The sequence below is a fragment of the Amaricoccus sp. genome (assembly GCF_047602525.1).
Classification (GTDB): Bacteria; Pseudomonadota; Alphaproteobacteria; order Rhodobacterales; family Rhodobacteraceae; genus Amaricoccus.
On sequence record NZ_JASGHB010000001.1, the window covers coordinates 361,336 to 471,827 of the forward strand.

A 110,492-nucleotide genomic window follows, 5' to 3' on the forward strand; every position below is an offset into this window, starting at 1 on the left:
GGCCGACGACGATCGCGTCGAGCCCGGCGAGGGTCGGCCGCACCGATTTCAGCAGCATCAGGCAGCCGAGCGGCGTGCAGGAGACGAGCCCGGGCAGCCCGGCGGCCAGCCGCCCGGCGCTGAGCGGATGCAGCCCGTCCACATCCTTTGCCGGGTCGATCGCCGCGATGACCGCGAGCGCGTCGAGATGCGCCGGCAGCGGCAACTGCATGAGGATCCCGTCCACGGCGTCGTCGGCATTCAGCCGCGCGACCAGCGCCATCAGGTCGCCCTGCGTGGTGGTCTCCGGCAGCACGTGCTCGAAGCTCGCCATCCCGACGTCGCGCGCGGTGCGCCCCTTGTTGCGCACGTAGACCGCGCTCGCCGGATCGGTGCCGACCAGCACCACCGCGAGCCCCGGCGCCCGGCCTGCGTGGCGGCCAGCGCCGCGACCGCCCCGGCGATGCGCGTGCCGAGGCCGGCGGCATACGCCTTGCCGTCGATCGTCAGCGCGCCGGTGCGGGCCTCCTCCTGCGGCAGCGTCGCGGACATCGGCATGGCCCCTCCCTCGCAGCGGCCGCGGGGACGTCCCCGGCGCGTGCCGGGAGGAATGCGTCATGAGCGGCACGCTGGACAGGAGATTTGCGTCAGATCCGCAATACCGCTACGACATCCACATGCAGGCCGCGGGGGCGGCGGCTGGAGGGACGCACGATGGACGCCGGCGTGGGACAACTGCGGCGCGGGACGCCCCGCCACGGGACCGGGCCGGGGCAGGGGCCGCGGCTCTCGGTCGGCTTCATCCTTGCGCCGCGCTTCACGCTCTGCGCCTTCGCGAACTTCGTCGACGTCCTGCGCCTCGCCGCGGACGAGGGCGACCGCAGCCGGCCGATCCTTTGCGGCTGGTCGATCCTCTCCGACACCATGGACCCGGTCGCCTCCAGCTCCGGCGTTCCCGTCCAGCCCGGCGAGCGCCTCGGCGACCCGGGCCGCTTCGACTACATCGTCGTGGTCGGTGGCCTGCTCGAGGAGACCCCGAAGCTCGGCCCCGCCTACACCCGCTTCCTGCACCGCGCCGCCGAGGCCGGCGTGCCACTGGTCGGCCTCTGCACCGGCGCCTTCATCCTGCACCGCGCCGGCCTGATGCAGGGGTATCGCGCCTGCGTCAGCTGGTTCTGCCACGCCGATTTCCTCGAGCAGTTCGACGGCCTCGAGCCGATCTCGGACCAGATCTTCGTCATCGACCGCGACCGGCTCACCTGCGCCGGCGGGGCCAGCTCGGCGCATCTTGCCGCCTATCTCGTCGAGAGGCACGTCGGCCGGGCGCAGGCGTCGAAAAGCCTGCACATCATGATCATCGACGACGCGCTCCGACCGGAGAAGCCGCAACCCGGCCTGCCGCTCGAGCTGCGCACCGACGATCCGCTGGTCCAGCGCGCGCTGCTGCTCATGCAGCAGCGCATCGACTCGCCGCTCGCCGTCGCCGACCTTGCGCGGGCGATGGGCCTCGACAAGCGCCGGCTCGAGCGGCATTTCCGCGCCGCGCTCGGCACCTCGCCGCAGGCGGCCTTCCTCGACATCCGCCTTGCCTTCGCCCGTCACCTCGTCGAGGCGACGGCGAAGTCGATCGCGGCGATCGCCGTCGAATGCGGCTTCTGCGACTCGTCTCACCTCAGCCGGATGTTTCGCGCCCGCTACGCCTGCACGCCGTCGGAGGTGCGCGCCGGGCCCTGACCGCGCGCCTTGCGGAACGCGTCCGGCGTCACCCCCTCGGCCTGCCGGAACACGCGGATCATGTGCGGCAGGTCGCAGAACCCGGTTTCCGCCGCGATCTGCGTCGCGGAGCGCCGGGTGGCGAGCAGCAGGTGCTTGGCCTGTTCGATGCGGATCAGCCGGTCGGCTTCGAGCGGCGTCATCCCCAGCGCCTCGCGGAAATGCCGCTCGATCTTGCGCCGGCTCACCCCGATCTGCGCCACCACCCGGCCGATGGAGAGCGGCGCGTCGATCGACTGCTGCATGACGAGCAGCGCCCGGCGCACCAGCGGATCGTCGGTGCCGAGCGCCAGCGGCATCCCGGGCTGCGGCTCCTCCGCCGCCGCCTCGTCGAGGATCATGATGTGCAGGCTCTTCGAGGCGCGCGCCCGCCCGAGATGCTTCTCGACGATGAACGCCGCCAGATGCGCGGCACTCACCCCGCCGGAGCAGGTGAGCCGGTCGCGGTCGACCACGAAAATCTGGTCGCTGACCGGCCGCAGGCCGTCGAAGCGTTCGAGGAAATCCTCGTGGTGGAACCAGCTGACGCAGGCGCGATAGCCCTGCATCAGTCCCGCCCGGTGCAGCGCGAACGTGCCGGTGCAGACCCCGACAAGCGGGATCCCCGCCGCCGCCGCGCGTTCGAGGAAGTGCACCGTCTCGGGATGCAGTTGCTCGATCTCGTCGACCAGCCCGCCCACAACCACCAGATAGTCGAAGCGCGCCGGATCGCCGAGCCGCTCCTCCGGCTGTACCGTGATCCCCGACGACGACGCGATCGCGTCGAGGGTCGGCGACACCACCTTCCAGGAGCACAGGATCGGCCGGCTGCGGTCGCCCTCGTCGGCCGCGAGCCGCAGCACGTCGACGAAGTTGCCGAGCGCGCAGAGCGTGAAGCGGCGCGCGAGGATGAAGCCGACGTTCAGCCGTGCCACGCGTGCCCTCCCCAAGCGCCGCCATTCAGTCGCCAGCTTACATCGGAACTGACGCAACCGTACAGCCCGGCGCGCCCGCGATCGGCTATAGAGGCGCGAGAGATTTCGGGGAGCCCGCCCATGACGCACTTCTCCTTCGCCCAGATCCTCAAGGGCGCGCTGACCGGCCAGAAGAACTGGACGCCGCAGTGGCCCGACGCCCAGCCGAAGGCGTCCTACGATGTCGTGATCGTCGGCGCCGGCGGCCACGGGCTCGGCGCGGCCTACTACCTCGCGAAGGAGCACGGCATCACCAACGTCGCGGTGATCGACAAGGGCTGGCTCGGCGGCGGCAACACCGGGCGCAACACCACGATCATCCGCTCGAACTACCTCTACGACGAGAGCGCGCGGCTCTTTGACCACGCGCTCGATCTCTGGGAAAACCTGTCGCAGGACCTGAACTACAACGTCATGTATTCGAAGCGCGGCGTGCTGATGCTGGCGCACAACGTCCATGACGTGCAGTCCTTCCAGCGCCACGTCCACTCCAACCGCCTGAACGGCGTCGACAACGAGTGGCTGACGGCGGCTGAGGCCAAGGCGTTCTGCCCGCCGCTCGACCTCAACCCCAAGGCGCGCTACCCGGTGGTCGGCGCCGCCCTCCAGCGCCGCGCCGGCACCGCCCGCCACGATGCCGTCGCGTGGGGCTATGCCCGCGGCGCCGCGGCACGCGGCGTCGACATCATCCAGAACTGCCCGGTCACCGCGATCCGCCGCGGGCCGGACGGCCGCGTGACCGGCGTCGAGACCGCGAAGGGCTTCATCGCCGCCAAGAAGGTCGCCGTCTCCGCCGCCGGCCACACCTCGGTGGTGATGGAGACCGCCGGCGTCCGCCTGCCGCTCGAGTCCTATCCGCTTCAGGCGCTGGTCTCCGAGCCGATCAAGCCGATCTTCCCCTGTGTCGCCATGTCGAACTCGGTCCACGCCTACATCAGCCAGTCCGACAAGGGCGAGCTCGTCATCGGTTCGGGCACCGACCAGTATGTGAGCTATTCCCAGCGCGGCGGCCTGCCGCTGATCGAGCACACGCTGGCCGCGATCTGCGAGATCTTCCCGATCTTCCGCCGGATGCGGATGCTGCGGAAGTGGGGCGGCATCGTCGACGTGACGCCCGACCGCTCGGCGATCCTTGGCAAGACGCCCGTGCCCGGTCTCTACGTCAACTGCGGCTGGGGCACCGGCGGCTTCAAGGCGACGCCCGGCGCCGCCCATGTCCTCGCGCACACCGTCGCGCGGGACGAGCCGCACCCGATCAACGCGCCCTTCACGCTGGAGCGCTTCACCACCGGCCGGCTGATCGACGAAGCCGCCGCCGCCGCCGTCGCGCACTGAGGTCCATCATGCTCCTGATCCACTGCCCCTACTGCGAGCAGGACCTGCCCGAGCTCGAATTCGCCTATGCCGGCGAGGCCCATATCGCCCGGCCCGCCGACCCGTCCAAGCTGACGGACGAGGAATGGCGCGACTTCCTCTTCATCCGCACCAACCCCAAGGGCGTGCATTTCGAGCGCTGGCGCCACGTCAACGGCTGCGCCCGCTTCTTCAACGCCGTGCGTGAGACCGTCGGCGACAAGTTCCTCGCGACCTACAAGGCGGGCGAGCCCCGTCCCGATCTCGCCACCCTCACCGGAGAGGCCGAATGACCAGCTATCGCCTCCCCTCCGGCGGCCGCGTCGACCGCGCGAAGCCCGTCGCCTTCACCTTCGACGGCAAGAGCTACACGGGCCTCGCCGGCGACACCCTCGCCTCGGCGCTGCTTGCGAACGGCGTCCACCTGATGGGCCGCTCGTTCAAGTACCACCGCCCCCGCGGCGTCGTCTCCGCCGGCTCCGACGAGCCGAACGCGCTGATGGGGACCAGCCGCGGCGCCGGTCGCGCCGAGCCCAACACGCGCGCCACGCTGCAGGAGCTGCGCGACGGGCTCATCGCCACCAGCCAGAACCGCTGGCCCTCGCTCGCCTTCGACCTCGGCGCCGTCAACGACCGCCTCGGCTCGCTGTTCTCCGCCGGCTTCTACTACAAGACCTTCATGTGGCCGCGCGCCTTCTGGGATCGCGTCTACGAGCCGATCATCCGCGGCGCCGCCGGCCTTGGCGTGTCGCCCTCCGAGCCCGACGCCGACACCTACGCCAGCCGCTTCCACCACGTCGACGTCCTCGTCGTCGGCGCGGGCCCGGCCGGTCTCGCGGCGGCGCTGGCCTCGGGGCGCTCCGGCGCGAGCGTGCTGCTGGTCGACGAACACTCCGAACCCGGTGGCACGCTGCTCTCCGAGCCCGCGGTCGGCATCGACGGCAAGCCCGCCTGGGACTGGCTCCGCCAGACCCTCGGCGAACTCGCCGCGCTTCCGAACGTCACCGTGCTGCCGCGCACCACCGCGATCGGCTACTATCACCAGAACCTCGTCGGCCTCTGCCAGCGCCTGACCGACCACCTCGCCACGCCCCCCGCCGGCGCCCCCCGCGAGCGCATGTGGAAGGTCCGGGCGAAGGAAGTGGTGCTGGCGCAGGGCGCCCTCGAAAAGCCGCTGGTCTTCGACGGCAACGACCGCCCCGGCGTGATGCTGGCCGGCTCCGCCCAGACTTACCTGCACCGCTACGGCGTCAAGGTCGGCAACCGCCCGGCCATCGTCACCGCCCACGACTCGGCATGGCACACCGCCTTCGACCTCACTGATGCCGGCGCGAAGCCCGCCGTCATCGTCGACGTCCGCCCCACCGTTGACGCGGGTCTCACCGACCGCGCCCGCGCCCTCGGGATCGAGGCGCTGCTCGGTCGTACCGTCACCGGCACCTCCGGCCGGCTCCGCGTCAAATCCCTCCGCGTCAACCGCATGGAGAACGGCAAGCCCGGCGACCCCCGCGACATCGCCTGCGATGCCGTGCTGATGTGCGGCGGCTGGACCCCCTGCCTCCACCTCTTCAGCCACACGCAAGGCAAGCTCGCCTGGGATGAGGCGGCCCAGTGCTACCTCCCCGGCACCAAGACCGAGGCCGTGCAGATCGCAGGATCCGGCCGCGGCCTCTGGGGCATCGCCGCCGTCCTCGCCGACGGCGCCGAAGCCGGCAGGCTCGCCGCCCGCGACGCGGGACGTGAGGCGAGCGCCCCGGCCTTTGCCGTCACCTCCGACCGCCTCGGCTCCGGCATCACCTGCAAGGAGCTGCCGACCGACCGCGACCCCGGCAAGGCCAAGGCGTTCATCGACTTCCAGAACGACGTGACCGCCAAGGACATCCGCCTCGCCGTGCGCGAGGGGATGCGCTCGATCGAGCACGTCAAGCGCTACACCACCAACGGCATGGCCACTGATCAGGGCAAGATGTCCAACATCAACGGCCTGATGATCGCCGCTGACGCGCTCGGCAAGGCGCCGCCGCAGGTCGGGCTCACCACCTTCCGCCCGCCCTACAGCCCGACGACCTTCGGTGCCTTCGCCGGCTACCACAAGGACGCGACCTTCGAGGTCACGCGGCGGACGCCGATCGACCCGTGGGCCGAGGCCCATGGCGCCGCCTTCGAGCCGGTCGCCCTCTGGCGCCGTGCCTGGTACTTCCCGAAGGCGGGCGAGGACATGCACGCCGCCGTCAGCCGCGAGTGCCGTGGCGCCCGCGCCGGCGTCGGCATCTTCGACGCCTCGACCCTCGGCAAGATCGAGGTCGTGGGCCCCGATGCCGTCACCTTCATGGAACGGATGTACACGAACCCCTGGGCGAAGCTCGGGGTCGGCCGCTGCCGCTATGGCCTGCTGCTCGGCGAGGACGGCTTCATCCGCGACGACGGCGTCATCGGCCGGCTGACCACCGACCGCTTCCACGTCACGACGACGACCGGCGGCGCGGCGCGCGTCCTCAACATGATGGAGGACTATCTCCAGACCGAATGGCCCGACCTCAAGGTCTGGCTCACCTCGACGACCGAGCAGTGGGCTGTGATCGCGCTGCAAGGCCCGAACGCCCGCAAGCTGCTCGAACCCTTCGTCGAGGGGCTCGACATCTCGGCCGAGGCGTTCCCGCACATGGCCGTCGCGGAATGCAACGTGGCGGGTTTCCCCGCCCGGCTCTTCCGCGTCTCCTTCACCGGCGAACTCGGCTTCGAGATCAACGTCCCCGCCCGCCACGGCCGTGCCCTCTGGGAGAAGCTGTTCGAGGCCGGCCAGCAGTACGGTATCACCCCCTACGGCACCGAGGCGATGCACGTCATGCGCGCGGAAAAGGGCTACATCATCGTCGGGCAGGACACCGACGGCACCCTCACTCCCGACGACGCCGGCCTCACCTGGGCAATCGGCAAGGCGAAGCCCGATTTCGTCGGCAAGCGCTCCCTTACCCGCCCCGACATGCTGGCGAAGGGCAGGAAGCAGCTCGTCGGCCTCCTTACCGACGACCCGACCGTCGTGCTGCAGGAGGGCGCCCAGATCGTCGCCGACCCGAGCCAGCCGAAGCCGATGACGATGATCGGCCACGTCACCTCGTCCTACTGGTCCGACGCCCTCGGCCGGTCCATCGCCATGGCGGTCGTCGCCGACGGCCGCGCGCGGGAGGGGGAGACCCTGTACATTCCCATGCCGCACCACATCCTGACGGCCAAGGTGGTGAAGAGCACGGTCTTCCTCGATCCCGACAACAGCCGCCTCAGCGCGTGACGGAGAGCACCATGAGCACCGCGACCGCCCCTGGCGTCACCGTCACCCTGCTGCCGCCCACCACCCGCGTCTCGTTCCGCACGGCGGATCCGGCCGCGGCCCCGATGGCGCTGCCGACTGTCGTCGGCACCCGCACCGCGGAGGGCGCCCGCACCGCCCTCTGCCTCGGCCCCGACGAATGGCTGATCGAGGCGCCCGAGGCCGAGGGCGCGTCCCTCCTCGCCGCGCTGGCGACGACGGCGGCGCCGCACAGCGCCGTGGACGTCTCCGACCGCGAGATGACCTATGCCATCGACGGCCCCGCCGCGCTCGCGCTCCTCGCCACCGGCGCCCCGCGCGACCTCGCGGCGATGCCGACAGGCTCCGGTGCGCGCACGATCTTCGACACCGCCCAGATCGTCCTCACCCGCGAAGCGGACACCCGCTTCCACCTGACCGTGTGGCGCTCGTTCGCCCCCCACGTCACCGAGCTCCTCGACCTCGCCACGCGCGAGCTCGCGGCCGGCCTCTGAAGAACAACAGGAAACGCCCGATGCTCGACACCATCGCCCCGCGTCTCTCCGACGATGCCGTCGCCGCCGCCATCGGCCGCGAACTCGGCCGCCAGCAGCACCAGATCGAACTGATCGCCTCCGAGAACATCGTCTCGCGCGACGTGCTGATCGCGCAAGGCTCGGTCCTCACCAACAAGTATGCCGAGGGCTATCCCGGCAAGCGCTACTACGGCGGCTGCGAGTTCGTCGACGAGGTGGAAACCCTCGCCATCGACCGGGTTCGCGAGCTCTTCGGCGCCGCCTTCGCCAACGTCCAGCCGCATTCCGGCGCGCAGGCGAACCAGGCGGTATTCCTCGCGCTGCTCCAGCCCGGCGACCGGATCATGGGCCTGAACCTCGCCCATGGCGGCCACCTGACCCACGGCTCGCCCGTCACCATGTCGGGCAAGTGGTTCGACGTGGTGAGCTACGAGGTCCGCGAGGATAACCAGCTCATCGACATGGCGGCCGTCCGCGCCAAGGCGCTGGAAACCCGTCCGAAACTCATCGTCGCCGGCGCCTCCGCCTACCCGCGCGAGATCGACTTCGCCGGCTTCCGCGCCATCGCCGACGAGGTGGGCGCGATCCTCATGGTGGACATGGCGCATTATGCCGGCCTGATCGCCGCCGGCCTCTACCCGAACCCGGTGCCGCACGCCCACGTCACCACCTCGACCACCCACAAGACCCTGCGCGGCCCCCGCGGCGGCATCATCCTGACCAACGACGAGGCGCTGGCGAAAAAGCTCAACTCCGCCGTCTTCCCCGGCAACCAGGGCGGCCCCCTGATGCACGTCATCGCGGCGAAGGCCGTCGCCTTCGGCGAGGCGCTGCGCCCCGACTTCAAGACCTACGCCGCGCAGGTGATCGCCAACGCCCGCACCCTCGCCGCGACGCTGAAGGCCGGCGGCCTCGACATCGTTTCCGGCGGCACCGACTGCCACATGGTCCTCGTCGACCTGCGGCCGAAGGGCGTGAAGGGCCGCGACGCCGAGCGGGCGCTGGAACGCGCCGACCTCACCTGCAACAAGAACGCGATCCCCTTCGACCCGGAAAAGCCTTTCGTCACCTCCGGCGTCCGCCTCGGAACCTCCGCCGGCACGACACGCGGCTTCGGCGAGGCCGACTTCGCCCGCGTGGGCGAGCTGGTGCTGAAGGTCGTGGACGCGCTGGCGGCCAACGCCGAGGGCGACCCGGCGGTGGAGGCTGCGGTGCTGGCCGAGGTGCGCAAGCTCACCGACGCGCATCCGGTCTACGCCGCCTGACCGGCCCGGCGCGCACCTCACATCTTCCTTCTTCTGTTCCACCTATCGGGCAGGTTCCCCCTCGCGCCTGGGGGCGAGGGGGGAAGGGGGGAGTGGGGAGAACCGCGCGCAACGGCGCGCGAGGGGCCCCGCGCGCCAGCGCGGGGAGAAGCAAAAACCCGGAGCGCAACGGCGCTCCGACGCTTTCACAGCCCTGCGGCCGGCCCTTAACGCGCGGTTCGCAAGGTCCTAAGATCACCATCCCGGCCGCCAGCACGGCCGGCCGTACGCACACCCCCGGAGAGGCCATGTTTCTCAGCGTCTTCGACATCTTCAAGGTCGGCGTCGGCCCGTCCTCGTCGCATACCATGGGCCCGATGCTGGCCGCCGCCCGCTTCCTCGACGCGCTGCGCGACGGGGCCGACCACATCCCCGGCTCCGGCGCCGCCGTCCGGCTGGAGGCCGTCCTGCACGGCAGCCTCGCCTTCACCGGCAAGGGTCACGCCACCGACCGGGCGGTGATCCTCGGCCTGCTCGGCTTCGTCCCCGACACCCTCGACCCGGACGAGGCCGAGCGGCGCCTCGCCGCCCTCGCGGCCACCGGCACGATCGACGTGCCGGGCCTCGGTCCCCTCGCGTTCGACCCGGCGAAGGGCGTCGTCTTCGACTACGGCCCGCCGCTGCCCGGCCACGCCAACGGCATGGTGCTGCGCGCCTTCGACGCCGCCGGCAACCTGCACCTGACCGAGACCTACTATTCGATCGGCGGCGGCTTCGTGCTGACCGGGCGCCAGCTCCGCACCGAGGCGATCAAGGGGGACGACGCCAAGGTCTCCCGCCCGCATCCCTTCGCCACCGCCGCCGAGATGCTCGCCATGGGCGACGCCTCCGGCCTCTCCATCGCCGCGATGAAGCGCGCCAACGAGACGGTCGCCGGCAGCGGCTCGCTCGACGCCGGCCTCGACCGCCTCTGGTCGGTGATGGACGCCTGCATCGACCGCGGCCTCGCCACCGACGGCATCCTGCCCGGCGGCCTCAAGGTCCGCCGCCGCGCCCACGGCATCCACCAGGCGCTGCTGGCCGAGGGTGGCAACAACCTCGCCCAGCCCCACGTCGTCAACGACTGGCTGTCGGTCTACGCCATGGCGGTCAACGAGGAGAACGCCGCCGGCGGTCAGGTCGTCACCGCCCCCACCAACGGCGCGGCGGGCGTGGTGCCGGCCGTCATCCGCTACTACCGCGACCACTGCGTCGGGGCGACCCACAAGGGCATCCGCGACTTCCTGCTGACGGCCGCCGCCGTCGGGGGCATCATCAAGACCAACGCCTCGATCTCCGGCGCCGAGGTCGGCTGTCAGGGCGAGGTCGGCTCCGCCGCCGCCATGGCCGCCGCCGGCCTCTGCGCCGCGCTCGGCGGCACCAATGCCCAGGTCGAGAACGCCGCCGAGATCGCCCTCGAACACCACCTCGGCATGACCTGCGACCCGGTGAAGGGTCTGGTGCAGGTTCCCTGCATCGAGAGGAACGGCCTCGGCGCCATCAAGGCCGTCGCTGCCGCCTCCCTCGCGCTCCGGGGCGACGGCACCCATGTCGTCCCCCTCGACGTCTGCGTCGAGACGATGCGCCAGACCGGCCACGACATGAGCGTGAAGTACAAGGAGACCTCGACCGGCGGCCTCGCCGTCAACCTGCCGGATTGCTGACGCCGGCCGGTCAGCCGATCGCCATCAGGCTGGCATTGCCGCCCGCCGCCGTGGTGTTGATCGAGGTCGAGACCTCCTCGAGCAGCCAGCTCAGGCACCAGGCGCCCGCACCTTTTGCGGCAACCTCGTCCGTGGTCGCGGACTGGGCGAGGACGATCGGGCCGGGCAGGGTGGCCAGCGCCCGCGTCGCCTCGGCCACCCGGCCTGCGTCACCCTCGATCAGCGCGCCGGCAAACGGGCCCGCGGCCGCCCAGTCCGCCGCGGGAACGACCCGGGCGGCGACCCGCGGCGGCAGGCCGGCCAGAGGTGCGGGGGCCAGCGTTGCGGCGAGGCCCCCGCTCGTGTCGACCACCGCCGTGTTGCCGGTCGCGAGCGCCGCCGCCAGTTGCGCGCGCAGCCCCGCCGCTGTCTCCGGCAGCAGCAGCACCCGGCCGCGGGGGTGCAGTGCGTAGAGGTTGCGCTCGCCGACCGGGCCGCCAAGCTCGACCGAGAGGCCGAGGGCCGAAGCGCCGCCTGCCTCGCGGGCGTCCTCCGCCGCCTCCGCCTCGCCCTGCGCCTCGAGCCATGCGGCATAGTCGAGGAGGGCTGCGTCCGTCGCGCTCGACGCGTGCCGGCGCGGCACGGGCGCCTCGCTGACCAGGCGCCCGAGATAGAGCGGCCCGCCCGCCTTCGGCCCGGTGCCGGAAAGCCCGCGGCCGCCGAACGGTTGCACGCCCACCACCGCGCCGATGACGTTGCGATTGACGTAGAGGTTGCCCGCCGCGACCCGGCCGGTGACGCGCTCGATGGTCTCGTCCAGGCGGGTGTGCAGGCCGAAGGTCAGGCCGTAGCCGGTGGCGTTGATCGCGTCGATCAGCCGTTCGGTCTCGGCACGGCGGTAGCGCACGACGTGCAGCACCGGGCCGAACACCTCGCGGCCGAGCGCGGCGATGCCGTCGATCTCGACGATCGTCGGCGCGACGAACGTGCCGGCGGCGGTCTCGGCCGGCAGCGGCAGGCGGTCGACCGGGTGGCCCTTCGCCGCCATCGCGGCGACATGCGCCTCGATGACGCCTTGCGCCTCGGCGGTGATGACGGGGCCGACGTCGACCGACAGGCGGTCGGTGCGGCCGATCGCGAGCTCCTTCAGCGCGCCGCGCAGCATGGCGAGGATGCGGTCGGCCACCTCGTCCTGCAGGCAGAGCACGCGCAGCGCCGAGCACCGCTGGCCGGCGGAGTCGAACGCCGAGGCGATCACGTCGGCGACCACCTGCTCGGCCAGCGCCGAGCTGTCGACGATCATCGCGTTCTGGCCGCCGGTTTCGGCGATCAGCGGGATCGGCCGCCCCTCCGGCGAGGTGCGCGGCGCGAGCTGCGCCTGGATCAGGCGCGCGACCCCGGTCGAGCCGGTGAACATCACCGCCTGGATCCGGTCGTCGCCCACCAGCGCCGCGCCGACCCGCCCGTCGCCGGGCAGGAGCTGCACCGCCCCGGCCGGCACACCGGCCGCGTGCAGCAGACGCACGGCCTCGGCGGCGATCAGCGGCGTTTCCTCGGCGGGCTTGGCCAGCACCGGGTTGCCGGCCACCAGCGCCGCCGCCACCTGCCCGGTGAAGATCGCCAGCGGGAAATTCCACGGCGAGATGCAGACCACCGGCCCCAGCGGGCGATGGGCCGTCCCGAAGGTCTCCTCCGCCTGATCGGCGTAGTAGCGCAGGAAGTCGATGGCCTCGCGCACCTCGGCGATGGCGTTGGGCGCGGACTTTCCGGCCTCGCGCATGACGAGGCCCATCAGCGTGCCGGTCCTCGCCTCCATCGCGTCGGCCGCGCGGCGCAGGATCGCGGCCCGCTCCGCCGGCGGGACCGCGGCCCAGGCCGGCGCCGCGGCCAGCGCCGCATCGACAGCGCCCGGCACATCGGCCGGGTCGGTCTCGACGACGCGGCCCACCCGGTCGGCGCGGTCGCCGGGGTTTTGCACGTCGCGCACCGCGCCGCGACCCGACGGCGGCGCGGCCTGCCAGTCGATCGTCACGCTTTCCCGCAGTGCCGTGCCGAGGGCGGCGAGCGCGCTCTCGTCGGACAGGTCGACCCCGGCGGAGTTGCGCCGCGCACGGTAGAGGTCGGCGGGCAGGGCGATCGCATCGTGCGGCGCGCCGGGTTCGGCCATCGCCGCCACGACCTGCGCCGGATCGGCGATCAGTTCGTCGATCGACACCTTCGGATCGGAAATCCGGTTGACGAAGGACGAGTTGGCGCCGTTTTCGAGCAGGCGGCGGACGAGGTAGGCGAGCAGTGTCTCGTGCGTGCCCACGGGGGCGTAGATGCGCGCCGGCCGGTCGAGGTTCGCCGGCCCGACCACCTCGTCGTACAGCGGCTCGCCCATGCCGTGCAGGCACTGGAACTCGTAGGATCCGACGCTGAAGTCCGGCCCGGCGAGGTGGTAGATCGTCGCGAGCGTCTGGGCGTTGTGCGTGGCGAACTGCGGAAAGACGGCATCGCGCGCGGCGAGCAGCCGCTTTGCGCAGGCGATGTAGCTCACATCCGTGTGGATCTTGCGGGTATAGACCGGAAAGCCCGGCAGGCCGTCGACCTGCGCGCGCTTGATCTCGGCGTCCCAGTAGGCGCCCTTGACCAGCCGCACCATGATGCGGCGGTTGGCGCGGCGGGCGAGCGCGATGATCCAGTCGAGCACGGCGGGACAGCGCTTGCCGTAGGCCTGCACCACGAAGCCGAGGCCGTTCCAGCCGGCGAGGGCGGGATCGAGCGCCAGGCTCTCGAGCAGGTCGAGCGACAGCTCCAGCCGGTCGGCCTCCTCCGCGTCGATGTTGAGGCCGATGTCATAGCCCCTGGCCAGCACCGCGAGCGCCGCCACCTTCGGCAGCAGCTCGGCCATCACCCGTCCGGCCTGCGCCCGGGTGTAGCGCGGATGCAGCGCCGAGAGCTTGATCGAGATGCCGGGCCCGTCGTAGATGCCGCGCCCCGCGGCCGCCTTGCCGATGGCATGGATCGCGGTCTCGTAGTCGCGGAAGTAGCGGTCGGCGTCGGCCGCGGTGGTCGCCGCTTCGCCGAGCATGTCGTAGGAATAGCGGAAGCCGCGCGATTCCAGCGGGCGGGCGCGGCGCAGCGCCTCGTCGATGGTCTCGCCGGTGACGAACTGCTCGCCCATCATCCGCATCGCCATGTCGACGCCGCGGCGGATCGCCGGCTCGCCGGCCCGGGCGATCAGGCGGGTGAGCGCGGCGGACAGGCCACGGTCGTTCACGGTGGCGGTCAGCTTGCCGGTGACGACGAGGCCCCAGGTCGCGGCGTTGACGAACAGCGACTTCTGCCCGCCGAGGTGCGAGCGCCAGTCGCCGTGCGCGATCTTGTCGCGGATCAGCGCATCGCGCGTTGCGGTGTCGGGGATGCGCAGCAACGCCTCGGCGAGGCACATGAGTGCCACGCCCTCCTGGCTCGACAGCGCGTATTCCGCGACCAGCGCCTCGACACCCGCGCCCTTGCCCTTCGCCCGCAGCGCCTCGATCAGCCGGCGCGCCGTCGCCGCCACCGCCGCGCGGGTCTCGGGCGGCAGGGTCGCCGCCGCGATCAGTGGCTTGAGGCAGGCGGCTTCCGGGGCGCGGTAGAGCGCGGTGATCGCTGCCCGGGAGGCATCCTGCGGGCGAATGGTCGGAGCGAACTCGGCAAAGGGGGAAGCGGTCATCTGGCGGCTCGCGGCTGGGGTGGCGACACACAGACGAATACACCCGATTGGCCGGGCAAACCGACTTGATTTTTGCCACTGAGTCGGCGTTTCGTCCTGTTTTCGGCGTCAGGGCAGGCAGGATGAAGCAGGAATCCGACGAGATCAGGGATCTCGACCAGTTCGACCGGCGCATCCTCGAGGTTCTGGCCGAGGACGGGCGGATCTCCGTCACGGACCTGTCGGCCCGGGTCGGCCTCAGCAAGACGCCCTGTCAGGTGCGGATGCGGCGGCTGATCGACGAGGGGTATATCGAGGGCTTTCGCGCGGTGCTCAATCCGGCGAAGCTGGGGCTGGAGCACGTAGCCTTCGCCGAGGTCAAACTCTCCGACACCCGCGAGCGGGCCTTGGCCGAGTTCAACGCCGCCGTCCGGCGTGTGCCGGAGATCGAGGAGGCCCACATGATCGCCGGCCGCTTCGACTATCTGCTCAAGGTGCGCACGGCCGACATCCGCCGCTATCGCGAGGTGCTGGGCGAGAAGATTTCCAGCCTGCCGCATGTGGCGAGTTCGTCGACCTCGGTCGCGATGGAGTCGGTCAAGGAGGGCCGCCTCTCCTGAGGCCAACCGCGGCTCGCGGTTCCTCGCTCAGACGCCGACCCACTGGCGAAACGCCGGGGCCTCGCGGGTCAGGCCCGCGGTCGGGAGGGTCTCGGTCACGCGACCGCGGTCGACGAAGGCGATGCGGTCGGCGGCGGCGAGAGCGGCATCGACGCGTTGCTCGACCAGGATCGTCGCGACGCCCGACGCCTTCAGTTGCAGCACCGTCGTGTGGATGAGCGCGATCATCGACGGTTGCAGTCCCTCGGTCGGCTCGTCGAGCAACAGGACGCGTGGCTCGGTGCAGAGCGCGCGGGCGATGGCGAGCATCTGCTGCTCGCCGCCGGAGAGCGTGCCGGAGACCTGCCCCAGCCGCTCGCGCAGACGGGGGAAGAGATCGAGCGCCCGTTCGCGCACCGCCGCCGTACTGCGCCGGGTGAGCAGGCCGATCTCGAGGTTTTCCGCCACCGTCAGCTCGGAGAACAGCCGCCGCCCCTGCGGCACCCAGGCGACGCCGGCGCGCGGCACGTCATGGGCCGGCAGGGTGTCGAGCCGGAGGGTGTCGAGGCGGATCTCGCCGGCGCTCGCCCGCACGAGGCCCATGATCGCCTTCAGCGTCGTGGACTTTCCCGCGCCGTTGCGGCCCATCAGGCACAGCACCTCTCCCGGGCCGACCGCGAGGTCGATGCCGTTCAGGACGGCGACCCCGCCGTAGCCGGCCTGGAGGTTGGCGAGCGTGAGAACTCATGCGCCGAGGTACGCGGCTTGCACGGCCGGGTCCGCCCGGATCGCGTCGGGCGTGCCGCTGGCGAGCACGCGGCCGGACTCGAGCACGGTGATCCGGTCGGCGAGGTCCATCACCACCGCGATGTTGTGCTCGATGAGCAGCACCGATGCTGTGCGGGCCACCTCGCGGACCAGCGCGGAAAAGCCGGCGATCTCTCCCGCCGCGAGCCCCTGGGTTGGCTCGTCGAGGATGAGCAGGCGCGGCTCCAGGGCGAGGCCCATGGCGAATTCGAGCAGGCGTTGGTGGCCGTAGGACAGCGCGCCCGCCCGCTCGTGCGCGTAGGGTTCGAGCCCGACCCGGGCGAGGGCGCGGCGGGCGGCGCCGCCGACGTCGCGGGCGCGATGCTGGACCGCGAGCGCCACGTTGTCCGCGGTGCTGAGGCGGGGATAGATCGACGTGACCTGAAAGGTATAGGCGATGCCGAGACGGACGCGCGCATGTGCCGGCAGGCGGGTGATGTCGCGGCCGTCGAACTCGATCGTCCCGGCGTCGGCGGCGATGCGGCCGGAGAGGAGGCCGACGAGGGTCGACTTGCCGGCGCCGTTCGGCCCGATCAGCGCCTGCACGCCGGTGGCGGAGATGTCGAGGTCCACCCCGTTTACCGCCCTGACCCCGCCGAAGGCGCGGGCGAGGCCGCGGGCGCGGAGCAGCGTCACGGCAGCCACGGCGCCGCCCGGTCGCGCAGCGTGCCGAGAAGGCCGGTGCGGGCAAAGAGGACGAGCAGGATCAGCGCGGCGCCGACGACGAGCAGCGTGGCGTCGGTCAGGCTGCCCGCCAGGTCGACGAGGTAGAACATGACCAGCGCGCCGACGAGCGGGCCGAGCACGGTGCCCGCCCCCCCGAGCAGCACCCAGAGCAGCGGCAGGACCGAATACTGCACGCCGGCAAAGGTGGCCCCGACATAGCCGAAGAGCAGCGCATAGGCGGCGCCCGCTGTGCCGGCGTAGAGGCCGGAGAGAGTGAGCGCGAGCAGCCGGGCGCGGAACGGGTCGTACCCGAGCATCCGGGTCCGCTCGGCGTTCTCGCGCACCGCGACGAGCACGCGGCCGGTGCGCGAGCGCACCAGCGTGAGGCAGGCGACGAGGCCGGCGGCGAAGAGCGTGAGCGCCGCGCCGTAGCGATTGGCGTCCGCAACGAGGTCGAGGCCGAAGAGGCTGCGTGCCTCCCGGGCGAGGGGAAAGCCTTCGTCGCCGCGGGTCAGGTCGCCGAAGTAGAGCACGGTCAGATAGCCGGCCTGCGCGAACATCAGCGTCACGATCATGAACGCCGTTCCGGTGGTGCGCAGCGCGAGGACGCCGGTCACGCCGGCCACGGCGGCCCCCGCCGCGGCGCCGGCGAGCAGCGCGGGACCGGCGGGCCATCCGGCGAGCGCGACGAGCAGGCCGGTCGCGTACATTCCGGCGGCGAGAAACAGCGCGTGTCCGAGCGACAGCAGCCCGGTGTAGCCGAAGGCGATATTGTAGCCCATGGCGAAGACCGCGAGCACCATGATGCGCGCGAGGTTCGTCACATGGTACGGCGGCAGCACCAGCGGCGCGGCGGCCAGCGCCGCGAGGACGGCGAGGTGCAGCGCCCAGACCTTCATGCCGGGCGGCGCCCGAACAGGCCCTGCGGCCGGAAGACGAGGACGAGCGCGACGAGGAGGGTCGCGAGGATCTTGCCCAAGGTGGGGGTGAAGAACACGCCGACGATGCCGTCGGTCAGGCCGATGAGGAGGGCGGCGATCACCGTGCCGCGCAGCGAGCCGAGGCCACCGATGATGACGACGGCGAACGAGAGCAGCAGCGGGTCTCCACCCATCAGGTAGTGCGCCTGGCTGATCGGCACCACGAGCACGGCGGCGACCGCCGCGAGCCCGGCGCCGAGGCCGAAGACCAGCGCATAGACCCGGTCGGTGTCGATGCCGAACGCGGTGGCGGTCTCGCGATCCCACTGGGTCGCGCGCATGACGAGGCCGATCCGCGTGCGGGTGAGCAGCGCCCAGACCGCGGCGAGGACAAGCGCGGCCGCGGCGATCACCGCGAGCTTGTACCCGGAGTAGCCGAACCAGGGCAGCTGCACGCGGAACGAGAACGGCGCGGCGACCGAGCGGGCCTCGGGGCCGTAGAGACTGAGCGCGCCCTGCTGCAGGATGTAGCCGAGGCCGATCGTCGCGACGATGACCGCCTCGGGCGCATAGTCGAGGCGGCGCAGGATCGCCCGGTCGGCGGCGATCGCCACGCCCGCCGCGACGGCCGGGCTGATCGCCAGCGCCGCGAGAAAGCCGAGGGTAGGGGAGCCGGGGACGAGGTTCGTCACGCCCCAGGCGACAACGGCGCCGAGCATGAAGAACTCACCGTGCGCGACATTCACCACCCGCATCACGCCGAAGACCAGCCCGAGGCCCACGGCCGTCAGCGCGAGGACCGCGGCGCTGACGAGGCCCTCCAGCGTGGCGAGCAGCAGGTACGGGCCGAAGGCCAACAGATCAGAACGGCATCGTGGTATAGTCGACCTGATCGGGATAGAGCCCGTCTTCGATCGCGGTGCGGTGGACCACCTCGAGCTTGCCGCCGTCGGCCACCTTGGAGATGAACTGGTGGCCGAAGACCTGATGGGTCCGGCCGTTGAAGATCTTGTCGCCCTGCGGGTGCTCGTTCGACTCCGCGAAGGCGGTCATCGCCTCGACGGCCTCGATCACCGCCTGCCGGTCGTCGGGGCCCTTGTAGGACGCGGCCTCCATCGCCGCCTTGATGACGAACAGCGTCTCCCAGCACGAGAACATGTGCGAGTAGGCCGACACGTTCTTCGGGTCGCCGATGTCCGCGGCGGAGTCGTCGAGGCCGATGGCGTTGCGGTAGAACGTATCGAACGCGGTCGAGTCCGGCTGGCGATAGCGCGGCATGCCTTCCCAGAAGTGGCTGCCGGCCAGGAACTCGAGGCCCGGGCCCTCCGTCGACACGCCCTCGAGCGAGTCGATGAAGCCGAAGAACTCAGGGTGCGCGCCGCCGCCGTAGAACTCGCCCAGCTCCTTGACGAAGGTCAGCACGGCCGGGCCGACCATGACGTGATAGATCACCTCGGTTTCGGAGGGGATGCGCGGCAGGTAACGGGTGAACGAGGTCTCGGTCGGCGGGATCGGGATCAGCTCGATCACCTCGCCGCCCTGCGCCTTCATCGCCGCGCTGAAGAAATCCCGGTGATCGTAGCCGAACGCATAGTCCGGGTAGATCATCGTCACCTTCTTGCCGAGGTTCGACGCGACCCACGGCGCCATCGAGATCACCTGGCTCTTCACGTCGGTGATCCCGGGCTGGACCGTCCAGCGGTTGAGGCCCGACGCGACGTGATGGCCCTCGGAGCAGACGAAGTAGGGCACGCGCAGCTCGGCGGCGCGCGGCGCCGTGCCGACGACGACGTGGCTGAACAGGGCGCCGAACACGAGGTCGCATTTCTGCTGCACCGCGAGCTTCTCGAAGACCTCGGCGCCGCGCTTCGGATCGGTGCCGTCGTCCTCGAAGATCACCTCGACCGGCCGCCCGGCGATGCCGCCCGCCGCGTTCAGCACCTTGAGCGCCGCCTCGGTGGTGCGCTGATACCACCGGCCGTAGACCGCGCCGATGCCGGTGCGGTGCAGCTGGAAGCCGAGGCGGATCGGTTCGGAGGTCTGAGCCTGCGCGAGGCGGGGCAGGCCCCCCGCCAGGGCGAGCGCGCCGCCCGCTCCGACACCCTTCAGCACATCGCGCCGCGGCATCGGGCGGTTGGTCAAGATCTTCGGCATTGTTCCTCTGCCCCCGCGAGGCACCCACGCAGGCGCCGTCAGCGCGGGACATTGGGGTGCAGTGCGGCGGAAGTCTACGGGCTTTTCCGGCGCCACACCGCAAAAGCGCAGTTTCGCCCGAGGCGTGCGATGCGCTCTGACCTCGCGGGAGGGAGAGGCTGCCGCGGTCGCAAGAACGGCGGTTGCGAACCAGCCGGGAAAAATTATACGAGTACGTCGATCGTGATTATCGACAAGGATTGAAGATGAACGGAACCTTTCGATCCGCCGGCATGCTGACCGCCGCGCTTGCCCTTGCCGCAGGGGCGGGCGCGGCTGCCGACCGGCCAAACTTCCTCGTCATCGTCGCGGACGATCTCGGCTATTCCGACATCGCGCCATTCGGCGGCGAGATCGACACGCCGGCGCTCGACCAGCTCGCCAACGACGGCCTGCGGCTCACGCAGTTCCACACCGCCGCCACCTGCTCGCCGACGCGCTCGATGCTGTTCTCGGGCACCGACAACCATCGCGCCGGGCTCGGGTCGATGGCGGAGCTGCTCGCGCCGAACCAGAAGGGCCAGCCGGGGCATGAGGGCTATCTCCGGCCGGAGGTCGCAAGCCTCGCCGAACGGTTGCAGGCCGGCGGCTATCGCACCGTCATGTCGGGCAAGTGGCACCTCGGCCTGAAGCCGGAGCAGGACCCGCATGCGCGCGGCTTCGATCACAGCTTCGCGCTGCTGCCGGGAGCGGCAAACCACTTCGGGACGGACGGGGCGCCCTATACCGAGGACGGGGTGCGCCTGACCGAGCTGCCGGCGAACTTCTACTCGTCCGACACCTACGCGGACAAGCTGATCGAGCTGCTCGGCAAGAGCACGGCCGAGGAGGGGGCCGACAAGCCGTTCTTCGCCTATCTCGCGTTCACGGCCCCGCACTGGCCGCTGCAGGCGCACCCGGAAGACATCGCGAAATACAGTGGCCGCTACGCCGGCGGCTACGAGCCGCTGCGGGAGCAACGGTTGGTGCGGCAGGAGGAGCTGGGGCTGCTCGATCCGGCGGTCGTCCCGCACATCCCGACGTTGCCCGGCGGCTCGTGGGACTCGCTGACTGCGGAGCAGCAGCGCGAAGAGGCGCGGGACATGGAGATCTACGCGGCGATGGTCGACCGCATGGACCACGACATCGGCAGGGTGCTGGACGAGCTGCGGCGGACGGGGGAATACGACAACACGGTGATCCTCTTCTTCGCCGACAACGGTGCCGAGGGAGTCGGCATGGGTCCGACCTCGATGCTGGCCGACCGCGTCGCCGCGGCGGACAACGCGCTCGACAATCGCGGCGCGGCGAACAGCTACGTGGCCTATGGCCCGGGCTGGGCGCAGGCGGCGACGGCGCCGTCGTGGCGCTACAAGGCGTATGCGACGGAAGGCGGCACGCGCACGCCTGCCATCATCGCGGGGCCGGGCATCGCGGGGCCGGGCATCGCGCGGCAGGGGATCGGGACGGCGTTCCTGTCGGTGCAGGATGTCCTGCCGACGTTGCTCGACCTCGCCGGGCTGCCGGCGGACGACACGTTCGAGGGGCGGCAGGTCGAGCCGATCCGCGGCCACAGCTGGGGGCCATATCTGGCGGGTACGGCAGATCGCGTCTACGGCCCGAACGACGCCTTCGGCTGGGAACTCTTCGGGTCTCGGGCGCTGCGCCGCGGCGACTGGAAGATCACCGACCTCGGGGACGGGCAGTGGCGGCTCTTCGACCTCGCGAAAGACCCGGGCGAGACGCGGGATCTGTCGCTGGCCGAGCCGGAGCGGGCGACCGAACTGGCGCAGGCGTGGGAAGCCTATGGCGAGCAGGTCGGGGTGATCCTGCCGGACAGCGCCGCCTACCGGCCGTGATCCCTGGCCGTTATCCTTGGCCGGGTCCCCTGCGAACGAAAGGGCCCGCCGGATCTCTCCGGCGGGCCCTTGTTCATTCATCGCCCGGGCGTGCGCCTCAGGCGCGCTCCTCGATGATCTCCACGAGATGCGGGATCGTCGCGACCATGCCGCGGATCGACGGCGTGTCCTGCAGTTCCCGAGTCTTGTGCATCTTGTTGAGCCCGAGGCCGATCAGCGTGGCGCGCTGGACGGCGGGGCGGCGGATCGGCGAGCCGATCTGCTTGACGACGATGGTTGCCATGAGTCTCAGGCCTCCGCAGCCGGGGCTTCGGACGCCTCGACCGGAGCGGTCTCGGCAGTCCGCGGCAGGATGTCGGCGACCTTCTTGCCACGACGCTGCGCCACCATGCGGGGGCTCTGCTCGTGCTGGAGGCCGTCGATGGTGGCGCGGATCATGTTGTAGGGGTTCTGCGACCCCAGCGACTTCGCCACCACGTCATGCACGCCGAGCATCTCGAACACGGCGCGCATCGGGCCGCCGGCGATGATGCCGGTACCCGCGGGCGCTGCCCGCATCACGACCTTGCCGGCGCCGTGGCGGCCGTTCATGTCGTGGTGCAGCGTCCGGCCCTCACGGAGCGGCACGCGGATCATCTGCCGCTTGGCCTGCTCGGTCGCCTTGCGGATCGCCTCCGGCACCTCGCGGGCCTTGCCCTTGCCGTAGCCGACACGGCCCTTCTGGTCGCCCACGACGACGAGCGCCGCAAAGCCGAAGCGCTTGCCGCCCTTCACCGTCTTCGAGACGCGGTTGATCGCGACGAGACGGTCGGCGAATTCCGGGTTCTCGTCCCGGTCGCGGCGACCGCCGCGGTTGTCTTCCCTTGCCATTCCCGTCTCCTCAGAACTTCAGGCCGCCTTCACGGGCGGCGTCGGCGAGCGCCTTGACCCTCCCGTGAAAGAGGAACCCACCGCGGTCGAAATAGACCTCCTCGACGCCGGCGGCCTTGGCGCGCGCGGCGATCTCGGTGCCGACGCGAGCCGCGGCCTCCTTGTTGTTCTTGCCGACGAAGCCCAGGTCCTTCTCCAGCGTCGAGGCGGCGGCCAGGGTCTTGCCCTGGGCGTCGTCGATCAGCTGGACGGAAATGTTCTTCGACGAGCGATGCACGGAAAGACGCGGGCGGTCGCCCGCCGTCTTCCGCAGCTTGTTCCGGACGCGCTGGCGGCGCTTCTGGAACAGATCGAGCTTGCTGTTCGCCATGATATGCGCCCCCTTACTTCTTCTTCCCTTCCTTGCGGAAGATGAATTCGCCCTTGTACTTGATGCCCTTGCCCTTGTAGGGCTCCGGCTTGCGCCATTCGCGGATGTTCGCCGCGACCTGACCGACGACCTGCTGGTCGATGCCCTCGACGATGATCTCCGTGGGCTTCGGCGTGGTGACGGTGACGCCCTCGGGGATGGCGAAATCGACGTCGTGGCTGTAGCCGAGCGAAAGCTTCAGGACCTTGCCCTGAGCCGCCGCGCGATAGCCAACGCCGTTGATTTCCATCTCCTTCTTGAAGCCGGTGGTGACGCCCGTCATCAGGTTCTCGACCTGGGTCCTGGACATGCCCCACTGCTGGCGCGCGCGCTTGCTGAGCCCGCGCGGCTTCACGGAGACCGCGCCATCCTCGACGGTGATGGTCACGTCGTCGGTCGCGGTGAATGCGCGGGTGCCCTTCGGACCCTTCACCGAGATGGTCTGGCCCGACACCGTGGCGGTCACGCCGCCGGGAACGGGGACGGGCTTCTTGCCGATACGAGACATTGGCCCCTCCTCAGAACACGGTGCAGAGGACCTCGCCGCCAACGTTGGCGGAGCGGGCCTGCGCGTCGGACATGACGCCCTTGGGCGTCGAGACGATGGCGACGCCGAGGCCCTGGCGGACCTGCGGCATTTCCTTCACGCCGGAGTAGACGCGGCGGCCCGGAGTGGACACGCGCTTCAGCTCGCGGATGACGGGGGCGCCATCGAAGTACTTCAGCGAAATCTCGAGCTCGGGCAGGCCGCGCTCGGACTTCACTTCCTCATAGCCGCGGATGAAGCCCTCGGCCTTCAGCACGTCGAGGACCCAGGCGCGGATCTTCGAGGCGGGCGTGCGGACCGTGGACTTGCCGCGCATCGAGGCGTTGCGGATGCGGGTGAGCATGTCGCCCAGGGGATCGTTCAAGTTCATGTCTGACCTCCCCTTACCAGGACGACTTGACCATGCCGGGGATCTGGCCCTTCGAGGCCAGGTCGCGCAGCGCGATACGGGACATCCTCAGCTTGCGATAGTAGGCGCGCGGACGGCCCGACACTTCGCAGCGGTTGTGCAGCCGGGTGGCCGAGGAGTTGCGCGGCAGCTTCGCGAGCTTCAGCTGCGCCTTGAAGCGCTCTTCCATCGGGCGGCTCTCGTCGCGGGCGATCGCCTTCAGCTCGGCGCGCTTGGCGGCGAACTTGTCCACCATCGCGACCCGCTTCTTCTGGCGCTCGACCATGCTAATCTTTGCCATATGTCTTTCTCCCCCGCGCTCAGGCCGTGAACGGCAGGTTGAAGTGCTTCAGAAGCGCCTTCGCCTCGGCGTCGGTCTTGGCGGTGGTGCAGATCACGATGTCCATGCCCCAGACCTGTTCGATCTTGTCGAAGTTGATCTCGGGAAACACGAGATGCTCCTTGAGGCCCATGGCATAGTTGCCGCGGCCGTCGAAGCTCTTCGGGTTGACGCCGCGGAAGTCACGCACGCGCGGCAGCGCGACGGTGACGAGGCGGTCCAGGAACTCGTACATCCGGTCGCGACGCAGCGTGACCTTGACGCCGATCGGCATCTGCTCACGGACCTTGAAGCCCGCGATCGAGGTCTTCGCCTTAGTGATGACGACCTTCTGGCCGGCGATCTGCTGCAGGTCCTCGGCGGCGGCACGCACCTTCTTGGTGTCGGAGGTGGCCTCGCCGACGCCCATGTTCAGGACGATCTTGTCCAGACGCGGGATCTGCATGTCGTTCTTGTAGGAGAACTCTTCCTTGAGCGCGGCCCGGATGGTGTCCCGGTACTGCGTCCTGAGGCGCGGGGTGTAGTCGGTTGCGTCGAGCATCAGATCGCCTCCCCGGTGGTCTTGGCGAAGCGGATCTTCTCGCCGTTCTCGATGCGGAAGCCGACACGGGTCGCCTTGCCGTTGGCGTCGAGAAGCTGGAGATTCGAGAGCTGGATCGGCAGTTCCTTGGCGATACGGCCGCCCTGGCCCTGTGCGCTCTGCTTGGTGTGGCGGATCGCGACGTTCACGCCCGAGACCACGGCCTTGCCCTCGGCGGGCAGCACGCGGGTGATCTCACCGTTGCGGCCCTTGTCCTTGCCGGCGATGACGACGACCTTGTCGCCCTTCTTGAGCTTGGCAGCCATCACAGCACCTCCGGAGCGAGGGAGATGATCTTCATGAAGTTCTTCGCCCGCAGCTCGCGCACGACCGGCCCGAAGATACGGGTGCCGACCGGCTCGTTCTGGTTGTTGAGGATGACGGCGGCGTTCCGGTCGAACCGGATCGAGGTGCCGTCCTCGCGGCGGACTTCCTTGGCGGTCCGGACGACGACGGCCTTGCGGACGTCGCCCTTCTTCACGCGACCACGCGGAATGGCTTCCTTGACCGACACCACGATGATGTCGCCCACGGAAGCATACCGGCGATGCGAGCCACCCAGGACCTTGATGCACTGAACCCGGCGGGCGCCGGAGTTGTCAGCGACATCCAGATTGGTCTGCATCTGGATCATGCTTGGTTACTCCCGACCTGCGGACACGAGGCCCGCGGTTTCGTTAAAGACTGTCAGGCCTCGGCGGCGGTTTCCGCCGTCAGGACCGTCCAGCGCTTGGTCTTCGAGATCGGCGCGCATTCGACGATGCGAACGGTGTCACCGACCTTGAACTGGTTCGCGGCGTCGTGAGCCCGGTACTTCTTGGACTTCCGAACGGTCTTCTTCATCACCGGATGGGTGAAGCGGCGCTCGACCAGCACGGTGATCGTCTGGTCGTTCTTGTCGCTGGTCACGGTGCCCTGGAGGATACGCTTGGGCATGTCTCAGGCCTCCGCAGCCGCAGCGGCGGCCTTCTGGTTCAGGATCGTCTTGACGCGGGCAGCGTCACGGCGGACGGCCTGCATGCGCGAGGTGTTCTCCAGCTGGCCGGTGGCCTTCTGGAAGCGGAGGTTGAAGGCCTCCTTCTTGAGGCTGGCGAGCTGGTCGCGCAGCTGGTCCGGGGTCTTGTCCCGGAGATCCTGGGCTTTCATGAGCCGTCCTTCGTGCAACATCGCCAGAGGGCCCCCTCGCGGGTCACCCTGATTCTGGCGGAGTCCATGGTGAGCGCGCCGTATAGGCGCAACGGGGGCCGGGCGCAACCCGGTATGCTGCCCCCGGGCCCGGTGCGGCGCCCGCGCCGGACCCGGCCTCGTTCACATCTGCCGTTCGACCATCAGCTTCTTGATCTCGGCGATGGCCTTCGCCGGGTTCAGGTGCTTGGGGCAGGTCTGGGCGCAGTTCATGATCGTGTGGCAGCGGTAGAGCTTGAACGGGTCGTCGAGGCCGTCCAGCCGGTCGCCGGTCGCCTCGTCGCGCGAGTTGATGATCCAGCGATAGGCGTGCAGCAGCGCCGCCGGTCCGAGGTAGCGGTCGCCGTTCCACCAGTAGCTCGGGCAGGAGGTCGAGCAGCAGGCGCACATGACGCACTCATAGAGGCCGTCGAGCTTCTTGCGATCCTCGGGCGACTGCAGCCACTCGTGCTCCGGTGTCACCGTCTCGGTCTCGAGCCACGGCTTGACCGAGGCGTGCTGCGCGTAGAAGTGCGTGAGGTCGGGCACCAGATCCTTCACCACCGGCATGTGCGGCAGCGGATAGATCCGCACGTCGCCCTTCACCTCGTCGATGCCCCAGATGCAGGCGAGCCGGTTGATGCCGTCGATGTTCATCGCGCACGAGCCGCAGATGCCTTCGCGGCAGGAGCGGCGGAAGGTGAGCGTCGGGTCGATCTCGTTTTTGATCTTGATGAGCGCGTCGAGCATCATCGGCCCGCACGTATCGAGGTCGATGAAGTACGTGTCGATCCGCGGGTTCGCGCCGGTGTCGGGATCCCAGCGGTAGATCCGGAACGTCTTGACGTTCTTCGCGCCGGCGGGACGCGGCCAGGTCTTGCCGGTGACGACGCGGCTGTTCTTCGGAAGCGCGAATTCCGCCATGGGTCTTGCTCCTCAGTACACCCGCGCCTTGGGCGCGATCTTCTTCAGGTCGATGCCGCCCTTTTCGTAGGGCGTCAGCGGGTCGAGATGCACCGGGCGGTAGGCCAGCGTCACGGTGTTGTCCGCGTGGACGTACTCCAGCGTATGCTTGCGCCAGGTCTCGTCGTCGCGGTTCGGCCAGTCCTCCTGCGCGTGGGCGCCCCGGCTCTCCTTGCGCGCCTCGGCGCCGACGATGGTGGCGAGCGCGTTCGGCATCAGGTTGGCGAGCTCGAGCGTCTCCATCAGGTCGGTGTTCCAGACGAGCGAGCGGTCGGTGACCTTCAGGTCCGCCATCTTGTCGGCGATGACCTTCATCTTCTCCACGCCCTCGGCCAGCGTCTTGTCGGTGCGGAACACCGCCGCGTCGGACTGCATCGTGCGCTGCATCTCGAGTCGCAGGTCCGCGGTCGCGATCGCGCCGTTGGCGTTGCGCAGCGCGTCGAAGCGGGCCACCGCCGCGTCGACGGAGGCCGGGTTGAGCGGGCGGTTCGGCGTGCCGCGCTCGACCACCTCGCCGGCGCGGATCGCGGCGGCACGGCCGAAGACCACGAGGTCGATGAGCGAGTTCGAGCCGAGGCGGTTCGCGCCATGGACGCTGGCGCAGCCGGCCTCGCCGACGGCCATCAGTCCGGGCTGGATGCGGTCGGGGTTGCCCTCGCTCGGGTCCAGCGCCTCGCCCCAGTAGTTCGTGGGGATACCGCCCATGTTGTAGTGCACGGTCGGCAGCACCGGGATCGGCCCCTTGGTGACGTCGACGCCCGCGAAGATCTTCGCCGACTCCGAGATGCCGGGCAGACGCTCGGCCAGCGCCTCGGGCGGCAGGTGGTTGAGGTTGAGGTAGATGTGATCCTTCATCGGGCCGACGCCGCGGCCCTCGCGGATCTCGATCGTCATGCAGCGCGACACCACGTCGCGCGACGCCAGATCCTTGTAGGTGGGCGCATAGCGTTCCATGAACCGCTCGCCCTCGGAGTTGGTCAGGTAGCCGCCTTCGCCGCGGGCGCCCTCGGTGATGAGGCAGCCCGAGCCGTAGATGCCGGTCGGGTGGAACTGCACGAATTCCATGTCCTGCAGCGGCAGGCCCTGGCGCGCGACCATCCCGCCGCCGTCGCCGGTGCAGGTGTGGGCGGACGTCGCCGAGAAGTAGGCCCGGCCGTAGCCGCCGGTGGCGAGCACGGTCATCTTGGCGTTGAAGCGGTGCAGTGTGCCGTCGTCGAGCTTCCACGCCAGCACGCCCTGCACCTCGCCGTCCTCGGTGCGGATGAGGTCGATGGCGAAATACTCGATGAAGAACTGGGCGTTCTTCTTCACCGACTGGCCGTAGAGCGTGTGCAGGATCGCGTGGCCGGTGCGGTCGGCCGCCGCGCAGGTGCGCTGCACCGGCGGGCCCTCGCCGAATTCGGTGGTGTGGCCGCCGAACGGGCGCTGGTAGATCTTGCCCTGCTCCGTGCGGGAGAACGGCACGCCGTAGTGCTCGAGCTCGTAGACCGCCTTCGGCGCCTCGCGGACGAGGTACTCCATGGCGTCGGTGTCGCCGAGCCAGTCGGAGCCCTTCACCGTGTCGTACATGTGCCACTGCCAGCTGTCGGGGCCCATGTTGCCGAGCGATGCGGCGATGCCGCCCTGGGCCGCGACGGTGTGCGAGCGGGTGGGGAAGACCTTGGTGATGCAGCCGGTCTTCAGCCCCTGCTCGGCCATGCCGAGGGTGGCGCGGAGGCCAGAGCCGCCGGCGCCAACGACGATGACGTCGAACGTATGATCGGTGAACGTGTAAGCGGCCATGGGTGCGGCGTCCTCAGGCGAAGGCGATCTTGGCGACGGCGAAGATGCCGGTGAAGGCGAAGGCGGCGCAGAGCACCACGTTCGCCACCAGCATCGCGGTGCGCACCGGCTTGTCGTGGACATAGTCCTCGATGACCACCTGCAGGCCCTGCTTCAGGTGCAGGAAGCCGACCGCGAGGGTGAGGATGGCGACGACCGCGTTGAACGGGTGGCCATAGATCTCTCGGGCGGTCTCGAAGTCGGTGCCGAGGGCGCGGACGAACGGGAACAGGAAGAGCGGCACGAGGATCAGCATCCCGACCGCGGTCAGCCGCTGGGACCACCAGTGATGAACGCCCGAGTGGGAGGTGCCGAGACCCTGGACCCGTTGCCTGTCGGTGCGGAACTGCATGATTACCCCCAGAGCCCGACCGTGATGGTGACGATCGACATGACGCCCGCGGCGATCACCGACGCGATCCCGGTCAGTTTCACCTGGTCGAGCCCGAAGCCCAGGCCCGCGTCCCAGAACAGGTGCCGGAGGCCGTTGAAGAAGTGATACCAGAGCGAGACGAGCGCCAGGAACAGGATCAGCGTGCCGATCCACGAGGTGAGGATGCCGTCGGCAAAGTCGAAATAGTACGGGCTCGACGAGGCGGCGAGGAACCACCAGACTACCAGGATGGTGCTGAGCCCGATGCCGATGCCGGTGATGCGGTGCAGGATCGACATGACGGAGGTGATCTGCGGTCGGTAGACCGAGCCGATCATGAAAGGAGAAATGGGGCGCTCGCCCCGGTTCACGTCAGCCATGGTTCTCTCCGCACCAGCTCGGTCGGTACATGCCACCCTTCCCTGACGGAATGCAAGAGTATACCGGACACGCCACAGTAGTTGGCGTCTCTAACCCTAGTAAATTCATCAGGAAAAGTCTGGACGATTTCATTTCGGAACGAGCACCCAGAGGTCGAGGTCGAGCAGCACGTCCGGCAGGTACTTGCCGTCATCGCCGCGGAGCGCGAACGCCGCCGCGCCGGCCCGGGTGGCGACGAGACGGACCCGCAGCGCGCCGACGCCCGGCGTCGCGGTGTCGGCCTTGTCGAGGATCTCCGACCACGCGCAGATCGTGTCGCCGGCGAAGCACGGATTGGCATGGGCGCCGGCGTTGATCGCCGCGACGATCTGGGCGTTGGCGAGGCCGTTGAACGAGAGCGCGCGGGCCAGGCTGATGACGTGGCCGCCATAGATCAGCCGCTGGCCGCCGTCGCGGGCGGTGACGTCGAAATGCACCTTCGCCGTGTTCTGCCACAGCCGGGTGGCGAGCATGTGCTCGGCTTCCTCGATCGTCACGCGGTCGACGTGGTCGATCTTCTCGCCGATCTCGTAGTCGCCCCAGCGCCAGCGCTCGCCGGCCAGGGCAAAGTCGTATGCGGAGAAGTCGAGGCCCGCGGGCACCACGAGGTCGCTGCCGGCGACGGCGGGGGCGAGGTCGGGCACGACGACCGCGGGGGCGGGGGCGCCTGCATCGCGCTTGCGCACCATCACCCACCGGCAATAGCTCAGCACGGCCTCGCCCCGCTGGTTCCGCCCGGTCGAGCGCACCCAGACGACGCCGGACTTGCCATTCGAGGTCTCGCGCAGGCCGATCACCTCACTCGTCGAGGTGAGGGTGTCGCCGGGGTAGACCGGGAGCAGGAACCGCCCCTCGGCATACCCGAGGTTTGCCACCGCGTTCAGGCTGATGTCGGGGACCGTCTTGCCGAAGACGACGTGGAACGCCGCGATATCCTCGATCGGGCTCCGCAGCAGGCCGGACTTCCGCGCGAAGGCGTCCGAGGAGTAGAGCGCGAACCGCGTCGGGTAGAGCGCGGTGTAGAGCGCGCGATCACCCTCCGTCACCGTGCGCGGCACCGCGTGCACGATCTCGTCGCCGACGCGATAGTCCTCGAAGAACCGGCCGGCGTGGGTCTTCGAGGCCATCAGAGGTCTCCGAGCTTCATCGCGGGGTCATAGTCGGCATCGACGTCCTTCACCACCGCCTGACCGCAGCGCATGACGCCGGCAGTGCCGTCGAAGGCGTAGGTCGGGGCGCCGTGCAGCGACCAGCCTTTCGCCAGCGCCGCCGTGACCTTGTGGCAGAAGGCCGCCGTGTCCTCTTCGGTCAGAAAGCGGTATGCGAGCATTCCCGTCACCCCTGCGGAAACGGCGGGTAGCCGAGCCAGGTGTGGATGGCGACGATCACCGCGAAGACCACGAGGGTGATGACGCCGAGGCGGATGTCGCCGGCAAGGCTGCCGGCGGGCACCGGCCCGGCGGGCTTGCGGCGTGCCAGAACCATCTCGACGATCGCCCAGACCCCCATCCAGCCGAAGAGCAGGATCGAGGCGACGTCGCCGTTCACCAGCAGGTGCGCGCCGGCCCAGACGATGACGCCGGTCAGCATCGGATCGCGCACCCACGACCGCGCCCGGCTCTTCGAGTGGCCGAGCCCGAGCAGCGCGACGGCCACCAGCATGAGCAGGTTGTTGATGTGGACGGTCCACGACGGCGGGAACCAGATGCTCTCGACTGGTGCCGTTCGGAAGCCGATGACCATCAGCGCGAGCCCGAGGGCGATGAATGCGGCCATCACGCCCCTGGACGGCCCGTCGCCAAGCCCGGCCGCCAGCCGGGCCCGCGCCGCGGGCATCAGCGGCTTGAAGAGATGCGCAGCCGTCCAGATGAGCAGCCCGATGAAAAGGACGGTCACGCCGCGGCCTCCAGTGCAGCGATCGTCTCGGCGCGCTCGATGAGACGCTTCGCGGTGACGACATGGAGATTTTCGACGATCCTGCCGTCGACGACCGCGACGCCCTCGCCGCGCGCCGTCGCCGCCGCGAAGGCGTCGACCTGCCGGCGGGCAAGCTCGACCGCATCCGGCGACGGGGCAAAGACCTCGTTCGCGACGGCGATCTGGTCGGGATGGATCAGCGTCTTGCCGTCGAACCCCATGTCGCGCCCCTGCTCGCAGGCGGCGCGCAGGCCGTCGGTGTCCTGGAAGGCGTTGTAGACCCCATCGACGCAGACCAGCGCGGCTGCTCGCGCCGCGAGCAGGCAGAGCCCGAGGCTGGTCACGAGCGGCAGCCGGTCGGGCGTGTGCGCCGCGGCAAGATCCTTCACGAGATCGTTGGTCCCGAGCACGAAGCCTTCGAGTCGCGGATGCGAGTCGGCGATCGCGAGAGCGTTGAGCGCGCCGCGCGGCGTCTCCATCATCGCCCAGATGCGCACGCGCTCCGTCGCCCCGGCCTCGGCCATGAGCAGCGCGGCGCGGGCGATGTCGGCGGGCGACTCGACCTTGGGCAGCAGGATCGCGTCCGGCTGCGCCGCGCTGGCGCGGGCAATGTCGCCCTCGCCCCATTCGGTATCAAAGCCGTTGACCCGCACCAGCAGCTTGCGCTTGCCATAGCCCCCGGCCTCGACCGCGCCGGCGACAAGCTCCCGGGCATTCGACTTCTCGGACGGGGCGACGGCATCCTCGAGGTCGAGGATCAGCGCATCCGCCGCCAGGGTGCGGGCTTTTTCGAGCGCGCGGGGTCGCGACCCGGGCATGTAAAGCACCGAACGGTACGGGTGGGCATCCTGCGGCATGGCATCCCCGGGCTCTGCTGCACTGCACAGGGCTTAGCCGACGCCGACGCAACCGCACAAGCAGCAATTCGCCTGTCACCCCGCATCGTCCGCGGCCGTTGCGTATTCTGAACAACCACAGGATGATCAGTTAATTTCGTATTCTGCTTTTACGAGCAGCTTCGGTCCCGTGAAATTCCCGCGTCCCGCTCCGCCGAGGAACCTGACCCATGTCGAAGCTCATCCTTCTCGTTCGCGCCATGACCGCCCTCGGACTGCTCGCCATGACGCCCGAGGCACGGGCGGAAGAGCCTGGCAAGGCGTGCGCCGCGCACGCCGACGTGGTGCGCAAGCTGTCCGACCGCTTCGGCGAGACCCGCACCAGCATCGGGCTGCACAAGGACGATGCAGTCGTGGAGGTGTTCAGCTCGGCGGCGACCGGAACCTGGACGATCGTCGTCACCGGCACCGACGGCATGTCGTGCCTGCTGGCCGCCGGCAAGGGCTGGGAGCAGGCGCCGGCCGGGATGCCGGCGTCGAGCGACCAGGGGGCCTGAGCCCGGCCGCCCCGTCCGGGCTTGCCGGCGACGGCCACCGGGCGCATCTCTTGCGGTGGGAAAAGCCATGCGGGAGATCGCCCATGTGCCGCAACATCAGGGTTCTCCACAATTTCGAGCCGCCCGCGACCGACGACGAGATCCACGCCGCGGCCCTGCAGTTCGTCCGCAAGGTGAGCGGCTTCACGCACCCGTCCCAGGCCAACGACGCGGCATTCCAGCGGGCGGTCGACGACGTGGCCGCGGCATCGCGCCGCCTGCTGGCCGCGCTCGTCACCAGCTCTGCGCCGCGCGACCGCGAGACCGAGGCGGAACGGGCTCGGGCCCGGGCGCGCGACCGCTACGCCCGGGCGTAGGCCGGCGACTCCCGCAGGGCGCTCAACCCGAGCCGAGCGCGGCAGCGACCGCCGGCTTGATGCGCTCCTCGACGGTGGTCGGATCGAGCGGGCCGGGGAAGCGCAGGACCACCCTGCCGCCGGGCCCGATCACGAAGGTTTCGGGCACGCCGTAGATCCCCCAGTCGAGCGCGGTGCGCCCGGTCGTGTCGGCGCCGATGCGGGTATAGGGATCGCCCATCTCCTTCAGGAAGCCCAGCGCCGCCTTCGGGTCGTCCTTGTAGTTGATGCCGATCACCTCGACGCCGCTTTCGCTCAGCGCCTTGATGAGCGGATGCTCGACGCGGCAGGGTGCACACCAGCTCGCCCAGAAATTCACCAGCTTCACGCCCGGCCCCGCGAGGTCGGCATCGGTCGGCGCCGGGTCGTCGCGCAGCGCGGTCAGCCGGTCGAGGCTCGGCGTCTCCCGGCCGACCAGCGCGCTCGGCAGCTCCTGCGGATTCTCGCGGCGAAGCCCGATGAATGCCACGGCCGCAAAGGCCAGGAACACGAGCGGCGGGATCGCCAGCAGCGCGGCGCGCCAGCCCCTAGGCATCCGTCGGCCTCCCTCTGGTTTCGCCGCGGGCGGCTTCGAGTCGCGCCAGCTCGGCCCGCGCCCGGGCCGAGCGTCGCCAGCTCGCCAGCACCAGCCCTCCGAGCAGCACCAGCGTCACGCCATAGGCCCCCAGGATCGTGGCCGCGTACTTGCCGAGGTCGGGGATCATGCCCGCGCCTCGAGAGCGAGCAGCGCGCGGATCCGCCGCAGGCGGATCTCGGTGCGGGTGCGGGTCAGCACCAGCGCGAGGAAGAGCAGGATGAAGCCGGCGATCGACAGCAGCAGCGGTCGGTAGAAAACCGTGTCGACGTGGCTCGCGCGGTCGAGCGAGAGCGAAGCGCCCTGGTGCAGGCCCTGGCTCCAGAACAGCACGGCATAGCGGGAGAGCAGGGCGAAGACCGATCCGACGAGGCAGAGCACGGCGGTCAGGTCGGCGGCGGAGTCGGGGTCGTCGATGGCGCTCCAGAGCGCGATGTAGCCGACATAGAACAGGAACAGGATGAAGAACGAGGTGAGGCGCGGATCCCAGGCCCACCAGGTCCCCCACATCGGTTGGCCCCAGATCGCGCCGGTGGCGAGCGCGATCACCGTCATGGTGGCGCCGACCGGCGCGGCGGCGCGGGCGGCGAGCGCCGAGACGTGGTGGCGGCGGACGAACCAGACGAGCGAGGCGACCAGCATCATCAGCCAGGCGTTGATCGCCATCAGCGCGGCAGGGACGTGGATGAACAGGATCTTCACCGTGGCGCCCTGCTGGTAGTCGTCCGGCGTGAGGAGCAGGCCCCAGCCGAGCCCGGCGACGAGGCACAGCGCCGCCGCCGCCCAGACCACCGGCAGGACCGGGCCGGTGATGCGCATGAATTCGGCCGGGTTCGAGTATCTCCAGAGCGACATGGCCCCGGGTTCTACCGGCCGCGCGGGGGCGGCGCAATCGGCGGAAGGGCGCAGGCGGATCAGGCGTGCGCGAGCGCTTGGCGGGGAGGCGGGGCGCGTGTAAGAGCGTTCTCGACGCCGGCTGCGACCGGCCGCGAGGCAGAGAGCACGAGAGGAACCCGTCCATGATGCCCCTGACCCGACGCAGCATCCTGGCGCTGGCCGGCGCCGGCGCCCTCGCCGCCTGTACCTCGCGACCGCCGGCGCCGGGCGGTTCCGGACGGGCGAAGATCGACCAGGACGTGGATGATGCGCTGAACGAGCTCTACGCCACGGTTCCGGGCTCGACCGAACTGGCCGCGCAGGCGAAGGGGATCCTGCTGATCCCCAACATCCGCAAGGTCGGCTTCTTCGCTTCCGGCGCGTATGGCGAGGGGGCGCTGCTGATCGGACCGGCCAAGGTCGACTACTACTCGCTGACGGCTGCGGGGATCGGGCTGACCTTCGGCGCGACCGCGTTCAACCAGGCGCTGTTCTTCATGACCGACCAGGCGCTGCAGGACTTTCGCGTGGCCGACGGCTGGGAACTCGGGGTCGACGCGGCGGTGGCCTTCCAGAAGGACGGTGCGGCGGCGGGGGTCACCTCGACGCAGATCAACCGGCCCATCACCGAGGTCGTATTCGGCCAGCGCGGCCTGATCGCCGACGCGAGCCTCGCGGGGGCGAAGTACAGCCGGATCGTGCGGTGACTGGAAACTCACGCGTGGGGTCGTGAATCCCACGCGTGATCCATGGCGTTCAAGGCATTGATGTAGTTAATTAAATCTGGACGGTCGTGAGGGGTGGGCACGGCTCCCCGCTTCGGTTTGCTCGGGGCGATGCTTGCCGCGGGGCCGACCGTGAGGTGGGCGGCAGGATTGGGAGAGGCCCTCTCGTCCGCCAGCGCCGGCTTCGGGGTGAACTGGTCTGTGATCTGTCCGGCCTCGTCGCGGGGACGGGTGACGTGGGCCGCGCCACGGAGGCGATGCTGCCACGGTCGAGCGTTCTTTGCCCGAACGTGGCGCTGACAGGCGGGTCCGGCGCGGTGCCTCGCTCGCCCGCCGGACGGCGACCGGGTGCTTTCCTCCGTCATCGGGCGCCGCCTTCAGGTGCGCCGGCGGAGGCGGGGTGCGCCTTCGGACGTGGCGATCTCGCCGATGACCGCCGCGTCGGCGAAGCCGTGGCGGCGGAAGGTGTCGAGCACGGCGTCGGTCGTCGCGGGGTCGCAGGCGACGAGAAGGCCGCCGCTGGTCTGCGGATCGGTGAGCAGCGCCCGGTCCTCCGGCGCGAAGTCATCTGGCAGAACCACTTCCGCGCCGTAGCTCACCCAGTTGCGCCACTCGCGCCGGTGACGAAGCCCCTGGCGGCGAGGTCGCGGGCGGCGGGCAGCAGCGGCACGGCTGGCCAGTCGATGAGCACGTCGCACCCCGCCCCGCGAGCCATCTCGAGCGCGTGCCCCGCGAGCGCGAAGCCGGTGACGTCGGTCATCGCGTGCACGCCGTCGAGGGCGGCAAGCTCGGGCCCGGGGGTGTTGAGCCGGGTGGTCGTCGCGATCATCCGCGCGTAGCCCTCGGCCCCGAGCGCGTCTTTCTTCAGCGCGGTCGAGAAGACGCCGACGCCGAGCGGCTTGCCGGGGATCAGGCGGTCGCCGGGCCGCGCGCCGGCATTGCGCCGCACGCGGTCGGGGGGAACGAGGCCGAGGGCGACGAGACCATAGATCGCCTCGACCGAGTCGATGGTGTGGCCGCCGGCGATGGGGATGCCGGCGGCGCGGGCCGCGGTCGCGCCGCCTTCGAGGATCGCGGCGATCGTCGCGTGCGAGATACGGGCGATCGGCATCCCGACGATGGCGAGCGCCATGATCGGGGTGCCGCCCATGGCGTAGACGTCGGAGATGGCGTTGGTTGCGGCGATGCGACCGAAGTCGGTCGGGTCGTCGACGATCGGCATGAAGAAGTCGGTGGTGGCAACGAGCGCCTGCTGGTCATTCAGCTTCCGGCCCGCCGCGTCGTCCGCGGTCTCGATCCCGACGAGCAGCGCCTCGGGCACCGGCATCGCCGAGGTGCCGCGCAGGATCGAGGCGAGCACGCCGGGCGCGATCTTGCAGCCGCGGCCGCCACCATGCGACAGCGAGGTCAGGCGCGGCTCCTCCGATCCTGCGAGCGGGGCTGTGGTCACCAGATATCCTCCCCGGGGGGACCGCGCCGGAGTTGCCCCTTGCCCGACCACCATGCCGCACGGCGGCCCCGGCCCGAACCTCCCATCGCAACGCCGTAGCGTCCATCCCCGTGACGGACCGCGGTTCAGGCGCCGGGCCGGACCAAACCCGCGCCGCGCTCCGCGACCCACGCCAACCGGGGGCGACGTCTCCGGCGATGCGGCGGGCGGGCGCCGGTTCGGAGGACGAAGAGGGCGCCGTCCGCGAGATCGGCGGGGGGAAGCCCCGAACGCGGGCGCCGGCCCGGCTAACCTGTTGAATCGACGCCGGGAGGCTATGAGGGGCCGGTTGACGCCGGCCCGCGCGGGGCGCTACGTCCGAAGGACGGAAGAGCAACGTCCCCGGTGGGGCGCCCGGACTTCAAATCCGGTGGGAGGCGCCCTGCGTCTCCGGTTGGTTCGAACTCCTTCCTCTTCCGCGACATTGCTCGAGAAATTCATTTCTGCGAACGGCTTAATGCCGGACGCTTCGTCACGCAGTTGACTCCGCACCCGGCGTCGAGACCCACGGGCCGATTTCTACCGGACGATGTTCGGCCGGGCGAACGACCCGCGCCGACCGGGCTACGCCCTGTTGGCGACACCGAACTTGCGGGCGCACTCGCCGAGGCTCCCGAGCCCTCGTCGTCGCCGGGTGTCGTGGTGCGCGATCTCGATGCCGAACTGACCCAAGGTGCCGACCCTGATCCCGAAGAGATCGCGTGGACGACGAAACGCTCGACCCGGTTGGCGGCGCTGTCCGGCCTGTCGCCCGCATCCATTGCCGAACACTTGAAAGCGTTACGCAGGTCCGGCCTTCTGGCGCTCGACCGGCGGGCACGGCATTGCATGTCTCGCACCGATGCCGGCGATGTGGAGATGGTGGCGAAGGCTGGGAGATCGGGCGATGGGCCGCGAGGCGCTGGTGCATGCCGAGGTCGGGCGCGAGGCGGGCGAGGTCAAGGCGCTGCTCGAAGCGCGGGAGCTGATCCTGCGCGGCGACATCCGGCGTCGCTTTCCCAAGGCGATGATGAGCGATGTGCGCGTGGAGGGACCGATGCTTCGCTTTTCCTGTCATGGAGAAGCGGTTGCCCTGAGCCTCGGGGCGAAAGCTGCGGATGCCTGGGCCGGGGCGATTGCCACGCCGCCGCCCGGCCTGCGCGCGAAGCTCGGGCTCGACAAGGGAGCAAAGGCGCTGCTGATCGGTGTTTGCGACGATCCGGCTCTGGCAGAGGCGCTCGACGGAACGCTGGTCGATGATGTCGGGGAGGCGTCAATGGCAATCGCCCGCATCGACGCAGGGGAGGATCTGGCGAAAGCGCAGGCCGCGTGCGGTACGCTGCCGCTCTGGGCCGTGTATCCCAAGGGGAAAGCCGTGCCGTTCGGCGACGCGGCTATCCGCACGGCGCTGCGTGACGTCGGATGGCGCGACACCAGGTCGTGCGCCGTCTCCGACCACCTGACGGCCACGCGATACAATCGGGTCTCGGAGTGAGACCGGCGCCGCCTGACCCCCGGACGTCGCCCATCCCGCCGATCGCAGAATGCTCATCTTCATTCCGACGGCGCCCGGCCGGGATGTGCAACGCCTTCCGACACCGCCCCGCTCAGCGGTTGTCGCAGGCGCGCTCCGGTCCCGTCCCGATCTGCTGCGAGTCGAAATGGCCCGAGTTCGGGAACGGGGCGGGCGGGCCGAGCGGGCCCGGAACGGTGTCGAAGTGGCCGCCGGCGTTCCTGAGGTAACAGAAGTTCTCGAAGGGCACCGGCGGCGGGAACCCCGGGGCGCCGAAGACCGAGCCCTCGGGATAGATGAACTCCGAGACCGGGGCGCCGTAGGTGCCGTTGGCGAGGCCGCTGTCGGTCGCCACGGGGCTCGCCCCGACGATGTCGAGGCGCACGTCGCGGCGCACCGCGCGCGCGTCGTTCTTGGATGGCCAGGTGAACCTGACCCGTCCGAGCGGCGGGCCGTTTTCCGGGGTGAGGCCCACGGGCCCGCTGACGGAGAAGTCGGCCGTCACGCCGGCGATCCCGCGGCGGTCCTCGTCGAGCAGCGTCACCTCGACATTCCGTGACGGGTCGGTGGTGAAGCCGACGACGCGGATGCGGGTCGTCTCCTCCTGCGTCACGCCGCTGAAAAGCTCGCCCTTGGTGCCCTCGATCGCTTCTTCGACGAGGAGATAGGCGGGGTCGACGTGCGGCGAGGTGTAGATCCCGAGGTCGGCGTCGAGCGCGTAGGCGGAGACGAAGAAGCCGCCGGCCGGGTCGGGCTGGAGGATGCCGGAATACGTCACGTAGTCACCGACGCGGAGCGGCACCGGCCGCTTCGGATCGCAGGTCGGGAGGACGGCGCCGGTGGTGTCGCCGAAGGCCGGCACCGTCCCGCAGGTGAAGCGGTAGGCCGCGGGTCCGGTCCCGGCGGGGCGGTTTGCGGTCGGGCACTTCGGGTCGTCGGCCACCGCCGGGTCGATCCGCGGGACGCAGACGGGAAAGCCGGTGCCGGCGTGGACGGCGGCGTTCTCGTCGTCGGCGGCGAAGCGGTCGTCCTGCGGCAGCACCGCGCGGGCGGGGTCGTCGTTGTCGAGGCCATAGACTCCGTTGGGGTCGTTGAGGAGGACACGGGCGCCGCCGTGCAGGCCCTTGGCGCCGATGTGGAGCAGGCCGGTGGCGAAGTCGATGTCCTGCACGAAGCCCGCAGCGGCGTGGAGCGCCCCTTGCGAGAATCCGCACCACGCCGGCGACGTATTCGCCGTTGGTGATGTTGCCGATGATGTCGGCCTCGAAGGCGACCTTCGGCGGCGGCGTGTCGGCCAGGGCGAGGCCGCTCTGCGCGTTGGGCGGAAAGAGATCGTTCGGGCTCGCGTACTTGGCCGATGGTGTCGGTCGGCGTGAAGATCTGGAAATCGTCGGCGTTGAGCGCGGCTGGCACGAAGTTCGACGACTTGACGTCGATGCACTCGCCCGAGTTGGCGCGGAAGAACAGCGGCGCGGGCAGGCTGGTGCGGGTGTCGGGGTCGATGATGTCCTTGATGTCGTTCTCGAGGATGACGATGCGGCCCTGCGGGTCGAACCAGCCGTGCTTGTTGTAGGTGAGTTCGGTCTGGATGAACGCGGCGCGATAGTCGCGCACCGGCGCTTCCGTCGGGCAGGGGTCGGCATAGGGCGCGCCGCTGACCGGCGGGCGGCCGTTGACGTAGAACAGCGGATCGCCGGCCGGAGGCGGGCTGGCCGCTTCGGTCTGCACCGGCACGAAGTCCGCGCGCTTGGTGCGGTAGGCCTTGGGGCGCCACCAGGCCGGGAAGGGCGGCGCCGGGTCCGGCACGGCGTCAAGGCCGGGAAGCGCGCCTTCGTGGAACTTCATCGCCATGAGTTCGTCAGGCTCGCCCGTCTCGGCGACCTCGCGCAGCTTCAGCTCGTCCCACTGGCCGGCCAGCGCCATCGCCGAGGCTGCCTGCGAGGCCACGCGGGCGGCGATGACCTGCGTCGTCTCGCCGCCGGTCTTCAGCTCCTCCGCGACGACCTCGGCCTTATCGGCTTCCGCCTTATCCGCGGTCTTGCCCTCGGGGTCTTCCTTGTCGCGGCTCCACAGCACCACGTGCCGCGGCAGGCCGCCGTCGACGGGCGCGCTGTCGGCGGCGACGTCGAAGTCGAGCACGGGCTGCGGCGGGCGGTGGCCGGGCACGCCGGGGATGTAGAAGGGATAGCCGCGGAACGCCGCCGACGGCATCGGCGCGAGCGCGTTGCCCGGGATCGGCACCAGCGCCGGCGTCTCGGTGCCGGTGGCGATCTCCGCGTCCGGCAGGTTCATGTTGAACGGCGAGTTCGTCTCGGAGACGGGCTTCGTCTTGTCGAACCAGCCGACCTTGCCGTCGTTGAACGTGTCGTGGCTCCGCCACAGCTCCCACATGCCCTGCGCGAAGTGCGGGTAGAGGTGGCAATGGAAGATCGAGTCGCCGGGCGTGTAGGCGCGGTTGCCCGAGCCGCCGAACTCGATGTCGTAGCTGAAAGTCGCGCCCGGCGAGATCGTCTGCGAGTCGAGATACGAGGCATTCGGGTCCGACCGATCGGGCACCCACTGGTGCGCGTGCAGGTGGAAGACATGCGTCTCCTTCGGCCCGGCGTGCAGGTTCCGAAACCGGACGTTGTCCCCCATGTAGGAGTGATGCACGTTGGACGGATCGTCGGGATAGAGCGCGCCCGCCGCCTTGCCGTCCTCGTAGCGCAGCAGGAGCGCCGGGTCGCCGTTGGCCCAGGAGCTGAGGAAGAACTCCTCCGCCCGGCATTCGACGCAATCCTTCGTCGGCGGCAGCTTGTCGAACTTCGGCGTCGCCATCAGCGCGGAGCCCATGCTCGACACGCCGTAGTTGATGCCCATGCCGTCCTTGATCAGGCTGAGCGGGTCGCTCTCATCCGCGAGCTGCGGGAAGGCCTGCTCCGCGTGGACCTCGTCGTGGAAGATGACGGTGAACTCGCGGAAGGCCTGGGCGCAGACCGAGCCATCGGCGCGACCCTCGGGCTTGCAGTCGCCGGGCGCGGCCGGTGGCGGCACGATGATCGCATTGAGGTCGGTGTGCGCGATGTCGAAGACCTTGCCCGTCGTGTCGAGCGGGTCGGGCGTCAGGAGCTTCAGCTTCTCGTAGTCGACATGCGCATAGGGGTGCCGGTCGCCGGCCCGCGTCGCGGTATCGGCCACCAGCTCGTCGTGGCGCACCTGCGAGCGATACCATTCCGAGCCGCGCGGCTCGACGTTGACGGCGCCGAAGAGCCCGAGGCCGATCTGGCCGCCGTCGCCCTCGCCACCGATGGGCGCCCCCATCGAGTAGGCGAAATAGGCGCCGTCCTTTTCGGCCAGCCATTTCGTCACCACCGTCTGCCCGGGCAGCGCCAGCGAGCCGTGGGAATACGCCGCCTTCAGCGCGTCGCCGCTGTCGGTGCGGAACACCACGCCGCGGTTCAGCCCGACGTTCGAGCCGTCGCCGCCGCAGGCCACGTTGGCCGGGCACTCGGCTTCCGAGATCGGCACGACCGACATGCCAGTAATGTGGAAGGACGCGGCCCGCGTCCTCGGCGCGTCGACGCTGACGGGCTCCGCCGGGCGGATCGCGGTGCTCGGGGGCGATCCCGGCATCGCCTGCACGTGGCCGGGCAAGTTCCCATGGTTCTGCGCGGGGATGCCGCCTTCGAGACGGGCGACGGGCGAGAGGTAGTTGGTGAAGGTGACTTCGAGGCAATCGCCCTCGTTCACCCGCAGGACGATCGGCCGCGGCCGCTTGTCCGGCCGGAGCATCGCGTTGCCGGGGCCGACGGGGCCTTGATCGGGGTCGAGCGCCACGACGTCGCGCTTGAGCGCGAACAGCATCCCGGCGGGGACGAAGGCGGAGAAGCGGTTGAGCAGATACGCCTGCTCGATCGCGACGACGTCCGCCTTGATCGTCCGTGCGCAGACCGGGCCGGCTTCGGCGCGGGCGCCGCCGGCCAGAGCGGTGCCGATCAGGAGCGTGGCGCTCGCCACCGGCGCGAGGCGACGGCGAAGAAGCGGCTGTGGGCGGAAGAACCTGTTCAGAATAGGCAAAATAAATCTCCCCCCCTGAAAATCAGTGGCGGGCTTTGCAGTCGGTTACGAAAAAATCAGATGCACGAAAATGCGCGCAGTCACGGGCATGTTATCGTCAAAAGAGCGATTCGGAAAGAACAGTGTTTGCGCTGGCCGTCGGCGCATCGCGACGACTGGCGGTCGTCACCGGCCCGGAAGCCTCAGGCCTCAGAAGCGATAGCTGATGCCGACGAGGGGGCCCTGCACGTCGATGTCGAGCCGCGCGCGGTCGGATGCCTCGTGGAGGATCGACAGGTAGCGGTAGCCGACCGCCGCTTCCCAGCGATCGCCACGGGCGTAGGTGGCGCCGGCACAGGCCTGCCAGTTCAGGTCGGCGCTGCCGTCGAACCCGCCGGCATCGACGAAGCCGCGCAGCGTCCAGCGATCGCCGAGCGCGTAGGCGCCGCGCAGGCCGACGACCGGATCGCTCCAGGACAGCTCGGCCGAGGCGGTGCGGCCGCCCCGGTCGGTGGCGGTGCCGAAGCCGAGCGACGAGTCGAAGAACCGTCCGCCGGCGTAGATATCGACCAGGGCGCCGTTCCGCTCGAAGGCCCGATAGGCGGCGGCGAGGGTGTACATGCCGACCTTCGTGTCCGTCGAGACGGTGGCCGCGCCCTGCGCCCAGTCGGCGTCCGCGCCGAGATCGACGTAGACCGCATCGAGCAGCAGGCCGAAGCGGGGTCCTTGCGCAGTTCGAAGCTTCCCATCGCCACCAGGTCGAGCCGCGAGAGCACGTCGCTCAGCTCGAGGTCCACGAGCGGCGCGCCATCCGGCCCCTGCTGCGCGCCGTTGATGACCGGGAACCAGCCGTAGAGCGTCGCCTTGCCGCTCCATCCCCCGGCATCCTGCGCCATCGCCTGCGCCGCCGCGAGCAGCGCGCCCTGCGTCGGCTCGACGTTGTAGACCATCTCGTCGCGACCGGCCGCGCCGGTCGAGAGCGCCGGCCAGACGTCGCGGCCGTCGAGCGGCTTTGCCCGGTCGAGCGCGGCGCCGGCGAGGCCCGCGAGGGTCGGCATCATGTCGACGACATGCAGCACGCCCTCCGCCGAGCCCGGCGCGAGGTGCCCCGGCCAGTTCGCCAGCGCCACGACCCGCGTTCCGCCCTCATAGAGCGTGCCCTTGCCGGCGCGCAGCGGGGCGTTGCTCGCGGGCAGCTCGCCGCCGACCGCGCCTTCGCCGACGAACATCTTGTCGCGCGTGCCGCCGTTGTCGGAATGGAACAGGATGAGCGTGTCCTCGCGCATCCCCCGCGCCTCGAGCGCCGCCACCACCTTGCCGATCTGGTCGTCCATCGCCGAGATCATCGCGGCATAGGCGCGCCGGCTCGGGTCCTCGATATGGGCGTAGCGCTCGATCCACGGCTGCGGCGCCTGATACGGCGTGTGCGGCGCCGTGAAGGCGAGGTAGAGAAAGAGCGGCGTCGCGGGATCATGCCCGCCGATCAGGCGCACCGCCTCCGCCCCGAAGAGATCGGTGTCATAGCCGTCTTCCACCAGCAGCGTGTCGTCGCGATACCAGTCGGTGGCGCCGTGCGCCTGATGGGTGAAGGGGTCGATCTCGCCGACGAGCGGGCCATAGAAGCTGTCGAACCCGCGCCGCCGCGGCCAGAACTTCCGGTCGCCGTGGCCGAGGTGCCACTTTCCGACCCGCGCGGTGCGGTAGCCGGCCGCCTTCAGCGCCTCCGGCAGCAGGAATTCGTCGGTGGCAAGGCCATAGTCGGCGCCGGACGGGATCACCCCGGTTTGCAGGCCACAGCGCAACGGGTAGCGGCCGGTCAGGAACGCGGTGCGCGTCGGGGTGCACATGGGCTGGGTATGGAACTGGTCGAGCCGCGCCCCGGTCGCCGCCAGCGCATCGAGATGCGGCGTGGCGATGTCCGACCCGCGAAAGCCGACGTCGGCGAAGCCGAGATCGTCGGCCAGGATATAGAGGATATGCGGCTTCGGCCCGTTCGCCCGTGTCTGCGCGGTGCCGGCGCCGGGCGAGGCCATTGCGCAGGCGGCTCGATCCGCCCGAAGGAAGTCATCCCCCCTGTCGTCAGCCGGTCGGCGCCGCGCGATCTAGACGACCCGCCGGCGGCGGCTCAATTGCCATTTCGCGCCAGTCGCGCCCGGCGGAACGCGCCGGGGGTCGTCTCTTCCCAGTGGTGGAAGGTGCGGGTAAAATACGCGGCGTGTCCGTAGCCGAGCGCCCGGGCGATCGCGTCCACCGGCTCCGTGGTGCCGGCGAGAAGTGCGCGGGCCTCGGCGCGGCGCCAGTCGTCGAGCAGCGCCTCGAACGACGTGTCGAGGCCGGCGAGCCGCCGCTGCAGGCTGCGCGGGGCGACGCCGAGGGTGCGGGCGGTATCGACCAGCGACGGGCCACCCGCCATCGCGGCGCACCCTAGGATGCGCCGGACGCTGGCAAGAAGCGCGTCGTCGTCAAGGCAGGCCTGCGGCGGCGTCTCCGCCCCCGGGCCGGGGCCGGGCAGGGAGAAGAGCGGGTTCGGCCGCTCGAGCCAGGCGGAGTCGAACCAGATCTCGACGCCCGGGCGCGGCCCGAAGACGACATCCGCGCGCAGCGCATCCGCATAGATCGCGGTCCGGCTTCGGGCGCGGTGCGGCAGGCAGACCCGCAGGCCGCCGGCCGCATCCCCGCCGATCGCGCGCAGCGCGAGGACGAGAAAGCCCGCGAACTCCCGCGTTCAGCACGCGCGCGGCGTCGGGCTCGCTGTCGGCGAGCGTGTGACTGAGACAGACCCGGGGCCCGTGTTCGGTCAGGGCATAGGTGACGCCGCCCTGCAGCCCGGGCATCTGGCGAACATGCCCGAGCAGGCATTCGCGCAGCGGCCGGCCGGCGAACAGCGCACGGCCGGTCATGCCGAGGCGGCTCGGGTCGGCGGCGGCGGCCAGATCGAGGCCGATCGCCGGCTCGCCGCGCCAGCCCCTGCAACAGCGCGCAGACCTGCGCGCGGGTGGCCACGGCGTCGGTCCCGGGCGTGTCCGGCAGGCCGGCGCGCGCGAGCAGCGGCGCGAGGCGCAGGCCGCGCGCCTCGACGACGGCGGGCAGCACGTGCAGCAGGGTGAGACGGACTGGATGGCGATCCCACATGTGACGCTGCCCGATCCCGACCCCGACGCTCCCGCGGCGCGAATCTGGCGCCCCGCGGCCCCGGCGGGAAGGCGGCCCTACGCCGGGGGCGTGGCGGCGGCGATCTCGCGGGCGACGTCGGTCCAGAAGGCGCGGGGCTGCGCGCCGGTGACGGCGTACTGGCCGGCGACGATGAAGGCGGGCACGCCGGTGATGCCGGCGCGGCGGGCCTCGGCGGCTTCGCGGGCGACCTCGGCGCGGTCGGCGTCGCCGGCGAGGAGCCGGGCGATCGCGGCAGGGTCGAGCCCGGCGTCCGCGGCGACCGCCACCAGCACGCCCGGGTCGGAGATGTCCTCGCCCTCGCCGAAGTAGCGGGCGGAGAGCGCCATGGCGACGCGGGTCTGCACGCCCTCCGCCGCGGCCCAGCGGATCAGCCGGTGGGCGTCGAGGGTGTTCGGCGCCCGGGTGATGCGGTCGAAGGCGAGCGGCACGCCGGCCTCGCGCGCGGCCTGCTCGACGCTGGCGTGCACGCGGTCGACGTTGCCGAGGCCGCCGAACTTCTTCGCGAGGTAGTCGGTGCGGTCCATGCCCGCGCGGGGCAGGTCCGGGTCGAGCTGGTAGGGGTGCCAGGCCAGCTCGAACGGCTGGTCCGGGGCGTCGGCCAGCGCGCGCACGAGGTTGGTCGCGCCGATGAGGCACCACGGGCAGACCGGGTCGGAGAAGATGTCGAGCCGGGTCATGGCCTGTCCGCCGGATGGTTGGGGTCGATCCAGCGCACGGTCTCCGGCGTTTCGGCCGGCTCGATGTCGAGGTTCACCACCACCGCCTCCTGATCGCTGCGGACCACCACGCATTCGAGCGGGTCGCCGGGCAGTGCGTTGATCTCCTGATGTGGCACATAGGGCGGCACGAAGATGAAGTCACCCGGATCGGCCTCGGCGGTGAACTCGAGCCGCTCGCCCCAGCGCATCCGGGCGCGGCCGCGGACCACGTAGATGATGCTTTCGAGCGGGCCGTGGTGGTGGGCGCCGGTCCTGGCGTTCGGCTCGATCGAGACGGTGCCGGCCCAGAGCTTCGCCGCCCCGGCCGTGGCGGCGGTGATGGCGGCGGCGCGGGTCATGCCCGGGGTCTGGGCGGTGTTCGGGTCGAACTCGCCCGCCTTGACGACGCGCACGCCCTGGGTGCGCCAGTCGGGAGCAGGGTGGTCGTGGGGCATCTCGCGGGGCTCCTCAGAAGCGCAGGGTGGCGCCGGCGCGGACCATGATCCGGTAGAAGGCGACGGTCAGGGCGATGCCGATACCGAGCGCGGCAACGGTGCCCCAGGCCGGGGTCTCGAACGGCATGCCGCTGGTGTTCATGCCGAAGAAACCGACGACGAGGGTGCCGGGCAGCATGAGCGCGGTCATCACCGTCAGGGCCCGCAGGCTGCGGTTCGAACTCGTCGGCGAGCTCGGCGGCGATCTCCTCCTGCAGGAGCTTGGCCCGGTCGGCGGTGGCCCGCACCGCGTGGTCGAGGCTGCCGAGCCGGGTCGCCATCTCCTCGAGCGCCGCGAGGCCGGAGGCGGGCAGGCCGGCGAGGCGGGCGGCCTCGGCCTCCTCTTCCTCCTCCTCGGCCTCGCGCAGCAGCAGCAGCATGGCGAGGACAGGTCGGTGCAGCGCCAGGGCGAGCCGCCGGACTTCCTTGAGCGAGGTGCGCTCGTCGGCGGTGGAGGAGGCGAGGATCTGGTCCTCCACATGGTCGAGGCGGGTTTCGGCGGCGCGCAGCCGGCCGATCGCGGTGCGGACGAAGCCGGCGGTGATCGCCGCGAGGATCGAAAAGCCCGAGGTCTGGCGGGCGCCGGCGAGCAGCGCGTTCCTGACCGCGTCGATGCCGGCGAGCGGGTGGCGCCAGCCGGTGACGAGCAGCCGCTCGCTCGCGACGAAGCCGAACTGTCCGACGCTGTCGGACACGCGCAGGAAGTCGATGTTGTAGTCGGGGGCGATCCCGTGGATCTCGTCGCCCTCCGGCTCGAGGGCGAGGCCGGTGTCCTGGCCGGCGATCAGCGTCGTCACCTCGGTCGGCAGCCGGCAGATGCCCTGGATCCAGCCGCGGGTGCGCTGGTCGAGCAGGTCGACGTGGATCCACATCCAGGCGCGTTCCTCGATGGCACGGGGCAGATCCTCGACGGTGAGCCGTTCGGCGCTGCCGCTCGGACTTGCGGCGATCGCCCACAGAAGGCCGGGGGCTCGGTCGCTCCGGGAGGGAACGCGGGGGGACTCGGTCATGGCGGCCTCGCGATCGGAAGGGCGGGCGGCGGGCGCCCGTGTCGCGGGCGATCATGCGCACCACGGGGCCGGAGGGTCCAGTGCCGCGGGCGGGGCGGCGGGGCAATGTGCGGCCGGGTGCATGGCCGGCGCGTCACGGGGGCGCACTGGGGGACGCAGACGGGGGACGCAAACGGGGGGGCGCGCGCGTTATGGCCGGCCGTCGTCCCTGGTGGTCGGCGTCGCGAGGGGGCTTTCCGCCCCGTCCTGGCCTGCGGCCAGCCACCCCCGAGAGTATTTTCGGCAAGAGGAAGGCCGAAGGCAGGGTCGGGGGCTTCGTGTGTTCGCGCTGGCGCGGGTCAGGCGCCGGTGGCGAGGCGCCGGCGCTGCAGCTTGCCGTTTGCGCTGCGCGGCAGGGCGTCGACCGGGCGGAAGCTGCGCGGGCACTTGTAGCGCGCGAGCCGGGCGGCGCAGTGGCGGTCGAAGCTCGGCCTCGGGGATCGCGGCGCCGCGCGGGACGTAGAAGGCGGCGACGATGCTCACGCCGTCGCGCACCGGCAGCTCGATGACCGCGGCCTCGGCGACGCCCGGGTGCTCGGCGAGCGCGGCCTCGACCTCCTGCGGGCTGACGCGGAAGCCGCCGGCGTTGATGAGATCGTCGGCCCGGCCGAGGTGGCGGATCGCGCCGTCCTCGGCCATGACCGCGCGGTCGCCGGTCAGGAACCACTCGCCGCGGAAGGCCGCCGCGGTTTCTTCCGCCCGGCGCCAGTAGCCGAGCATGAGCCCGGGATCGCGGCGGGAGACCGCGAGCAGGCCCTCGGTGCCGCGCGGCACGGGCGCGGTGCCGGCGTCGGGCAGGATCGCGACGCGCCGCCCGGGCTGGGGATAGCCGGCGCAGCCGGCGGGCGCCGGACGGGCCGGGCAGGCGGAGATGTAGGTGGAAATCTCCGACATGCCGAGCGCCTCGTGGATCGGCCGGCCCGTGGCCCCGGTCCAGGCGGCGCGCACGGAAGGCGCCAGCGCCTCGCCGGCGCCGAGGCCGTGGCGCAGGTGCGAGAAGCCCTCGGCGAGGCCGGGCGCGTTGAGCATCTGGCGGTAGACGCCGGGGGCGCCCGCGAAGATCGTCGCGCGGTGCGCGTCCGCGAGCCGCGGCCAGACGTGGCGGTCGGCGGGGCCGGCATAGATCAGGGCGGTGGCGCCTGCCGCCCACGGGTCGGTGAGGCCGGCGCCGAGGGTGTAGGTCCAGTTGAACGCGCCGGCGTGCAGCACCCGGTCGTCCGGGCCGAGGCCATACCAGCCGTCCCACATCATCCGCCGGGCCCAGGCGGCGCGCTGGGCGAGCACGACGCCCTTTGGCCGGCCGGCGGTGCCGGAGGTGTAGACCATGTAGGCGGGATCGTCGGGGTCCGTTTCGGCGAAGTCGACCGGGTCCGCCCGGCGCAGGGCGGCGATGTCCCCGGCCTCGATCACCGGCGCCCCGGGAGGGTCGGGCAGCGTCAGGCCGGCGCCGCGGGCGATCAGCGCGGGCGCGAGGTCGGCGACGAGCGGGCCCAGCTCGGCGGCGGTCAGCATCGCCGATACCGGCACCGGCACGGCGCCGAGCGCGTTGGCGGCGAAGAAGACGATGGGAAAGTCGGCGGTGTTGCCGAGGCGCAGCAGCACCCGGTCGCCCCGGCCGATGCCGCGCGCGCGGAGGCCGCCGGCAGTGCGGCGCACCGCGTCGGCCAGCTCGGCATGGGTCCAGCACTCGGCGACGGCGCCCGGTCCGGCCAGCACCTCGAGCGCGACGTGGTTCGGCCGGCGGGCGGCGGCGGCGAAGGTGTGCGCGGCCATGTTGAACGGCCGCGGGCAGGGCGCGGGCGGGCCGTCGTCCACCAGAACTCGGCAGGGCGGGACGGGGCGGCTGGGCTGGCTGGGGCGGGGAGGTCAGAGGCCGGCCGCCTTCAGGTCGCGGGCGATGCGGTGGAACAGGTCGCGGTCACGGAAGCACTCCTCCGCACTCCACTTCTCGGCGCGGAACTCCGGCTCGAGGATGAGCAGCCGGCCCGCCCAGATCTTCGCGCCGGCGAAATCGCCGCCCCGCACCGCGACCACCACCCGGCAGAGGTGCGCCCGCACGCTCTGCGGATCGGCCTCGAGCGCCGCCTCGACGTAGTCCGGCGCCTCGGGCGTGTCCTGGAGCAGGTGGGCGAAGGCGAGGTTGGTCTTGATCCAGTTCGGCGGATAGCGCGTCAGCGAGAGGGCATGCTTGTGATAGCGGATTTCCTCGCGCATGTGGCCGCAGTACCCGAGCAGCACGCCGTAGTAGGCAAGCAGCTCCGGGCTTTCGGGCGCGTCGCGCACCACCTCGGCCATGACGTCGCAGGCGCGCTGGTGGTTGCCGCTGGCACATTCAGTGAAGGCGATGAGCGCGCGGCCGAAATAGTCGTGGGGCTTCAGCGCCATCACCTTGTCGCAGAGCGCCCGGGCCTCGACGAGCGCCGACTCGGGCTCGTGCGCCCAGCCGAGGCGCAGCTGGTCGACGAGGCAGAACCCGAGCGAGATCATCGCCGGGGTATAGTTCGGGTCGAGCTTCAGCGCCTCGCGATAGGCGAGGATGGCGCGGCGCACCGAGTCCTTGCGCGCCTCGCCCTCGAGGCCACGGCCGCGCTGGTAGAGCTCCCACGCCTCGATCGTGGTGTGCGCGTCGGTCCAGATCCGCGCCCACTCGCCTTCCACCAGCTCGATCTGCGCCGCCTCGATCACCCGCTTCGAGATCTCGACCTGCACGTCGAAGACGCGCTCGTCCTCGTAGTCGTAGCGTTTGGTCCAGAGATACTGGCCGGTGTCGACCGCGGTCAGGCGGGCGGTGATGCGCAGCTTGTCCTGGTGGCGCACCTCGCCCGACAGCTCGTAGCTGCGCCGCGGGTCGCGCTCGCCGTCCTGGGTGCGCACGACGAAGGCGCCGGACAGCGCGCCGAGCACGGTCTGCAGCTCGGCGGTCAGGCCCTCGGCGAACACGCGCTCGCGGTCGCCGGTGCCGATCGGGTGGAAGCCCTTGACGATGAGATAGGGCTTGCGCGTCTCGCCGACGAGGTAGTCGAGGGCCATGGCCGGGCGGCCGATCGGCGCGTTGGTGTTCGCCGGCAGGCCGGCGGCGACGCCGGCCGGCAGGGTCCGCGGCCGCGGCGGCGGCGCGTCGAGCCCCTCCGGCGCATCGTAGCGCATCCGCTCGGTGCGCAGCCATTCCTCGAACTCGGGATCGCCGATGTCGAGCCCTTCGAGCAGGTCGTCGCCGACCGCGACGTTGGCCGAGTCGTGGGTGTCGAGATAGACGCGGGCGAGGTCGAGCTGCAGCTTGTCGCGGCCGCAGTCGAGGATGTCGACGCCTGCGGCCGTGAAGTTGCGGCGCAGGGCGCTCAGCTCCGTGCGGAGGCTGGCGGCTCCCTGTTCCTGCGAGCGCTCGCTCCACAGCTTGTCCTGGACCCAGCGGCGGCTGCGCGCGCCGCTGGGCGAGAGGGCGAGCAGGGCAAGCAGCGCCTTCGCCCGCTTGCCCTTCGGCGTCACGTCGGTGCCGTCCGCCTTCACCACGGTGAGCGGCCCCATCAGGCGCAGAAGCACCTTGTCCCCGGCCATGCCGAGGTTCGCCACGCGCGCGCGATCCGAGGCGTCAGCGCGAACAGCCATAGAGGACGGCATGCGACATCGCTTCCTTGGCGAACTCGTCGTCGGTTCGCATCTTGTCGGCGAGATCCGGGATGACGATGTGGAACACCCGCCCCTTGCCGTTGCGGCGGGGGCGGTCGTAATGAAACCGGAACGAGTGCTTGTCGGCACCGCGCATCAGGCTGACGATCTCCTGTTCTATGCGGACGTCGGGGTTCCGGTAGCCGTTGTCACGGTAGCGCTCGGCCGCATCGAAAATCAGTTCTCCCAACCGCTTCCGCAGCCGGTTGCGCTTGAGCTTGAATCGTGCCATCGAAAATGACCTCTCGTCTTTACCAGGTTGAAAAAAGACTGGCCGTCAGGGGGCGCGACCGACGTGGCAAAGCGTCAAAAGACGACGCGATACCGGACGGAGCATTGCACCGCACCGCACGCGCTGAGCACGCCACCCGGCTTTCCATTCTATATTGCCCTCTGTGGCGTAACTACCAGAAACGGCTCTCAGCCGCCAGATAATTTGCTTTCGCGACGCGTCGCCACGGGCCGCGGGGCCACCCAGGCGCAGGCAGATCTTCTTGCGGTTGCGGAGGCGGCAGAGCGTTTCTCCATCCAGTACGCATCGACCCTGCCGGCGCGACTCCGTCCGTTCGTCACGATCGGCGGCCCCCCGGAACCGGCGGAGATCGTCGAATTGACGCTCGGCGCCCCGGGCAGGACGAACGGCTCGGCCGGGGCCGCGGCAGGCGAGAGCCCCGGGGACGCGTTGCGGCGTGCGGCGCTCGAGGTGCTGGAGCACCTGCACGTCGACCGCCTGCGCGCCGGCTCGGGCGAGCTGGCGCCGGTCGATCCCGCCGGCGAGCCGGCGATCGCGCCGCATGTCGCCTGGCTCGCGACGCAGTTCCGCGCGCTCGAGATCCGCGCCCGCGCGTTCGCGCCCGGCTATGTCGTCGCGGTCGCCGCCTGCTCGGACCTCGACGGTGGCCGCCGGACCGAAGGCTCCGCAGCCCGGGGCGGACGGGCCGAGGCGGTGCGCGCGGCGGTGGAGGAGGCGATGTTTCACTGGCGCAACATGGTCGAGCTGGAGCGCGCGGCGCCCGATCTCGCGGCGATGGCCGAGGAAGATCGTCTGCGGATCGCCCGCTACCGCGGCGCGCTGCCGCGCGAGGTCTGGCCGCCCGCGGCGTCCGCCGATCCCGGCGAAGCGGCCGCAACCGACGTCGAGGGCCTGCTCGCGGCCGTCGCGGTCGTCTCCGGGCGGCGCGTGCGGGCGTTCGACCTGACGGCGCCGGAGATCGGCGTGCCGGTGATCCGGGTGCACCTCGGCTGACCGGGGCCGGGGCGCGCTGCTTGGCCGTGGCGTGACAGGTGCGTTGGCAGGAGGTGCCGAGAGCGGCTAGATCTGGCCCGGAAGCCCGCCACCTCGGAGAGACGCCATGGACCACCGCCGCCTGGAGATGACGGAGCTGATGACGCCGGATCTCGCCAACTTTTCCGGCAAGGTGCACGGCGGGGCGCTGCTGAACCTGCTCGACCGGGTCGCGTTCTCCCTGGCGTCGCGGTATTCGGGCAGCTACGCGGTGACGCTTTCGGTCGATCAGGTGACGTTCAAGGAGCCGATCAACGTCGGTGAACTCGTCACGTTCCGGGCCGCGGTCAACTATGCCGGGCGGACGTCGATGGAGATCGGCATCCGCGTCGAGGCGGAGAACATCCGCTCGGGCACGGTGCGGCACACCAATTCCTGCTACTTCACCATGGTGGCGGTCGACGACGCCGGCCGCCCGGCGGAGGTTCCGGCGCTGAGGATCGAGACGCCGATCGAGGCTCGGCGCAACCGGGCCGCGGAGCTGCGCCGGCGACTGCGGCGCGAATTCGTGGTGCAGCTGGAGCAGGCGGCCGAGGCGGCGCGGTGAGGGCGGGGGACGGTCCGCGCGCCGCGAGCTTGACACGCATCCGGACCAATAGGGCGGCGCTCCGCGAACGTCGGAAATATCAACAGCCTGACGGCTGGTCTTCACCCTCGCGTCACGCCTGAAGTCTCTGCCCCGAACGCAAGGCGCCCCGCCGGATGCTCTCCGGCGGGGCGCCCCTCGTGTCCTGCCGAGGCGGTGGGCCTCAGGTGTTCTCCGGGGTCCGCACCAGTCCGGCGTCGTCATCGTTGGCGGCGCCGCCGATGTCGTCGAACAGCTCCTGGATGTCGAACTCGGCCGCGGCGTCGGCCTCGGCCTGCAGCTCCTGGATGGTCTTGCCGGAGGCCTGGATCTCGGCCTCCTCCTGACTGCGCGCGACGTTGACGGTGATCGTCGCGTCGACTTCCGGGTGCAGCACGATCGTCACCGGGTGCAGGCCCAGCTCCTTGATCGGATGGTCGAGCGTCACCTGGCGCTTGTCGAGCGAGAAGCCGCCCGCGGTCGCCGCGTCGGCGATGTCGCGGGTCGTGACCGAGCCGAACAGCGCGCCGCCGTCTGAGGCCGAGCGGATCACCACGAAGGCCTCGCCGTCGATGCGGCGGGCGACCTTCTCGGCCTCGGCCTTGGCCTCGAGGTTGCGGGCCTCGAGCTGGGCGCGCTCGGTCTCGAACCGCTTCAGGTTCGATTCCGTGGCGCGCAGCGCCTTGCCCTGCGGCAGCAGGAAGTTGCGGGCGTAGCCGTCCTTCACGGAGACGACCTCACCCATCTGGCCGAGCTTTGCGACGCGCTCGAGCAATACGACTTGCATGATCGCCTCCTTACTTCACGGCGTAGGGCAGGAGGGCGACGAAACGGGCGCGCTTGATCGCCCGGGCCAGCTCGCGCTGCTTCTTCGCCGAGACGGCGGTGATCCGGCTGGGGACGATCTTGCCCCGCTCGGAAATGTAGCGCTGCAAGAGCTTCACGTCCTTGTAGTCGATCGCGGGCGCGTTGGCGCCGGAGAACGGGCAGGACTTGCGGCGGCGGAAAAACGGACGCTGTGCCATGGTGCTCTACCCCTCAGTTCTCGTCTTCGCGGCGCGGACGACGCGGGCCACGATCACGGTCGCGCTCGTCGCGCTGGCTGCGGGCCTGAACGACGGCGGAGGGGCCATCCTCGTGCTTCTCGACCTTGACGGTCAGGACGCGCATGACGTCCTCGTGGAGCCGCATCAGGCGCTCCATCTCCTGCACGGCGGGGGCCGGCGCGTCGGACCGCAGGAAGGCGTAATGCCCCTTGCGGTTCTTGTTGATCTTGTAGGCCATGGTCTTCAGGCCCCAGTACTCCTGGCCGACGACCGAGCCGCCGTTGTCCTTGAGGACCTGCCCGAAGTGCTCGATGAGCCCCTCGGCCTGCGCGTTGGAGAGATCCTGACGCGCGATGAAGACGTGCTCGTAGAGCGACATCCGATCACCTGTCTTTTGCGGCGCGCTTCAAAACCGGAGCCGACGATCCCCTCCTGGCCCGGTACGAGAGGCTGCGCGAGAAACCTGTCTGGGGGGAATGCGGCCTTTTAGGGACTCCTGCGGGAAATGCAAGCGGGATGTGGCGTCGCGGCCGCGAGGGGCGCCGGCTACGCCGCCCCGAGCGCCCGGATGCCTCGCGCGATCTCCTCGGGCTCGACGTCGCCGAGGACGGCGGACTGCACGACGTAGCCGAGGACCGCGGCGAGAATCGCCCGGGCGACGTCCGGGGCCGCCGAGCCCGGCCGGAGCTGGCCGCTCGCCTGCCACTGCGCGGCGGCCGCCTCGAGGGCGTCGCGGAACGGCAGGTAGAAGTCCCGCATGGTCTGGCGGAGCGGCTCGTTGCGCTGGGCCTCGCTCCATCCGAGCAGCGCGATGCGGCGCAGGTCGTACCCCTCGCGCGTGGAGAAGTCGGCGACAGCCTGCATGATGCGCCCGGCGAGCACGTCGGGGGCGGGGAGCGGTCGTGTCGCGAGCGCCGGCGCCACCAGGTCGCGGATGCCGCCGAGCGAGTCGGTGACCGCCGCGAGGATCAGCGCCTCCTTGCCGGGGAAGTAGGAATAGACCGCGCCGGCCGACAGACCGGCCTCGCGGATGATGTCGTCCATGGTGGTGGCGTGGAGCCCCTGGCGCTGGAAGCATCTCCAGGCAGCCTCGAGGATCTGCAGGCGCCGCGCCGCCCGGCGTTCGTCGGAAATCTTCGGCATGGGCGCGTCTTAAAACGAACGATCGTTCTTTACAAGGGGGCAGGGCGAGGCTACAAAGAGAACGATCATTCGTTTTGGGGGATCCGATGATTACCGTGACGGCGATCGAGACTGGCAAGGCGCGGATGAAGACGGCGCAGCGCGTCGGGCGGGACGATCGCAGCGCAATCGGCCGGAAGATCGACATCTTCCGCGACCGCGACTGGGTGGAGCCGTTGCCGATTCTCTGCTTCCTCGTGGAGCATCCCGAGGGTCGGTTTCTCGTTGATACCGGCGACACCTGGCGCAACTCCGTGCCCGGATACCTGCCGGGCTGGAATCCGTTCTATCGGCAGGTGTCGATCCGGGTGGCGCCGGAGGAGGAGGTGGGCCCGCGCCTCGCGGCCATGGGGCTCGACCCGGCGCGCGACCTCGCGGCTGTGGTGCTCACCCACTTCCATCATGACCATACGGGCGGGCTCGACCATTTCCCGCACACGCCTATCGTCGGGCCGCGGGCGAATTATGCCGTCTCGACCGGGATGCGGGGCATGATGATGGGGTGCCTGCCGCAGCGCTGGCCGGTGTGGCTCGCGCCCGAGCTCGTCGACATGGACGGGCCGGCGATCGGTCCGTTTCCGGCCTCGCATCCGCTGACGTCGGACGGCAGGGTCGCGCTGGTGCCGACCCCCGGCCACGTGGCCGGGCACTGCTCGGTCATCGTCCGCGGCGACGACCGCGCCTATTTCCTTGCCGGCGACGCGACGTATTCGCAGGAAAACCTGCTCGCGGACCGGATCGACGGGGTCACGAACGACGCGGCGACCGCGCATGAGACATTGCGCCGGATCCGCGACTTTGCCGCGCTGCAGCCGACGGTCCTCTTGCCGGCGCACGATCCCGACGGGCCGCGGCGGCTGCGGGAGGGCGCGTGCCTCTGACGCCTGCCGGTCTCGGCCCGGGCTTGCGGGTCAGGCCGCCCGCGTCGGGTAGAACGCCTCGTAGATCGGTTCCAGCGTCTGGGCGTTGAACAGCGACGAGACGCTGGTGCCGTTGGCGATGTTGAGGATCGCCTGCCCGAACAGCGGCGCCACCGGCACGACGCGGATGTTCGAGGCCGCGCGCGCCGAGTCGGAGAGCTCGATCGAAATCGGTGATGACGAGGCTTTTCATCGACGAGTTCTTGATGCGCTCGACCGCCGGCCCGGACAGGACGCCGTGGGTGATGTAGGCGTGCACCTCGCGGGCGCCCTGGGTGACGAGCAGCTCCGCCGCCTTCACCAGCGTGCCGGCGGTGTCGCAGATGTCGTCGACGATGACGCAGACGCGATCCTGCACGTCGCCGATCACCGTCATCGAGGCGATCTCGCCCGGCGCGGCGCGCCGCTTGTCGACGATGGCGAGGTCGGCGTTGATGCGCTCGGCCAGCTCGCGGGCCCGCGCCACGCCGCCGACGTCGGGCGAGACCACGGTGATCGCCTCGAGGTCGGGGAAGTTCGCGCGGATGTCGAGGGCAAAGACCGGCGCGGCATAAAGGTTGTCGACCGGCATGTCGAAGAAGCCCTGGATCTGCGCCGCATGCAGGTCGAGGGTCAGGATGCGGGCGATTCCGGCGGTGGTGAGCAGGTTCGCCACCAGCTTCGCCGAGATCGGCGTGCGCGCCTTGGAGCGGCGGTCCTGCCGGGCATAGCCAAAGTAGGGCATGACCGCGGTGATGCGGTTCGCCGACGACCGGCGCAACGCATCGCACATGATCATCAGCTCCATCAGGTTGTCGTTCGCCGGATTCGACGTCGACTGTATGATGAACATGTCCTCGCCGCGGACGTTCTCGAACACCTCGACGAAGATCTCGCCGTCGTTGAAGCGCTCGACCCGGGTCTTGACCAGATCCACCGTCTCGCCGCGGTGCATCGAGATCCGCCGGGCGATGGCGGTGGCAAGCGGCCGGTTGGAATTTCCCGCGATCAGCTTGGGCTTGAACAGGGGGTTCATCTGACCTCGCGGGTGCGGCATTCGGCTTGGGATGCCCGCTCCCCTAGCACCGGGATCCGGCCTTGCAAAGCCCGGAATCCGCAGGCTTGTACCGGGGCCGGGCCGGCGCCATGGTCGTCGCGGCCCGCAACTGCCCTGAGCCGCACAGCCAAAGGAGACGCGCCCGTGGCCTTCGAGACCCTGATCGTCGACGTGGAGGACCACGTCGGGCTCATCCGCCTCAACCGGCCCGAGGCGCTGAACGCGCTGAACTTCCAGCTGCTCGATGAGCTGGGCGAGGCGCTGGCGGAAATGGAGGCATCGGCCCGGGTGCGCGCGATCATCGTCACCGGCTCGGAAAAGGCCTTCGCCGCCGGGGCAGACGTGAAGGACATGGCGCCGAAGGGCTTCGTCGAGATGTTCACCGAGGATCGCTTCACGCCGGAAACCGAGGCGATCCTGCGCTGCCGGAAGCCGATCATCGCCGCGGTCGCCGGCTATTGCCTTGGGGGCGGCTGCGAGCTGGCGATGATGTGCGACTTCATCATCGCCGCCGACACGGCGAAGTTCGGCCAGCCGGAGATCAACCTCGGCATCATTCCGGGCATGGGCGGAACCCAGCGCCTGACCCGCCTCGTCGGCAAGTCGAAGGCGATGGAGATGTGCCTCACCGGCCGCTTCATGGATGCCGCCGAGGCCGAGCGGGCCGGCCTCGTCAGCCGTGTCGTGCCGGCCCGCGACCTGCTGCGCGACGCGAAGGAAACCGCGGCGAAGATCGCCGAGAAATCGCCGCTCACCGTCCGGGCGGCGAAGGAGGCGGTGAACCGCAGCTACGAGACGACGCTGCGCGAGGGGCTGCTCTACGAGCGGCGGCTGTTCCATGCGCTGTTCGCCTCGGAGGACCAGGCCGAGGGCATGGCGGCCTTCGCCGAGAAGCGCAGCCCGCAGTTCCGCGGCCGCTAACGTTCGGGTCACGCCTTGCTGCTAGCCATGGGGGCGAAGTCTTGACGCGAGCGAACGATGCAGGACTCGACCCCGGGCTGGACGCGCTACATCGAGGACCTCGAGGCACAGGCGGCAAGGCTGCCGCGCCGGCGACGATCGGTGCCGACGCCTGCCGGCCTTCTGGCGGCGGTGCGGGCCATGGGGCGCCAACTCGCTGCCCTGCTCGGCCGGCCGGAGATCGGCGGTTGACAGCGGTCCGGGCCGCGGATATGAGCCCCCGACTGATTTACCGATACCCGAACGGATCGAACGCACATGGCAAATTCGCCGTCATCCAAGAAGCGCGCGCTGCAGGCCGAGCGCCGCGCAGACATCAACAAGGCGCGCCGCTCGCGGATGCGCACCTTCATCCGCAAGGTCGAGGAGGCGATCGCCTCCGGCAACGTCGACGCGGCCACCACCGCGCTGCGGGCGGCCCAGCCCGAGATCATGAAGAGCGTCTCCAAGGGCATCGTTCACAAGAACACCGCGAGCCGCAAGATCTCCCGCCTGTCCGGCCGGGTGAAGGCGCTTTCCGCCTGATATCCGCCTGAAGCGTCCGGGCCGGCCGCAGCGCCGGACCCTCGGTCAACGCGCGTCGTCCGGCGCGCGTTTTTCGTTGCGCGCCAGCGTCAAACTCGCCATCGGCGCGTCCGGTTCGGCGCGTGGGCGGAGGCGGAACCGGGCATCAGGCGGCGGCTTCGAGCCCAAGGCGATGTTCCGCCTTCGGTCCCGTTGTCCGCTGAGGGAGGCTCCGGTATGTTAGGTGACAGTTAACGATTCCAGCTTCTCGCTCGAATGGGTCGCTTGGTGAGGTGCCAGAGGTGTTGGCGCTGGGGGTAAGTCTCGTAATCGAGTTGTGGAGAGCGCGGCATTTTCGGTCGAGACGACCGGAAATCGAGAAGAATTCGACGGGGAAGGTCAGAGCAATTGCGAGCGGTGTCTTCCAAATGCCGGAAAGGGCCAGATGTTCGCAAGATACAACCTATGGTTGTTGAGTATAAACCGTTGGTAGAACTTGCGGTGTGGCGTCGGGGGGCGCCGGACCTTGTCGGTCGCAGTCCGGGCAGCGGCATCAGCTGACGCTACCCGACACGCCACCCACGGTTTCCTTAGATTTCCGCCCCCGAAGAGCACCCATGACACCGCAGACCAAGGCCCCCGCCCTCGACTCCGTCGACGACTCCTGGACCCGCGTGCGCGCCGGCCTCGTCGGCCAGATCGGCCAGGACAACTTCAAGAACTGGATCGAGCCGCTGGTCTTCCTCGGATCGGATTCGGGTGTCGGCCGCTTTGCGGCGCCGACCGCGTTCATCGGAACGTGGGTGCAGCGGAACTATGGCGACGCCCTGCGGACGCTGCTCTGCCGCGAGGGGCTGACGGTCACGCAACTCGACTTTGCCGTCGCCCAGGCGCCCGTTCCGGCGATGCGGGTGGTGCCGAAGGACGCGACGGCCCTTGTCGCCCCGGCGCCGCAGCCGGCGGCCGCAGCCGCCGGGGCGGGCGAGGTCGACCTGCCGGCATCGCCGCTCGACGGGCGCTGCACCTTCGACAACTTCGTCGTCGGCAAGCCGAACGAACTGGCGCACGCCGCGGCGCACCGGGTGGCCGAAGGCGTCGCCGAGGGGGCGGGCGTCACGTTCAACCCGCTGTTCCTCTACGGCGGCGTCGGCCTCGGCAAGACCCACCTGATGCACGCGATCGCCTGGGAGGTGCGCCAGAAGAACCCCGAGGCGCGCGTCCTCTACCTCTCCGCCGAGCAGTTCATGTACCGCTTCGTCTCGGCGCTGCGTTTCAAGGACATGCACGGCTTCAAGGAGATGTTCCGCTCGGTCGACATGCTGATGGTCGACGACGTGCAGTTCATTTCCGGCAAGGATTCGACGCAGGAAGAGTTCTTCCACACCTTCAATGCGCTCATCGAGCAGCAGAAGCAGATCGTCATCTCCGCCGACCGGGCGCCGGGCGAGATCGACGGGCTTGAGGATCGCATCAAGTCGCGGCTGCAATGGGGCCTCGTCGTCGACCTGCATCCGACCGACTACGAACTGCGCCTCGGGATCCTGCAGGCCAAGGCCGAGGCGCACATGGAGCAGCATCCGGGCGTCGGCGTCGGCGCCGGGGTGATGGAGTTCCTCGCCCACCGGATCAGCTCGAACGTGCGCGTGCTCGAGGGCGCGCTCAACCGGCTGTTCGCCTACGCGAGCCTCGTCGGGCGCGAGATCAACCTCGACATGACGCAGGAATGCCTCGCCGACATCCTGCGCGCATCCGAGCGCAAGGTGACGATCGACGAGATCCTGCGCAAGGTCGCCGACCACTACACCCTGCGGATGTCCGACCTGCTGTCCGCCCGGCGGGCGCGGCAGGTGGCGCGGCCGCGGCAGGTGGCGATGTACCTCGCCAAGACCCTGACCTCGAAGTCGTTGCCAGAGATCGGCCGGCGGTTCGGCGGCCGGGACCACACCACGGTGATCCACGCCGTGCGCAAGATCGAGGAGCTGCGCGCGACCGACGGGCAGATCGCCGAGGACGTCGAGCTGCTGCGCCGCATGCTCGAAGCCTGAGCGGCCTTAAGGCCCCTGCTGCCCGGGGGCCACACCTCTCTCCCAACCGACTGGCCGGGGCGCGGCGATCGTTGGACGTGCGGCCCGCGTGGCTCATGCTCTCCCCTCATCACCGGGCCGGCGAGAAGCCCGGGGCGCAGAGGAGAGCGACATGGTTCAGGACATGGCAACCGCCGGACCCGACCTTCTGGTCGGGACGCCGGGCGATGACGAGATCGCCGGTCTCGCGGGCAACGACACCCTGCAGGCGCGTGGCGGCGACGACCGGCTGCTCGGCGGGCCGGGAAGCGACGTGCTGTTCGGCGGCCCCGGGTCGGATGATCTGTTCGGCGGCACCGGGGACGACTGGATCGCGGGCGGCGTCGGCGACGACCGGCTGCGGGGCTGGACGGGCAACGACCTGCTGCTCGGCGGCGACGGCGACGATGGCCTGTCGGGCCAGGCCGGTCGGGATACGCTGGCGGGCGGTGCCGGCGACGATCTGCTGCGCGGGGGCGAGGGGCGCGATGCGCTTGGCGGCGACGAGGGCGACGACCGGCTGTTCGGTGACAGTGGCCGTGACACGCTGGCCGGCGGTGACGGGGCCGACAGTCTCGATGGCGGTCGGGCCGACGACCTGCTGCTCGGCGAGGCGGGGAACGACCGCCTGAGCGGCGGCGCGGGGCAGGACCTGCTGTCCGGCGGCTTCGGCCAGGACACTCTCGCCGGCGGGCGCGGCAATGACCGGCTGATCGGCGGCCACGGCGCGGATGTGTTCGAGTTCCGGCAGGGCGGCGGCACCGACCTGATCGTGGACTTTGGCCTCGGGATCGACCGGATCGACGTGGCGGCCTTCGGCTTCGCCAGCGGCGACGAAGTGCTGGCGCTCGCCGGGCAGGTGGGCAGCGAGGTGGTGATCGGGCTCGGGCACGGCATGCGCGTGGTGCTGGCCGATCACCTGCTCGCGGATCTGGCCGCGAGCGACTTCCTCGTGTGAGCGGACGACCTACCCCAGGCGGCCGTCCATCGCGCGCTGGTAGAGGTCGAGGGCGTCGGCCTCTGTCAGGCCGCGGGGGTTGCCGCCGGCGGTCGGGTCGATGACCGCCATCTTCGCCATCTCCTCGAAGCGGGAGTCATCGACGCCGATCTTGTCGAGCGTGTGCGGAATGCCGAGGTCGCGGCGCAGGCGCAGCACGAAGTCGAGGAAGCCCGAAAAGCCGTCCTCGAGCCCGAGCCAGGCGGCGAGGCGGTCGATCTTGTCCCAGAGGGCTTCCCGGTTGAAGTCGAGGACGTAGGGCATGAACACCGCGTTGGTCAGCCCGTGGTGGGTGTCGTAGAGCGCGCCGACCGGGTGGGAGAGGGCGTGGATCGCGCCGAGGCCCTTCTGGAATGCGGTGGCGCCTGCCGCGGCGGCGACAAGCATGTTGCCACGGGCGTCGAGGTCGGTGCCGTCGCGGTAGGCGCGCACGAGGTTGTCCTTGACCAGCCGCATCCCCTCGACCGCGATGCCTTCGGCCATCGGATGATAGGACGGCGCGGCGTAGGCTTCGAGGCAGTGGGCGAAGGCGTCCATGCCGGTGCCGGCGGTGAGCACGGGCGGCAGGCCGACGGTCAGCTCGGGGTCGAGGATCACCTCTGCCGGCAGCATCTTCGGGTGGAAGATCACCTTCTTGGTGTGCGTCGCGAGGTTGGTGATGACCCCGGCGCGGCCGACTTCGGAGCCGGTGCCCGCGGTGGTGGGGACGGCGATCACCGGGGCGATGCCGGCCGGGTCGGCGCGGGTCCACCAGTCGCCGATGTCCTCGAAGTCCCACATCGGCCGGGTCTGGCCCTTCATGAAGGCGACGACCTTGCCGCAGTCGAGCGCCGAGCCGCCGCCGAAGGCGACGACGCCATCGTGGCCGCCGTCGCGCAGCGCGGCGATGCCGGCCTCGACGTTGGCGTCGGTCGGGTTCGGCTTCACCTGCGTGAACAGGCCGGGCTTCAGGCCGGCGGCGTTCAGCGCGCCGAGGGCGGCGCGGGTGATCGGCAGGTCACGCAGGCCGGGGTCGGTGACGAAGAGCGGGCGGGCGATGCCGGCGCGGCCGCAGGCGGCGGCCAGCTCGTCGATCCGTCCGGCCCCGAAGCGGATCGCGGTCGGGTAGTTCCAATTGGCGGGCATCGCCATGATTCAGAGCCTTTTCAGGTGGTAGGACTTGGGCCGGGTGACGGAGAGATAGCCGAGATGCGACAGCGCGGCGCCGCGGCCGGTGTCCTTGACGCCGGTCCAGGTCAGCGCCGGGTCGAGATAGTCGGCGCGGTTCATGAACACCGTCCCGGTCTCGAGGCGCGCGCCGATCGACTGGCCGACATCGGGGTCCTCGGTCCAGACGCTGGCGGTCAGGCCATAGCGGCTGTCGTTCATCAGCGCGATGGCCTGCTCGTCGTCCCGGACCGGCATGATGCCGACGACCGGGCCGAAGCTTTCCTCGGTCATCACCCGCATCGAATGGTCGACGCCCGTGAGGATCTGCGGCGCGAGATACGCGGTCGAGCCGGTGTCGGCGGGGAAGAGCCCCTTGTCGACCAGCGCGGTCGCGCCGGCGGCGACGGCCTCGGCGGTCTGGGCGCGAACGGTATCGGCAAAGCGCCGCGAGGCCATCGGCCCGAGGGTGGTCGCCTGCTCCAGCGGGTTGCCGAGGATGAGCTTCGAGACCCAGGCGACGGACTTCTCCACGAAGGCGTCGAACAGCGGCTCGGCGACATAGATCCGCTCGATCCCGCAGCAGCACTGGCCGGAATTGAAGAAGGCGCCGTCCATCAGGGTGTCGACGGCGGCGTCGAGGTTGGCGTCCGCCCGGACATAGCCCGGATCCTTGCCGCCAAGCTCGAGCCCGAGGGCGGTGAAGGTCCCGGCGGCGGCGCGCTCGATCGACTGGCCGCCGGCGACGGAGCCGGTGAAGTTGACGAAGCCGAAGCTGCGGGCGGCGATGAGTTTGGCGGTCGTGGCGTGGTCGAGGAAGAGGTTGGTGAACACCCCGTCGGGCAGGTGGGCGAAAGCCTGCGCCAGCCGCTCGCCGGCCAGCGGCGTCTGGGACGCGTGCTTCAGCACGACCGCGTTGCCGGCGATGAGCGCGGGGACGATGGTATTGGTCGCGGTCAGGAACGGGTAGTTCCATGGCGCGATGACAAGGACGAGGCCGACCGGCTCGCGGGCGAGCAGGCGGCGGAACTTCGCGTCGTCCTCGATCACCTCCGGGGCAAGGACGCGGCGAGCGATGCCGGCCATGTAGCCGGAACGCTCCCGCACCCCGCCCATCTCGCCGCCGGTGCGGGTGGGGCGACCCATCTGCCACGCCAGTTCCTGAACGAGGTCGGCGTTCACCCGGTCGAGGCGGGCGACGCCTTCCTCGACGAGGGCGATGCGCTCGGCGAGGGGGCGGGCGGCCCAGTCCCTTTGCGCCGTGCGGGCCGTCTCGAGGCGGGCGGCGACGTCCGCGCGGCTGGCGACGGGGCGGGTGGCGTAGACGCTGCCGTCGATCGGGGTGATGCAGGTGATTTCGGTCATCGGTGGCCCGGGGGTGAGAACGCGAGGGATTTCACGCGTGAGATGGTCGTGAGAGCGTCGGAATAAAGAGAAACGACCCCTCTTCCGCGGCCCCGCCGCGTGTCGGCGCGGGAGAGCCCCGGTCTGCGGGGCGTCGCGGCGTCATGACCGTTCGAAGCCGCGGCGGAGTTCCCAGTCGGTGACGGAGCGGTCGTGCTCGGACTGTTCCCAGCGCGCGGCGTGAACGTAGTGGTCGATCACCGCATCGCCGAACGCCGCCCGCAGCATCGCCGAGCCGTCGAGCGCGACGGTGGCGTCGCGCAGCGTCAGCGGGATCTGGCGCAGGCTCGCGTCGGTGTAGGCGTCGCCGCGGTATTCCGGTTCCAGCGCCAGCCCGGCGTCGATGCCGGCGAGGCCGGCGGCGATCTGCGAGGCGAACGCGAGGTAGGGGTTGAGGTCGGCGCCGCCGACGCGGCACTCGATGCGGATCGCGCGGCTGCCCTCGCCGACGAGGCGATAGCCGGCGGTGCGGTTGTCCATCGACCAGACCGCCTTGGTCGGCGCGAACGTGCCCGCGACGAAGCGCTTGTAGCTGTTGACGTTCGGCGCGAGGAAGAGTGTGCCCTCGCTGGCGTGGGCGAGCAGGCCGGCGAGGTAGGACCGCATGGTCGCCGACATGCCGTGCGGCTCGCCCGGGTCGAGGAACACGCTGCGCCCGTCGCTGTCGCGCAGCGACTGGTGAATGTGGGCGGAGGATCCCGCGGCGCCGTTCGACCACTTCGCCATGAAGGTGGCGGCGCGGCCCTTGAGGAAGGCGATTTCCTTCACCGCGTTCTTGACGATCACATGGTCGTCGGCGGCGCCGAGCGCGTCGCGGTAGGCGACGTTGATTTCCTCCTGCCCCGCGCTCGCCTCGCCCTTGGAATTCTCCACCCTCACGCCCGCGCCCTGCAGGCCGGTGCGGATGGCGCGCATCACCTCTTCTTCCTTGGTGGTCTGGAAGATGTGGTAATCCTCGTTGTACGGGCTGATCGGCGTCGGCCCGCGATAGCCGGCGGCGTGCAGGTCGCGAAAGCTCTGCTCGAAGAGGAAGAACTCCAGCTCCGAGGCCATCATCGGCGCGAGGCCGCGCTCGGCGAGGCGGGCGACCTGGGCCTTCAGGATGGCGCGGGGGGAGTGCGGCACCGGCTCGTGGTGATGGTGGTCGAGCACGTCGCAGAGCACCAGCGCGGTGCCGGGCAGCCACGGCGTGCGCCGCAGCGTCGCGAGATCGGGCTTCATCACGTAGTCGCCGTAGCCGGAGGCCCAGCTCGTCGACCTGTAGCCCGGCACCGTCTCCATCTCGAAGTCGGTGGCGAGCAGGTAGTTGCACGAGTGCGTCTCGTCGTGGGCGCCTTCGAGGAAGAATTCCGCCTGGAAGCGCTTGCCCATCAGGCGGCCCTGCATGTCGATCTCGGCGACCACCACCGTGTCGATGGTGCCGCTGGCAACTTCGTCCGCCAGCTGCTGCAGCGTCAGCAATCCCGCCATTCCTGTCCCCCCCGGTTCCCCCGAACGCTAGAGAGCGGGTCCGGGGCGCGCAAGGGGGCGGCGCGGTTAACCTTGATGCGGCGCCGGAGTGGAAAACCGGCCGGCCCGGGCGCAGGCTGGCGCACGGGTCCGGAGCGTCAGGCGGAGAGGGAGCCGGCATGGAGGCGGAACTCGCCCAACACATCGCGCTCGGGCGCGAGATCAGGTCGGAGGCGGAGCGCATCGTCGCGACGCGCGGCCCGCTGGCCGAGGCGGCGGCCTGGCTTGCGGCGCGGGCGCCGGACCTCGCGGAGGCGGATCGCGGGTTTCGCGAGGCGGTCGCGGTGCGGATCTCGCGCATCTTCGCCCTGGTCGGCAGCGACCGGCCGCAGTGAGCCCGCTGCGGAGCCGGCCCCACTCGCGGAACGCGCGACGCGCGGCTTGACGGCGCACGCCTGACGCGACATGGCAGAGGCGGTGCCCGAGGAGAGCCGCCATGACGCTGACCACCGCCTATCTGATCCTGTTCGGTGCCATCGTCTGCGAAATCATCGGCACCTCGGCGCTGCACGCCAGCGAGCAGTTCACCCGGCTCGGCCCCAGCCTGATCGTGGCGGTGTTCTACAGCTGCGCCATCGTCGGCCTGGCGTACACCTTCAAGGTGATCCCGATGGGCATCGCCTATGCCATCTGGTCCGGGCTCGGCATCGTGCTGATCTCCACCGTCGGCTGGACGGTGTTCGGCCAGAAGCTCGATGCGCCGGCGGTGATCGGGCTGGCGATGATCGTCGGCGGCGTGGTGGTGGTGAACCTGTTCTCGGACTCCGTCTCGGGGCATTGAGGCGGGCGCGAATCGCCGGCGGGTGCTAGGATCGCGCCATATTTCAGGTGTGCCTTCCGATCCAATCCGGTGCGGGCCGTTTTCAGATGACGCTTTCCACGGGATATTTCCTGCTGCTTCTCGCCATCGTCTGCGAAGTGACCGGGACGACGGCCCTCGCCGCCAGCGCGCAGCTGACGCGACCCGGGCCGGCGGCGGTGGCGCTCGCCTGCTATGGCGTCGCGCTTGCGCTGCAGTCGCACGTCTACCGGGTGATCCCGGTGGGGGTGGTCTATGCGCTCTGGTCCGGCATCGGCATGGTGCTGGTGGTCGGCAGCGGCTGGCTGGTGTTCGGCCAGCGGCTCGGGCCGGCGGCGCTGGTCGGGATCGCGCTGATCCTGGCCGGGGTGCTGGTGCTGCACCTCGCGCCGAATACGAGGCTGCCCTAGCCGCGGATCGCGCGGAGCAGGGTGTCGACGTTGGCGGGGCTCGCGTCGGGCGTGATGCCGTGGCCGAGGTTGAAGATGTGCGGGCCGCCGGCGAACGCTTCGACGATCCGGCGGGCGGCGTCGGTCAGGGGCGCGCCGCCGAGCACCATCAGCAGCGGGTCGAGGTTGCCCTGGACGCAGAGCCGGGGCTGCAGCGTGGCGGCGGCCCAGCCCGGGGCGACGGCGGTGTCGAGGGCGACGGCCTGCACGCCGGCGTCCTGTGCAAAGGCGGCGTAGCCGGCGCCGGCGCCGCGGGGAAAGCCGATGACCGGCAGGCCGGGGTGCGCGGCGCGAAGCGCGGCGGCGATGCGGCGCGCGGGCTCGATGGCGTAGCGGGCGAAGTGCGGGCCGGGCAGGGCGCCGGCCCACGAGTTCGAAGAGCTTCACCACTTCGGCGCCGGCGGCGACCTGGGCGAGCAGGTAGGCGATGGTGGCGTCGGTGATGCGCTCGATCAGCGCGTCGAAGGTGGCCGGGTCGCGGTAGAGCAGCGTGCGCGCCGGGGCCTGGTCGGGCGTGCCGCGGCCGGCGATCATGTAGGTGGCGACGGTCCACGGTGCGCCGGCGAAGCCGATGAGCGGCGTCCCGGCCGGCAGCTCGGCGCGGAGCAGGCGGACGGTCTCGTAGACCGGCGCGAGCGTTTCGTGGATCGCCTGCGCCGGCTTCAGGCGGGCGAGGTCGGCGGCCGAGGTGACGGTCGAGAGGCGCGGGCCCTCGCCCTCGGCGAAGCTGAGGTCGAGGCCGAGCGCCTGGGGCACCAGCAGGATGTCCGCGAAGAGGATCGCCGCGTCGAAGCCGAAGCGGCGGATCGGCTGGAGCGTCACCTCGGCGGCCAGCTCGGGTGTGTAGCAGAGATCGAGGAAGCTGCCGGCCCGGGCGCGGGTGGCGCGGTATTCGGGCAGGTAGCGCCCGGCCTGCCGCATCAGCCACACTGGCGGGACGGCGGTCGTCTCGCCGCGCAGCGCGCGCATCAGGAGCCTGTCGTCCGCCATCGCCTGCCTGCCTTGTGGTCCCGGGGAGCCTTGCTTACAGATCGGCGGCGAAAAGGAAAGCCGGATGCCCGCTGATCTGCCCTCTCCCGACCGCCCGCTGCGCCTCGGCACGCGCGGCAGCCCGCTTGCCCTCGCCCAGGCGGAGGAGGTGCGGGCGCGGTTGATGGCGGCATACGCGCTGCCGGAGGCGGCTTTCGAGATCGTGGTCATCCGCACCACCGGCGACCGGGTGCAGGATCGGCCGCTGGCCGCGCTGGGCGGCAAGGGGCTGTTCACCCGCGAGATCGAGGAGGCGCTGGCGCGCCGCGAGATCGACGCGGCGGTGCATTCGATGAAGGACATGCCGACGCTGCAGCCGCAGGGCCTGGTGATCGGCTGCCTGCTGCCGCGGGAGGATGTGCGCGACGCGTTCGTGTCGGGCCGCTTCGGCGGGCTCTCGCAGCTGCCGGCGGGAGCGGTCGTCGGCACGTCGAGCCTGCGCCGGGCGGCGCAGCTCCGGCACGGGCGGCCGGACCTCGTGGTGGTGGAGTTCCGCGGCAACGTCCAGACCCGGCTGGCAAAGCTCGAGGCGGGGGTCGCGGCGGCGACGTTCCTCGCGATGGCGGGGCTGCGGCGGCTGGGGCGCGATGACGTGCCGGCGGTGCCGATCCCGGTCGACGAGATGCTGCCGGCGGTGGGACAGGGCGCGATCGGGGTGGAGTGCCGGGCCGACGATCCGGTGGGCGAGCTGCTGGCGGCGATCCACGACGCGGAGACGGGCCTGCGGCTGGCGGCGGAGCGGGCGTTCCTCGCCGGGCTCGATGGATCGTGCCAGACGCCGATCGCCGGGCTCGCCGAGATTGCCCGCGGCCGGCTGCGGCTGCGCGGCGAGATCCTGCGGCCCGACGGCTCGGAGCGGCTGGCGCACGAGATCGACGGCGCGGCGGGCGACGGCGACGCGCTGGGCGCGGCGGCGGCGGCGGCGCTGCGTGGACGGGCTGCGCCGGGGTTCTTCGGCTGAGCCACGGGGTCGGTCCTGGCGGCGCTGGGAGCCCGCCCGGTTGGGTCTCCCTCTACCCGGAGCGGCGGAAGAAGTCGGAGCCGGGGTCGGAGATCACCATCTCGCGGATGCGGGCCCACAGCTCGGCGCGCAGCTCGGCGAACTCCGGGCGGGCGCGCACGTCGACGCCCCTGCGCGGCCGGGGCAGGGCGACGTCGTAGGTGGCGAGCACGCGGCCCGGGCGCGGACCCATCAGCACCACCCGGTCGGCGAGCAGGACGGCCTCGTCGACGCTGTGGGTGACGAAGACCACGACGCCGCGGCGCCGCTCCCAGATACGGGTCAACTCGTCCTGCATCAGCTCGCGGGTCTGGGCGTCGATGCTGGCGAAGGGCTCGTCCATCAGCAGGATGCGCGGCTCGGTGGCGAGCGCGCGGGCCAGCGCGACGCGCTGCTTCATGCCGCCCGACAGCTCGGCGGGATAGGCGTCGGCGAACCGCGAGAGGCCGACGAGTTCGAGGTACTGCGCGACCCGTTCGGTGCGCAGCGCCGGGGCCGTGCCGGCGACCTCGAGCGGAAAGGCGACGTTCTCGGCGACGGTGGCCCAGGGGATCAGGCGGAACGACTGGAAGACGAAGCCGGTCTCGGGCCCGGGGCGCGGCGCCGCGCCGTTCACCCGGATGGCGCCGGCATCCGGCAGGACGAGGCCGTTCATCAGGCGGAGCAGCGTGGTCTTGCCGCAGCCGGACGGGCCGACGAGGCTGAGGAACTGGTCGGGGGCGATGTCGAGGTCGACCCCGCCGAGTGCGGCCACGGGCGCGGCCGCCCCCTTGCGCTGAAACGCCTTGACCACGCCGCGAAGCTCGATGGCAGGCGGCGGGGCGGAGGCGTCGCGCATCGGCCGGTGTCAGAATCCGGGCTGGTCGTCGCCGGGCGCGACGCCCTCGGCCTTCAGCACGTCGGTGATCGGCGTCAGGTCGACCCACTCGTCGAAGCCGACCTTGCGCAGGCCGGCGAAATCCGGCGTCGCGTAGGTCCAGTCCACCGTCGCGTCGACCTGTGCGCGGTTGAGGCCGCCATTGACGCTCCAGGCGCTGACGAACGATTTCGCCAGCGTCTCGAGGGTCTGTCGGTCGACGTCCGGCCGCGCCGCCGCCATCGCGTCGACCCAGAGCGCGGGCTTCTGGGCAAAGTCGCGCGATGCCTTGACGAGGGCGCGCACCACCTTCTCCACGTCGTCATGGCGTGCCTGCAGCACCGCGTCCGGGACGACGTTGACCTTGTTCAGCACCGGCGCCGCGGCGAAATAGGCGTCCGGATCGACCAGCACATGCAGTCCGTGCTTGTCCGGCAACGCGAGCCAGACGCCGACCGACATGGTGGTGGCGTCGATCTGGCCGGCGGCGAGCGCCTGGGCACGGACGTTGGGCTGGCCGATGGCCACGAAGTCGAGCTTGCCGGTGTCGACGCCCTTGCTCGCCAGCACCTTGCTGGAGAGCGAATAGTCGAGGCTGCCGACGCGGCCGATGCCAAAGCTCCGGCCCGCGAGGTCGTCGACGCTGGCGATGTCGTCCTTGGCCGCGATGAGGAACGGCAGCGACTTGTTCGGCGAGACCACCGCCTTGAGCTGCATCTGGTCGCGGGCGACGAGTTGCAGCGCGGCGTCGACCGAGATGTTCGCCATCTCGCCCTCGCCGGCCTGCAGCGCGGCGACGGCGGAGGGGGTCTGCTGCACCCGGACGAGTTCGACGTCGACGCCCTCGCGCTGGAAGTAGCCAAGGCTCGACGCCAGATCCATGACGGAGTTCGGCACCAGTTGCGGCTCGAGGTCGGTCGTGACCAGCCGGAACGGCGCGGCGGCCACGGGCAGGGCGAGAAGCAGGAGCGACAGCGCCGCGACGGCGCGGGTCAGCGGTGCGGGCATTCGGCGGCCTCCCTTGATGCCGGGTTCGTGCCCGGACCTCTTCGTGGGCCCGAGGATAACCCCGCGTCCCCCGAACGCAACCGCCTGTCGGGAGAAACGCACCCCCGACGAAGGTCGGGCCGGTTCAGGCGCGCCCGCCCTCGATGGAGAGCAGGCGGGGGTCGATCGAGATCGACCGCAGCGCCGCGCCCCACTTCTGGGGGTCGGCATGGCCGAAGACCAGATCGGCCTCGGCGGGGGCGGTCAGCCAGCCGTTGGCCTGGATCTCGGACTCGAGCTGCCCCGGTCCCCAGCCGGCATAGCCGAGGGCGAGCAGCGCCCGCGCCGGGCCGGCGCCGCGGGCGATGTCCTGCAGGATATCGACGGTCGCCGTCATCGCGAAGCCCGAGCTGACCGCGAGGCTCGACTCCTCGACGCGGTAGTCGGAGGAATGCAGCACGAAGCCGCGGCCATGCTCGACCGGGCCGCCGATGTGGACGCGGATGTCCTGCACGTCGACCCGCGGCTGGATCTTGAGCTGGCCGAGCAGGTCGGTGAAGCTGAGGTCCTCGGCCGGCTTGTTGACGATGAGGCCCATCGCTCCCTCGGCCGAGTGGGCGCAGAGAAAGATCACTGACCGCTCGAAGCGCGTGTCGCCCATGCCGGGCATGGCGATGAGCAGCTGGCCATCGAGAAACGTGCCGTTCTGGTGGGTGCCGTCGGTCATGATTGGGGCAAGATGGGGCGGTTCCCGGGGGAATACAAGCGAGCCGGGGCGGGGAGACGCGGGGCGCGAGCGGCGGGCGATCGGGCCGCTGCTCCGCCGGCGCGGCTGTCCCTAGCCGGCCGGCTCCGCCACGGGGGCGAGCCAGGCGGTGAAGTCGGCCTTTGCGCGGTCGGTGTAGCCCTTGTAGCGGTCGCGCCGGCCCCGGCGGCCGCCCCGGACGGCCTCGAGCGGCGGGAAGAGGCCGAAGTTGACGTTCATCGGCTGGAAGGTCTTCGCGTCGGCGCCGCCGGTGATGTGACGGATCAGCGCACCCGTCGCCGTGGTCTCGGGCGGCGTGCCGAGGTCGCGGCCCAGCCGCTCGGCGGCGGCGAGGCGGCCGGCGAGCAGGCCCATCGCCGCGCTCTCGACGTATCCCTCGACGCCCGTCACCTGCCCGGCGAAGCGCAGGCGCGGGTCGGCCTTGAGCCGCATCCGGCCGTCGAGCAGGCGGGGCGAGTTCAGGAAGGTGTTGCGGTGGATGCCGCCGAGGCGGGCAAACGCCGCGGCCTCGAGCCCGGGGATCAGGCGCAGCACCTCGGTCTGGGCGCCGTGCTTCATCTTGGTCTGGAAGCCGACGATGTTGTAGAGCGTGCCGAGCGCGTTGTCGCGGCGGAGCTGCACGACGGCATGCGGCTTCTCGGTCGGGGCGTGCGGGTTGGTCAGGCCGACCGGCTTCATCGGGCCGTGGCGCAGGGTGTCGCGGCCGCGCTCGGCCATCACCTCGATCGGCAGGCAGCCCTCGAAATAGGGCGTGTCCCGCTCCCAGTCCTTGAACTCGGCCGTGTCCGCGGCAAGCAGGGCGTCGATGAACGCGTCGTATTCGGCCCGGTTCATCGGGCAGTTGAGATAGGCGGTGCGATCGGCCTCGGTCTCGCCCTTGTCGTAACGCGATTGGAACCACGCCTTCGAGAGGTCGATCGAGTCGAAGTGCACGATGGGTGCGATCGCGTCGAAGAAGGCGAGGGCGGTCTCGTCGGTCAGCGCCCGCACCGCCTCGGCCAGCGCCGGCGAGGTGAGCGGGCCGGTGGCGATGATGACGCTCGACCACTCGGCGGGCGGCAGGCCGGCGATCTCGCCGCGCTCGATCGTGACGAGCGGGTGCGCCGCGAGGGTCGCGGTGATCTCGGCCGAGAACGGTTCGCGGTCGATGGCGAGCGCGCTGCCGGCGGGCAGGCTGTGGCGGTCGGCCGTGGCCATGACGAGGCCGCCCGCCGCCCGCATCTCCCAGTGCAGCAGGCCGACGGCGTTCTGCTCGTCGTCGTCCGAGCGGAACGAGTTGGAGCAGACCAGCTCGGCGAGCCCCTCGGTCTTGTGGGCGAAGGTCGCGACCTCGGGGCGCATCTCGTGCAGGACGACCGGCACGCCCATGCTGGCGGCCTGCCACGCCGCCTCGGAGCCGGCGAGGCCGCCGCCGATGATGTGGATCGGATCGGGAGCGTGTGTCATGGCGGCCCACTTAGGCGAGGCGGGGCCGGAAGGAAAGGGCGGCCGGTCAGGACACCGGGTCAGGACACCGGGCGTGCGCCCCTGCGGGTGATGCGGTCGGCGAGGCGGTCGGCGAGCGCCTCGATCGCGCGCGCCTCGCCGGCCATCAGGCCGGGAAAGCCCTCGCCCTGAGACGGGACGGTGATGGCGAAGCGGTCGGCGCCGGTGATGCGGCCGCTCTGCGGGTCGAGCAGCACGTACTGGCCGGCAAGCTCGACACCGCCGCCGGATGCGCCGACGAGGCGGTCGACCGCGACCTCGATGCGCAGGCCGGGGAACTCGTAGCCCGGCCAGGGGTCAGTGACGACGTGGGTGGCCAGGCGCGCCTCGAGCGCAGCGGCGAGGTGCCGCGTCACCGCGCGGGTCGGATCGTCGGCCCAGAGCGCGGACTTGTTCGAGCTCGATCGTCTCGGGGCCGACCAGCGCGGCGATTCCGACGTCGCTCGCATAGGCCGGCAGGCTGACGTCGGCGAGCGCGATGCCGCGGACCGGCGAGGGCACCTGCTTCGCCGCCGGCGCCTGCGGCAGCAGGTAGGCGGTTTCCGTGCCGCAGCCCGCGAGCGGCAGGCAGGCGCAGGCGATGAGGGCCGCGAGGACGGGGCGGGGGCGTGCGGCCATGGTCATCTCCCGAAGATGATGGAGTTGGGACGGCGCTGCAGCGTCGTCGCAAGCTGGTTGGCGGAGCGTGCGGCGTCGCGCAACTCCTGCAGGAGCTGGATCGTCTGCCGGTTGATCTCGGAGCCCGGCGTCACGGTGGCGAGCGCGGCGTCGGCGCGGTCGGCGACATCGGTGAAGCGGGCGACGAGCGCCGGCAGGCTGTCGGCGAGCCCGGCCGCCGCGCGGTCGGTGGAGGCGAGCGTCGCGTTGAGCTTGCCCACCGTGTCGCCGCGCTGCACCTCGTCGAGGATGGCGCGCAGGTCCTCGACGGCGGCGCCGAGCTTCGGCGGCAGGCTGGTGATGCCCTCGCTTCGGAGCAGGGCATCGACGGAGCCGAGCGTGCCGTCGAGCGAGGCGACGAGCTGATCGAGCGGCAGCGCCCGGGTCTGGTCGGCGACCGCCTGCAGCGAGGCGACGAGCGCGGGCAGGCCGGCCGTCGCGGTCGTCACGTTGTCGGACGCGGCCTTCGCCTGGTCGATGACCGTCTGCAGGCTGTCGGCGATGCGGGCCTGGGCGAGCTGGTCGGTCAGCTGGCGCGCGGAGGCGAGGGTGGCGTTGAGGTTGTCGACCGCGCCGCCACCCTGAAGCTCCGCGAGCAGGCCGCGCAGCTCGTCGAGCGAGGCGCCGAGCTGGGCGGGCATGGCCTGCACGCCATCGCTCGCCAGCAGGCTGTCGGCGGTGCCGAGCAGCGCGTCGGCGCGCTTCACCAGCTCGTCGAGCGGCAGGGCGCGGGCGTTCTCGCTCAGGCCCGCGAGCGAGTTCGACGAGCTTCGGCAGGCCGCTGGCCGCGGTGCCGACCGTGTTGACGGTCTGCTCCGCCTCGGCCAGCACCCGCGCGAGGCTGTCGGCGACCTTCGCGGCGGCGATCTGGTCGCTCACCTCGCGCAGCGAGGCGAGCGAGGCGTTGAGGTTCGTCACCGCGCCCCCGGCCTTGAGGTCGTCGACCACGCCGCGCAGGTCGGCGAGCGCGGCGGTGACGGAGGCCGGCAGGCCCGCCACGTCGTCGCTGCGCACGAAAGCGTCGAGCCCGTCGACGAGCTGCGTCGCCGAGCCGACGAGCTGGTCGAGCGGCAGGCTCGAGACCTTGCCGGACAGCGCGTCGACCTGTGCGAGGAGCGCGGGCACGCCGTCGGCGGCGGTGCCGATGCTGGCGACGGCGGTCTTGGTGGTGGCGAGCACGTCGCTCAGGTTCGCTATGAGCTGCGCCTGCGTCGCCTGGTCGACCACGGCCTTCACCGAGGCGAGGATCTCGGCGATCTGCTGCGGCGCCTGCTGTATGCCGCTCTGGTTCAGCGTGTCGTGCAGGTCGGCGATCAGCGCGCCGAGATTTTCCGGCGCCGAGCGGACCTTCGGGTCGGAGACGATGGCGTTGACGTTCGCGAGCAGCGCAACGACGTTCTGCACCACCTCCTCGATCGGCAGCGAGGCGATGCGGTCCATGAAGCCCGCGGCGGAATCGGTGACCGAGTCGGTCGTCGACGGGGCGCTCGGCAGCAGCGGATTGGGCTGGGCGTCGCGGTCGAAGGTGGCCGGCGGCGCCCCGGGCAGCTCGACGAGGCTGACGTAGAGCGTCTGGCTGAGCAGGCCCTGCGAGGCGAGCTGCGCACGCAGCCCCTCCTTCACCCGCGCCTCGATGTAGTCGAGCGCGACGGTTCGCGCCTCGCTGCCCTCCGGGGCCGGCGGCTGGCCGAAGCGTTCGGGAACGATGGTGATCGTCGCGCGCTGGCGCAGCACCAGCCTGCCGTCGACCACCTCGGACACGCCCTGCACCCCCGTCACCTCGCCGACGGGGATGCCTTGGAACTGCACCTGCGCACCGGGCGCGAGGCCGCGCACCGACTGGTCGAAGTCGACGTCGAGCACGAGGCTGTTGCCCGGCACGTCCTCGATCAGGTTCTGCCGTGCCGCAGTCTCGGAGTTGTAGAGCTGGAACATGTGGTCTTCGCCCACGCGGGTGAGATCGCTGCCGATGGTGTCGAAGGCGATGCCGCCCTGCACCAGCGAGATCAGGCTGTCGACGTTGAGCGCCGCCCCGCCGCTGCCGAGCTGGATCGAGAAGCCGCTGGCGTTCCAGAACCGTGTCGCCTCGGTCAGCCGGGCATCGTTCGGGGCGTTGACGAAGATGTCGAGCATCACGTCGCCGGCGTCGGTGAGCTGGATGTCCTCGATCTTGCCGACCTGAATGCGCTTGAAGAGCACCGGCGCGCCGACCGTCATCGAGCCGCCGTCCGGCGCGCGCAGCCGCACCCGCAGGCCCGGCGTGCCCTCGGGCGTCAGCGGCGGGCGGGCGAGGCCCTGGAAGCTGTAGCTCGCATCGTCCGGCTGGTTGTCCCAGGAGGCGCCGATGTAGGCACCGGAGACCACGGTATCGAGGCCCGAGACCCCCTGTGGCGTGATCGAGGCGCGCACGATCCAGAACTGCGCCTTGTCGTCGATGAAGTGCGCCACGTCCTTGTTGATGCGGGCGCGCACGATGACGCGGGTGAGGTCGGAACTGAGCTCGATCTTCTCGACGACACCCACCGTCACGTCGCGGAACCGCACCGGCGTCTGGCCTGCGACGAGGCCCGAGGCATCGTCGAAGACGATCTCGATCAGCGGCCCGCGCGAATCCCAGGTCTGCCAGGCGAGGCCGAGGGCGATGACGAGCGCGAGGAGCGGCATCAGCCACACCGCCGACAGGCGGCGCGAGCGGGCCTCGGCGAGGGGCGGCTCCACGGCGGGCGGGGGGGCGTCGTCGTGGTCAGCCATGCGGCGCGGGGTCCTGCTCGGCGCTGTCCCAGATCAGGCGGGGGTCGAGAGCCTGCGCGGAAAGCATGGTGAAGGCAACGGAGAGCGCGAAGAACAGCGCGGCGGGGCCGGGATTGATCGCGGCGATGAAGCCGATGTGGACCAGCGCGGTCAGGATCGCCACCACGAAGACGTCGACCATCGACCACCGCCCAATGAACTCCACGACCTCGTAGAGCACGATCCGGGTGTGGACGTCGAGGCGCGAACGGCGGTGGATCGACCAGACGAGATAGAGGATGACGAAGAATTTCGAGACCGGGATCAGCACGCTGGCGGCGAAGACGATCAGCGCGATTTCCCATTCGCCGTAGTGCAGCAGCTCGATGACGCCACCGACGATGGTGTTGGGCGTCGACCGGCCGAGCGTGGTGGTGATGAGCATCGGCAGCATGTTCGCCGGAATGTAGGCCATCAGCCCGGCGAGGAGCCATGCCAGCACGCGCTGCAGGCTGCGCGGAAAGCGCGCGTGCAGGGTCGAGCCGCAGCGAGGGCAGACCTCTGCCGGCAGCGGCGTCGCCTTGCCGCAGGTCCGGCAGCCGACGAAGCCCGCGGCCCGGGCCGTCAGGGGCCGGGCCGTCTGACCCCGGGCGGCCGGGGACTGCGCGGCCTGCGGGGCGGCGGTCAACGGGTGCGCCAGCGGTCGAGCGTCTGCCATATGGACCATTCGTCGAGGCTGACGGCCTCGATCACCACGAGAAGGACGAGCGCGGTCATCGCCCAGAACGCCGGGCCGAGACTGACCGAGGCGAGGCCGGCGATCTTCACCAGCGCGACGATGACGCCGATGATGAAGACCTCGGCCATCGCCCAGGGCCGCAGGTGCGCGGCGAGACGGAAGGCGCGGGCGGCGCCCTCGGCCGGCGGACGGCCGAGCCGGAGCGGCAGCAGGGTGTAGGCAAGCGCCATCGCCCGGATCATCGGCAGCACGATGATGAGCAGCGTCGTCGCGATCGAGAGCGGCGCGACCAGCGTGTCGGCGAAGGCGAGGGCCGCGTCGATGAGCGATGCCTTGCGGGTCACGCCGGCGATGGAGAAGCTCGAGGAACGGGAAGAACAGCGCGGCGACGAGCAGGATCAGGCTGGCGAAGGCGGCGGCCAGCGTGCGGTCCATCGCGCCGGCGCGGTTGGTCATCAGCACTGTGCGGCAGCGCGCGCAGCGCAGCCGGCCGCCTTCCGGCACCGGCACCTCGGCATAGAGCGCGTCGCAGGTCGGGCAGGCGAGCAACGCCTGCCCCGGAGAGACGAGGGGCATGGAGGAGATCAGCCCGGGCTCATGCCGCGCAGCTTCTCCGAGCGGCGGCGCAGCAGCTCGAGGGTGGTGAGCAGCGCCACGGAGATCGCCACGAGGATGGTGGCGACGGCGAGGATGGTCGGCGAGATCTGCTCGCGCAGGCCGATGAACATCTGCCACGGCAGGGTCTTCTGCGAGGCCGAGCCGACGAAGAGCACGACCACCACCTCGTCGAACGAGGTGATGAAGGCGAAGAGCGCGCCGGAGATGACGCCCGGCAGGATCAGCGGCATCTGCACCTTGAAGAAGGTGCGCACCGGCCCGGCGCCCATGTTGGCCGCGGCGCGCACCAGGCTCCTGTCGAAGCCGACCAGCGTCGCGGTCACGGTGATGATGACGAACGGGATGCCGAGCACGGCATGGGCGAGGACGACGCCCCAGTAGGTGCCTTGCAGGCCGAGGCGGGAGTAAAAGAAGTACATGCCCGCCGCCGAGATGATGAGCGGCACGATCATCGGCGAGATCAGGATCGCCATGATCGTGCCGCGAAACGGCACGTGGCTCTGGCTGAGGCCGACGGCGGCGACGGTGCCGAGCACGACCGCGACCAGCGTCGCGACCGGAGCGATGCGCACCGAGTTCCAGAGCGCGTTCTGCCAGTCGGGATTGGTGAAGAAGTCCTGGTAGTGCCGCAGCGAGTAGGCCCCGGGCTCGAAGCGCAGCATCTCGGGCGTGAACGTGAAGAAGTTCGTCGAGTTGAAGCTGAGCGGGATCACCACCAGGATCGGCATGATCAGGAAGAAGATGATCGCGACGCAGATGGTGCGGAACGTCCAGAACCAGACCCGCTGGCCGGTGGAGGCATAGGGGGGAAGTGCCATGTCCTGATTACCCCAGCTTCACGTTGTCGATGCCGACGATGCGGTCGTAGGTCCAGTAGAGCGCCAGCACCACCACGAGGAGCAGCGTCGCGAGCGCGGCGGCGAGGCCCCAGTTGAGCGACGTGGAGATGTGGTAGGCGATCCGGTTGGAGATGAAGACGCCCGACGTGCCGCCGACCAGCTCGGGGGTGATATAGTAGCCGATGGCGAGGATGAAGCAGAGGATCGCGCCGGCGCCGACGCCCGGGATCGACTGCGGGAAGTAGACCCGCCAGAATGCCGTCCAGTCGTTCGCGCCGAGCGACTTGGCCGCGCGCATGTAGCTGGGCGGGATGCCCTTCATCACCGAGAACAGCGGCAGGATCATGAACGGCAGCAGGATGTGCGTCATGGCGATGGTCGTGCCGGTCGCGTTGTTGATCATCACCAGCCGGTTCGCGTCGTCGACGACCCCGAGCCAGACCAGGATGTCGTTGATGACGCCCTGCTGCTGCAGCAGCACCTTCCACGCGGCGGTGCGCACGAGGAGCGACGTCCAGAACGGCAGCAGCACGAGGATGAGCAGCAGGTTCGAGCTGCGCAGCGGCAGGCTCGCCAGCAGGAAGGCGATCGGATAGCCCATGAGCAGGCAGATGAAGGTGATCCCGAGGCTCATCGCCATCGTGCGCAGGAACAGCCTGACGTAGATGCGATCCTGCGGCGCCTTCATCTCGATGCCGTTGACGGTGCGCTGCATGTCGAGGGCGTTGAGCAGGTAGCCGGAGGTGTAGTTGCCGGAAAAGATCTGCAGCGTCTGCCAGACGACCGGGTCGCCCCATTTCTTGTCCGCGGCGAGGAACTGGTCCTTGAACGGCTGGCCCGGGTCCATCTTCTTCACGTCGCGGGTGACGCCCCGCATCAGCGAGGAGAAGCCGGAATACTCGTAGTTCAGCCGCTGGCCGAGCCGGGTGTTGGTCTTCTGCTCGACCGCAATGGTCAGGTCGTCGTGCAGCGCCGCGAAGGCCGGCTCGCCGGGCAGCGCGTCGGTCTTCGGGTCCCAGTCCTGCAGCGCCGCCACGGTCTTGGGCAGCGTCTGCGGCACGATCTCGTTCTGGACCGAGCGGAACAGCATGTCCCCGATCGGCAGGATGAACGTCAGCAGCACGAAGGCGAGGAGTGGCGCGATCAGCAGCAGCGCGCGGAGCTTCTGCGCCCGGAGCGCGCGGTTCAGGCTGGTCTTCAGCGGCGTGCCGTCGGCGGCAAGCATCTGGCCGGCCTTGGGCGGTCTGCCCGCAGTGGCATCGGTCATTTGGCTAGCCCCCCTCCGGCTGGCGCATGTCGGGCAGAGGGGCGGGGCCTCCGGGCCCCGCCCGATTTCGATGTCCAGGCTACTTCGTCAGCCAGGCCTGGAACTTCGCCTCGACCTCGTCCTGGTTGTCGGCCCACCACTCGATGTTGTTGATGAGGTAGTTCTTCATGTTGGCCGGGTTGGTCGGCATGTGCGGCGCCATGTCGATGCCGAGATCGGCGTGCTTGCCGACCAGCGGCTGCGACGAGGCGCGGGCCGGGCCGTAGGAGATGTACTTCGCCTGATCCGCGAGCCGCTGGGTGTCAGTGGCGAACTTGAGGAAGTTCAGCACGCGGGCCTTACGGTCCTCGGGCAGGTTGTTCGGCACGATCCAGCCGTCGAAGTCGAAGACCTCGTAGTCCCAGAGCATGGCGACCGGCTGGTGCTGCTCCTCGATCACCGAGAACAGGCGGCCGTTGTAGGTCGAGCCCATCACGACTTCCTTGTCGGCGAGCAGCTGCGGCGTCTCGGCGCCGGCCGACCACCAGACCACCTGGTCCTTGATGGTGCCGAGCTTCTTCAGCGCGCGGTCGATGCCCTCGGGGGTCGAGAGCACGTCATAGAGGTCTTCCTTCTTCACGCCGTCGCAGATCAGCGCCCACTCGAGGTTCTTCTTGGGCCGCTTCTCCAGCGCGCGCTTGCCCGGGAACTTCTCCAAGTCGAACACGTCGCAGATGCTGGTCGGGGTCGCGCCCTTCCACTCGGCCACGTCCGTGCGGTAACCGAAGGTGGTCGAGAACCAGAATCTGCGGGATGAAGCACTCGTTGATGAGGCTGTCGCCGAAGTCCTTCGACGGCGGCGAGCCATCCGCGCCGGTGGCGAGGTCCTTGTCGAAGTCGATCGGCATCGCCAGGCCCTCGTCGCAGAGCCGCTGGCTGTCCGGGCCCTCGACGTCGACGAGATCCCAGGTGACGTTGCCGGCCTCGAACTGGGCGCGGAGCTTGGCCACCGCCTCGTTCGAGCTCTCGTCCCAGGTGAAGGTGGTCCCGGTCAGCTTGGAGTAGGGTTCGGAATAGGCCTTCTGCTGCGATGTCTGGTAGGCGCCGCCCCAGGAGACGACGGTCAGCGATTTGGCGCACCCGTCACACGGGGCGATGTCGTCGTCGGCCATCGCCACCCCGAAGGGCAGGGCGATGAGCGCGGCGGCACCGAGAAGGTAACGTAAACTCATATACAAGCTCTCCCTGAGCATCTGCCCGATTCGTCGTGTCCGGCCGGCCCCCGGGCAGGAGCCGGACGGTATCCGTCAGGCGGCGTCGAGCGCCCGGCAGTCGGCGGCGTGCCAGCCGATCACCACCTTCTCGCCGGCGTTGAGGCGGCGCTGGTCGACGGCGTTGCGGCACTTCATGATGAAGTTGTCGTTCCCCGCCACGCGCAGGCGGGTGCGGAACGTGTCGCCCATGTAGATGAATTCGAGAACCTCGGCCTCGAGCTTGTGGGTGTCCGCCGGCATCCGGTCGCTGCGGAACTCCACCCGCTCGGGGCGGATCGAGACGAGGGTCCGGTCGCCGGGGCTGGAGACGTTGACCGGCAGCGCGTCGATCACCGAGCCGTCGGCGAGGCGCACGGTGCAGCGGTCGCCCGAGATGCTCTCGACCGATCCCGCGAGCGTGTTGTTCTCGCCGATGAACTGCGCCACGAAGCTGTTGGTCGGCCGCTCGTAGAGGTCTTCGGGCGGCGCCAGCTGCTGGATCCGCCCGTCGTTGAACACGGCGACGCGGTCCGACATCGTCAGCGCCTCGGACTGGTCGTGCGTCACGTAGACGACGGTCACGCCCAGCCGCTCGTGCAGGTGCTTGATCTCGAACTGCATGTGCTCGCGCAGCTGCTTGTCGAGGGCGCCGAGCGGCTCGTCCATCAGCACCAGCTCGGGCTCGAAGACGAGGGCGCGGGCAAGCGCGATGCGCTGCTGCTGGCCGCCGGACATCTGCGCCGGTCGGCGGCCGGCAAAGGCACCCATCTGCACCATGTCGAGCGCGCGCTTCACCTTGGCCTCGATCTCGGACTTCGAGAGCTTGCGCACCTCGAGCGGGAAGGCGAGGTTCTCGCCGACCGTCATGTGCGGGAAGAGCGCGTAGTTCTGGAACACCATGCCGATGCCGCGCTTGTGCGGCGGCACCGAGTTGATCGGACGGCCACCCAGCAGGATTTCACCGTGGGTCGCGGTCTCGAATCCCGCCAGCATCATCAGGCAGGTGGTCTTGCCCGAGCCGGAGGGGCCGAGCATCGTCAGGAACTCGCCCTTGCCGATGTTGAGATTGAGGTCTTTCACGACGAGCGTTTCGCCGTCGTAGCTTTTCTGGACATGCTCGAATGCCACGAAGGCGCCGTCTCCGCGCTCGCTCGCCATCCACGCTCCCCTGTTGCCCCCGCGGATTCCGGCCCGCCCTGTTCGGAAGCTAACCATAACCCCTGAAGCGAGGCAAACCATAGCCTCGGGAGCGACGCATCGTCGACGTAAACCGACCGAGTGCCGTTCTGCTGCGCTCCGCTGCAGTATTGCTCATAAAACGAGCAATCATCGCGTCGCTGATATGTGGGCCGTGGCGGGTTCCTTGACAGCGGCCTCGCAGCTTGCGTTTTGACGATCGCTCGAATTTAGTCGGTGCGGCGGCGCACGGGCGGGGAGGCTGCGATAGCTACTTTCAACGAGATGTATGACGGCAAGGATGTGCGCCCCGCGTATCGCCAGCTGGTCGACTGGGTCGAGAGCACTTCGCCCGAGACGCTCGCGCAGAAGAAGCAGGAGGCCGAGGCGCTGTTCCGGCGCATCGGCATCACCTTCGCGGTCTACGGCGAGGGCGCCGACACCGAGCGGCTGATCCCCTTCGACATGATGCCCCGCATCTTCACCGAGGCGGAATGGCGCAAGCTGGAGCGTGGGGTGAAGCAGCGCGCGCGCGCGCTCAACGCCTTCCTGTACGACGTCTACCACCGCGCCGAGATCGTCCGCGCCGGCGTCGTTCCGGCGGACCTCGTGTTCCGCAACGAGGCGTACGAGCCGGCGGTGGTCGGCATCGAGCCGCCGGGCCGGGTCTACAGCCACATCGTCGGCATCGACCTGGTGCGCACCGGGCCGGAAGACTTCTTCGTGCTCGAGGACAACTGCCGCACCCCCTCGGGCGTCTCCTACATGCTGGAGAACCGCGAGATCATGATGCGGATGTTTCCGGAGCTGTTCCGGTCCAGCCGCATCCTGCCGGTCGACGACTATCCGCAACGGCTGCGCCGCACGCTGGCGAGCGTGGCGCCGCCGAAGTGCGACGGCGAGCCGGTGTCGGTCATCCTCTCGCCCGGTTCGTTCAACAGCGCCTATTACGAGCACTCGTTCCTCGCCGACCAGATGGGCATCGAGATCGTCGAGGGCCAGGACCTGTTCGTGCAGGGCGATTTCGTCTACATGCGCACCACCGAAGGGCCGCGCCGGGTCGACGTGATCTATCGCCGGATCGACGACAGCTTCCTCGATCCGCTGTGCTTCCGCCCGGATTCCATGCTGGGCGTGCCGGGCCTGATGAATGTCTACCGCTCGGGCGGCGTCACCATCTGCTCGGCACCGGGCGCGGGCGTGGCCGACGACAAGGCGATCTACATCTACGTGCCGGAGATGATCCGCTTCTACCTCGGCGAGACGCCGATCCTGAAGAACGTCCAGACCTGGAAGTGCGGCGATCCGTCGGATCGCAAGTACGTGCTGGAAAACCTCAAGGATCTGGTGGTGAAGGAGGTCCACGGCTCGGGCGGCTACGGCATGCTGGTGGGGCCGAAGTCGACCAAGGAGCAGATCGCGGCCTATGCCGAGCGCATCAAGGCCGATCCGGGGGACTTCATCGCCCAGCCGACGCTGGCGCTCTCGACCTGCCCGACCTTTGAGGACGGCGAGGGACTGGCGCCGCGCCACGTCGACCTGCGGCCGTTCTGCCTGGTCGGCAAGGAGGTCCACCTCTGCCACGGCGGGCTGACCCGCGTGGCGCTGAAGGAAGGCTCGCTGGTGGTGAACTCGAGCCAGGGCGGGGGCGTCAAGGACACCTGGGTCCTGGCGGACTGAGGACAGGGACATGCTCAGCCGCACCGCAGAAAACCTCTACTGGCTCGCCCGCTACATGGAGCGCGCCGACACCATGGCCCGCCTGCTCGAGGTGGGCTATCGCATGGCGCTGATGCCCTCGGCCGGCGAGGGCTACCGCAACGAATGGGCCTCGCTCGTCGCCGCGGCGGGCTCGTCCGAGGGCTTCGAGGCGAAGTTCGGCGAGGACTTCCGCCAGCGCGACGTCGAGACGTGGCTGTTCTTCGACCGCGAGAACCCGTCCTCCGTCGTCTCCTGCATCGAGACCGCGCGGCAGAACGGCCGGGCGGTCAGGACGGCGCTCACCTCCGAGATGTGGGATGCGCTCAACGGCGCGTATCTCGAGCTGAAGGAGATCGAGCGCCGGCCGCGGTCGGAGGCCCTGCTGCCGCAGCTCTGCGACTGGACCAAGCGCCAGGGCGCCCTGCTGCGCGGGGCGAGCGAGGGCACCCACCTGCAGAACGACGGCTTCGACTTTCTCAACCTCGGCTACTACCTCGAGCGGGGCGACAACACCGCGCGGCTGCTCGACGTGAAGTATTACGTGCTGCTGCCCACCACCTCGATGGTCGGCGGCGCGGTCGATACCTACCAGTGGTCGACGCTGCTCCGCGCGCTGTCGGCCTACCGCGCCTTCCACTGGTCGTATCGGGGCGAGTACACGCCGCGCAAGATCGCCCACTTCCTGATCCTGAACGGCGCCTTCCCGCGGTCGCTGCTGCACTGCCAGGAGCAGATCTCGACCCACCTCGGCCGGCTCGCCTCCGCCTACGGCAGCCGCACCATCGCCCACGACCGCCTGCACGTGATGCTGGGCGAGCTTGCCGAGGCGCAGGTCGAGGACGTGATCGAGGAGGGGCTGCACGAGTTCCTCTCGCGCTTCATCCACCAGAACGCCGCGCTCGGCCAGGACGTGGCGGACGGCTACCTCTTCGGGATCCAGTGATGCGCCTCTCCGTCCGCCACAGCACGCTCTACCAGTTCGAGGCGCCGATGCGCTTCGTCACGCAGAGCCACCGCCTGACGCCGGCTCCGAACGCCAGCCAGAAGGTGCTCGACTGGACCGTCTCCGCCGAGGGCGCGACCTTCGGCGCGAGCTTCACCGACGGCGCCGGCGACCGGATCACCACGATGACCCTGCAGGGGCCGGTCGAGCGCATTACCGTCGTCGTCGAGGGCACGGTCGAGACCGGGCGCGGCGACGGCATCCTGCGCGGCCACCGCGAGATCGTCTCGCCGCTCGTCTACCTCGAGGGCACCCAGGCGACGCAGCCGACCCGGGCGATCCTCGGCCTGCGCGACCTCGCGCTCCGCGGCGCCGGGGGCCCGCTCGACCGCGCGCACCGCCTCGCGGCCGCGGTGGGCGACGCCATCGCCTACACCCCCGGCGCGACCTCGGCGCAGACCACGGCCGCGGAGGCGCTGGATCTCGGCAAGGGCGTCTGCCAGGACCACGCCCACGCGCTGATCGCGGTGGCGATCGCCGCCGACCTGCCGGCGCGCTACGTCACCGGCTACCTCTTCACCGACGACGGCGCCGAGGCGTCGCACGCCTGGGCCGAGCTGCACGTGGCCGACCTCGGCTGGATCGGCTTCGACCCGGCCAACCGCTGCTGCCCGGACGAGCGCTACATCCGCCTCGGCTCCGGCCGCGACGCCCGCGAGGCCGCCCCGATCCGCGGTATCTCGCGGGGCGGCGGCGCCGAGGCGCTCGACGTGACGGTGGTGGTGGCGCAGCAGTAGCGGCCGGGGAAAGTCAACGCTGGAGGCAGGGCGGGGATTTCACGGGTGAAATCAACCAATCGGCGTTGCAATGACTGGTGAGACCGGAACGCGTTGGCCCTCTGCTGCACGACGGCACAACCCCGACGTCCGCCAAGGGGCGCCAGCGACCAAGCGCGCTCGCGCGCGCGGCATTGGCGCGACAAGCGAACGCACTGCGTTCGCCGCGCCAACGGCGGGGAGCGCGGGGACCGCGCGGAGGCCGTCAGGGGTGAAGATTTCTGCGGAAGCGCGCCAATCCGGCCGCGGCTGTCCCGGCTGGCGCGGCAACGCGCCTGCCCCCCGCAGGGGCAGTCGCGGACGGATTTGTCGACGGACAAATCCGTCTGGCGTCAGCGTGGCGAGCGGCGGGTGGCTGGCGGTTTTCTTCCGTGTCGCGCACCGTCTGAGCGGCAGGTGATGGCCTGCTCGCCGGCTCTTGTCGGAGGACATGCAGGACCGCGTGGCGCTGGCGGTGCGCAATCCGTTCGGGTGAGGTCAAAGCGGAGGCTATAGGAGGGTGGGCTGGATGCCCACCCTAGCTGCCATCGATCCCTAGTGTGGTAGGAAGTTCACATGCGGATGATTTCCAAGTTTATTTCCCGAAACAATTTCTCTTATCGTGTTTCTTTTCCAGCAAATTCCCAGAGCGGCCTCATTCTCCCGCCCTTCGATCCTCCCACTATATGCCCCAACAAAATGGTACCTTCTAGAGGAAGTGGATTCGTTGTTATTTGCTACAAATACCGGAGACCCAGACATTCCTCCGCGCGTTAAGGAGTCTATGAAAAAAGCTGGAAGGTTTATTCCGCCGATCTCTCCAAAATCTATATGAGGTTGTGTTCCGATTGATATGTCGAAGTTAGGTTCGGAGGCTACGTACCCGGATTTCCATATGGGTAGCCAGTGACCGGCCGATAGACCATGGGGAAACCCAACAATGAATGCAGGTGAGCCGGCAAGAAGATTCTCGATGGGGGAAGAGCCATTCGCGTACGCGATGCGATGGCTAGCTGCCGAAGGAACCTCGAATGGAATGGCAACAACGTCGCACTTTGAATTGAGCTTACAGTGCTCAAGCCAAAGTGGCGCATCTCGCTCTTTGTTGTAAATGTCACATCTCACTCCAAAGGGGCCATGCAGAGATTTGCCTGAATTGTAGATCTCTTCTATATCGCATCTTCTATCTTCATGGCCGGGTGTTATATCTATTAGAAAATCTAAAACTTCCTTTGGAAAATCATGCTGGAGTATTACCTGTAAATAAATGGGAATACGCCGAGATTCGTTTAAATATTCCTTAGAAAGGAAATGCCTTCCCGAAACAACGTGCCAATTCGTAATTAAATACGTCATGCTTCGATTGGGATTGTATCCATAAATTGAATGCATGGGTATTTTTGAGCTGGGGTTAGTGATTTCCTCGACGCCGAGAGAGTATAGGAATCCAGTGGCCGTGGAGATCACTCCTTCGTCGTCGCAGCAAAATATCTTAGCCGCCGAGACAGAAGGAGGTGCTACATCTACCGTAGGAATGCGGGTGCTCACCTCCACACCCCCTCAAACTCCCGCCACTCCCCCGCACTCATCCCCACATCCTCCCGCGACACCGTCTCGCCCTTCAGCATCCGGCGGAGCGCCTCCATGCCCTTGCCGGAGAACGTCACCGCGTTGAGGCGGTAGTCCTCGAAGGCGTCCCAGGCCGCCGGCACCCAGTCCTTCACCACCTCGCACAGCGCCTCGGCGTAGGCGCGGATTTCGTACTGGGCGTGGGGGTCGGCGCGCAGGCGCAGGAAGTGCAGGAGGTTGTGGAGGTCCACCTTCCAGTACCATTGCGTGTAGATGTTTGCCGGCAGGTTCATCCGGGCGAGTTCGCGGGCGAGGCCCTGCTGGGGGGTTCCGTCAGGCTGGGCCTGCGACAGCATCGCCTCGTAGTGGTCGTAGGCGCGCATCGAGTCGTCGCGGAGATAGCCGAGCACGCGGGCGGCTTCGTCGCCGGTCAGGGTCTCGCCGCGGCCCTGGTTGTTCACCGTCGACTGCGCGGCGAGGTGCTCGGGGGCGGGGATGTAGAACTCGCGGTCGAGGATCGAGTAGCGGGCGGAGTACTCGTTCACGTTGGCGGTGCGGTGGCGGATCCACTGGCGGGCGACGAAGACCGGCAGCTTCACGTGCAGCTTCAGCTCGCACATCTCGAACGGCGTCGAGTGCCAGTGGCGCATCAGGTAGCGGATGAGGCCGGCGTCGTCGCGCGCCGTCTTCGTCCCGGCGCCATAGCTGACGCGGGCGGCCTGCACGATGGCGGCATCGTCGCCCATGTAGTCGACGATGCGGATGAAGCCATGGTCGAGCACGGGGATCGGCGCGCCCAGGCGGGCCTCCATCGCGGGCACGGTGGCGCGGCGGGTCTCCGCCAGCGGCGGCAGCGTCACGGGCTTCTGTTCCTCGATGGTCGGCATTTGGTTAACCTCGGTGTCGGCGTTCACCCGGGAATCGGCCACCCGGGAATCGGCTGGAAACCATATCTAGCATAAGAGGCATCGGAGGATACAACATGAAGACGCGCTATCTGCATACCATGGTGCGGGTGAAGGACCTCGATGCCTCGATGCGGTTCTACGGGCTGCTGGGGTTGAAGGAGACGCGGCGGGTCGAGAACGACAAGGGCCGCTTCACGCTGGTGTTCATGGCGCCGGAGGGTCAGTCGGAGACGCCGGTGGAACTGACCTTCAACTGGGACGGCGACGAGGGGCTGCCCTCCGACAGCCGGCATTTCGGCCATCTCGCCTATGAGGTCGACGACATCTATGCGATGTGCGAGGCGCTGCAGGCCGCGGGCGTGACGATCAACCGGCCGCCGCGCGACGGGCACATGGCGTTCGTGCGCAGCCCCGACAACGTGTCGGTGGAACTGCTGCAGGCCGGCGGCAGCCTGCCGCCGCGGGAGCCCTGGGCCAGCATGCCCAGCACCGGAACCTGGTGAGGCGCGGGCGCGCTCCGGCGCTGCTGGCCGCCGCGGCCATTGCGTCGGCGGCGGCCGGCGATGCGCGGGCCGGCGACTGCCGGCTGGCGCTGGCGCTCGCCCTCGACGTCTCGTCGTCGGTCGATGCCCGCGAGTACCGCCTGCAGACCGAGGGGCTGGCGGCCGCGCTGCTGGCGCCGGAGGTCGCGGAGGCGTTTCTCGCCGACCCGGCGCAGCCGGTGCGCCTGCTCGTCTACGAGTGGAGCGGCTGGCATCAGCAGGTGGTGCGGCAGGACTGGGTGACGATCGCAGGGCTCGCCGACCTGACGGCGGTCGCGTCCGGGCTCGCGGCCCAGGGCCGCAGCTTCGAGCAGTACCCGACGGCGCTCGGCATGGGGCTGCTCTTCGGCGCGCAGCAGCTGGCGCAGCAACCGGCGTGCGCCGAGCGCAAGCTCGACGTGGCGGGCGACGGCACGAACAACGACGGTGCGGCGCCGGACGTGGTGCGCCGCGAGGCGCCCGAGGTGTTCCAGCCGATCACCATCAACGGCCTCGTCATCGGCTCGGACGTCCGCGTGCTCGGGCGGTACTATCAGGAGTACGTGGTGCAGGGGCCGGGCGCCTTCGTGGAAGTGGCGACCGACTACGCCGACTTCGAGCGGGCGATGCGGCGCAAGCTGCTGCGCGAACTCGGGGTGATGCAGATGAGCGAAGCGGGCCCGCCGACAGCGGTCAGGCCGGCGGTCAGGTAGCGGCGCCGGGCTCGAGGATCGCGTAGATCTTCGTGACGCTGCCGAGGCATTCCCAGCTGCCGCGAAACCCCGGGGCGATGACGAACGCCTCGCCGGGACCGAACTCGGCGCTGCCCTCGTCAGATGCCAGCCGCACGCGGCCCTCGAGGATGACGCACAGCTCGGTCTCGGCGTAGTCGACGGCGCGGACGCCGGGCTCGGCATGCCAGATCCCGGTATGGAAGCGGCCGGACGGATCGGAGAAGGCGTTCCACGCCAGCGAGATGCCGGAGCCGGAGAGCACGCGTTCCGGGGCTGCGTCGGCAGGCTCGGGCGCGCCGTCGCGGGTCAGTCGATGGACATGGGGCAGGGGCATGGTCACGGGTCTCCTCGCCCGCCGAAGGGTAGCGGGCGAGGCCGGTGGGCGCCAGCCGTCAGAATGCGGCCGTCAGAATGCGGCGGTGAGACTCACGGCCACGGTCCGCGGATCGCCATAGTAGCAATTGTAGGCGTTGCAGTTCACCGTATAGGTCTTGTCCGCGAGGTTGCGGCCGACGACCGATATTCGGTAGCCCTCCCAGCTGTAGGCGAGCATCGCGTCGTAGAGCGTGACGCTCGGTGTCGTCACGCCGGACCCGGCGTCGAGGGTCGAGCCGACGTAGCGGATGCCCGCCCCGGCCTCGAGGCCGTCGAGCGCGCCGGCGAAGGTGTACTGCAGCCAGGCCGAGGCGGCGTCGTCGGGCACGCCGGCCAGCGTGGCGCCGTCGGCCCCTTCGGTGTTGAGGTGGGTATACGCGAGATCGAACGTCAGCCCCTGCCACGTGCCCTGCGCCCCGAGCTCGACGCCGCGCGACGTCGCCTCGCCGGTCTGGACCGAGAAGTTCGGGTTCAGTGGGTCGGATTCGAGCAGGTTCGACTTGGTGATCTCGAAGGCCGCGGCGGTGAAGAGCGTGCTCGTCCCCGGCGGCTGGTACTTGACGCCGGCCTCGTACTGCGTGCCGCGCGTCGGCTCGAAGGCGTTGCCCTGCGCGTTCGTGCCATAGGCTTCCTGGAACAGCGACTCCGAATAGCTGACATAGGGCGCGAGGCCGTTGTCGAAGGCGTAGAGCACGCCCGCGCTGAAGGACGGCTTGTGATCCTTCAGCACCTGGCTGTCGGCGGATTCCCAGGCTTCCGCCGTGGTCTCGAGCCAGTCGTAGCGCAGGCCGAGGTCGACGTGCAGGCGCCCGGCAAAGACCATCTGGTCCTGCGCGTAGAGCGAGCGCTGTGTGAAGTCGACGGTCGGACGGTCGATGAACGGCCCGAGGGTGATGCTGCCGGCGCCGTCGTACACCGGATTGAACGGGTCGAGCGTGTCGGTGATGAAGGCGTCGTATGAGTCCCAGTCGTGGCTGGCGCTGGTGAAGGCGGCGCCGAACAGCACGGAGTGGCTGGCGCCGGCGAGATCGAAGTCGGCGGTGCCGTGCAGGTCGCCGATCAGCGACCGGGAGTCGTTGTAGGCGCGTTCGCCCGAGCGGTTGATCGTGCCGTCGGTGTTGTAGCGCCCGGTCTCGAAGTTGTCGTAGGCCCACCACAGCTCGGCATAGTCGAGCTTGCTCTCGGTGTAGCGCAGCGAGCCGGCCATGCCGAAGATTTCGTCGAACCTGTGCTCGCCGAACAGCGACACGGATTTCCGCTGGCCATTGAAATGGTTGAACTCCGGCTCGCCGACGAAGACGTCGCCGGGCAGGAAGTCGCCGTTGCCGAAATCTTCCGCGGAGTAAAGCGTGCCGTAGGGCGACAGGAACTGGATGTAGGGGCTGGTGTCGTTCTTCTGGTAGGTGGCGAGCAGCGTCAGGCTGGTGTCCCCGGTCGGCGCCCACGTCACCGAAGGCGCGAACGCCTGCGCGTCGTCGTTCGAGAAGTTCACATAGCCGTCGGCGGTGCGCCCCATGCCGACCAGCCGGTAGAGCAGCTTTCCGTCCGCGCTCGCGCCGTTGTAGTCGATGCCCGCCTGGAACAGGTTCTGCGTGCCGAAGGTCAGCTCGACGATGTTCGGCGCGCTCGGGTCGGGCAGCTTCGAGGTCTCGTTGACGATGCCGCCGACCGGGCCGTTGCCGAACTGCAGCGCCGACGGGCCCTTCAGCACCTCGATCGAGCTGAGCAGGAAGGGCTCGGGGCGGACGTTGTTGTAGTAGCCGAAGAACGACTGCATCCCGTCGAGGTAGACCCGCGGATCAAAGCCGCGGATCTGCACCCAGTCGCCGCGGTTGTCGTTGCCGCCGTTCGCCGTGACGCCCGGCGTGTACTGCAGCGCGTCGGCGACAGAGCGCACGTCGCGGTCCTGCATCTGCTGCTGGGTGACGACGCTGACCGAGCGCGGCGTCTCGGCGATCGGCGCGTCGGACTTCAGCACGCCGGCCGCGGTCCCGGCAAAGGTCTGGCCGTAGAACCCTGTTGCGGCAGTGCCCTCGACGGTGAGCGTGGGCAGGGCCAGCGCCGCGCCCGCTGCCTCGCCAGCGGTGTCAGCCGCCGCGTCCTGAGCGCGCGCCCCACCGGCCATGCCTGCCACCAGCGCGCACAGGGCCGCCGTCCACCAGTTTCGTCCCATGATCCCCGTCCCCCGGCTGTGGATGCTGGCTGGACGCGGGTGGGCGGCTGGCTCGCGATATCGTGAAATCCCTTTCCGTCTAGAAACGTCATCGGACGAGGTCAAGCCACCGTCGCCCGACAGCCGTTGACCGTCCGCGAACGAGCCCCTTTTCGCCGACGGCGGGACGCTCTATATGAGGGGCGTCCGGGCAACCGGACTATGGTGATAAACGCGCGCAGAATAAGCGGATCGGACCCGGGGGCGGTACCCGGCGGCTCCACCAGACTCCTCGTTGGGGACCATGGGGCCGAAACAGGATCGACGGACGTCTAAAGGCGTTAGCTTTTACTCGGCAGGATGCCACCGTTATCGGCTCAAATCGCATAGTTGCCAACGACAACCATGCTCCGGTGGCGCTCGCCGCGTAATGCGGTGATCTAAACCGATCTCAAGCCCTGGGCCTTAGCCGGTTCAGGCGGGGTTCGCAGGCACCTGGCAACAGAAGCCTGCACTTCATTCCCCATTTCCTGCCCCGTGAGTGCGCGTCAACGGCGACTGCGCGTCGCAGGTCTCGGCGTGGCGTCGTCCCGGAGCCGTCGCTTGCGGTGACGGCCGACGGGGCATGCAGTCGTGAGCGCAGCGCAAGGTCGCCTTGCGAAGGAGCCCGCGGATACCACAGCCCAAGATGAGGCCTCCCATGCGCCTCCTGCTTGCCACCGCGCTGCTGCTCGGCAGCCTGCCCGCCGTTGCCGCCGAGCGGTGCGACGTTCCCAAGACCGAGGACGGCTGCTACGAGGTCTACGGCAAGGACGCCGACGGCAAGCGGGTCGAGTTCTTCTTCACCTCCGCGGGCTCGCCCGCGGCAGCGCGCCCCGCGATCTCGGCCACAATCCGGCCGGCGGTGCGATGATCGTGGCGCTGCTCGCCACCATTGCCGCCACGGCCGTCACGGGCTGGCTGCAGACGAGACGGATGCCTTCTGGGGCTCGAGCGTGCTCGACGCCGTGCACGAGGCGCTTGCCCAGCTGATCCTCGCGCTTGTCGCCGGTCATCTCGCCGGCGTCGTGTTCGAGAGCTGGCGTCACCGGGAGAACCTGATCGGCGCGATGATAACCGGACGCAAGCACCGCACTGGGGCGTGAGGCGACCCGGACGGGCGAGCGCGCCTCCGCCGCTTCGCCCTTCAAGTCGGCCGGTCGGCCGCGCTACAGGTGGGGCGCAAAGCCGGCGGAGGCAGGATGAACATCAGGCGGCACGGACGGTTCTATCTTGCGCTGGCGCTGGGCGCGGCCGCGTTCCTTCTCGCCGCGGGAGTGGCGCGCTGGGAAGCGCGCTTCCTGGTGGCGGGCAACGTGTTCTTCCTCTGCTACATCGTGCTCTCCTTCGCTTTCGTGGTGCGGGCGAGCGACGCGCACCTGAAGCGATCGGCGGCCTCGGCGGACGAGGGGCTGCCGATCATTCTTGCGGTTGCCGGCGCTGCCGTGCTCGCGAGCCTCGGCGCGGTTGCGTTCCTGCTCAACGCGACGGACGCCGCCCGCGGCGAGACCGCACTCGCCATCGCGGCGATTCCGCTCGGCTGGATGACGGTGCACACCATCGTCGCGTTTCACTATGCCAACATGTACTACGCGCCGCGCGGCGCCGGCTACGCGCGCGGGCTGGAGTTTCCCGGCAGCGAGGCGGACGGTCCGGATCAAGCCGACGGGGGCTTCGAGCCCGGCCCCTGGGATTTTCTCTACTTCTCGTTCGTGATCGGAATGACCGCGCAGGTGTCGGACGTGGCGGTCAGCTCGGCCCGGATCCGCCGCTCCGTGCTCGCGCATGGCGTGCTGTCGTTCTTCTACTACACCGGCATCGTCGCGCTGGCGGTGAACGCGGCTGGTGGCTGAGAGCCGGCGCCCGAGGCGTGAGCCGGAACCTGTGCCCACGCTCGACCCAGTGTCCGGGACGGTGCCTGCGCGGGCCCCCTTTTCACCGCCGCCAAATCGTCTAAGGTCGATGCCCGGAAGGGTTCGGGTGACGATGGCGAAGAGCATCAATTACGGCAAGCTGATGCACAAGGCGCTGCGCCAGCTGATGGCGGACGTGCTTTCCCAAGTTGCTCGCGAAGGGCTGCCCGGGGCGCATCATTTCTTCATCAAGTTCGACACCACGCATCCTGGCGTCGACATGAATCCCTCGCTGCGGGCGCGTTATCCCAAGGAAATGACGATCGTCCTGCAGGAGTGGTTTCAGGATCTGGCGGTGATGAAGGACCGCTTCTCGGTGACCCTGAGCTTCGGCAACGTGCCCGAGGCGCTCGTGGTGCCGTTCGAGGCGATCAAGACCTTCGTCGACCCGAGCGTGGAATTCGGCCTCCGCTTCGACGCGCACGAGGAGGAGGGGGAGGAGGCCGAGGACGAGTCGGACAAGGCCGCCGCGCCGGATGCGCCCGAGGCCAAGCCGGACGAGTCGAAGGGCGGCGACGACGGCCAGGTGGTCAGCCTCGACAAGTGGCGCAAGCACTGACACCCGCATCGGCGCGGTGAGCGCGCGAAGCCCTTCGGCTCGCAACTCCCAAGCCTTTCGCCTTCCTCTTGCTGAAAATACTCGCGGGGGTGAACTGGCCAAAGGCCAGGAGGGGGCGGCAAGCCCCCTTGCACCGGCGCCGCCACGACCGCACGCCCTCCCGAAGCGATGACCCCGGTCGGCGCGAGCCGGGCTCAAGCCTCTCTGTGAGATCGTCCAAGATGGGCAGTCAGCCCGTCTCGATGCTTGAGTGACCTGTCCGTCCCGATGCCGCGGACCATCGGGCATTGCGCCCCCGCTTGACTCGGGGAGAAGAATATGAGAACATTAACCGAACAAAACGGAACATAAGGAGGACATAAGATGCGCGACGCTGCCCGACGTATTCTCCATGCCGATCCGGAGACCCTGCTGCGCGATGGCCTTGGCCTTGCCGCGCTGTGCCTCACGATTCTCGCGGGGCTGTTCCTGCCGCCCCTTGTCTGACGGGTCACACTGCGGCGCCTCTGCCACACTTGCAGACTGGTTTCCCGCACAGTTCGGGATTGTGTTTGAGTTCACGTTTTCTGTGACGCTCTATCCCTCCAGACGGCGGGTTCGTCCAACCAAGCGACCGCCTGACTGACTGCCTGCCTGCGGTGCGACCATGCGGATGCTGCCTGTCCGCCTGATCCGGGATTCGCACTGCCACTTCCGCCACGGCCTCGCGCCGTGGCGGATTTTTTGTGTCTACACAAGACGTTGCCTTGCGCGGGCGGTCGCGGCTGCCAGCGAGGACGCGTGCGGCGCCGCCGTTTGATTCATCGCAGCTTAACCGCTTTCCCCGAGCGTCCCACGATCACGGGAGGTGACCATGGGTGACAACGGCGAGCCGAGCGGGTTTTCCGAGGAGGCGATGCGCGGCCTCTACGACATGGAGCTGCGCCTGCCGCCGCCCGACATCTATGGCCGGTTGCCCGCCGAGCAGGCGCCGCCGCCCCGGCCGCACTACTGGGGCCACCGCGAGCGCCTGCGCCAACGTTTCCTCAGCGGTGGCCATGCCGCGATGCCGGAGTACGAGCTGCTGGAGCTGGTGCTCTTCAACGCCATCGACCGCATCGACGTGAAGCCGCTGGCGAAGACCCTGCTGGCCACCTTCGGCGACCTGAACGGCGTGGTCGCGGCATCGGAGCACCGCCTGTTGCAGGTCGCGGGGACGACGCCCCGGGTCTGGCTGCAGCTCCGCATCGTCGAGGCCATCGCCCACCGCATGGCCCGGGCGAAGGTGATCCAGAAGTGCGCCCTCGCCTCGTGGGACGAGCTGCTCGCCTACTGCCGCACGGTCATGGCCTACCGCGACACCGAGCAGTTCCGCATCCTGTTCCTCGACCGCAAGAACGTGCTGATCGCCGACGAGCCGCAGGCCAAGGGCACCGTCGACCATGTGCCGGTCTATCCGCGCGAGGTGGCGAAGCGGGCGCTGGAGCTGAACGCCTCGGCGCTGATCCTCGTCCACAACCATCCCTCGGGCGACCCGACGCCGAGCCAGGCCGACATCTCGATGACGCGCCAGATCGAGATCGCCTGCGAGGCGATCGGCGTCGTGCTCCACGATCATGTCATCGTCGGCAAGGGCGAGGAGCTGTCCTTCCGCAGCCACGGCCTGATCTGACGCCGAGGCGGGCGGGACCCGGACCCGGTCTCCCGCCGGAGCCCGGACCTCGGGAGCGGCGCTCAGCGCCGCTGCCGCACCCGGTCGAACGCCACGGCGACGATGATGAACCCGCCGATGAACGTGCCCTGCCAGAACGCGTTGATCCCGAGCAGCCCGAGCGAATTGCGGATGATCTCGATCAGCGCCGCGCCGACCAGCGCCCCGAAGGCCGTGCCGACGCCGCCCTCGAGGTTCGCCCCGCCGATCACCGCCGCGGCGATGACCTGCAGCTCCATCCCCGTGCCGAGGTTCGTCGTCACCGCCCCGAGCCAGCCGGTCTGGATGATGCCCGCCACGCCGGCGGAGAGCGCCGAGAGGACGTAGACCGCGACCTTGATCCGCTCCACCGGCACGCCGGTCAGCCGCGCCGCCTTCTCGTTGCCGCCGATCGCGTAGATGTACCGGCCGAACCGGGTCCAGCGCAGCACGAAGCCGGTCACGAGCGCCAGGACCACCATGTAGATCACCGGGTTGGCGATCCCGAACATCGACCCGCCCCCGAGCGCCAGCAGCTTCTGGTGGTCCGGCCCGAACTGGAACACCACCGTGTTGTTCGAGAGCACCATCGCGAGGCTTCGGGCGATGGAGAGCATGCCCAGCGTCACCACGAAGGGCGGAAACCCGAAGTAGGCGATCAGGATGCCGTTGAAGAGCCCCACCGCCACCGCCACCAGCAGCGATGCCCCGATGCCGATGTAGATGTTGTACCCCGCGTGCATCGTCACCGCGACGACCATCGAGCAGAGACAGAGCACCGATCCGACCGACAGGTCGATCCCGCCGGTGATGATGACGAGCGTCATGCCGAGCGCGATGATCGCGGTGAACGTCACGTTCCGGGTGATGTTGTAGAGGTTCTTCGAGGTCGCGAAGCTGTCCGTCGCGAACGACAGGAACACGCAGGCGGCGACCACGGCGAGCAGCACCCAGAAGGTCTGGCTCGACAGCATCTTCGAGAAAACGGTGTGTTCCTTGTGGGCGATCGCCTCGTCGAGGGAAACGGCCATTCTTCAGTTCTCCCTCAGACGGTCTCGATGGCGCCGGTGATGAGCCCGGTGATCTCTTCCGGCGAGCTGTCCGCCGTGCGCTTGTCGGCGACCTTGCGCCCCCGGCGCAGCACGATGATCCGGTCCGTCACCTCGAAGACGTCGGGCATGCGGTGGCTGATGAGCACGACGGCGATCCCCTGCGCCTTCAGGTGGTTGATGTGGTTCAGGACCTCGGCCACCTGCCGCACGCTGATCGCCGCCGTCGGCTCGTCCATCAGCACCAGCTTCGCGTCGGCGAGCATGGTGCGCGCGATCGCCACCGCCTGCCGCTGTCCGCCCGACATCTGCCGGATGAGATCGCGCGGCCGCGTCTCGGACTTCAGCTCCTTGAACAGCTCTCCGGCGCGCTTCGCCATCGCCCCGTGGTCGAGCACGCTGACCGGCCCGACCCGCCGTCGCCGCTCGCGCCCGAGGAAGACGTTCGCCGCCGCCGTCAGGTTGTCGCAGAGCGCCAGATCCTGGTGGACGATCTCGATGCCGTTGCGCCGGGCCTCCACGGGCTTGTGGAGCACCACCTCGCGCCCGTCGATCTTCATCGTGCCGGATGAGGGCAGGAAGTTGCCTGCGATCATCTTGACCAGCGTCGACTTTCCGGCGCCGTTGTCGCCCATCAGGCCGACCGCCTCGCCCCGCTCGATCGAGAGCGACACGCCGCTGACCGCCTGGATCGCGCCGAAATTCTTGGAAACATCGGTGAGCTCGAGTACGGCCAACCGCAATCCTCCCCTGAGGGTGCCGCCCCGTCCGCGCTGGAACGGCAGCTTTCACGGCTTCTTGTGGCCGAAGCACCCGAGACTCCCGGATATCTCATGCGGGAACCCGGCGTCAATTGTACGGCGTATTATGATTAACGACAACAATCGTTGACTGAACCGGGAAACGGCGCTTAGCTGTGGGGAGGAGTGCCCGCGAAGAGGCGTTCCAGGTTCCTGGGAGGACAACGTGCGGAAGACTTTCATGCTCGCCGCCGGCGCGGCGATTGCCATCTGTGCCGGCCCGGCGCTGTCGGCCGACAAGCAAGTCGTGATCGTGGTGAAGGGCCTCGACAACCCGTTCTTCGAGGCGATCCACCAGGGTTGCGAGAAGTGGAACAAGGAAAACCCGAACGCCGAGTTCGAGTGCTTCTACACCGGACCCGCCTCCACCTCCGACGAGGCCGGTGAGGCGCAGATCGTGCAGGACATGCTGTCGAAGCCGACCACCGCGGCGATCGCCATCTCGCCCTCGAACGCGCCGCTGATCGCCCAGACGATTCGCTCGGCGAACCCGACGATCCCGGTGATGACCCTCGATGCCGATCTGTCGGCGGAAGACGCGGGTCTCCGCAAGACCTATCTCGGCACCGACAACTACAAGATGGGCTACCGCATCGGCGAGTACATCAAGGAGAAGAAGCCGCAGGGCGGCAAGATCTGCACGATCGAGGGCAACGCCGCGGCCGACAACATCCTGCGCCGGGCGCAGGGCATGCGCGACGCGCTGACCGGCAAGGAGGGCCTGAAGGCGCTCGCGGGCGAGGGCGGCTGGACCGAGGTGGCGGGCTGCCCGGTCTTCACCAACGACGACGGCGCCCGCGGCGTGCAGGCGATGACCGACATCCTCGCCGCCAATCCCGATCTCGACGCCTTCGGCATCATGGGCGGCTGGCCGCTGTTCGGCGCGCCGCAGCCGTATCGCGACCTGTTCAAGCCGCTTGCCGACAAGATCGCGTCGGGTGAGTTCGTCATCGGCGCGGCCGACACCATCGGCGACGAGGTGGCGATCGCCAAGGAGGGCCTCGTGACCGCGCTCGTCGGCCAGCGGCCGTTCGAGATGGGCTACAAGGCGCCGGCGGTGATGATCCAGCTCATCAAGGGCGAGAAGGTCGAGGATCCGGTGTTCACCGGCCTCGACGAGTGCACCAAGGACAACGCCGACACCTGTATCCAGATGTGAGGCGCGGCGCGGGGTCGAAGCCGGCCGTCGCCGGCCTCGGATCCCGCGCCTACTCCTGCCGGCGTCCGGCCGCGCCGCCCCGGCGGCCCGGCCGCGTCCGCTCGGCGCGGGAGGGCAGATCGTCCATGATCGCCCGACGCGCGTCCGGCGGCAGGGTCGACCACGCGGCGATCTCGTCGATCGACCGATGGCAGCCGACGCAGAGCCGCGTGTCCGGGTGGATGACGCAGACCTTGATGCACGGGCTCTCGATCGCGTCGCGGCGCCGAGATCTCGTCGCTCATCCGCGCGTCTCGCGCTCGATCCACGCCAGCCGGTCCAGCAACCCCTGCAGGATGAATCCGGCCGCCACGTGGTCGATCACCTCGGCCCGGCGCCGGCGCGAGGCGTCGGCCTCGAGCAGCGCCCGCTCGGCCGCGACGGTGGAGAGCCGCTCGTCCCAGAATGTCACCGGCAGCGGCAGGACGCCGGTCAGGTTGCGCGCGAAGGCGCGGGTCGACTGCGCCCGCGGGCCTTCGCTGCCGTCCATGTTGCGCGGCAGGCCGAGCACCACGCCGCCGATCGCCCGCGCCCCGGCGATGGCGACGAGCGCCGCCGCGTCGGCGCCGAAGCGGGTGCGCCGCACCGTCTCGAGCGGGCTCGCGACCCGCCGCGCCGTGTCCGACACCGCGACGCCGATCGTCTTCGTCCCGAGGTCGAGCCCGATCAGGGCCCGCCCGGGCGCGAGTGCCGCGGCAAACTCGGCCGCATCGGCGAGAACCCGGCCGCTCATGGCGCCGCCGCCGGCAGCCCGGCCTCGCCTGCCGCCGCGTCGATCAGCGCGAGGCCCGCCGCATCGGTGGCAAACGTCTGCCGCGCCTCGGCCACCACCGCCGTCGCCTCGTCGCGCCGGCCGAGCACGGCGAGCGAGCGCACGAGCTGCGCCCAGTCCGCCGGCGGCCCGCCTTCGCTCGCCAGACGATCGGAGAGCCGCGCCACCATCCCCTCGACCATCGACTGCCGCGCCTCGGGCGGCAGGTCCCCGGCGGCCTTCAGGTCGTCGGCGCTGGGCCCGCTCGTGGCGGGCGCCGGGTCCGGCATGCCGAGCTGCCGCGCCGCCTCGGCGAGCCCGGCGCGGGTCGGCGTCATCCACGGCGCATCCGCCGGCCCTTCCTCGGCCAGCCGCAACCAGAGCGGGTAGGCGAGATCGGCGCGGCCGGCCTCGAGCAGCGCGAGACCGGAGTAGTAGCGCGCCACCGGGTTCTGCGGCGCGAGGGTCAGCGCCCGGCCCAGCACCGCCTCGGCCTCGGGCGAGACGTAGCCGTTCGCGGCCAGCACCTGCGCCTCGGCGAGGTCGACCAGATCGTCGGCCGTCGCCGCGTCGCCGAGCAGCGCCACCACGCGCTCCTGCGCCACCCGCGCCTCGCGCCAGCGCCCGAGCGAGCCGAGGCTGCGCGCGAGCAGCCGGTGGCCCTGCAGGTCGTCGGGCCGGTCCTTCAGCACCGCCTCGAGCTTGTCGATCAGCGCCGCGTCGGCCGGACCCGGCCCCGGGGTGGCAGGGGCGGCCGGCGCCATCGCCTCGGCCGCGCTCTGGCTCGGCCGGTTGGCCCGCGCGACCGCGGCCTCGGCGGTGCGCTCGGCAAGCGGCTGGTCGGGCAGCCCGGGCACCCCGAGCCAGCGGTAGAGTCCGAGCGCCGCCCCGGCGAGGCCGATCGCGAGCAGCGGCAGCGCCACCCGCGTCACCCGCCGCGGAGCCGTCGCGGCCCCGGCCTCGATCGCCTCGGCATCGGCCGCCGCGATCAACCGGCGCGAGATCTCGACGCGGCTCGCCTCCGCCTCGGCCGGCGTCAGCACGCCGCGGGCGAGATCGGCCTCCACCTCGCGCAGCTGGTCGCGGTGCACCTGAAGGTCGTAGCTCGCGCGCCGCTCGCCCCGCCCGCCGCGTGTGGCACCCCGCCAGAGCGGCGTGAGAACGACGCCGAGCGCGAGCACGAGCCCCGCCGCCGCCATCCCCCAGAACAGCCACTCCTGCGCCACTGCCAGACCTCTCCGATGCCGGCGCGGACCCTAGCTTCTCGCCCCGGCCGGCACAATGCGCCGACCGCTGCACCACCCGCGCGCGGGTCGGGGCGGGCTTGACAGTGCCGCGCGACTTGGCGATATACCCGGCTCCCGCGCGGAGATTCTCGTGCGCGGGAAATGATGCTCACGAACCAGAGCGCGCTGTTCGAGGCGCGGAGCGAGGGGCTCCGCGAAACGCCGGGGCGTCCCCCGGGGCCGCAGGACGCGGGACCGAGAGAAGGAAGAACGCGGATGTTCGCGGTAGTCAAGACGGGGGGCAAGCAGTATCGCGTTGCCCCCAACCAGATCCTGACGGTCGAGAAGCTGGCGGCGGACGCCGGCGCGACCGTGGAGTTTTCCGAGGTGCTGATGCTCGGCGGCGACGCGGTGCAGGTCGGCGCGCCGCTGATCGCCGGTGCGGTCGTCACCGCCGAGGTGCTGGAGCAGTTCCGCGGCGAGAAGGTCGTGTCCTTCAAGAAGCGCCGCCGCAAGCACTCGTCGCAGCGCAAGCGCGGCCATCGCCAGTACCTGACGCGGGTGCGCATCACCGACATTTCCGCCGGCGGCGCCAAGGCTGCCCAGGCGAAGGCCGACGTTCCGGCCGAGGCCGCAGCCCCGGTCAACGCCGTGGCCGAGCCGGCTTGAGGAGGACCTGAGAGATGGCACACAAGAAGGCAGGCGGCTCGTCCCGCAACGGCCGCGACAGCAAGGGCCGGCGGCTCGGCGTGAAGAAGTTCGGCGGCGAGGCGGTCATCCCGGGCAACATCCTGGTCCGCCAGCGTGGCACCAAGTGGTGGCCGGGCGCGGGCGTCGGCATGGGCCGCGACCACACCATCTTTGCCACCGAGACCGGCAACGTGACCTTCGCCACCGGCTACAAGGGCCGCACCTTCATTTCGGTGCTCCCGCGGGCCGAGGCTGCGGAGTAACCCGCTCGCCATTCGGCAACGACTTGTCGAAGAGGCCGGCGGCAGCGCCGGCCTCTTTCGCTTCGCATCGAGGCTTTTCCGATGTCCGATACCCGGACCCCCCCGCGGGCCGCGCTCGGCCCTTCCGAGATCACCACGCCGCGGCTGCGCCTGCGCCCGCTGCGGCGGCGCGATGCCGCGCTGATCGGCCTGCACGCCAGCGACCGGCGCGTGGCGTGGATGACCGCGACGATCCCGCATCCCTATCCGCCGGGCCAGGCGGAGGCGTTCGTCGAGCGGGCGATGTCGCCCGCCGCGCGGGAAATCGTCTGGGCGATCGACGCCGGCAGCGACGAGGAGAACGGCCTGATCGGCATCGTGCGCCTGACGCGGCGCGAGGGCGACGAGGCGGAGATCAACTACTGGGTCTCCCCGGCGTTCTGGGGCACCGGCTATGCCAGCGAGGCGGTCGAGGCCGTGGTGCGCTGGGCCCGGGCGACCGGGTGGCACGGGCTGATCGCGGAGGTGATCCAGGACAACACCGCCTCGGTCAAGGTGCTGACCCGCGCCGGATTCGAGTATCAGGGCGAGGGCGAGGTGCACGGGCTCGCGCGCAAGGCGATGGTGCCGACCTTCCGCTACCGCCACAGGCTCGGGTGACGCGATGAAGTTCCTCGACCATGCCCGTGTCGAGATCCGCTCCGGGGCCGGCGGCCGCGGCTGCGTCAGCTTTCGCCGCGAGAAGTTCGTGGAGTTCGGCGGGCCAGACGGCGGCGACGGCGGCAAGGGCGGCGACGTCTGGGCCGAGGCGGTCGAGGGGCTGAACACGCTGATCGACTACCGCTACCAGCAGCACTTCTTCGCGAAGAACGGCCAGCAGGGCATGGGCGCGCAGCGCACCGGCAAGTCGGCTGACGACGTGGTGCTGAAGGTGCCCGTGGGCACCGAGATCCTCGATGACGACGGCGAGACGCTGGTCGCCGACCTGACGCGGGTGGGCGAGCGGGTGCTGCTCGCCCGCGGCGGCAACGGCGGGTGGGGCAACCTGCACTTCAAGACCTCGACGAACCAGGCGCCGAGAAACGCCAATCCCGGGCAGGAGGGCGTGGAGCGCACGCTCTGGCTGCGGCTGAAGCTCATCGCCGACGCGGGTCTCGTCGGCCTGCCGAACGCCGGCAAGTCAACCTTCCTTGCGGCGACGACGAACGCCCGGCCCAAGGTGGCGGACTATCCCTTCACCACCCTGCACCCCGGCCTCGGCGTGGTGTCGGTCGACGCGGCGGAGTTCGTGCTCGCCGACATCCCCGGCCTGATCGAGGGCGCGAGCGAGGGCAGGGGCCTCGGCGATACGTTCCTCGGCCACGTCGAGCGTTGCGCCGTGCTGGTGCATCTCGTCGACGGCACGTCCGAGACGCTGGCCGAGGACTACGAGGTGATACTCGGCGAGCTTGAAGCCTACGGCGAGGGACTGGCGGAGAAGCCGCGCCTGCTCGGCCTCAACAAGATCGACGCGCTGTCCGCCGAGGCGGCCGACGCGGCCGAGGCGACGCTCGCCGAGGTGTCCGGCCTGCCGGTCCATCGCCTGTCCGGCGCCACCGGCAAGGGTGTGCAGGACATGCTGCGCGCCATCCGCGCCGAGATCGACGCGGCCCGCGCGGAGGCCGCCGCCGCGGGCCACGAGGTCGGCGCATGGCGGCCCTGAGCGCCACGCTCGCCAACGAGTCCGCCGTGCGCATCGGCGCGGCCCGGCGCATCGTGGTGAAGATCGGGTCGGCGCTGCTCGTCAATGCCGAAACCGGGCTGCTGCGCGTCGGCTGGCTCGAGGAGCTCGCGGCCGACGTGGCGGCGCTGCGGGCCGAGGGCAAGCAGGTGGTGCTCGTCTCTTCCGGTTCGATCGCGCTCGGCCGCCGCGTCCTCGGCCTGCCGCCGCGCGAGCTGGCGCTGGAGCAGAGCCAGGCGGCCGCGGCCGTCGGCCAGATCCGCCTTGCGCGCGCCTACGAGACGGTGCTGGCGCCGCACGGCATCACCACCGCGCAGGTGCTGGTGACGCTCGAGGACAGCGAGAACCGCCGGCGCTATCTCAACTCCCGCCGCACCCTCGGCACGCTGCTCGACCTCGGGGTGGTGCCGATCGTCAACGAGAACGACACGGTGGCGACCGACGAGATCCGCTATGGCGACAACGACCGGCTCGGCGCGCAGGTCGCGAGCATGGCCGGCGCCGATGTGCTGGTGCTGCTCTCCGACGTCGACGGGCTCTATACCGCCAACCCGCGCGAGGACGCCTCCGCCCGCCGGCTCGAGGTGGTCGCGGCGATCACGCCCGAAATCGAGGCGATGGCCGGCGGCACCGGCTCGGCGCTCTCCAAGGGCGGGATGAAGACCAAGCTCATCGCCGCGCGCGCCGCGACCCGGGCCGGCTGCGCCATGGCGATCACCTTCGGCGCGGTGTCGCGTCCGCTGAAGGCGCTGCGCGAGGGCGCGCCCTGCACCTGGTTCGAGCCCGACGGCGATCCGCACGTGGCGCGAAAGCGCTGGATCTCGGGCATGAAGCCGCGCGGCAAGCTCAGGGTCGATGCCGGCGCAATCGCCGCCCTCGGGCGTGGCAAGTCGCTGCTTCCCGCCGGTGTCGTGGCGGTCGAGGGCGACTTCTCGCGTGGCGACCCGGTGTCGGTGGTCGGCCCCGACGGCGCGGTGGTCGCGAAGGGCCTCGCGGGCTACGATGCGGCGGACGCGCGGCGGATCATCGGCCACCGCAGCGACGAGATCGAGGCGATCCTCGGCTACATCGGCCGCGCCGCGCTGGTCCACCGCGACGACCTGGCGCTCTAGGGCAGGGAGGAGACGGGAGATGGACGTGAGGCTCGACATCGCGACCCTGATGCGGGGGATCGGCGAGGCGGCGCGGGACGCCGCGGCGGAGCTGGCGTTCGCCCCGTCGGAGCAGAAGGACGCCGCCCTGCGCGCCGCGGCACGGGCGATCTGGTCCGACCGCGCCGCACTCCTCGCCGCCAATGCCGAGGACATGGCCGCGGCCGTGACGAAGGGCGTCACCGGCGCAATGCTCGACCGGCTGAAGCTCGACGAGGGCCGGGTGCAGGGCATGATCGACGGGCTCGACGCCATCGCCGGCCAGCCCGATCCGGTCGGCGCGGTGATCGCCGAGTGGGACCGCCCCACCGGCCTGCACATCCGCCGCGTGCGCACGCCCATCGGCGTGATCGGCGTGATCTTCGAGAGCCGGCCCAACGTCACCGCCGATGCCGGCGGCCTCTGCCTCAAGGCCGGCAATGCCGCGATCCTGCGCGGCGGCTCCGAGAGCCTGCGCTCGTCGGCCGTGATCCACGCGGGCCTCGTCGCCGGGCTGCGCGCCGCCGGCCTGCCCGAGGCGGCGATCCAGCTCGTCCCCACCACCGACCGCGCCGCGGTGGGCGAGATGCTGACGATGACCGGGCTCATCGACGTGATCGTGCCCCGCGGCGGCAAGAGCCTCGTTGCCCGCGTGCAGTCCGAGGCGCGCGTGCCGGTCTTCGCCCACCTCGAGGGCATCGTCCACGTCTACGTCGACCGCGCCGCCGACCTCGCCAAGGCCCGCCGCGTGATCCTCAACGCCAAGACCCGGCGCACCGGCATCTGCGGGGCCGCCGAGTGCCTGCTGATCGACCGGGCGTTCTTCGAGGCCGAGGGCGCCCCGTTCATCGCCGACCTGATCGCCGCCGGCGTCGAGGTGCGCGGCGACGACACGCTGCAGGCGCTGCCCGGCGTCGTGCCCGCCGGCCCGGAGGACTGGGGCCGCGAGTACCTCGACGCGATCATCGCGGCAAAGCTCGTCGACGGGGTGGACGGCGCCATCGCGCACATCCGCCGCTACGGCTCGCACCACACCGACTGCATCCTGACCGAGGACGACGCGACGGCCGCACGCTTCTTCCAGCGGCTCGACAGCGCGATCCTGATCCGCAACGCCTCGACGCAGTTCGCCGACGGCGGCGAGTTCGGCATGGGCGCGGAGATCGGCATCGCCACCGGCAAGCTCCACGCCCGCGGCCCCGTCGGCGCCGAGCAGCTGACGAGCTTCAAGTACCTCGTCGAGGGCGACGGCACCGTGCGCGCTTGAGGGCGCGCGGGCAGGCGCCGTCGCCGGTGCCTTCCTCTTGCTGAAAGTACCCCCGCCGGAGGCGTCCGCCGGCGCAACCTGTCCCAGGGTCGCCCTGCCGCGGGCGGCCGGTCACAGCACCGGGCCGAACATCGCCACCGCGTTGTTCCAGATGCGGTGGCGCGTGCCCCATTCCGCCACCACGTCGGCGTTCACCGGGCGCGACGACCGGAGATAGACCTCCTGCCGCTGCCGCACCGCGCGGGTGACGTCGGCGTCGGCGATCAGGATGTTGTTCTCGAAGTTGAGGTCGAAGCTGCGCCGGTCGATGTTGGCCGACCCGATCAGCGTCACGTCGCCGTCCACGGTCAGGGTCTTGGCGTGCAGCAGGCCGCCGACGTACTCGTGGATCGAGACCCCGGCGTCGAGCAGCTCCTCGTAGTAGCTCCGGCTCGCCGCCGCCACGATCCAGCTGTCGTTGCGCCTCGGGAACACGATCGTCGTCGCCACGCCGCGCCGGGCGCTGGCGCAGAGCGCCGCCTGGATCGGCTCGTCCGGCACGTAGTAGGGGGTCGTGACCACCAGCTCGCGGCGAGCGGCGTACATCAGCCCCTCGAACATCTCCGGCATCGCCGAGTAGCGCACCGTCGGCCCGCTCGCCACCACCTGCGCCACGAAACCGTCCGTCACCGGCGACGCCTGCGGCGGTGTCGGCGGCGCGCGCAGCAGGCCGGAGATGTCGTCCTCGCGCCGGTGCGCCATCCAGTCGGCGGCGAACACGCGCTGCTGCTGCTGCACGATCGGCCCCTCGAGCCGCAGCAGGATGTCGACCCACGGCGCAAACTTCGGCTTGATGCGGAACTCCGGGTCCGCACAGTTCTGGCTGCCGCAGTAGGTGATGCGGTTGTCGATCACCGCGATCTTGCGGTGGTTGCGCATGTCGACCCGCCCGCGCAGCGGCTGCACCGGCAGGAAGCCCAGCGGCAGCGCGCGCGCCACGTCGACGCCGGCGGTGCGCATCGCCTCCCAGTGGACCGAGTTGATGAGCATCCGCGAGCCCAGGGCGTCTGCCATCGCCCGGCAGGTGACGCCGCGCGCCGCCGCCCGCTTCAGCGCTTCGGCCACCTTCAGGCCGTTGCCGTCGGGCAGCCAGATGTAGAACAGCAGATGCACGGTGTCCGTGGCCGCGTCGATGTCGGCCACCATCCGGTCGACGCCGCTGTTCGAATCCGCCATCAGCTCGGCCCGGTTCCCCGGCACCGGCTCGAAGCCGCTGATCGAGGTGCCGATCCGGAACAGCACCGCCAGCCGCTCGGGCAGCTCGAGCGGCCCGGTGCGTCCCACCTCGTCGGCGGGGGGCAGCTTGTCGTCGGCCTCCTTCAGCCGCGCCAGCCGCCGGCGTCCGATGTTCGGCTCGCCGAACAGCACGTAGGCGAGCATCCCGCCGACCGACGTGACCATGATGACGGTGATCCACGCCAGCCGCGCCGCCGGCTCGCGATGTGGCCAGAGCAGCGCGCGCGCGATGAAGCCGAGCTGCGCCATCACGTGCAGCGCGACGAGCAGCCAGCCGTTCAGGGGCAGGTCCATGGCACTCTCCGGCAGGTGGGCCGGCCAGTGTCACCTGCGCTTGCCAGTCCGGCAACCCCCCAAGTCCGGTGTCGGGTCCGCGGGTGTTGCCCTGCCGCGTCACGCCGCGGCGAAGCTTGCCGGGCGCTCGCGGATCGGCAGGTGGACGAGGGCGGAGAAGGCGCCGACGCCGACGCCGACCCACCAGACCAGCGTGTAGTTGCCGTAGATGTCGTAGAGCCGGCCGCCCAGCCAGACGCCGAGGAAGCCGCCGATCTGGTGGCTGAGGAAGATCAGGCCGTAGAGCGTGCCCATGTAGCGGATGCCCCAGATCTCGGCGACGATCCCCGAGGTCAGCGGCACGGTCGCGAGCCAGAGCGCGCCCATCAGCGCCGAGAACAACAGCACGCTGCCCGGCGTCATCGGCGCGAGGATGAAGGCCGCCGCGACGATGGTGCGGGCCAGGTAAATCTGTGCCAGCAGGTACTTCTTGCGATAGCGCGCCCCGAGCGCGCCGGCGGTCAGCGTGCCGACGATGTTCGCCATGCCGATCACCGCGATCGCCATCGCGCCGAGCGCCGAGGTGGTGGTGATGCCGAGCGCCGCCAGCACGCTGTTCGCCGGGATCGGCGAGCAGACCTCGGTGACGAAGGCCGGGAAGTGCGCGGTGATGAAGCCGAGCTGATAGCCGCAGGAGAAGAACCCGAGGAACAGCAGCACGAACGAGGGATCGCGCACCGCCCGGGAAACGATCGCGCCCATGCGCTCGTCGGTCGTCGCGACCGGCGCCCTCGACGGCCCGGAGATGAACGGCAACAGCGCGAGCACGGCGACGATCAGGCCGGCGAAGACCAGGAACACGTGGTTCCACGGCATGACGCCGAGCAGGCTCTCGGCGAACGGCGGCCCGACCACCTGTCCGGCCGAGCCGGCAGCGGTGGCGATGCCGAGGGTGAGCGAGCGGCGTTCCGGCGCGGCGGCGCGGCCGACGATGGCGAGGATCACGCCGAAGCCGGTGCCGGCGATGCCGAAGCCGATCAGGATCGCAAGCATCTGATGCCCTTCCGGCGTCACCGCGTTCGCCGACAGCACGAGGCCGGTGGCATAGAACAGCACGCCGAGCGCGATCGCCTTGCGGTCGCCGAAGCGCTCGGCGATGGCGCCGAAGATCGGCTGTCCGATGCCCCACGCGAGGTTCTGGATGGCGATCGCCAGCGAAAAGTCGGCCCGCGGCCAGCCGAACGCGTCGTGGATCGGGATCTGGAACACCCCGAAGCTCGCCCGGATGCCGAAGCCCACGAGCAGGATCAGGCAGCTCGCGACGAGCAGTGGGGTGAGGATGCGGGGCTGGCCCGGCGAGAGAGTGGCAGGCATCGGGCGGGCCTCGCGCGAGAGATCAGGGCCCGCGATGCTGCGCCTCGGACGGGCGCTGCGTCAAAGCACAATCCGTGCGGCCCGCCATCACGGAATGCGATCACCGCTCCGGTCGGGCAGCTCCGCCGTGCGGAACTCGCGGATCGCCTCCATCGCCTCGTCGAGCCGGACGAGCACCCGGCGCCAGTCGTCGTCCAGTCCGGCGAGCGGCAGGGCAGGGGCCTCGCCCATCGCCGCGTCGAGGTCGCAGAGCCGTACCGCTGCGGTGATGCCGGGCGCCAACGCGGCCGGCGCCTCGCCCGGGCGGCGCTGCATCGCGGTGGCGAGCGCCGATCCGAACAGCAGTGCCGCGGCATAGGCCCGGGTCGAGCGTCGCCCGAACCGCTCCGCCACCGCCCGCAGGTCGCGCCGCCGGAGCCGCCCGCGCAGCGACCAGCTCGCCGCGACGCGGGCGTTGTCGATGCCCGTCGCCAGTCCCGCCAGCGTCGCGTGCGCGTCGGAGAAGCGGCGCAGGGCGGATTGCGCCCGGCCCTGATCGCCCGCGGCGAGTGCCGCCCCGGCCTGCTCGAAGGCAGCGCCGATGCTCGCGAGCAGCGCCCGCTCGCCGGCCCGCAGCTGGTCGACCGGATCGGGCGTGAAGAGGATCTGGCTGAACAGCAGCCCCACGCCGGTGCCGCAGGCGACGTCGAGCAGCCGCACCGCCCCGGCGTACTCCGGCCCCATGGCGAGCACCAGGATCGCCGAGACGCCGGCCTGGATCGGCACCACCGGCGGCTGGCCGTAGGTGGTCGCGATCATGATCGCGCCGAACGTCGCCGCCGCCACCCGCAGTGTCGGAATGGTGTCGGGCAGGAGCAGCGCCGCCTCGCCGACCAGCACGCCGGTCAGCACCCCGAGGATCACCCCGACCGCCTGCCGTCCGTGGTTCGGCAGCCCCGGCGCGAGGCAGACGATGGCCGTGACGGCGGCGAACACCGGGCGCGGGTGGCCGAA

General features: G+C 70.2%; 111 protein-coding genes, 1 tRNA gene, 1 other RNA gene and 7 pseudogenes (2 of these 120 only partly in view). 45 read left to right on the forward strand and 75 right to left on the reverse strand.

Translation table 11 applies throughout. From position 1 onward, the window contains the following. Nucleotides 1-531: pseudogene (folD, locus tag QM699_RS02135) on the reverse strand (bifunctional methylenetetrahydrofolate dehydrogenase/methenyltetrahydrofolate cyclohydrolase FolD) (it extends 386 nt beyond the left edge of the window). 162 nt (nt 532-693) lie between these two features. Between folD and QM699_RS02140 the strand changes: the two are divergent. Beyond that, entirely contained in the window at nt 694-1,713 is a 1,020-nt protein-coding gene (locus QM699_RS02140) for a GlxA family transcriptional regulator (protein WP_415009593.1), read from the forward strand. On the opposite strand, the gene QM699_RS02145 is transcribed toward QM699_RS02140, so the two are convergent. Next, the gene (locus QM699_RS02145; protein ID WP_415009594.1) at nt 1,674-2,666 is read right to left on the reverse strand and encodes a GlxA family transcriptional regulator; all 993 of its coding nucleotides are present in this window, start codon (nt 2,664-2,666) and stop codon (nt 1,674-1,676) included. The genes QM699_RS02140 and QM699_RS02145 overlap by 40 nt on opposite strands. A gap of 120 nt (nt 2,667-2,786) precedes the next feature. On the opposite strand from QM699_RS02145, the gene QM699_RS02150 reads away from it, so the two are divergent. From QM699_RS02150 to QM699_RS02175, 6 genes are all read left to right on the forward strand, one after another. Further along, complete coding sequence (locus QM699_RS02150; RefSeq protein WP_415009595.1) at nt 2,787-4,040, forward strand: sarcosine oxidase subunit beta family protein; 1,254 nt, start codon at nt 2,787-2,789, stop codon at nt 4,038-4,040. An 8-nt stretch (nt 4,041-4,048) separates the two neighbouring features. Next, nucleotides 4,049-4,351, forward strand: coding sequence for a sarcosine oxidase subunit delta (locus QM699_RS02155; RefSeq protein ID WP_415009596.1), 303 nt, complete (start codon nt 4,049-4,051; stop codon nt 4,349-4,351). Then, nucleotides 4,348-7,347: a sarcosine oxidase subunit alpha gene (locus QM699_RS02160; RefSeq protein ID WP_415009597.1), complete on the forward strand. Its 3,000-nt coding sequence runs from the start codon at nt 4,348-4,350 to the stop codon at nt 7,345-7,347. The genes QM699_RS02155 and QM699_RS02160 overlap by 4 nt, the downstream gene beginning before the upstream one ends. Before the next feature lie 11 nt (nt 7,348-7,358). Continuing rightward, nucleotides 7,359-7,859, forward strand: coding sequence for a sarcosine oxidase subunit gamma (locus tag QM699_RS02165; protein WP_415009598.1), 501 nt, complete (start codon nt 7,359-7,361; stop codon nt 7,857-7,859). Nucleotides 7,860-7,879: 20 nt separating this feature from the next. Continuing rightward, nucleotides 7,880-9,145, forward strand: a complete 1,266-nt coding sequence (gene glyA / locus QM699_RS02170) for a serine hydroxymethyltransferase (RefSeq protein WP_415009599.1) — start codon at nt 7,880-7,882, stop codon at nt 9,143-9,145. 287 nt (nt 9,146-9,432) lie between these two features. Then, on the forward strand, nt 9,433-10,827 hold the full coding sequence (locus QM699_RS02175) for an L-serine ammonia-lyase (protein ID WP_415009600.1): 1,395 nt from the start codon (nt 9,433-9,435) through the stop codon (nt 10,825-10,827). A 10-nt stretch (nt 10,828-10,837) separates the two neighbouring features. Here QM699_RS02175 and putA read toward each other — a convergent pair whose 3' ends face one another. Then, the gene (gene putA, locus QM699_RS02180) at nt 10,838-14,506 is read right to left on the reverse strand and encodes a trifunctional transcriptional regulator/proline dehydrogenase/L-glutamate gamma-semialdehyde dehydrogenase (protein ID WP_415009601.1); all 3,669 of its coding nucleotides are present in this window, start codon (nt 14,504-14,506) and stop codon (nt 10,838-10,840) included. A gap of 122 nt (nt 14,507-14,628) precedes the next feature. Here putA and QM699_RS02185 point away from each other — a divergent pair, with 122 nt between their 5' ends. Continuing rightward, nucleotides 14,629-15,105 carry an Lrp/AsnC family transcriptional regulator gene (locus QM699_RS02185; protein ID WP_415009602.1) on the forward strand — a complete coding sequence of 159 codons (477 nt, stop codon included), beginning with the start codon at nt 14,629-14,631 and terminating at the stop codon, nt 15,103-15,105. 27 nt (nt 15,106-15,132) lie between these two features. Here the strand turns inward: QM699_RS02185 and QM699_RS02190 are convergent, their stop codons facing one another. Genes QM699_RS02190 through QM699_RS02210 form a run of 5 tightly spaced genes read right to left on the reverse strand, consistent with a single transcriptional unit; the run spans nt 15,133 to nt 19,631 of the window. Continuing rightward, the gene (locus QM699_RS02190) at nt 15,133-15,780 is read right to left on the reverse strand and encodes an ABC transporter ATP-binding protein (RefSeq protein ID WP_415012675.1); all 648 of its coding nucleotides are present in this window, start codon (nt 15,778-15,780) and stop codon (nt 15,133-15,135) included. Between the two features lie 48 nt (nt 15,781-15,828). After that, nucleotides 15,829-16,527, reverse strand: a complete 699-nt coding sequence (locus QM699_RS02195; protein WP_415012676.1) for an ABC transporter ATP-binding protein — start codon at nt 16,525-16,527, stop codon at nt 15,829-15,831. After that, nucleotides 16,524-17,456 carry a branched-chain amino acid ABC transporter permease gene (locus QM699_RS02200; RefSeq protein ID WP_415009603.1) on the reverse strand — a complete coding sequence of 311 codons (933 nt, stop codon included), beginning with the start codon at nt 17,454-17,456 and terminating at the stop codon, nt 16,524-16,526. The genes QM699_RS02195 and QM699_RS02200 overlap by 4 nt, the downstream gene beginning before the upstream one ends. Continuing rightward, the gene (locus QM699_RS02205; protein WP_415009604.1) at nt 17,453-18,334 is read right to left on the reverse strand and encodes a branched-chain amino acid ABC transporter permease; all 882 of its coding nucleotides are present in this window, start codon (nt 18,332-18,334) and stop codon (nt 17,453-17,455) included. The genes QM699_RS02200 and QM699_RS02205 overlap by 4 nt, the downstream gene beginning before the upstream one ends. A 4-nt stretch (nt 18,335-18,338) precedes the next feature. Continuing rightward, nucleotides 18,339-19,631: an ABC transporter substrate-binding protein gene (locus QM699_RS02210; RefSeq protein WP_415009605.1), complete on the reverse strand. Its 1,293-nt coding sequence runs from the start codon at nt 19,629-19,631 to the stop codon at nt 18,339-18,341. Between the two features lie 245 nt (nt 19,632-19,876). On the opposite strand from QM699_RS02210, the gene QM699_RS02215 reads away from it, so the two are divergent. Then, nucleotides 19,877-21,508 carry an arylsulfatase gene (locus QM699_RS02215; protein WP_415009606.1) on the forward strand — a complete coding sequence of 544 codons (1,632 nt, stop codon included), beginning with the start codon at nt 19,877-19,879 and terminating at the stop codon, nt 21,506-21,508. A gap of 97 nt (nt 21,509-21,605) precedes the next feature. Here the strand turns inward: QM699_RS02215 and rpmD are convergent, their stop codons facing one another. The 19 genes from rpmD to QM699_RS02310 all read right to left on the reverse strand — a co-directional run bounded on the left by rpmD (nt 21,606) and on the right by QM699_RS02310 (nt 32,157). Then, complete coding sequence (gene rpmD, locus QM699_RS02220; protein ID WP_415009607.1) at nt 21,606-21,791, reverse strand: 50S ribosomal protein L30; 186 nt, start codon at nt 21,789-21,791, stop codon at nt 21,606-21,608. A gap of 5 nt (nt 21,792-21,796) precedes the next feature. Beyond that, a complete protein-coding gene (gene rpsE, locus QM699_RS02225; protein WP_415009608.1) occupies nt 21,797-22,378 on the reverse strand; it encodes a 30S ribosomal protein S5 in 582 nt (193 codons plus the stop codon). A gap of 10 nt (nt 22,379-22,388) precedes the next feature. Then, the gene (gene rplR / locus QM699_RS02230; RefSeq protein ID WP_415009609.1) at nt 22,389-22,748 is read right to left on the reverse strand and encodes a 50S ribosomal protein L18; all 360 of its coding nucleotides are present in this window, start codon (nt 22,746-22,748) and stop codon (nt 22,389-22,391) included. 13 nt (nt 22,749-22,761) lie between these two features. After that, nucleotides 22,762-23,295 (reverse strand): 50S ribosomal protein L6, encoded by a 534-nt coding sequence (gene rplF, locus QM699_RS02235; protein ID WP_415009610.1) that lies wholly within the window; start codon nt 23,293-23,295, stop codon nt 22,762-22,764. A 10-nt stretch (nt 23,296-23,305) separates the two neighbouring features. Beyond that, on the reverse strand, nt 23,306-23,704 hold the full coding sequence (gene rpsH, locus QM699_RS02240) for a 30S ribosomal protein S8 (protein WP_415009611.1): 399 nt from the start codon (nt 23,702-23,704) through the stop codon (nt 23,306-23,308). A gap of 13 nt (nt 23,705-23,717) precedes the next feature. Further along, nucleotides 23,718-24,023 (reverse strand): 30S ribosomal protein S14, encoded by a 306-nt coding sequence (gene rpsN, locus QM699_RS02245; RefSeq protein ID WP_415009612.1) that lies wholly within the window; start codon nt 24,021-24,023, stop codon nt 23,718-23,720. A 19-nt stretch (nt 24,024-24,042) separates the two neighbouring features. Continuing rightward, nucleotides 24,043-24,603 (reverse strand): 50S ribosomal protein L5, encoded by a 561-nt coding sequence (gene rplE, locus QM699_RS02250; RefSeq protein WP_415009613.1) that lies wholly within the window; start codon nt 24,601-24,603, stop codon nt 24,043-24,045. Further along, the gene (gene rplX / locus QM699_RS02255) at nt 24,603-24,908 is read right to left on the reverse strand and encodes a 50S ribosomal protein L24 (RefSeq protein WP_415009614.1); all 306 of its coding nucleotides are present in this window, start codon (nt 24,906-24,908) and stop codon (nt 24,603-24,605) included. The genes rplE and rplX overlap by 1 nt, the downstream gene beginning before the upstream one ends. Next, nucleotides 24,908-25,276: a 50S ribosomal protein L14 gene (gene rplN, locus QM699_RS02260; protein WP_109760336.1), complete on the reverse strand. Its 369-nt coding sequence runs from the start codon at nt 25,274-25,276 to the stop codon at nt 24,908-24,910. Before rplN ends, rplX begins: the two co-directional genes overlap by 1 nt. 53 nt (nt 25,277-25,329) lie before the next feature. Continuing rightward, the gene (rpsQ, locus tag QM699_RS02265) at nt 25,330-25,578 is read right to left on the reverse strand and encodes a 30S ribosomal protein S17 (protein ID WP_415009615.1); all 249 of its coding nucleotides are present in this window, start codon (nt 25,576-25,578) and stop codon (nt 25,330-25,332) included. Nucleotides 25,579-25,581: 3 nt separating this feature from the next. Beyond that, entirely contained in the window at nt 25,582-25,788 is a 207-nt protein-coding gene (gene rpmC / locus QM699_RS02270) for a 50S ribosomal protein L29 (RefSeq protein ID WP_415009616.1), read from the reverse strand. Between the two features lie 162 nt (nt 25,789-25,950). Next, entirely contained in the window at nt 25,951-26,730 is a 780-nt protein-coding gene (locus QM699_RS02275) for a succinate dehydrogenase iron-sulfur subunit (protein ID WP_415009617.1), read from the reverse strand. A 12-nt stretch (nt 26,731-26,742) separates the two neighbouring features. Continuing rightward, complete coding sequence (sdhA, locus tag QM699_RS02280; protein WP_415009618.1) at nt 26,743-28,551, reverse strand: succinate dehydrogenase flavoprotein subunit; 1,809 nt, start codon at nt 28,549-28,551, stop codon at nt 26,743-26,745. A 13-nt stretch (nt 28,552-28,564) separates the two neighbouring features. Next, nucleotides 28,565-28,942 (reverse strand): succinate dehydrogenase, hydrophobic membrane anchor protein, encoded by a 378-nt coding sequence (sdhD, locus tag QM699_RS02285; protein WP_415009619.1) that lies wholly within the window; start codon nt 28,940-28,942, stop codon nt 28,565-28,567. 2 nt (nt 28,943-28,944) lie between these two features. After that, nucleotides 28,945-29,343: a succinate dehydrogenase, cytochrome b556 subunit gene (gene sdhC, locus QM699_RS02290; RefSeq protein WP_415009620.1), complete on the reverse strand. Its 399-nt coding sequence runs from the start codon at nt 29,341-29,343 to the stop codon at nt 28,945-28,947. Between the two features lie 129 nt (nt 29,344-29,472). After that, nucleotides 29,473-30,510 carry a MaoC family dehydratase gene (locus QM699_RS02295; protein ID WP_415009621.1) on the reverse strand — a complete coding sequence of 346 codons (1,038 nt, stop codon included), beginning with the start codon at nt 30,508-30,510 and terminating at the stop codon, nt 29,473-29,475. Beyond that, on the reverse strand, nt 30,510-30,713 hold the full coding sequence (locus tag QM699_RS02300) for a DUF1737 domain-containing protein (protein ID WP_415009622.1): 204 nt from the start codon (nt 30,711-30,713) through the stop codon (nt 30,510-30,512). Before QM699_RS02300 ends, QM699_RS02295 begins: the two co-directional genes overlap by 1 nt. 5 nt (nt 30,714-30,718) lie before the next feature. Next, nucleotides 30,719-31,279: an NnrU family protein gene (locus QM699_RS02305; protein ID WP_415009623.1), complete on the reverse strand. Its 561-nt coding sequence runs from the start codon at nt 31,277-31,279 to the stop codon at nt 30,719-30,721. Next, entirely contained in the window at nt 31,276-32,157 is an 882-nt protein-coding gene (locus QM699_RS02310) for an HpcH/HpaI aldolase/citrate lyase family protein (RefSeq protein ID WP_415009624.1), read from the reverse strand. Before QM699_RS02310 ends, QM699_RS02305 begins: the two co-directional genes overlap by 4 nt. A gap of 209 nt (nt 32,158-32,366) precedes the next feature. On the opposite strand from QM699_RS02310, the gene QM699_RS02315 reads away from it, so the two are divergent. Both QM699_RS02315 and QM699_RS02320 read left to right on the forward strand, forming a co-directional pair. Continuing rightward, a complete protein-coding gene (locus tag QM699_RS02315) occupies nt 32,367-32,693 on the forward strand; it encodes a hypothetical protein (RefSeq protein ID WP_415009625.1) in 327 nt (108 codons plus the stop codon). An 83-nt stretch (nt 32,694-32,776) separates the two neighbouring features. After that, a complete protein-coding gene (locus QM699_RS02320; protein WP_415009626.1) occupies nt 32,777-33,049 on the forward strand; it encodes a DUF2277 domain-containing protein in 273 nt (90 codons plus the stop codon). A gap of 22 nt (nt 33,050-33,071) precedes the next feature. Here the strand turns inward: QM699_RS02320 and QM699_RS02325 are convergent, their stop codons facing one another. The 3 genes from QM699_RS02325 to QM699_RS02335 are packed head-to-tail and all read right to left on the reverse strand — an operon-like array spanning nt 33,072 to nt 34,517. Beyond that, nucleotides 33,072-33,623 (reverse strand): DsbE family thiol:disulfide interchange protein, encoded by a 552-nt coding sequence (locus tag QM699_RS02325; protein WP_415009627.1) that lies wholly within the window; start codon nt 33,621-33,623, stop codon nt 33,072-33,074. Continuing rightward, the gene (ccmD, locus tag QM699_RS02330) at nt 33,616-33,792 is read right to left on the reverse strand and encodes a heme exporter protein CcmD (RefSeq protein WP_415009628.1); all 177 of its coding nucleotides are present in this window, start codon (nt 33,790-33,792) and stop codon (nt 33,616-33,618) included. The genes QM699_RS02325 and ccmD overlap by 8 nt, the downstream gene beginning before the upstream one ends. Continuing rightward, a complete protein-coding gene (locus QM699_RS02335; RefSeq protein WP_415009629.1) occupies nt 33,789-34,517 on the reverse strand; it encodes a heme ABC transporter permease in 729 nt (242 codons plus the stop codon). The genes ccmD and QM699_RS02335 overlap by 4 nt, the downstream gene beginning before the upstream one ends. Nucleotides 34,518-34,681: 164 nt before the next feature. On the opposite strand from QM699_RS02335, the gene QM699_RS02340 reads away from it, so the two are divergent. Then, complete coding sequence (locus QM699_RS02340; RefSeq protein ID WP_415009630.1) at nt 34,682-35,245, forward strand: YSC84-related protein; 564 nt, start codon at nt 34,682-34,684, stop codon at nt 35,243-35,245. A gap of 395 nt (nt 35,246-35,640) precedes the next feature. Here QM699_RS02340 and selD read toward each other — a convergent pair. Continuing rightward, nucleotides 35,641-36,716, reverse strand: a pseudogene (selD, locus tag QM699_RS02345) (selenide, water dikinase SelD). Nucleotides 36,717-37,079: 363 nt separating this feature from the next. Between selD and QM699_RS02350 the strand changes: the two are divergent. Together QM699_RS02350 and QM699_RS02355 are read left to right on the forward strand one after the other, a co-directional pair. After that, nucleotides 37,080-37,171: transfer RNA gene (locus QM699_RS02350), tRNA-Sec, on the forward strand. A gap of 467 nt (nt 37,172-37,638) precedes the next feature. Further along, complete coding sequence (locus QM699_RS02355; RefSeq protein ID WP_415009631.1) at nt 37,639-38,226, forward strand: hypothetical protein; 588 nt, start codon at nt 37,639-37,641, stop codon at nt 38,224-38,226. A 112-nt stretch (nt 38,227-38,338) separates the two neighbouring features. Here QM699_RS02355 and QM699_RS02360 read toward each other — a convergent pair whose 3' ends face one another. The 11 genes and pseudogenes from QM699_RS02360 to QM699_RS02410 form a co-directional block, all read right to left on the reverse strand. Beyond that, nucleotides 38,339-39,046 carry a hypothetical protein gene (locus QM699_RS02360; RefSeq protein ID WP_415009632.1) on the reverse strand — a complete coding sequence of 236 codons (708 nt, stop codon included), beginning with the start codon at nt 39,044-39,046 and terminating at the stop codon, nt 38,339-38,341. Further along, complete coding sequence (locus QM699_RS02365) at nt 39,019-42,300, reverse strand: hypothetical protein (RefSeq protein WP_415009633.1); 3,282 nt, start codon at nt 42,298-42,300, stop codon at nt 39,019-39,021. The genes QM699_RS02360 and QM699_RS02365 overlap by 28 nt, the downstream gene beginning before the upstream one ends. A gap of 347 nt (nt 42,301-42,647) precedes the next feature. Beyond that, on the reverse strand, nt 42,648-44,312 hold the full coding sequence (locus QM699_RS02370) for an arylsulfatase B (protein WP_415009634.1): 1,665 nt from the start codon (nt 44,310-44,312) through the stop codon (nt 42,648-42,650). A gap of 92 nt (nt 44,313-44,404) precedes the next feature. Continuing rightward, nucleotides 44,405-44,692 (reverse strand): helix-turn-helix transcriptional regulator, encoded by a 288-nt coding sequence (locus QM699_RS02375; protein ID WP_415009635.1) that lies wholly within the window; start codon nt 44,690-44,692, stop codon nt 44,405-44,407. Nucleotides 44,693-45,488: 796 nt separating this feature from the next. Next, entirely contained in the window at nt 45,489-46,130 is a 642-nt protein-coding gene (locus QM699_RS02380) for a DsbA family oxidoreductase (protein WP_415009636.1), read from the reverse strand. After that, nucleotides 46,127-46,606, reverse strand: coding sequence for a cupin domain-containing protein (locus QM699_RS02385; RefSeq protein WP_415009637.1), 480 nt, complete (start codon nt 46,604-46,606; stop codon nt 46,127-46,129). Before QM699_RS02385 ends, QM699_RS02380 begins: the two co-directional genes overlap by 4 nt. A 13-nt stretch (nt 46,607-46,619) precedes the next feature. Further along, nucleotides 46,620-46,796: a CorA family divalent cation transporter gene (locus QM699_RS02390; RefSeq protein WP_415012677.1), complete on the reverse strand. Its 177-nt coding sequence runs from the start codon at nt 46,794-46,796 to the stop codon at nt 46,620-46,622. Nucleotides 46,797-46,842: 46 nt separating this feature from the next. Further along, a pseudogene (locus QM699_RS02395) lies at nt 46,843-47,655 on the reverse strand (CorA family divalent cation transporter); the annotation flags it as partial. Nucleotides 47,656-47,844: 189 nt separating this feature from the next. Then, nucleotides 47,845-49,509, reverse strand: a complete 1,665-nt coding sequence (locus QM699_RS02400; protein WP_415009638.1) for an acyl-CoA synthetase — start codon at nt 49,507-49,509, stop codon at nt 47,845-47,847. Nucleotides 49,510-49,560: 51 nt separating this feature from the next. Continuing rightward, entirely contained in the window at nt 49,561-51,264 is a 1,704-nt protein-coding gene (locus tag QM699_RS02405; protein ID WP_415009639.1) for a hypothetical protein, read from the reverse strand. A 19-nt stretch (nt 51,265-51,283) separates the two neighbouring features. After that, entirely contained in the window at nt 51,284-51,592 is a 309-nt protein-coding gene (locus QM699_RS02410; RefSeq protein ID WP_415009640.1) for a hypothetical protein, read from the reverse strand. Nucleotides 51,593-51,970: 378 nt separating this feature from the next. On the opposite strand from QM699_RS02410, the gene QM699_RS02415 reads away from it, so the two are divergent. Both QM699_RS02415 and QM699_RS02420 read left to right on the forward strand, forming a co-directional pair. Next, nucleotides 51,971-52,606, forward strand: coding sequence for a YcaO-like family protein (locus tag QM699_RS02415; RefSeq protein ID WP_415009641.1), 636 nt, complete (start codon nt 51,971-51,973; stop codon nt 52,604-52,606). 106 nt (nt 52,607-52,712) lie between these two features. After that, nucleotides 52,713-53,192 (forward strand): acyl-CoA thioesterase, encoded by a 480-nt coding sequence (locus QM699_RS02420; protein WP_415009642.1) that lies wholly within the window; start codon nt 52,713-52,715, stop codon nt 53,190-53,192. Between the two features lie 202 nt (nt 53,193-53,394). On the opposite strand, the gene rplI is transcribed toward QM699_RS02420, so the two are convergent. From rplI to QM699_RS02440, 4 genes are all read right to left on the reverse strand, one after another. Continuing rightward, the gene (gene rplI / locus QM699_RS02425; protein WP_415009643.1) at nt 53,395-53,997 is read right to left on the reverse strand and encodes a 50S ribosomal protein L9; all 603 of its coding nucleotides are present in this window, start codon (nt 53,995-53,997) and stop codon (nt 53,395-53,397) included. Between the two features lie 10 nt (nt 53,998-54,007). Then, nucleotides 54,008-54,235 (reverse strand): 30S ribosomal protein S18, encoded by a 228-nt coding sequence (gene rpsR, locus QM699_RS02430; protein ID WP_415009644.1) that lies wholly within the window; start codon nt 54,233-54,235, stop codon nt 54,008-54,010. Between the two features lie 13 nt (nt 54,236-54,248). After that, nucleotides 54,249-54,635, reverse strand: coding sequence for a 30S ribosomal protein S6 (gene rpsF / locus QM699_RS02435; protein ID WP_415009645.1), 387 nt, complete (start codon nt 54,633-54,635; stop codon nt 54,249-54,251). Nucleotides 54,636-54,802: 167 nt separating this feature from the next. Then, on the reverse strand, nt 54,803-55,399 hold the full coding sequence (locus QM699_RS02440) for a TetR/AcrR family transcriptional regulator (protein WP_415009646.1): 597 nt from the start codon (nt 55,397-55,399) through the stop codon (nt 54,803-54,805). Nucleotides 55,400-55,485: 86 nt separating this feature from the next. Here QM699_RS02440 and QM699_RS02445 point away from each other — a divergent pair, with 86 nt between their 5' ends. Beyond that, complete coding sequence (locus QM699_RS02445; protein WP_415009647.1) at nt 55,486-56,319, forward strand: N-acyl homoserine lactonase family protein; 834 nt, start codon at nt 55,486-55,488, stop codon at nt 56,317-56,319. A 30-nt stretch (nt 56,320-56,349) separates the two neighbouring features. Here QM699_RS02445 and QM699_RS02450 read toward each other — a convergent pair. Further along, nucleotides 56,350-57,373: pseudogene (locus QM699_RS02450) on the reverse strand (ribose-phosphate pyrophosphokinase). A gap of 165 nt (nt 57,374-57,538) precedes the next feature. Between QM699_RS02450 and QM699_RS02455 the strand changes: the two are divergent. The 5 genes from QM699_RS02455 (at nt 57,539) to QM699_RS02475 (ending at nt 61,879) form a co-directional block, all read left to right on the forward strand. Further along, nucleotides 57,539-58,315, forward strand: coding sequence for an enoyl-CoA hydratase (locus tag QM699_RS02455; protein WP_415009648.1), 777 nt, complete (start codon nt 57,539-57,541; stop codon nt 58,313-58,315). A gap of 57 nt (nt 58,316-58,372) precedes the next feature. Beyond that, complete coding sequence (locus QM699_RS02460; RefSeq protein ID WP_415009649.1) at nt 58,373-58,546, forward strand: hypothetical protein; 174 nt, start codon at nt 58,373-58,375, stop codon at nt 58,544-58,546. Nucleotides 58,547-58,612: 66 nt separating this feature from the next. Beyond that, nucleotides 58,613-58,879 carry a 30S ribosomal protein S20 gene (rpsT, locus tag QM699_RS02465; protein ID WP_415009650.1) on the forward strand — a complete coding sequence of 89 codons (267 nt, stop codon included), beginning with the start codon at nt 58,613-58,615 and terminating at the stop codon, nt 58,877-58,879. Nucleotides 58,880-59,475: 596 nt separating this feature from the next. Further along, complete coding sequence (gene dnaA / locus QM699_RS02470) at nt 59,476-60,903, forward strand: chromosomal replication initiator protein DnaA (protein ID WP_415009651.1); 1,428 nt, start codon at nt 59,476-59,478, stop codon at nt 60,901-60,903. Nucleotides 60,904-61,054: 151 nt separating this feature from the next. Beyond that, nucleotides 61,055-61,879 carry a calcium-binding protein gene (locus QM699_RS02475; RefSeq protein WP_415009652.1) on the forward strand — a complete coding sequence of 275 codons (825 nt, stop codon included), beginning with the start codon at nt 61,055-61,057 and terminating at the stop codon, nt 61,877-61,879. Between the two features lie 9 nt (nt 61,880-61,888). On the opposite strand, the gene QM699_RS02480 is transcribed toward QM699_RS02475, so the two are convergent. From QM699_RS02480 to QM699_RS02490, 3 genes are all read right to left on the reverse strand, one after another. Beyond that, entirely contained in the window at nt 61,889-63,049 is a 1,161-nt protein-coding gene (locus QM699_RS02480) for an iron-containing alcohol dehydrogenase (protein WP_415009653.1), read from the reverse strand. 3 nt (nt 63,050-63,052) lie between these two features. Further along, nucleotides 63,053-64,429 (reverse strand): aldehyde dehydrogenase family protein, encoded by a 1,377-nt coding sequence (locus QM699_RS02485; RefSeq protein WP_415009654.1) that lies wholly within the window; start codon nt 64,427-64,429, stop codon nt 63,053-63,055. A 141-nt stretch (nt 64,430-64,570) separates the two neighbouring features. Continuing rightward, nucleotides 64,571-65,938, reverse strand: coding sequence for a glutamine synthetase family protein (locus QM699_RS02490; RefSeq protein ID WP_415009655.1), 1,368 nt, complete (start codon nt 65,936-65,938; stop codon nt 64,571-64,573). Nucleotides 65,939-66,096: 158 nt separating this feature from the next. Here QM699_RS02490 and QM699_RS02495 point away from each other — a divergent pair, with 158 nt between their 5' ends. From QM699_RS02495 to QM699_RS02505, 3 genes are all read left to right on the forward strand, one after another. After that, the gene (locus tag QM699_RS02495; RefSeq protein ID WP_415009656.1) at nt 66,097-66,312 is read left to right on the forward strand and encodes a hypothetical protein; all 216 of its coding nucleotides are present in this window, start codon (nt 66,097-66,099) and stop codon (nt 66,310-66,312) included. A 101-nt stretch (nt 66,313-66,413) separates the two neighbouring features. Continuing rightward, nucleotides 66,414-66,758: a DMT family transporter gene (locus QM699_RS02500; protein WP_415009657.1), complete on the forward strand. Its 345-nt coding sequence runs from the start codon at nt 66,414-66,416 to the stop codon at nt 66,756-66,758. 86 nt (nt 66,759-66,844) lie between these two features. After that, complete coding sequence (locus QM699_RS02505) at nt 66,845-67,186, forward strand: DMT family transporter (protein ID WP_415009658.1); 342 nt, start codon at nt 66,845-66,847, stop codon at nt 67,184-67,186. On the opposite strand, the pseudogene hemE reads toward QM699_RS02505, so the two are convergent. After that, a pseudogene (hemE, locus tag QM699_RS02510) lies at nt 67,183-68,215 on the reverse strand (uroporphyrinogen decarboxylase). The gene QM699_RS02505 and the pseudogene hemE overlap by 4 nt on opposite strands. 64 nt (nt 68,216-68,279) lie before the next feature. On the opposite strand from hemE, the gene hemC reads away from it, so the two are divergent. After that, nucleotides 68,280-69,215 (forward strand): hydroxymethylbilane synthase, encoded by a 936-nt coding sequence (gene hemC / locus QM699_RS02515; RefSeq protein WP_415009659.1) that lies wholly within the window; start codon nt 68,280-68,282, stop codon nt 69,213-69,215. A 52-nt stretch (nt 69,216-69,267) separates the two neighbouring features. On the opposite strand, the gene QM699_RS02520 is transcribed toward hemC, so the two are convergent. The 12 genes and pseudogenes from QM699_RS02520 to QM699_RS02575 all read right to left on the reverse strand — a co-directional run bounded on the left by QM699_RS02520 (nt 69,268) and on the right by QM699_RS02575 (nt 82,588). Then, nucleotides 69,268-70,092, reverse strand: a complete 825-nt coding sequence (locus QM699_RS02520) for an ABC transporter ATP-binding protein (protein ID WP_415009660.1) — start codon at nt 70,090-70,092, stop codon at nt 69,268-69,270. A 9-nt stretch (nt 70,093-70,101) separates the two neighbouring features. Further along, entirely contained in the window at nt 70,102-71,118 is a 1,017-nt protein-coding gene (locus QM699_RS02525; protein ID WP_415009661.1) for an ABC transporter substrate-binding protein, read from the reverse strand. 124 nt (nt 71,119-71,242) lie between these two features. After that, entirely contained in the window at nt 71,243-71,824 is a 582-nt protein-coding gene (locus tag QM699_RS02530) for a YqgE/AlgH family protein (protein ID WP_415009662.1), read from the reverse strand. A 111-nt stretch (nt 71,825-71,935) separates the two neighbouring features. Beyond that, a complete protein-coding gene (trmFO, locus tag QM699_RS02535; RefSeq protein ID WP_415009663.1) occupies nt 71,936-73,309 on the reverse strand; it encodes a methylenetetrahydrofolate--tRNA-(uracil(54)-C(5))-methyltransferase (FADH(2)-oxidizing) TrmFO in 1,374 nt (457 codons plus the stop codon). Nucleotides 73,310-73,368: 59 nt separating this feature from the next. After that, nucleotides 73,369-73,704 (reverse strand): membrane integrity-associated transporter subunit PqiC, encoded by a 336-nt coding sequence (locus QM699_RS02540; RefSeq protein ID WP_415009664.1) that lies wholly within the window; start codon nt 73,702-73,704, stop codon nt 73,369-73,371. Beyond that, complete coding sequence (locus tag QM699_RS02545; RefSeq protein WP_415009665.1) at nt 73,646-76,756, reverse strand: MlaD family protein; 3,111 nt, start codon at nt 76,754-76,756, stop codon at nt 73,646-73,648. The genes QM699_RS02540 and QM699_RS02545 overlap by 59 nt, the downstream gene beginning before the upstream one ends. Continuing rightward, on the reverse strand, nt 76,749-77,453 hold the full coding sequence (locus QM699_RS02550) for a paraquat-inducible protein A (protein WP_415009666.1): 705 nt from the start codon (nt 77,451-77,453) through the stop codon (nt 76,749-76,751). Before QM699_RS02550 ends, QM699_RS02545 begins: the two co-directional genes overlap by 8 nt. Continuing rightward, nucleotides 77,420-77,818: a paraquat-inducible protein A gene (locus QM699_RS02555; protein ID WP_415009667.1), complete on the reverse strand. Its 399-nt coding sequence runs from the start codon at nt 77,816-77,818 to the stop codon at nt 77,420-77,422. Before QM699_RS02555 ends, QM699_RS02550 begins: the two co-directional genes overlap by 34 nt. Nucleotides 77,819-78,058: 240 nt before the next feature. After that, entirely contained in the window at nt 78,059-78,910 is an 852-nt protein-coding gene (locus QM699_RS02560) for an ABC transporter permease (RefSeq protein WP_415009668.1), read from the reverse strand. A gap of 7 nt (nt 78,911-78,917) precedes the next feature. Next, nucleotides 78,918-80,198 (reverse strand): ABC transporter permease, encoded by a 1,281-nt coding sequence (locus QM699_RS02565; RefSeq protein ID WP_415009669.1) that lies wholly within the window; start codon nt 80,196-80,198, stop codon nt 78,918-78,920. 79 nt (nt 80,199-80,277) lie between these two features. Next, nucleotides 80,278-81,409: pseudogene (locus tag QM699_RS02570) on the reverse strand (extracellular solute-binding protein). Between the two features lie 75 nt (nt 81,410-81,484). Then, nucleotides 81,485-82,588, reverse strand: a complete 1,104-nt coding sequence (locus QM699_RS02575; protein WP_415009670.1) for an ABC transporter ATP-binding protein — start codon at nt 82,586-82,588, stop codon at nt 81,485-81,487. A gap of 303 nt (nt 82,589-82,891) precedes the next feature. Here QM699_RS02575 and QM699_RS02580 point away from each other — a divergent pair, with 303 nt between their 5' ends. The 3 genes from QM699_RS02580 to QM699_RS02590 are packed head-to-tail and all read left to right on the forward strand — an operon-like array spanning nt 82,892 to nt 86,047. Beyond that, entirely contained in the window at nt 82,892-84,286 is a 1,395-nt protein-coding gene (locus QM699_RS02580; RefSeq protein ID WP_415012678.1) for a circularly permuted type 2 ATP-grasp protein, read from the forward strand. A 10-nt stretch (nt 84,287-84,296) separates the two neighbouring features. Next, nucleotides 84,297-85,250, forward strand: coding sequence for an alpha-E domain-containing protein (locus QM699_RS02585; protein ID WP_415009671.1), 954 nt, complete (start codon nt 84,297-84,299; stop codon nt 85,248-85,250). Beyond that, entirely contained in the window at nt 85,250-86,047 is a 798-nt protein-coding gene (locus QM699_RS02590; protein WP_415009672.1) for a transglutaminase family protein, read from the forward strand. The genes QM699_RS02585 and QM699_RS02590 overlap by 1 nt, the downstream gene beginning before the upstream one ends. Before the next feature lie 573 nt (nt 86,048-86,620). Here the strand turns inward: QM699_RS02590 and QM699_RS02595 are convergent. After that, on the reverse strand, nt 86,621-87,613 hold the full coding sequence (locus tag QM699_RS02595) for a hypothetical protein (RefSeq protein WP_415009673.1): 993 nt from the start codon (nt 87,611-87,613) through the stop codon (nt 86,621-86,623). Next, nucleotides 87,610-88,521, reverse strand: coding sequence for an FAD-dependent thymidylate synthase (gene thyX / locus QM699_RS02600; protein WP_415009674.1), 912 nt, complete (start codon nt 88,519-88,521; stop codon nt 87,610-87,612). Before thyX ends, QM699_RS02595 begins: the two co-directional genes overlap by 4 nt. A gap of 95 nt (nt 88,522-88,616) precedes the next feature. On the opposite strand from thyX, the gene QM699_RS02605 reads away from it, so the two are divergent. Together QM699_RS02605 and QM699_RS02610 are read left to right on the forward strand one after the other, a co-directional pair. Continuing rightward, complete coding sequence (locus tag QM699_RS02605) at nt 88,617-89,045, forward strand: VOC family protein (RefSeq protein WP_415009675.1); 429 nt, start codon at nt 88,617-88,619, stop codon at nt 89,043-89,045. Continuing rightward, the gene (locus tag QM699_RS02610; RefSeq protein ID WP_415009676.1) at nt 89,042-89,776 is read left to right on the forward strand and encodes a DUF1194 domain-containing protein; all 735 of its coding nucleotides are present in this window, start codon (nt 89,042-89,044) and stop codon (nt 89,774-89,776) included. Before QM699_RS02605 ends, QM699_RS02610 begins: the two co-directional genes overlap by 4 nt. On the opposite strand, the gene QM699_RS02615 is transcribed toward QM699_RS02610, so the two are convergent. Then, nucleotides 89,769-90,131, reverse strand: coding sequence for a cupin domain-containing protein (locus tag QM699_RS02615; protein ID WP_415009677.1), 363 nt, complete (start codon nt 90,129-90,131; stop codon nt 89,769-89,771). The two genes, QM699_RS02610 and QM699_RS02615, sit on opposite strands and share 8 nt — an antisense overlap. Nucleotides 90,132-90,203: 72 nt before the next feature. Continuing rightward, nucleotides 90,204-92,345 (reverse strand): TonB-dependent siderophore receptor, encoded by a 2,142-nt coding sequence (locus QM699_RS02620; protein WP_415009678.1) that lies wholly within the window; start codon nt 92,343-92,345, stop codon nt 90,204-90,206. Between the two features lie 145 nt (nt 92,346-92,490). Between QM699_RS02620 and ssrA the strand changes: the two genes are divergently transcribed. The 7 genes from ssrA to radC all read left to right on the forward strand — a co-directional run bounded on the left by ssrA (nt 92,491) and on the right by radC (nt 96,486). Next, nucleotides 92,491-92,840: a transfer-messenger RNA gene (ssrA, locus tag QM699_RS02625) on the forward strand. A 184-nt stretch (nt 92,841-93,024) separates the two neighbouring features. Further along, nucleotides 93,025-93,237 carry a PepSY domain-containing protein gene (locus QM699_RS02630; protein WP_415012823.1) on the forward strand — a complete coding sequence of 71 codons (213 nt, stop codon included), beginning with the start codon at nt 93,025-93,027 and terminating at the stop codon, nt 93,235-93,237. A gap of 43 nt (nt 93,238-93,280) precedes the next feature. Further along, a complete protein-coding gene (locus tag QM699_RS02635) occupies nt 93,281-93,469 on the forward strand; it encodes a cytochrome b/b6 domain-containing protein (protein WP_415012679.1) in 189 nt (62 codons plus the stop codon). A gap of 96 nt (nt 93,470-93,565) precedes the next feature. Next, entirely contained in the window at nt 93,566-94,216 is a 651-nt protein-coding gene (locus QM699_RS02640) for a DUF1345 domain-containing protein (protein WP_415009679.1), read from the forward strand. Between the two features lie 133 nt (nt 94,217-94,349). Beyond that, nucleotides 94,350-94,835, forward strand: a complete 486-nt coding sequence (locus tag QM699_RS02645) for an SspB family protein (RefSeq protein ID WP_415009680.1) — start codon at nt 94,350-94,352, stop codon at nt 94,833-94,835. Between the two features lie 363 nt (nt 94,836-95,198). Beyond that, nucleotides 95,199-95,321, forward strand: a complete 123-nt coding sequence (locus QM699_RS02650; RefSeq protein WP_415009681.1) for a hypothetical protein — start codon at nt 95,199-95,201, stop codon at nt 95,319-95,321. A gap of 367 nt (nt 95,322-95,688) precedes the next feature. Then, complete coding sequence (gene radC, locus QM699_RS02655; RefSeq protein ID WP_415009682.1) at nt 95,689-96,486, forward strand: RadC family protein; 798 nt, start codon at nt 95,689-95,691, stop codon at nt 96,484-96,486. A 62-nt stretch (nt 96,487-96,548) separates the two neighbouring features. Here the strand turns inward: radC and QM699_RS02660 are convergent, their stop codons facing one another. Both QM699_RS02660 and QM699_RS02665 read right to left on the reverse strand, forming a co-directional pair. Beyond that, a complete protein-coding gene (locus tag QM699_RS02660; RefSeq protein WP_415009683.1) occupies nt 96,549-97,535 on the reverse strand; it encodes an ABC transporter permease in 987 nt (328 codons plus the stop codon). A 14-nt stretch (nt 97,536-97,549) separates the two neighbouring features. Next, nucleotides 97,550-98,290 (reverse strand): ATP-binding cassette domain-containing protein, encoded by a 741-nt coding sequence (locus QM699_RS02665; RefSeq protein WP_415009684.1) that lies wholly within the window; start codon nt 98,288-98,290, stop codon nt 97,550-97,552. A gap of 229 nt (nt 98,291-98,519) precedes the next feature. Between QM699_RS02665 and QM699_RS02670 the strand changes: the two genes are divergently transcribed. Next, a complete protein-coding gene (locus QM699_RS02670; RefSeq protein ID WP_415009685.1) occupies nt 98,520-99,512 on the forward strand; it encodes a sugar-binding protein in 993 nt (330 codons plus the stop codon). Between the two features lie 49 nt (nt 99,513-99,561). Here QM699_RS02670 and QM699_RS02675 read toward each other — a convergent pair whose 3' ends face one another. Genes QM699_RS02675 through ccmI form a run of 3 tightly spaced genes read right to left on the reverse strand, consistent with a single transcriptional unit; the run spans nt 99,562 to nt 101,528 of the window. Further along, nucleotides 99,562-99,765, reverse strand: coding sequence for a DUF1289 domain-containing protein (locus QM699_RS02675; RefSeq protein ID WP_415012680.1), 204 nt, complete (start codon nt 99,763-99,765; stop codon nt 99,562-99,564). A 27-nt stretch (nt 99,766-99,792) separates the two neighbouring features. Beyond that, entirely contained in the window at nt 99,793-100,284 is a 492-nt protein-coding gene (ruvX, locus tag QM699_RS02680; RefSeq protein ID WP_415009686.1) for a Holliday junction resolvase RuvX, read from the reverse strand. Then, nucleotides 100,281-101,528, reverse strand: a complete 1,248-nt coding sequence (ccmI, locus tag QM699_RS02685) for a c-type cytochrome biogenesis protein CcmI (RefSeq protein WP_415009687.1) — start codon at nt 101,526-101,528, stop codon at nt 100,281-100,283. The genes ruvX and ccmI overlap by 4 nt, the downstream gene beginning before the upstream one ends. Before the next feature lie 276 nt (nt 101,529-101,804). Here ccmI and rplU point away from each other — a divergent pair. The 6 genes and pseudogenes from rplU to QM699_RS02715 all read left to right on the forward strand — a co-directional run. Next, a pseudogene (rplU, locus tag QM699_RS02690) lies at nt 101,805-102,185 on the forward strand (50S ribosomal protein L21); the annotation flags it as partial. Between the two features lie 26 nt (nt 102,186-102,211). After that, nucleotides 102,212-102,481, forward strand: a complete 270-nt coding sequence (gene rpmA / locus QM699_RS02695; protein WP_415009688.1) for a 50S ribosomal protein L27 — start codon at nt 102,212-102,214, stop codon at nt 102,479-102,481. Between the two features lie 81 nt (nt 102,482-102,562). Then, nucleotides 102,563-103,120 carry a GNAT family N-acetyltransferase gene (locus QM699_RS02700; protein ID WP_415009689.1) on the forward strand — a complete coding sequence of 186 codons (558 nt, stop codon included), beginning with the start codon at nt 102,563-102,565 and terminating at the stop codon, nt 103,118-103,120. Nucleotides 103,121-103,124: 4 nt separating this feature from the next. Continuing rightward, nucleotides 103,125-104,162: a GTPase ObgE gene (obgE, locus tag QM699_RS02705; protein ID WP_415009690.1), complete on the forward strand. Its 1,038-nt coding sequence runs from the start codon at nt 103,125-103,127 to the stop codon at nt 104,160-104,162. After that, nucleotides 104,150-105,292 carry a glutamate 5-kinase gene (proB, locus tag QM699_RS02710; RefSeq protein WP_415009691.1) on the forward strand — a complete coding sequence of 381 codons (1,143 nt, stop codon included), beginning with the start codon at nt 104,150-104,152 and terminating at the stop codon, nt 105,290-105,292. The genes obgE and proB overlap by 13 nt, the downstream gene beginning before the upstream one ends. 19 nt (nt 105,293-105,311) lie before the next feature. Next, complete coding sequence (locus tag QM699_RS02715; RefSeq protein WP_415009692.1) at nt 105,312-106,577, forward strand: glutamate-5-semialdehyde dehydrogenase; 1,266 nt, start codon at nt 105,312-105,314, stop codon at nt 106,575-106,577. 111 nt (nt 106,578-106,688) lie between these two features. Here the strand turns inward: QM699_RS02715 and cls are convergent, their stop codons facing one another. From cls to QM699_RS02730, 3 genes are all read right to left on the reverse strand, one after another. Then, a complete protein-coding gene (cls, locus tag QM699_RS02720; protein WP_415009693.1) occupies nt 106,689-108,146 on the reverse strand; it encodes a cardiolipin synthase in 1,458 nt (485 codons plus the stop codon). 99 nt (nt 108,147-108,245) lie between these two features. Further along, nucleotides 108,246-109,499, reverse strand: a complete 1,254-nt coding sequence (locus QM699_RS02725; protein WP_415009694.1) for an MFS transporter — start codon at nt 109,497-109,499, stop codon at nt 108,246-108,248. Nucleotides 109,500-109,586: 87 nt separating this feature from the next. Then, nucleotides 109,587-110,492: the 3' portion of an FUSC family protein gene (locus tag QM699_RS02730; RefSeq protein WP_415009695.1), read on the reverse strand. It continues 57 nt past the right edge of the window; only the last 906 of its 963 coding nucleotides appear in the window; its start codon lies beyond the right edge, outside the window — the gene reads right to left on this strand; the stop codon is at nt 109,587-109,589.

Bases quoted from the DNA above. Each gene is read 5' to 3' on its own strand.
- rpsF (WP_415009645.1), bottom strand. From the start codon at position 54,635: ATGTCGCTCTACGAGCACGTCTTCATCGCGCGTCAGGATCTCTCCAAC.
- QM699_RS02565 (WP_415009669.1), bottom strand. From the start codon at position 80,198: ATGACCGATGCCACTGCGGGCAGACCGCCCAAGGCCGGCCAGATGCTT.
- QM699_RS02210 (WP_415009605.1), bottom strand. From the start codon at position 19,631: ATGCCGAAGATCTTGACCAACCGCCCGATGCCGCGGCGCGATGTGCTG.
- proB (WP_415009691.1), top strand. From the start codon at position 104,150: ATGGCGGCCCTGAGCGCCACGCTCGCCAACGAGTCCGCCGTGCGCATC.
- QM699_RS02620 (WP_415009678.1), bottom strand. From the start codon at position 92,345: ATGGGACGAAACTGGTGGACGGCGGCCCTGTGCGCGCTGGTGGCAGGC.
- QM699_RS02165 (WP_415009598.1), top strand. From the start codon at position 7,359: ATGAGCACCGCGACCGCCCCTGGCGTCACCGTCACCCTGCTGCCGCCC.
- QM699_RS02725 (WP_415009694.1), bottom strand. From the start codon at position 109,499: ATGCCTGCCACTCTCTCGCCGGGCCAGCCCCGCATCCTCACCCCACTG.
- QM699_RS02385 (WP_415009637.1), bottom strand. From the start codon at position 46,606: ATGCCCCACGACCACCCTGCTCCCGACTGGCGCACCCAGGGCGTGCGC.
- rpmC (WP_415009616.1), bottom strand. From the start codon at position 25,788: ATGAAAGCCCAGGATCTCCGGGACAAGACCCCGGACCAGCTGCGCGAC.
- QM699_RS02155 (WP_415009596.1), top strand. From the start codon at position 4,049: ATGCTCCTGATCCACTGCCCCTACTGCGAGCAGGACCTGCCCGAGCTC.
- QM699_RS02700 (WP_415009689.1), top strand. From the start codon at position 102,563: ATGTCCGATACCCGGACCCCCCCGCGGGCCGCGCTCGGCCCTTCCGAG.
- hemC (WP_415009659.1), top strand. From the start codon at position 68,280: ATGCCCGCTGATCTGCCCTCTCCCGACCGCCCGCTGCGCCTCGGCACG.
- rplI (WP_415009643.1), bottom strand. From the start codon at position 53,997: ATGCAAGTCGTATTGCTCGAGCGCGTCGCAAAGCTCGGCCAGATGGGT.
- obgE (WP_415009690.1), top strand. From the start codon at position 103,125: ATGAAGTTCCTCGACCATGCCCGTGTCGAGATCCGCTCCGGGGCCGGC.
- QM699_RS02370 (WP_415009634.1), bottom strand. From the start codon at position 44,312: ATGGCCTCGCCCGGCGCCGGCACCGCGCAGACACGGGCGAACGGGCCG.
- QM699_RS02480 (WP_415009653.1), bottom strand. From the start codon at position 63,049: ATGGCGATGCCCGCCAATTGGAACTACCCGACCGCGATCCGCTTCGGG.
- QM699_RS02630 (WP_415012823.1), top strand. From the start codon at position 93,025: ATGCGCCTCCTGCTTGCCACCGCGCTGCTGCTCGGCAGCCTGCCCGCC.
- rplR (WP_415009609.1), bottom strand. From the start codon at position 22,748: ATGGCGAACAGCAAGCTCGATCTGTTCCAGAAGCGCCGCCAGCGCGTC.
- QM699_RS02315 (WP_415009625.1), top strand. From the start codon at position 32,367: ATGTCGAAGCTCATCCTTCTCGTTCGCGCCATGACCGCCCTCGGACTG.
- QM699_RS02545 (WP_415009665.1), bottom strand. From the start codon at position 76,756: ATGGCTGACCACGACGACGCCCCCCCGCCCGCCGTGGAGCCGCCCCTC.
- rpmD (WP_415009607.1), bottom strand. From the start codon at position 21,791: ATGGCAACCATCGTCGTCAAGCAGATCGGCTCGCCGATCCGCCGCCCC.
- glyA (WP_415009599.1), top strand. From the start codon at position 7,880: ATGCTCGACACCATCGCCCCGCGTCTCTCCGACGATGCCGTCGCCGCC.
- QM699_RS02490 (WP_415009655.1), bottom strand. From the start codon at position 65,938: ATGGCGGGATTGCTGACGCTGCAGCAGCTGGCGGACGAAGTTGCCAGC.
- sdhA (WP_415009618.1), bottom strand. From the start codon at position 28,551: ATGGCCGCTTACACGTTCACCGATCATACGTTCGACGTCATCGTCGTT.
- rpsH (WP_415009611.1), bottom strand. From the start codon at position 23,704: ATGAACTTGAACGATCCCCTGGGCGACATGCTCACCCGCATCCGCAAC.
- trmFO (WP_415009663.1), bottom strand. From the start codon at position 73,309: ATGACACACGCTCCCGATCCGATCCACATCATCGGCGGCGGCCTCGCC.
- rpsQ (WP_415009615.1), bottom strand. From the start codon at position 25,578: ATGCCCAAGCGTATCCTCCAGGGCACCGTGACCAGCGACAAGAACGAC.
- QM699_RS02645 (WP_415009680.1), top strand. From the start codon at position 94,350: ATGGCGAAGAGCATCAATTACGGCAAGCTGATGCACAAGGCGCTGCGC.
- sdhC (WP_415009620.1), bottom strand. From the start codon at position 29,343: ATGGCTGACGTGAACCGGGGCGAGCGCCCCATTTCTCCTTTCATGATC.
- QM699_RS02495 (WP_415009656.1), top strand. From the start codon at position 66,097: ATGGAGGCGGAACTCGCCCAACACATCGCGCTCGGGCGCGAGATCAGG.
- QM699_RS02275 (WP_415009617.1), bottom strand. From the start codon at position 26,730: ATGGCGGAATTCGCGCTTCCGAAGAACAGCCGCGTCGTCACCGGCAAG.
- QM699_RS02175 (WP_415009600.1), top strand. From the start codon at position 9,433: ATGTTTCTCAGCGTCTTCGACATCTTCAAGGTCGGCGTCGGCCCGTCC.
- thyX (WP_415009674.1), bottom strand. From the start codon at position 88,521: ATGCCGACCATCGAGGAACAGAAGCCCGTGACGCTGCCGCCGCTGGCG.
- rpsN (WP_415009612.1), bottom strand. From the start codon at position 24,023: ATGGCAAAGATTAGCATGGTCGAGCGCCAGAAGAAGCGGGTCGCGATG.
- QM699_RS02640 (WP_415009679.1), top strand. From the start codon at position 93,566: ATGAACATCAGGCGGCACGGACGGTTCTATCTTGCGCTGGCGCTGGGC.
- QM699_RS02530 (WP_415009662.1), bottom strand. From the start codon at position 71,824: ATGACCGACGGCACCCACCAGAACGGCACGTTTCTCGATGGCCAGCTG.
- QM699_RS02380 (WP_415009636.1), bottom strand. From the start codon at position 46,130: ATGACCCGGCTCGACATCTTCTCCGACCCGGTCTGCCCGTGGTGCCTC.
- QM699_RS02605 (WP_415009675.1), top strand. From the start codon at position 88,617: ATGAAGACGCGCTATCTGCATACCATGGTGCGGGTGAAGGACCTCGAT.
- cls (WP_415009693.1), bottom strand. From the start codon at position 108,146: ATGGACCTGCCCCTGAACGGCTGGCTGCTCGTCGCGCTGCACGTGATG.
- QM699_RS02520 (WP_415009660.1), bottom strand. From the start codon at position 70,092: ATGCGCGACGCCTCCGCCCCGCCGCCTGCCATCGAGCTTCGCGGCGTG.
- QM699_RS02445 (WP_415009647.1), top strand. From the start codon at position 55,486: ATGATTACCGTGACGGCGATCGAGACTGGCAAGGCGCGGATGAAGACG.
- QM699_RS02320 (WP_415009626.1), top strand. From the start codon at position 32,777: ATGTGCCGCAACATCAGGGTTCTCCACAATTTCGAGCCGCCCGCGACC.
- rpsR (WP_415009644.1), bottom strand. From the start codon at position 54,235: ATGGCACAGCGTCCGTTTTTCCGCCGCCGCAAGTCCTGCCCGTTCTCC.
- rpsT (WP_415009650.1), top strand. From the start codon at position 58,613: ATGGCAAATTCGCCGTCATCCAAGAAGCGCGCGCTGCAGGCCGAGCGC.
- QM699_RS02590 (WP_415009672.1), top strand. From the start codon at position 85,250: ATGCGCCTCTCCGTCCGCCACAGCACGCTCTACCAGTTCGAGGCGCCG.
- QM699_RS02650 (WP_415009681.1), top strand. From the start codon at position 95,199: ATGCGCGACGCTGCCCGACGTATTCTCCATGCCGATCCGGAGACCCTG.
- ruvX (WP_415009686.1), bottom strand. From the start codon at position 100,284: ATGAGCGGCCGGGTTCTCGCCGATGCGGCCGAGTTTGCCGCGGCACTC.
- QM699_RS02475 (WP_415009652.1), top strand. From the start codon at position 61,055: ATGGTTCAGGACATGGCAACCGCCGGACCCGACCTTCTGGTCGGGACG.
- QM699_RS02550 (WP_415009666.1), bottom strand. From the start codon at position 77,453: ATGGCAGACGCTCGACCGCTGGCGCACCCGTTGACCGCCGCCCCGCAG.
- QM699_RS02505 (WP_415009658.1), top strand. From the start codon at position 66,845: ATGACGCTTTCCACGGGATATTTCCTGCTGCTTCTCGCCATCGTCTGC.
- rpsE (WP_415009608.1), bottom strand. From the start codon at position 22,378: ATGGCAAGGGAAGACAACCGCGGCGGTCGCCGCGACCGGGACGAGAAC.
- QM699_RS02215 (WP_415009606.1), top strand. From the start codon at position 19,877: ATGAACGGAACCTTTCGATCCGCCGGCATGCTGACCGCCGCGCTTGCC.
- QM699_RS02580 (WP_415012678.1), top strand. From the start codon at position 82,892: ATGTATGACGGCAAGGATGTGCGCCCCGCGTATCGCCAGCTGGTCGAC.
- QM699_RS02185 (WP_415009602.1), top strand. From the start codon at position 14,629: ATGAAGCAGGAATCCGACGAGATCAGGGATCTCGACCAGTTCGACCGG.
- QM699_RS02295 (WP_415009621.1), bottom strand. From the start codon at position 30,510: ATGGCCTCGAAGACCCACGCCGGCCGGTTCTTCGAGGACTATCGCGTC.
- QM699_RS02525 (WP_415009661.1), bottom strand. From the start codon at position 71,118: ATGCCCGCACCGCTGACCCGCGCCGTCGCGGCGCTGTCGCTCCTGCTT.
- rplX (WP_415009614.1), bottom strand. From the start codon at position 24,908: ATGGCTGCCAAGCTCAAGAAGGGCGACAAGGTCGTCGTCATCGCCGGC.
- QM699_RS02310 (WP_415009624.1), bottom strand. From the start codon at position 32,157: ATGCCGCAGGATGCCCACCCGTACCGTTCGGTGCTTTACATGCCCGGG.
- rplF (WP_415009610.1), bottom strand. From the start codon at position 23,295: ATGTCTCGTATCGGCAAGAAGCCCGTCCCCGTTCCCGGCGGCGTGACC.
- QM699_RS02325 (WP_415009627.1), bottom strand. From the start codon at position 33,623: ATGCCTAGGGGCTGGCGCGCCGCGCTGCTGGCGATCCCGCCGCTCGTG.
- QM699_RS02560 (WP_415009668.1), bottom strand. From the start codon at position 78,910: ATGGCACTTCCCCCCTATGCCTCCACCGGCCAGCGGGTCTGGTTCTGG.
- rplN (WP_109760336.1), bottom strand. From the start codon at position 25,276: ATGATCCAGATGCAGACCAATCTGGATGTCGCTGACAACTCCGGCGCC.
- QM699_RS02575 (WP_415009670.1), bottom strand. From the start codon at position 82,588: ATGGCGAGCGAGCGCGGAGACGGCGCCTTCGTGGCATTCGAGCATGTC.
- QM699_RS02375 (WP_415009635.1), bottom strand. From the start codon at position 44,692: ATGGCGGGTGGCCCGTCGCTGGTCGATACCGCCCGCACCCTCGGCGTC.
- QM699_RS02660 (WP_415009683.1), bottom strand. From the start codon at position 97,535: ATGGCCGTTTCCCTCGACGAGGCGATCGCCCACAAGGAACACACCGTT.
- ccmD (WP_415009628.1), bottom strand. From the start codon at position 33,792: ATGATCCCCGACCTCGGCAAGTACGCGGCCACGATCCTGGGGGCCTAT.
- dnaA (WP_415009651.1), top strand. From the start codon at position 59,476: ATGACACCGCAGACCAAGGCCCCCGCCCTCGACTCCGTCGACGACTCC.
- QM699_RS02420 (WP_415009642.1), top strand. From the start codon at position 52,713: ATGGACCACCGCCGCCTGGAGATGACGGAGCTGATGACGCCGGATCTC.
- QM699_RS02150 (WP_415009595.1), top strand. From the start codon at position 2,787: ATGACGCACTTCTCCTTCGCCCAGATCCTCAAGGGCGCGCTGACCGGC.
- QM699_RS02460 (WP_415009649.1), top strand. From the start codon at position 58,373: ATGCAGGACTCGACCCCGGGCTGGACGCGCTACATCGAGGACCTCGAG.
- QM699_RS02485 (WP_415009654.1), bottom strand. From the start codon at position 64,429: ATGACCGAAATCACCTGCATCACCCCGATCGACGGCAGCGTCTACGCC.
- rplE (WP_415009613.1), bottom strand. From the start codon at position 24,603: ATGCTCGACGCAACCGACTACACCCCGCGCCTCAGGACGCAGTACCGG.
- putA (WP_415009601.1), bottom strand. From the start codon at position 14,506: ATGACCGCTTCCCCCTTTGCCGAGTTCGCTCCGACCATTCGCCCGCAG.
- QM699_RS02500 (WP_415009657.1), top strand. From the start codon at position 66,414: ATGACGCTGACCACCGCCTATCTGATCCTGTTCGGTGCCATCGTCTGC.
- QM699_RS02585 (WP_415009671.1), top strand. From the start codon at position 84,297: ATGCTCAGCCGCACCGCAGAAAACCTCTACTGGCTCGCCCGCTACATG.
- rpmA (WP_415009688.1), top strand. From the start codon at position 102,212: ATGGCACACAAGAAGGCAGGCGGCTCGTCCCGCAACGGCCGCGACAGC.
- QM699_RS02715 (WP_415009692.1), top strand. From the start codon at position 105,312: ATGGACGTGAGGCTCGACATCGCGACCCTGATGCGGGGGATCGGCGAG.
- QM699_RS02160 (WP_415009597.1), top strand. From the start codon at position 4,348: ATGACCAGCTATCGCCTCCCCTCCGGCGGCCGCGTCGACCGCGCGAAG.
- QM699_RS02390 (WP_415012677.1), bottom strand. From the start codon at position 46,796: ATGACCGCGCTCATGCTGCCCGGCACCCTCGTCGTCGGTTTCTTCGGC.
- QM699_RS02140 (WP_415009593.1), top strand. From the start codon at position 694: ATGGACGCCGGCGTGGGACAACTGCGGCGCGGGACGCCCCGCCACGGG.
- sdhD (WP_415009619.1), bottom strand. From the start codon at position 28,942: ATGCAGTTCCGCACCGACAGGCAACGGGTCCAGGGTCTCGGCACCTCC.
- QM699_RS02615 (WP_415009677.1), bottom strand. From the start codon at position 90,131: ATGCCCCTGCCCCATGTCCATCGACTGACCCGCGACGGCGCGCCCGAG.
- QM699_RS02410 (WP_415009640.1), bottom strand. From the start codon at position 51,592: ATGGCACGATTCAAGCTCAAGCGCAACCGGCTGCGGAAGCGGTTGGGA.
- QM699_RS02200 (WP_415009603.1), bottom strand. From the start codon at position 17,456: ATGAAGGTCTGGGCGCTGCACCTCGCCGTCCTCGCGGCGCTGGCCGCC.
- QM699_RS02300 (WP_415009622.1), bottom strand. From the start codon at position 30,713: ATGCTCGCATACCGCTTTCTGACCGAAGAGGACACGGCGGCCTTCTGC.
- radC (WP_415009682.1), top strand. From the start codon at position 95,689: ATGGGTGACAACGGCGAGCCGAGCGGGTTTTCCGAGGAGGCGATGCGC.
- QM699_RS02340 (WP_415009630.1), top strand. From the start codon at position 34,682: ATGATGCCCCTGACCCGACGCAGCATCCTGGCGCTGGCCGGCGCCGGC.
- QM699_RS02440 (WP_415009646.1), bottom strand. From the start codon at position 55,399: ATGCCGAAGATTTCCGACGAACGCCGGGCGGCGCGGCGCCTGCAGATC.
- QM699_RS02355 (WP_415009631.1), top strand. From the start codon at position 37,639: ATGGGCCGCGAGGCGCTGGTGCATGCCGAGGTCGGGCGCGAGGCGGGC.
- QM699_RS02335 (WP_415009629.1), bottom strand. From the start codon at position 34,517: ATGTCGCTCTGGAGATACTCGAACCCGGCCGAATTCATGCGCATCACC.